General features: G+C 43.9%; 98 protein-coding genes and 2 pseudogenes (1 of these 100 cut by a window edge). 63 read left to right on the forward strand and 37 right to left on the reverse strand.

Annotation, left to right across the window (positions count from 1 at the left end; translation table 11 throughout):
• From GQY27_RS05725 to GQY27_RS05740, 4 genes are all read left to right on the forward strand, one after another.
• Positions 1–910, forward strand: a 910-nt coding sequence (locus GQY27_RS05725; protein WP_328802958.1) for a DUF6385 domain-containing protein, incomplete at its 5' end; no start/stop codon positions are given.
• Between the two features lie 79 nt (positions 911–989).
• Positions 990–3,134: a glycosyltransferase gene (locus GQY27_RS05730; RefSeq protein WP_160032592.1), complete on the forward strand. Its 2,145-nt coding sequence runs from the start codon at positions 990–992 to the stop codon at positions 3,132–3,134.
• A 3-nt stretch (positions 3,135–3,137) separates the two neighbouring features.
• Positions 3,138–4,904 (forward strand): glycosyltransferase family 2 protein, encoded by a 1,767-nt coding sequence (locus GQY27_RS05735; RefSeq protein WP_160032593.1) that lies wholly within the window; start codon positions 3,138–3,140, stop codon positions 4,902–4,904.
• A 39-nt stretch (positions 4,905–4,943) separates the two neighbouring features.
• Complete coding sequence (locus GQY27_RS05740) at positions 4,944–6,839, forward strand: tetratricopeptide repeat-containing glycosyltransferase family 2 protein (RefSeq protein ID WP_160032594.1); 1,896 nt, start codon at positions 4,944–4,946, stop codon at positions 6,837–6,839.
• 17 nt (positions 6,840–6,856) lie between these two features.
• On the opposite strand, the gene GQY27_RS05745 is transcribed toward GQY27_RS05740, so the two are convergent.
• The 5 genes from GQY27_RS05745 to GQY27_RS05765 form a co-directional block, all read right to left on the reverse strand.
• A complete protein-coding gene (locus GQY27_RS05745; RefSeq protein WP_160032595.1) occupies positions 6,857–8,065 on the reverse strand; it encodes a glycosyltransferase family 4 protein in 1,209 nt (402 codons plus the stop codon).
• The gene (locus tag GQY27_RS05750) at positions 8,066–8,812 is read right to left on the reverse strand and encodes a glycosyltransferase (RefSeq protein ID WP_160032596.1); all 747 of its coding nucleotides are present in this window, start codon (positions 8,810–8,812) and stop codon (positions 8,066–8,068) included. It lies immediately after the preceding gene.
• Between the two features lie 8 nt (positions 8,813–8,820).
• The gene (locus tag GQY27_RS05755; RefSeq protein WP_160032597.1) at positions 8,821–10,020 is read right to left on the reverse strand and encodes a hypothetical protein; all 1,200 of its coding nucleotides are present in this window, start codon (positions 10,018–10,020) and stop codon (positions 8,821–8,823) included.
• Between the two features lie 192 nt (positions 10,021–10,212).
• Entirely contained in the window at positions 10,213–11,172 is a 960-nt protein-coding gene (locus tag GQY27_RS05760) for an MraY family glycosyltransferase (RefSeq protein WP_160032598.1), read from the reverse strand.
• Between the two features lie 213 nt (positions 11,173–11,385).
• Positions 11,386–11,817, reverse strand: a complete 432-nt coding sequence (locus tag GQY27_RS05765) for a hypothetical protein (protein WP_160032599.1) — start codon at positions 11,815–11,817, stop codon at positions 11,386–11,388.
• Positions 11,818–12,260: 443 nt separating this feature from the next.
• Here GQY27_RS05765 and GQY27_RS05770 point away from each other — a divergent pair, with 443 nt between their 5' ends.
• The 7 genes from GQY27_RS05770 (at position 12,261) to GQY27_RS05800 (ending at position 20,691) form a co-directional block, all read left to right on the forward strand.
• Positions 12,261–13,571, forward strand: coding sequence for an ABC transporter substrate-binding protein (locus GQY27_RS05770; protein WP_160032600.1), 1,311 nt, complete (start codon positions 12,261–12,263; stop codon positions 13,569–13,571).
• Positions 13,572–13,651: 80 nt separating this feature from the next.
• A complete protein-coding gene (locus GQY27_RS05775; RefSeq protein ID WP_236570505.1) occupies positions 13,652–14,530 on the forward strand; it encodes a carbohydrate ABC transporter permease in 879 nt (292 codons plus the stop codon).
• A gap of 44 nt (positions 14,531–14,574) precedes the next feature.
• Entirely contained in the window at positions 14,575–15,375 is an 801-nt protein-coding gene (locus GQY27_RS05780; protein WP_201450696.1) for a carbohydrate ABC transporter permease, read from the forward strand.
• Between the two features lie 631 nt (positions 15,376–16,006).
• Positions 16,007–17,464, forward strand: coding sequence for a DUF4127 family protein (locus tag GQY27_RS05785; RefSeq protein ID WP_236570514.1), 1,458 nt, complete (start codon positions 16,007–16,009; stop codon positions 17,462–17,464).
• Positions 17,465–17,539: 75 nt separating this feature from the next.
• On the forward strand, positions 17,540–18,232 hold the full coding sequence (locus GQY27_RS05790) for an N-acetylmannosamine-6-phosphate 2-epimerase (protein ID WP_160032794.1): 693 nt from the start codon (positions 17,540–17,542) through the stop codon (positions 18,230–18,232).
• Positions 18,219–19,049, forward strand: coding sequence for a MurR/RpiR family transcriptional regulator (locus GQY27_RS05795; RefSeq protein WP_160032603.1), 831 nt, complete (start codon positions 18,219–18,221; stop codon positions 19,047–19,049). The genes GQY27_RS05790 and GQY27_RS05795 overlap by 14 nt, the downstream gene beginning before the upstream one ends.
• Positions 19,050–19,101: 52 nt before the next feature.
• On the forward strand, positions 19,102–20,691 hold the full coding sequence (locus tag GQY27_RS05800) for an FAD-dependent oxidoreductase (RefSeq protein WP_160032795.1): 1,590 nt from the start codon (positions 19,102–19,104) through the stop codon (positions 20,689–20,691).
• Positions 20,692–20,752: 61 nt separating this feature from the next.
• On the opposite strand, the gene gntK is transcribed toward GQY27_RS05800, so the two are convergent.
• The 5 genes from gntK to nagE form a co-directional block, all read right to left on the reverse strand.
• On the reverse strand, positions 20,753–22,324 hold the full coding sequence (gene gntK / locus GQY27_RS05805) for a gluconokinase (protein ID WP_160032604.1): 1,572 nt from the start codon (positions 22,322–22,324) through the stop codon (positions 20,753–20,755).
• Positions 22,325–22,502: 178 nt separating this feature from the next.
• On the reverse strand, positions 22,503–23,330 hold the full coding sequence (locus GQY27_RS05810) for a carbohydrate ABC transporter permease (protein ID WP_160032605.1): 828 nt from the start codon (positions 23,328–23,330) through the stop codon (positions 22,503–22,505).
• A gap of 15 nt (positions 23,331–23,345) precedes the next feature.
• Positions 23,346–24,251 (reverse strand): carbohydrate ABC transporter permease, encoded by a 906-nt coding sequence (locus GQY27_RS05815; RefSeq protein ID WP_328802964.1) that lies wholly within the window; start codon positions 24,249–24,251, stop codon positions 23,346–23,348.
• A 64-nt stretch (positions 24,252–24,315) separates the two neighbouring features.
• On the reverse strand, positions 24,316–25,575 hold the full coding sequence (locus tag GQY27_RS05820) for an ABC transporter substrate-binding protein (RefSeq protein WP_160032607.1): 1,260 nt from the start codon (positions 25,573–25,575) through the stop codon (positions 24,316–24,318).
• A gap of 194 nt (positions 25,576–25,769) precedes the next feature.
• Positions 25,770–27,233, reverse strand: a complete 1,464-nt coding sequence (gene nagE, locus GQY27_RS05825; protein WP_160032608.1) for an N-acetylglucosamine-specific PTS transporter subunit IIBC — start codon at positions 27,231–27,233, stop codon at positions 25,770–25,772.
• A gap of 322 nt (positions 27,234–27,555) precedes the next feature.
• On the opposite strand from nagE, the gene glpK reads away from it, so the two are divergent.
• The 3 genes from glpK (at position 27,556) to GQY27_RS05840 (ending at position 31,893) form a co-directional block, all read left to right on the forward strand.
• Entirely contained in the window at positions 27,556–29,049 is a 1,494-nt protein-coding gene (gene glpK, locus GQY27_RS05830; RefSeq protein WP_160032609.1) for a glycerol kinase GlpK, read from the forward strand.
• A 171-nt stretch (positions 29,050–29,220) separates the two neighbouring features.
• Positions 29,221–30,882 carry a glycerol-3-phosphate dehydrogenase/oxidase gene (locus GQY27_RS05835; RefSeq protein WP_160032610.1) on the forward strand — a complete coding sequence of 554 codons (1,662 nt, stop codon included), beginning with the start codon at positions 29,221–29,223 and terminating at the stop codon, positions 30,880–30,882.
• Between the two features lie 24 nt (positions 30,883–30,906).
• Positions 30,907–31,893: a Gfo/Idh/MocA family protein gene (locus GQY27_RS05840; protein ID WP_160032611.1), complete on the forward strand. Its 987-nt coding sequence runs from the start codon at positions 30,907–30,909 to the stop codon at positions 31,891–31,893.
• Between the two features lie 151 nt (positions 31,894–32,044).
• On the opposite strand, the gene GQY27_RS05845 is transcribed toward GQY27_RS05840, so the two are convergent.
• The 3 genes and pseudogenes from GQY27_RS05845 to GQY27_RS05855 form a co-directional block, all read right to left on the reverse strand.
• Positions 32,045–32,581: an AbrB/MazE/SpoVT family DNA-binding domain-containing protein gene (locus tag GQY27_RS05845; RefSeq protein WP_160032612.1), complete on the reverse strand. Its 537-nt coding sequence runs from the start codon at positions 32,579–32,581 to the stop codon at positions 32,045–32,047.
• 105 nt (positions 32,582–32,686) lie between these two features.
• On the reverse strand, positions 32,687–33,367 hold the full coding sequence (locus tag GQY27_RS05850; protein ID WP_160032613.1) for an LrgB family protein: 681 nt from the start codon (positions 33,365–33,367) through the stop codon (positions 32,687–32,689).
• Positions 33,366–33,734 (reverse strand): annotated as a pseudogene (locus GQY27_RS05855) (CidA/LrgA family protein); the annotation flags it as partial. The pseudogene GQY27_RS05855 and the gene GQY27_RS05850, both read right to left, overlap by 2 nt.
• A gap of 162 nt (positions 33,735–33,896) precedes the next feature.
• Here GQY27_RS05855 and cidR point away from each other — a divergent pair.
• Both cidR and guaC read left to right on the forward strand, forming a co-directional pair.
• Positions 33,897–34,784, forward strand: a complete 888-nt coding sequence (gene cidR, locus GQY27_RS05860) for a cidABC operon transcriptional activator CidR (protein WP_160032615.1) — start codon at positions 33,897–33,899, stop codon at positions 34,782–34,784.
• 162 nt (positions 34,785–34,946) lie between these two features.
• A complete protein-coding gene (guaC, locus tag GQY27_RS05865) occupies positions 34,947–35,930 on the forward strand; it encodes a GMP reductase (protein WP_160032616.1) in 984 nt (327 codons plus the stop codon).
• A 134-nt stretch (positions 35,931–36,064) separates the two neighbouring features.
• Here guaC and GQY27_RS05870 read toward each other — a convergent pair whose 3' ends face one another.
• Complete coding sequence (locus tag GQY27_RS05870) at positions 36,065–37,975, reverse strand: LTA synthase family protein (protein ID WP_160032796.1); 1,911 nt, start codon at positions 37,973–37,975, stop codon at positions 36,065–36,067.
• Between the two features lie 284 nt (positions 37,976–38,259).
• Here GQY27_RS05870 and GQY27_RS05875 point away from each other — a divergent pair, with 284 nt between their 5' ends.
• Complete coding sequence (locus tag GQY27_RS05875; protein WP_160032617.1) at positions 38,260–38,400, forward strand: hypothetical protein; 141 nt, start codon at positions 38,260–38,262, stop codon at positions 38,398–38,400.
• Between the two features lie 377 nt (positions 38,401–38,777).
• Here the strand turns inward: GQY27_RS05875 and GQY27_RS05880 are convergent, their stop codons facing one another.
• Positions 38,778–39,266 carry an antibiotic biosynthesis monooxygenase family protein gene (locus tag GQY27_RS05880; protein ID WP_160032618.1) on the reverse strand — a complete coding sequence of 163 codons (489 nt, stop codon included), beginning with the start codon at positions 39,264–39,266 and terminating at the stop codon, positions 38,778–38,780.
• Positions 39,267–39,581: 315 nt separating this feature from the next.
• On the opposite strand from GQY27_RS05880, the gene GQY27_RS05885 reads away from it, so the two are divergent.
• The gene (locus GQY27_RS05885) at positions 39,582–41,903 is read left to right on the forward strand and encodes an ATP-dependent DNA helicase (protein ID WP_160032619.1); all 2,322 of its coding nucleotides are present in this window, start codon (positions 39,582–39,584) and stop codon (positions 41,901–41,903) included.
• On the opposite strand, the gene GQY27_RS05890 is transcribed toward GQY27_RS05885, so the two are convergent.
• From GQY27_RS05890 to GQY27_RS05905, 4 genes are all read right to left on the reverse strand, one after another.
• Positions 41,884–42,201, reverse strand: coding sequence for a hypothetical protein (locus GQY27_RS05890; protein WP_160032620.1), 318 nt, complete (start codon positions 42,199–42,201; stop codon positions 41,884–41,886). The two genes, GQY27_RS05885 and GQY27_RS05890, sit on opposite strands and share 20 nt — an antisense overlap.
• Positions 42,198–42,938 (reverse strand): MBL fold metallo-hydrolase, encoded by a 741-nt coding sequence (locus GQY27_RS05895; protein ID WP_160032621.1) that lies wholly within the window; start codon positions 42,936–42,938, stop codon positions 42,198–42,200. The genes GQY27_RS05890 and GQY27_RS05895 overlap by 4 nt, the downstream gene beginning before the upstream one ends.
• Before the next feature lie 140 nt (positions 42,939–43,078).
• Positions 43,079–44,014, reverse strand: coding sequence for a dihydroorotate dehydrogenase (locus GQY27_RS05900; RefSeq protein WP_160032622.1), 936 nt, complete (start codon positions 44,012–44,014; stop codon positions 43,079–43,081).
• Entirely contained in the window at positions 44,011–44,703 is a 693-nt protein-coding gene (locus GQY27_RS05905) for a dihydroorotate dehydrogenase electron transfer subunit (RefSeq protein ID WP_160032623.1), read from the reverse strand. The genes GQY27_RS05900 and GQY27_RS05905 overlap by 4 nt, the downstream gene beginning before the upstream one ends.
• Positions 44,704–44,949: 246 nt before the next feature.
• Between GQY27_RS05905 and uxaC the strand changes: the two genes are divergently transcribed.
• From uxaC to GQY27_RS05925, 4 genes are all read left to right on the forward strand, one after another.
• Positions 44,950–46,383 carry a glucuronate isomerase gene (gene uxaC / locus GQY27_RS05910; RefSeq protein WP_160032624.1) on the forward strand — a complete coding sequence of 478 codons (1,434 nt, stop codon included), beginning with the start codon at positions 44,950–44,952 and terminating at the stop codon, positions 46,381–46,383.
• A gap of 250 nt (positions 46,384–46,633) precedes the next feature.
• The gene (locus tag GQY27_RS05915; RefSeq protein ID WP_160032625.1) at positions 46,634–47,191 is read left to right on the forward strand and encodes a MarR family winged helix-turn-helix transcriptional regulator; all 558 of its coding nucleotides are present in this window, start codon (positions 46,634–46,636) and stop codon (positions 47,189–47,191) included.
• Positions 47,185–48,912, forward strand: a complete 1,728-nt coding sequence (locus GQY27_RS05920) for an ABC transporter ATP-binding protein (RefSeq protein WP_160032626.1) — start codon at positions 47,185–47,187, stop codon at positions 48,910–48,912. Before GQY27_RS05915 ends, GQY27_RS05920 begins: the two co-directional genes overlap by 7 nt.
• Complete coding sequence (locus GQY27_RS05925; RefSeq protein WP_160032627.1) at positions 48,909–50,762, forward strand: ABC transporter ATP-binding protein; 1,854 nt, start codon at positions 48,909–48,911, stop codon at positions 50,760–50,762. The genes GQY27_RS05920 and GQY27_RS05925 overlap by 4 nt, the downstream gene beginning before the upstream one ends.
• Before the next feature lie 92 nt (positions 50,763–50,854).
• On the opposite strand, the gene GQY27_RS05930 is transcribed toward GQY27_RS05925, so the two are convergent.
• The gene (locus tag GQY27_RS05930) at positions 50,855–51,451 is read right to left on the reverse strand and encodes a hypothetical protein (RefSeq protein WP_160032628.1); all 597 of its coding nucleotides are present in this window, start codon (positions 51,449–51,451) and stop codon (positions 50,855–50,857) included.
• Between the two features lie 193 nt (positions 51,452–51,644).
• Between GQY27_RS05930 and GQY27_RS05935 the strand changes: the two genes are divergently transcribed.
• Positions 51,645–52,544 (forward strand): diacylglycerol/lipid kinase family protein, encoded by a 900-nt coding sequence (locus GQY27_RS05935; RefSeq protein ID WP_160032629.1) that lies wholly within the window; start codon positions 51,645–51,647, stop codon positions 52,542–52,544.
• A gap of 81 nt (positions 52,545–52,625) precedes the next feature.
• Here the strand turns inward: GQY27_RS05935 and GQY27_RS05940 are convergent, their stop codons facing one another.
• On the reverse strand, positions 52,626–53,240 hold the full coding sequence (locus GQY27_RS05940) for a TetR/AcrR family transcriptional regulator (protein WP_236570506.1): 615 nt from the start codon (positions 53,238–53,240) through the stop codon (positions 52,626–52,628).
• 158 nt (positions 53,241–53,398) lie between these two features.
• On the opposite strand from GQY27_RS05940, the gene GQY27_RS05945 reads away from it, so the two are divergent.
• The 11 genes from GQY27_RS05945 (at position 53,399) to GQY27_RS05995 (ending at position 65,568) form a co-directional block, all read left to right on the forward strand.
• Positions 53,399–55,630 carry an MMPL family transporter gene (locus GQY27_RS05945; protein WP_160032630.1) on the forward strand — a complete coding sequence of 744 codons (2,232 nt, stop codon included), beginning with the start codon at positions 53,399–53,401 and terminating at the stop codon, positions 55,628–55,630.
• 190 nt (positions 55,631–55,820) lie between these two features.
• Positions 55,821–56,771, forward strand: a complete 951-nt coding sequence (locus tag GQY27_RS05950) for a nucleoside hydrolase (protein WP_160032631.1) — start codon at positions 55,821–55,823, stop codon at positions 56,769–56,771.
• Between the two features lie 39 nt (positions 56,772–56,810).
• Positions 56,811–57,638, forward strand: a complete 828-nt coding sequence (locus GQY27_RS05955) for a hypothetical protein (protein WP_160032632.1) — start codon at positions 56,811–56,813, stop codon at positions 57,636–57,638.
• Positions 57,639–57,655: 17 nt separating this feature from the next.
• A complete protein-coding gene (locus GQY27_RS05960; RefSeq protein ID WP_160032633.1) occupies positions 57,656–58,396 on the forward strand; it encodes an HAD family hydrolase in 741 nt (246 codons plus the stop codon).
• A gap of 271 nt (positions 58,397–58,667) precedes the next feature.
• Entirely contained in the window at positions 58,668–59,144 is a 477-nt protein-coding gene (locus GQY27_RS05965) for a Dps family protein (protein ID WP_160032634.1), read from the forward strand.
• 156 nt (positions 59,145–59,300) lie between these two features.
• Entirely contained in the window at positions 59,301–60,482 is a 1,182-nt protein-coding gene (locus tag GQY27_RS05970) for a nitric oxide synthase oxygenase (RefSeq protein WP_160032635.1), read from the forward strand.
• 383 nt (positions 60,483–60,865) lie between these two features.
• Positions 60,866–62,020, forward strand: a complete 1,155-nt coding sequence (locus tag GQY27_RS05975; protein ID WP_442950882.1) for an ABC transporter ATP-binding protein — start codon at positions 60,866–60,868, stop codon at positions 62,018–62,020.
• Entirely contained in the window at positions 62,010–62,831 is an 822-nt protein-coding gene (locus tag GQY27_RS05980) for an ABC transporter permease (RefSeq protein ID WP_160032636.1), read from the forward strand. Before GQY27_RS05975 ends, GQY27_RS05980 begins: the two co-directional genes overlap by 11 nt.
• Positions 62,818–63,621: an ABC transporter permease gene (locus GQY27_RS05985; RefSeq protein WP_160032637.1), complete on the forward strand. Its 804-nt coding sequence runs from the start codon at positions 62,818–62,820 to the stop codon at positions 63,619–63,621. Before GQY27_RS05980 ends, GQY27_RS05985 begins: the two co-directional genes overlap by 14 nt.
• Complete coding sequence (locus GQY27_RS05990) at positions 63,618–64,688, forward strand: ABC transporter substrate-binding protein (RefSeq protein WP_160032638.1); 1,071 nt, start codon at positions 63,618–63,620, stop codon at positions 64,686–64,688. Before GQY27_RS05985 ends, GQY27_RS05990 begins: the two co-directional genes overlap by 4 nt.
• 253 nt (positions 64,689–64,941) lie before the next feature.
• Complete coding sequence (locus GQY27_RS05995) at positions 64,942–65,568, forward strand: nitroreductase family protein (protein WP_160032639.1); 627 nt, start codon at positions 64,942–64,944, stop codon at positions 65,566–65,568.
• Between the two features lie 60 nt (positions 65,569–65,628).
• On the opposite strand, the gene GQY27_RS06000 is transcribed toward GQY27_RS05995, so the two are convergent.
• The 6 genes from GQY27_RS06000 to GQY27_RS06025 all read right to left on the reverse strand — a co-directional run bounded on the left by GQY27_RS06000 (position 65,629) and on the right by GQY27_RS06025 (position 70,404).
• On the reverse strand, positions 65,629–65,907 hold the full coding sequence (locus tag GQY27_RS06000) for a hypothetical protein (protein WP_160032640.1): 279 nt from the start codon (positions 65,905–65,907) through the stop codon (positions 65,629–65,631).
• A 220-nt stretch (positions 65,908–66,127) separates the two neighbouring features.
• On the reverse strand, positions 66,128–67,057 hold the full coding sequence (locus GQY27_RS06005) for an aldo/keto reductase (RefSeq protein WP_160032641.1): 930 nt from the start codon (positions 67,055–67,057) through the stop codon (positions 66,128–66,130).
• 117 nt (positions 67,058–67,174) lie between these two features.
• On the reverse strand, positions 67,175–68,389 hold the full coding sequence (locus GQY27_RS06010; protein WP_160032642.1) for an NAD(P)/FAD-dependent oxidoreductase: 1,215 nt from the start codon (positions 68,387–68,389) through the stop codon (positions 67,175–67,177).
• A 90-nt stretch (positions 68,390–68,479) separates the two neighbouring features.
• On the reverse strand, positions 68,480–69,439 hold the full coding sequence (locus GQY27_RS06015) for a DUF4097 family beta strand repeat-containing protein (protein ID WP_160032643.1): 960 nt from the start codon (positions 69,437–69,439) through the stop codon (positions 68,480–68,482).
• A 1-nt stretch (position 69,440) separates the two neighbouring features.
• Positions 69,441–70,082, reverse strand: a complete 642-nt coding sequence (locus tag GQY27_RS06020) for a DUF1700 domain-containing protein (RefSeq protein ID WP_160032644.1) — start codon at positions 70,080–70,082, stop codon at positions 69,441–69,443.
• The gene (locus GQY27_RS06025) at positions 70,075–70,404 is read right to left on the reverse strand and encodes a PadR family transcriptional regulator (protein WP_160032645.1); all 330 of its coding nucleotides are present in this window, start codon (positions 70,402–70,404) and stop codon (positions 70,075–70,077) included. Before GQY27_RS06025 ends, GQY27_RS06020 begins: the two co-directional genes overlap by 8 nt.
• A gap of 210 nt (positions 70,405–70,614) precedes the next feature.
• Between GQY27_RS06025 and GQY27_RS06030 the strand changes: the two genes are divergently transcribed.
• On the forward strand, positions 70,615–71,013 hold the full coding sequence (locus GQY27_RS06030; RefSeq protein WP_160032646.1) for a YrhK family protein: 399 nt from the start codon (positions 70,615–70,617) through the stop codon (positions 71,011–71,013).
• A gap of 92 nt (positions 71,014–71,105) precedes the next feature.
• On the opposite strand, the gene GQY27_RS06035 is transcribed toward GQY27_RS06030, so the two are convergent.
• Both GQY27_RS06035 and GQY27_RS06040 read right to left on the reverse strand, forming a co-directional pair.
• A complete protein-coding gene (locus tag GQY27_RS06035) occupies positions 71,106–72,320 on the reverse strand; it encodes an NAD(P)/FAD-dependent oxidoreductase (RefSeq protein WP_160032647.1) in 1,215 nt (404 codons plus the stop codon).
• Positions 72,321–72,459: 139 nt separating this feature from the next.
• A complete protein-coding gene (locus tag GQY27_RS06040; RefSeq protein WP_236570515.1) occupies positions 72,460–73,956 on the reverse strand; it encodes an FAD-dependent oxidoreductase in 1,497 nt (498 codons plus the stop codon).
• A 326-nt stretch (positions 73,957–74,282) separates the two neighbouring features.
• On the opposite strand from GQY27_RS06040, the gene GQY27_RS06045 reads away from it, so the two are divergent.
• Positions 74,283–77,102 (forward strand): glycoside hydrolase family 3 protein, encoded by a 2,820-nt coding sequence (locus tag GQY27_RS06045; RefSeq protein ID WP_160032649.1) that lies wholly within the window; start codon positions 74,283–74,285, stop codon positions 77,100–77,102.
• Positions 77,103–77,324: 222 nt separating this feature from the next.
• The gene (locus GQY27_RS06050) at positions 77,325–79,757 is read left to right on the forward strand and encodes a bifunctional diguanylate cyclase/phosphodiesterase (RefSeq protein WP_160032650.1); all 2,433 of its coding nucleotides are present in this window, start codon (positions 77,325–77,327) and stop codon (positions 79,755–79,757) included.
• A gap of 567 nt (positions 79,758–80,324) precedes the next feature.
• On the opposite strand, the gene GQY27_RS06055 is transcribed toward GQY27_RS06050, so the two are convergent.
• Entirely contained in the window at positions 80,325–81,584 is a 1,260-nt protein-coding gene (locus GQY27_RS06055; RefSeq protein ID WP_160032651.1) for a DUF438 domain-containing protein, read from the reverse strand.
• A 353-nt stretch (positions 81,585–81,937) separates the two neighbouring features.
• Between GQY27_RS06055 and GQY27_RS06060 the strand changes: the two genes are divergently transcribed.
• Positions 81,938–83,011 (forward strand): MerR family transcriptional regulator, encoded by a 1,074-nt coding sequence (locus tag GQY27_RS06060; RefSeq protein ID WP_160032652.1) that lies wholly within the window; start codon positions 81,938–81,940, stop codon positions 83,009–83,011.
• Positions 83,012–83,075: 64 nt separating this feature from the next.
• Positions 83,076–84,361, forward strand: a pseudogene (locus tag GQY27_RS06065) (amidohydrolase).
• 7 nt (positions 84,362–84,368) lie between these two features.
• On the opposite strand, the gene GQY27_RS06070 reads toward GQY27_RS06065, so the two are convergent.
• Together GQY27_RS06070 and GQY27_RS06075 are read right to left on the reverse strand one after the other, a co-directional pair.
• The gene (locus tag GQY27_RS06070; protein ID WP_160032653.1) at positions 84,369–84,647 is read right to left on the reverse strand and encodes a hypothetical protein; all 279 of its coding nucleotides are present in this window, start codon (positions 84,645–84,647) and stop codon (positions 84,369–84,371) included.
• Positions 84,644–85,147 carry a helix-turn-helix transcriptional regulator gene (locus GQY27_RS06075; protein ID WP_160032654.1) on the reverse strand — a complete coding sequence of 168 codons (504 nt, stop codon included), beginning with the start codon at positions 85,145–85,147 and terminating at the stop codon, positions 84,644–84,646. The genes GQY27_RS06070 and GQY27_RS06075 overlap by 4 nt, the downstream gene beginning before the upstream one ends.
• 191 nt (positions 85,148–85,338) lie before the next feature.
• Here GQY27_RS06075 and GQY27_RS06080 point away from each other — a divergent pair, with 191 nt between their 5' ends.
• The 16 genes from GQY27_RS06080 to GQY27_RS06155 all read left to right on the forward strand — a co-directional run bounded on the left by GQY27_RS06080 (position 85,339) and on the right by GQY27_RS06155 (position 102,102).
• Entirely contained in the window at positions 85,339–86,280 is a 942-nt protein-coding gene (locus GQY27_RS06080; protein ID WP_160032655.1) for an aldo/keto reductase family protein, read from the forward strand.
• 199 nt (positions 86,281–86,479) lie between these two features.
• Positions 86,480–86,878 (forward strand): Fur family transcriptional regulator, encoded by a 399-nt coding sequence (locus GQY27_RS06085; protein WP_160032656.1) that lies wholly within the window; start codon positions 86,480–86,482, stop codon positions 86,876–86,878.
• Complete coding sequence (locus GQY27_RS06090; protein ID WP_160032657.1) at positions 86,854–87,669, forward strand: response regulator transcription factor; 816 nt, start codon at positions 86,854–86,856, stop codon at positions 87,667–87,669. The genes GQY27_RS06085 and GQY27_RS06090 overlap by 25 nt, the downstream gene beginning before the upstream one ends.
• A gap of 223 nt (positions 87,670–87,892) precedes the next feature.
• Complete coding sequence (locus GQY27_RS06095; RefSeq protein ID WP_160032658.1) at positions 87,893–89,353, forward strand: catalase; 1,461 nt, start codon at positions 87,893–87,895, stop codon at positions 89,351–89,353.
• 145 nt (positions 89,354–89,498) lie between these two features.
• Positions 89,499–89,915, forward strand: coding sequence for a BlaI/MecI/CopY family transcriptional regulator (locus GQY27_RS06100; RefSeq protein ID WP_160032659.1), 417 nt, complete (start codon positions 89,499–89,501; stop codon positions 89,913–89,915).
• Positions 89,912–90,775 (forward strand): M56 family metallopeptidase, encoded by an 864-nt coding sequence (locus GQY27_RS06105; protein ID WP_160032660.1) that lies wholly within the window; start codon positions 89,912–89,914, stop codon positions 90,773–90,775. The genes GQY27_RS06100 and GQY27_RS06105 overlap by 4 nt, the downstream gene beginning before the upstream one ends.
• 58 nt (positions 90,776–90,833) lie before the next feature.
• Positions 90,834–91,244 carry a DoxX family protein gene (locus GQY27_RS06110; protein ID WP_160032661.1) on the forward strand — a complete coding sequence of 137 codons (411 nt, stop codon included), beginning with the start codon at positions 90,834–90,836 and terminating at the stop codon, positions 91,242–91,244.
• Positions 91,245–91,297: 53 nt separating this feature from the next.
• Complete coding sequence (locus GQY27_RS06115) at positions 91,298–92,119, forward strand: uroporphyrinogen-III synthase (RefSeq protein WP_160032662.1); 822 nt, start codon at positions 91,298–91,300, stop codon at positions 92,117–92,119.
• Positions 92,120–92,334: 215 nt separating this feature from the next.
• The gene (locus tag GQY27_RS06120) at positions 92,335–93,684 is read left to right on the forward strand and encodes a hemolysin family protein (RefSeq protein ID WP_160032663.1); all 1,350 of its coding nucleotides are present in this window, start codon (positions 92,335–92,337) and stop codon (positions 93,682–93,684) included.
• A gap of 366 nt (positions 93,685–94,050) precedes the next feature.
• The gene (locus GQY27_RS06125; protein ID WP_160032664.1) at positions 94,051–94,698 is read left to right on the forward strand and encodes a ThuA domain-containing protein; all 648 of its coding nucleotides are present in this window, start codon (positions 94,051–94,053) and stop codon (positions 94,696–94,698) included.
• 99 nt (positions 94,699–94,797) lie between these two features.
• Positions 94,798–95,187: a phasin family protein gene (locus GQY27_RS06130; RefSeq protein ID WP_160032665.1), complete on the forward strand. Its 390-nt coding sequence runs from the start codon at positions 94,798–94,800 to the stop codon at positions 95,185–95,187.
• On the forward strand, positions 95,188–96,852 hold the full coding sequence (locus GQY27_RS06135) for an ABC1 kinase family protein (protein WP_160032666.1): 1,665 nt from the start codon (positions 95,188–95,190) through the stop codon (positions 96,850–96,852).
• A gap of 150 nt (positions 96,853–97,002) precedes the next feature.
• Entirely contained in the window at positions 97,003–98,367 is a 1,365-nt protein-coding gene (locus GQY27_RS06140; RefSeq protein ID WP_160032667.1) for an aldehyde dehydrogenase, read from the forward strand.
• A gap of 73 nt (positions 98,368–98,440) precedes the next feature.
• Complete coding sequence (locus GQY27_RS06145) at positions 98,441–100,078, forward strand: DEAD/DEAH box helicase (RefSeq protein ID WP_160032668.1); 1,638 nt, start codon at positions 98,441–98,443, stop codon at positions 100,076–100,078.
• 311 nt (positions 100,079–100,389) lie between these two features.
• On the forward strand, positions 100,390–101,244 hold the full coding sequence (locus tag GQY27_RS06150) for an ABC transporter ATP-binding protein (protein WP_160032669.1): 855 nt from the start codon (positions 100,390–100,392) through the stop codon (positions 101,242–101,244).
• A 54-nt stretch (positions 101,245–101,298) separates the two neighbouring features.
• Positions 101,299–102,102: a hypothetical protein gene (locus tag GQY27_RS06155; protein ID WP_160032670.1), complete on the forward strand. Its 804-nt coding sequence runs from the start codon at positions 101,299–101,301 to the stop codon at positions 102,100–102,102.
• An 86-nt stretch (positions 102,103–102,188) separates the two neighbouring features.
• Here GQY27_RS06155 and GQY27_RS06160 read toward each other — a convergent pair whose 3' ends face one another.
• Entirely contained in the window at positions 102,189–102,521 is a 333-nt protein-coding gene (locus GQY27_RS06160) for a GNAT family N-acetyltransferase (protein ID WP_160032671.1), read from the reverse strand.
• A 106-nt stretch (positions 102,522–102,627) separates the two neighbouring features.
• On the opposite strand from GQY27_RS06160, the gene GQY27_RS06165 reads away from it, so the two are divergent.
• From GQY27_RS06165 to GQY27_RS06185, 5 genes are all read left to right on the forward strand, one after another.
• On the forward strand, positions 102,628–104,277 hold the full coding sequence (locus GQY27_RS06165; protein WP_160032672.1) for an amidohydrolase: 1,650 nt from the start codon (positions 102,628–102,630) through the stop codon (positions 104,275–104,277).
• 194 nt (positions 104,278–104,471) lie between these two features.
• Positions 104,472–104,948 carry a glutathione peroxidase gene (locus tag GQY27_RS06170; protein ID WP_160032673.1) on the forward strand — a complete coding sequence of 159 codons (477 nt, stop codon included), beginning with the start codon at positions 104,472–104,474 and terminating at the stop codon, positions 104,946–104,948.
• 362 nt (positions 104,949–105,310) lie between these two features.
• Entirely contained in the window at positions 105,311–106,672 is a 1,362-nt protein-coding gene (locus tag GQY27_RS06175; RefSeq protein ID WP_160032674.1) for an FAD-dependent oxidoreductase, read from the forward strand.
• A 174-nt stretch (positions 106,673–106,846) separates the two neighbouring features.
• Complete coding sequence (locus GQY27_RS06180) at positions 106,847–107,698, forward strand: formate/nitrite transporter family protein (protein WP_160032675.1); 852 nt, start codon at positions 106,847–106,849, stop codon at positions 107,696–107,698.
• Positions 107,699–108,250: 552 nt separating this feature from the next.
• Positions 108,251–108,745, forward strand: coding sequence for a GNAT family N-acetyltransferase (locus GQY27_RS06185; RefSeq protein ID WP_160032676.1), 495 nt, complete (start codon positions 108,251–108,253; stop codon positions 108,743–108,745).
• 187 nt (positions 108,746–108,932) lie between these two features.
• Here GQY27_RS06185 and GQY27_RS06190 read toward each other — a convergent pair whose 3' ends face one another.
• On the reverse strand, positions 108,933–109,481 hold the full coding sequence (locus GQY27_RS06190) for a GNAT family N-acetyltransferase (RefSeq protein WP_160032677.1): 549 nt from the start codon (positions 109,479–109,481) through the stop codon (positions 108,933–108,935).
• 83 nt (positions 109,482–109,564) lie between these two features.
• Positions 109,565–109,819 carry a DUF2164 domain-containing protein gene (locus GQY27_RS06195; protein ID WP_160032678.1) on the reverse strand — a complete coding sequence of 85 codons (255 nt, stop codon included), beginning with the start codon at positions 109,817–109,819 and terminating at the stop codon, positions 109,565–109,567.
• A 338-nt stretch (positions 109,820–110,157) separates the two neighbouring features.
• Between GQY27_RS06195 and GQY27_RS06200 the strand changes: the two genes are divergently transcribed.
• On the forward strand, positions 110,158–111,861 hold the full coding sequence (locus GQY27_RS06200; RefSeq protein ID WP_160032679.1) for a glutamine--tRNA ligase/YqeY domain fusion protein: 1,704 nt from the start codon (positions 110,158–110,160) through the stop codon (positions 111,859–111,861).
• 50 nt (positions 111,862–111,911) lie between these two features.
• Here the strand turns inward: GQY27_RS06200 and GQY27_RS06205 are convergent, their stop codons facing one another.
• Positions 111,912–112,877, reverse strand: a complete 966-nt coding sequence (locus GQY27_RS06205; protein ID WP_160032680.1) for a helix-turn-helix transcriptional regulator — start codon at positions 112,875–112,877, stop codon at positions 111,912–111,914.
• A gap of 102 nt (positions 112,878–112,979) precedes the next feature.
• On the opposite strand from GQY27_RS06205, the gene GQY27_RS06210 reads away from it, so the two are divergent.
• Positions 112,980–113,801 carry an alpha/beta fold hydrolase gene (locus tag GQY27_RS06210; RefSeq protein WP_160032681.1) on the forward strand — a complete coding sequence of 274 codons (822 nt, stop codon included), beginning with the start codon at positions 112,980–112,982 and terminating at the stop codon, positions 113,799–113,801.
• An 89-nt stretch (positions 113,802–113,890) separates the two neighbouring features.
• Here GQY27_RS06210 and GQY27_RS06215 read toward each other — a convergent pair whose 3' ends face one another.
• A complete protein-coding gene (locus tag GQY27_RS06215) occupies positions 113,891–115,090 on the reverse strand; it encodes an MFS transporter (RefSeq protein WP_236570507.1) in 1,200 nt (399 codons plus the stop codon).
• 220 nt (positions 115,091–115,310) lie between these two features.
• Between GQY27_RS06215 and mobA the strand changes: the two genes are divergently transcribed.
• On the forward strand, positions 115,311–115,343 hold the 5' end (the start) of the coding sequence (gene mobA, locus GQY27_RS06220) for a molybdenum cofactor guanylyltransferase (protein WP_160032683.1). 603 nt of this gene lie beyond the right edge of the window; the window shows 33 of its 636 coding nt (coding positions 1–33); its start codon is at positions 115,311–115,313; its stop codon lies beyond the right edge, outside the window.

Raw genomic sequence — 115,343 nt, forward strand, 5'->3', positions numbered from 1 at the left:
GATCACAGCGGGAACGCTGACGAGTGTGCTAGGAACAACGATCACAGCAGGGACGATTACGAGCGTACTGGGAACAACGATCACAGCAGGAACAATAACGGGAGTGCTGGGAGCGACAGTGACCGCAGGGACACTCACGAACTTGCTGAACGGAACTCTGACCAGTGTACTTGGAGCGACAATCACAGCGGGAACGCTGACGAGTGTGCTAGGAACAACGATCACAGCGGGAACGCTGACGAGTGTGCTAGGAACAACGATCACAGCAGGGACGATTACGAGTGTGCTAGGAACAACGATCACAGCAGGAACAATAACGGGAGTGCTGGGAGCGACAGTGACCGCAGGGACACTCACGAACTTGCTGAACGGAACTCTGACCAGTGTACTTGGAGCGACAATCACAGCGGGAACGCTGACGAGTGTGCTAGGAACAACGATCACAGCGGGAACGCTGACGAGTGTGCTGGGAACAACGATCACAGCAGGAACGCTTTCGAGTTTGCTGAACGGTACGATCACAAGTGTGCTTGGAGCAACCATTACAGCCGGGAGACTTGATAGTATTACATCCATATCACAGAAAAGCTTTCAGGAAATTCCGACGCTTGGAATTACAACGGCGGATGCTTACACCCCTCTCTCTCCAGTCACGACAAGTGTGTTTGGAACCTATTCTTTCTTTGTTTATAACTCAGGGGCAACAGGCAGTGCGGATGCAAGGGTCGAAATCAGCGCGAATGGTACGAACTGGTTCACCGATGTGGACACAGTTACAGGAATTGCTGCAGGATCTGTTGATGTGCTTGTTCCGCAGCGTTTTCTCAAATATACAAGGCTTGCTTATAGGTCCAGCACACCAGGAACACCTGCCACCATTAGTGTGTATTTCAACGGACAAGGCACATAATAAGCGCTGCACACATATACGTACATGGAGTCTCAACAGAGGCCCATGTATTTTTTTTGTAACCGGGGGAGAGTTCACGATGAGTATTCCTACTTTGGGAGTTCACCTGATTGTATATAACGAAGAAAAATGGCTTGGCGCATGTTTGGAACGGATTCATACCCTGGCTGATGAGCTGATCATTGTCGATACGGGTTCTACGGATCGGTCTGTTGAAATAGCAGAAAAGTACGGGGCAACTGTGATTCACAGCCCATGGGAACATGATTTTGCAAAGGCCCGTAATGCGGGGTTAGTACATGCAAATACAGACTGGATACTAGTGCTGGATGCAGATGAACAGGTGATGGCCGGGCAAGAAGAGATCAAGGAGTTCCTGAGTCAGGAAGAAGGAAGTCAGTGTCTGATAGAACTTGTGAACTGGACGGGATCTGGTCCCGAGGAGTGTATTCATTATTTTGCACCTCGCGTGTTTCGAAATAGAGAGGGTTACCGGTACGAAGGGATGATTCACGAACAGCTTGTTCAAGCAGATCAAGGGTCTTTAGGAGAGATCGGGCTGAATATGGAGCATGGAATGAAACGCTGTTCGACAAAAATAAAAACAGCGACTCCACCTTCCATCTGTCCGCTGAAAGTGAATCATTACGGGTATCTGCCCGCAGTCATGGAGAGTAAACAGACGGCAATTCGTAACCTCAAAATAATTCAGCAGGCACTCCTAATAAACCCGGATGATGCTTTTCATCTCTATAATCTCGGGGTGACGTACTGCCAATTAGAAGATAGGGAGCAGGCTAGAATAACTTTCTTGCGGGCACTAAATAGCTGCCCTGTGAATGCTCCATACCGGTCAACTCTCGTGCAGGATTTAGGAAAGCTGCTTTATGCAAACCACGAGTTAGAACAGGCAAGAAATCTGTTGCTGACAGAAATCAGGCGATATAGAGACTACCCTGATCTTCACACGCTGCTTGGGCTTGTTGAACAGGAGTATGGAATGGCGGAGCAAGCTTATGGCTATTTTGAAAAAGCAGTTAAGTCCGGTCTATCCTCAAAGAACCAAGCTGTACCTTACGTTACGGAGGATGGGGCAGACAGCTATATCCCGCTCACCCATATGGCAGATATAGATAAACGCAAGGGGAGAGCATCCTATGCAGAGAATCACTACCGGTCTGCTATAAAGGCACATCAAGGTTATCTTCCGGCGATTAGCGGGTTAGCTGATTTACTGCAAAAAGAAGGAATAGCTGACTCCTCGATTAAGCAAATTTTGGTGGAGATAATTGACAGAGAAAACCCCGAACATCTGCATAAAGCAGCGTATTCACTCATGTTATGCGGAGCATATGAAGCGGCTCTATCGATTCTACCGGTTCAATCCATTGGCATAGAAGATGAAAGCTGGGCCCGTGCCTGTCTGATCCAGACACAAAGAAAGCCACAAGCGATACAGCGATCTCAGCTGCTATTAGAGCGGAATAAGGGGATTAATCAGGAATTAAATGATCAGCCTGTGTCTCCATGCGAGCATGAGCAAATAGAGTTAGCTTTAATGGACTGGGCTATATGTTCTTGGTCCTGCGCTGAGGCATTACCGCAAGTGTTCTACCAACATAGTAATGAAGATAGCTTTTTCTATTCTGAGATAGAGCGGCGGATGTTGAACATAAGACAGCAGAGTGAAATAGAATATCTTCCTCAGCCGGATTCAGGAACCCTACTTCAAAAAGCAGAGAAACTAGCGGGCCGGGCAGCGGCCTGTGGGCAGAAAGATCTGCCTCTGTTCATGAAAAAGGCTGGATTATTGTTACCTAGCACCGCAGGTGATCTTTTATATAAACATGGTTTCCGATTGGAGGCGGCAGAGCAGTACCTGGGGCAACTGGCGAAGGGGGACCTTCATTTAGAAGGGATGTTTCAGCTGGCCGAATATATGTATGATCGCGCTAATTACTCAGAGTCCCTTGCTTTGTTTGAGCAGGCAATCACATTATCTAAAGATCATAACCGCGCTAGAATAGGGGCAGCAGCTAGCTGCTTGCAATTGGCAAGAGAAGCGGCTGTACGAATGCTGAATACCCAAACTGCAAAAACATCAGAAAGTACATTTTCTACCTTAGCTCAGGATATTGCCGAGCTCACGGGCAGTCTGCAAAGGTTAGATGACCTGAACTGGAAAACATCTTGGGACAGTCAGGCAAGAAGGAGAGGGGTGTGAGAATTGCCGAGTCAAACCATTTCCCTATGCATGATTGTAAAAGATGAGGAACAGATGCTGCCCGCATGTCTTGAAAGTGTGCAGGGAGCTGTTGATGAAATCATTGTGGTAGATACGGGTTCAGCAGACAATACGGTTCAGCTGGCAGAACGTTACGGTGCCTCTGTTGTCCACTTCAAGTGGTGTCAAGATTTTGCAGCAGCCAGAAATGCAGGGCTTGAGGCAGCTACCGGCGACTGGATTTTGTTTCTTGATGCAGATGAAAGAATAGATGAACAGGGAGCAAGAGAACTTCCGATCTGGGCTCAGCAGGAAGGGGTCGAAGGTTACTTTTTACAAATTCACAATTATACGGGAAACGGTTCGGGGGGAGTCACGATTAATCCGGTACTTCGTATGTTTCGGCATCGACCAGAGTACCGCTTTCAGGGGAGAATTCATGAGCAGATCGCCGAATCCATTGTGAGTCAACGTGCGGAAGCTCATTTTCATATGACCGATGTAATTATTCATCATTACGGGTACAGCGAGACGATTGTCTCTGCTAAGAACAAAGTGAATCGAAATATGGAGCTGCTCCAGCAAATTATCGAAGAAGATCCAGCGAATCCGTTTCATGATTACAATCTGGGTGTCGAGTACTTACGAATGGGAAAAGTAGAGCAGGCGTTACAGTGTTTTCAAAAGTCATGGAACGGCTTAGATCCCGTACGTGTCAGTTATGCGCATTTGGTTCTTAAATATGAAGTACGATGTTTGCAGGCACTTGGGCAATGGGGAGAGGCAATGGAAAAGATTGCTGAAGGGCGTAGCCTGTACCCAGGCTATACAGATCTGCTGCATGCTGAGGCTTTTACCCAGAATACGCTCGGTAGAACAGAGGAGGCCGAAAAGATTCTTCAAGAAGCCCTCCATATGGGGCCTTCAGCGGAGATGTACCATACAGAGGATGGAATTGGCACCTTTCAAACGCTCTATATGCTAGGTCAGTATGCGGAACAAAGAGAAGCGCTCGAAGAATCCGTCGATGCTTATGTCGAGGCAGTTCGGTATAAGCCAAGTCTGCTACCGCCTTTATACCGGATCTGCCGTATCCTGCAGGTTACCGGACAGGAGGAACGACTGCCAGAGCTTATAGAGGCACGCTTTCGTATTGAATCACAAGAAGCGATGTGGAAATTGATTGGAATCCTGAACGATAGCAGGTGCTACTCAGCTGTCTTATCCATCTTGCAGCAATGGGATCAGCCGCCGGTTCCTCATAAGACGATCCGCGTAAGTAAGCTCGTGGCGCTATGGCGGTGTGGGGACTGGGATAATGCAGCTCTTTTACTGCGCAAAAACCATGACCTTCCTGAACAAGAGAAAGATTGGCTGATGTGGAGTTTAGATATCCCTTTTTCTAAAGGGAAGAAACGCAGTTTTAAAGATCATGCCATTCTTCTCATCGAGCAGGGGGAAGATAAAGAGTTGAAGTCTCTAACAGAGGAGGCTTGGTCTGGCTTTGCAGAACTTCTGGAAGCAGCTGACCATGCGGGGAAAAGAGAAATGTTTGTAGGAATAGCAGACGCCTGGCGCAGCACATTAGAAAAGAACAGAGAAGTAATGCCTGAGACGGTTCTAATGGGCACAAAAAAGTATGTGAGCAGTATGACTTCGGCAGCAGACGGGCATCTGTCTGCGATTCAAGCGCAGGCACGAGACCGCGTGAATACTCGTCTAGTCCAGCATATTCGGCTCGGACTTCCATGGCCGAACGGATTTAGGTAGATAACACCCAGTAAGAATAAAAGGAGGCATTTACGCGAAATGAATCCAGATTCTCCTGTGTCCCTTTGTATGATTGTTAGAGATGAAGAATGGGTTCTTTCCCAGTGCTTGTCTTCCGTAGCTGATATTGTATCGGAAATCATCATTCTCGATACCGGGTCAGTAGATGCAACTTGTTCCATAGCAGTAAAATACGGCGCGCAGGTCATTTCGTATCCGTGGCAGTCTGATTTTGCAGCTGCACGAAATGAATCTTTAAAACTCGCAACCAAGCCATGGATTCTCGTTCTGGATGCAGATGAATGTTTTGCTGATGGTCAGAAAGAAAAATTATGGGTGCTTTGTGCGGATGAAGCGGCCGCAGGATATGAACTGCATATCAAAAGTTTACTTGGGCACCAAGGCGATGAGCAGGTAACAGACTATGTCTGCCGGTTGTTTCGTAATGATCCGGAAATAAAGTTTAGTGGTTCGATCCACGAACAGATTGCTTCCGCAGTTCAGGCACATTCCAATCAGCAGTTAAAGCGCTGTGACCTAGAAATTATTCACTATGGCTACCTCACTCATATTATTGAACAAAAAAATAAAACTGAGCGTAATCTCCGGCTTATTAAGGAAGCGCTGGCTGCTGATTCGAAAAACAAGGAACTGCTTTATGCACTGGGTACAGAATATTTTCAGCAAGCAGATTATTCGCAGGCGCTTCCTATCTTTGAATCGCTGCTTGCGAGTCTTCCGGTTACGGAAGGATATGCTTCGGATCTGTTCTTAAAAACGATGTATGCACTCAGAGAAACAGGCCGGGCAAAAGATGCGCTACAGCAGATCGAGCAGGGACTGACTGCTTTTCCTAATTTCGCTGATCTACAGGAGCTTTATGCCGTACTCTTCATGGATGAGGGACAAGATGACAAGGCTCTTCATGTACTAGATGGTATGTGTATATCGAGGGAATATACCTCGGTATCAGGAGCGGGGACTTACCGAACAGCTTATTTAAAAGGGATATTGCTAGAGCGGCAAGGTCAGTGGCAGAAAGCTTGTGAATCTTATAGAGTTTCTCTTGAGTACCGTCCAGATTATGTGCCGGCATGGCAGAGATGGCTTCCGCTCCTTGTCTGTACCGGGCAGATACAGCAGTTGAATGAATGGGTGAAGAAGCAAGGAATTCCGAAAAAGGCGCAGCTGCTCGTATTTTATCTCATGCTTGATTTGCAACAGCCTGCTTGGATTTTAAAACATAGACAATACCTGCATGGTGCTTTTTTGGCCCAACCTTGGATAGAAGCAATTTTGCAAGCACAGATGGGGGAATACAGTACAGCTTCTCGTTACATTCAGCCATGGGTGCAGTCTCCAGCCCACCGAGAACAGACGGAAACCATCCAAGCGGCCTTAGAATATAGCAAGACTGCATTGAAATCAGGGCATCGCGGAGTGCAGACTGGTTTGGAAAAACCCAAATTGCATCGATTCTCCTCTGCGGCAGATGCCTGCGAAATGTTCATTCGAATCGGGGCATGGTACGGTTTTTCGTCTATGTTACGCAGTGATCCCTCACCTGGAACGCTGCTGTCTGCCCTATCGCCAGCGATGAAGATTGCACTCGTTCATGCACCGCTTTGGATAGTAGAGCAGCTGCATTCTTTGCTAGAGCAGGAGCTAGAGCGGGAGCGGGAACGAGAACAGCCGGATGAAATCCTGAGAAGTCGTTGCTATATGCTGTGGATTGCTCTCCATACCCAGATGATTCAGAGAGACAGTGATCCGCCGTCGTTTGATACCAGACTAAGGTCATTTCTACAGGAGCAACAGGAGAAATATATACCCACTTCAGAGGCACATATCGCATGCTGCGGATGGAATGCTCTTACCCATGTAATCAGCACACCGCTGAAGAGACCCAGATTACATCCGCTTGTGCTATTGTAGTCTAGATGAACGTAATGCTATCTGAGGAAGGGGATCAGCACCTTTTTCCAAGCCGATTTCCACTTCTCTTCATCATAACTAAGAGCTGTTTGCCGTGCCTGCTTGCCAAGCTGTAATCGAAGATCTTCATCGTCAATAAGTCGGCATAGGGCAGCTGTAATATGGGATTCTTCAGGCGAGACTAACAGACCATTAAAACCATCTTGTATCAGATCATTAAGACCGCCGACATTGCTTGCTACAACAGGAATTCCACAGCTCATGGCTTCTAGACAGGCATAGGAAGTTCCCTCAGAGAAAATCGTAGGAATAACCGCGATATCTGCCATGTGATAGGCGGTAATCATCTCATCAAAAAGATAGCTTTTGGAAAGAATGCGCGCTTTATGGGGGTGATGTTTCATCCACATTTCAAAAGCTCTGCCCACGGTGCTTCCCTGTACCCGCTCTCCTGCAAACTCAATTTCTACTTGAGGGTAAAGACCTAATAAATAATCAGCGGACAGCATCATCGGAATGATTCCTCGTTCCAGACTAATTCTTCTTGGAAAAAGAATTCGTATCCGTCCCGGCCGTTCCTCTTCACTTGCTTCGAGCTCCTCTTCTGACTGGTGAAGATGAACCTTTCTGTTATTGGTTTTTTTGCGCAAGGTATGCTCTTCAAGTTCTGTTTCTTCCCCAGCGGACTCAAGCGGTTTGAAATAATGAGTATCGACTGCGTTTGGAATTAAGATAATCTTCTGTGGATCGTAAAATGTACAGACGGCTCTGCAAAAGGTAAGAAAATGAGAATCAACAGATACGATGGTCTCTAAATGATCGAGAGCGTGTTGAATAGAGAGAGCCACTTCTTGTTTCACTTCGGGTGGAAGACTCGGGCGATCCCAATTGATCCCGTGACATATCCCCAGACTATTCGGGGAATAACGCAGCGGATGCCATATACAGCTGGCATAAATAAGCGGTCCTTTCGCCTGGGAAGCCATTTCCTCAAACGCATCCGGTATGCGCTGCGGATCATAAGAATATCCAAACACTTCAATCTCTTCAATATGGCGATGAAATGAATCGTAATAGGATAATTGATGGACCTGCGGTGTATGACCCAGTGAGCGAATAACCTGACAGAGCTGGTAGATATACCGTTCGAGGCCGCCTCCAAATAGTCTCTCGAAATCACGGTTATATCCGTCCGCAAAGCTGTGCGTAAGAATGCTGACGTACAATTAATCTTCCTCCTTCCATTCCAGAAGGTTAGGTTTCAAATCCAAAATGGACTCATATTGGGCAAGATTTCCCCATCGCCCTTCCGGGTCCATTTTTTTGTAGCGGACATATTTCTCAACCCGTTCTTCCAGTGGTCCTGACCAGCCCAGATGCTTGATACGTAAATCTGTGGTAAGCCCCGGGAGCGCGGAACAGGTAAGCGGGAGCCTTGGTACATGATGCTGCATTTGCGGATAAAAGTAGGGGTAGTCTTTGAAAAAGCGAACAAGTGTCATGGTTGCTCCTTTATGTGCTTGCCACAAGTCGTCTTCCCGGTAATACTGCCGGCTGCCCCAAAGATCATATAGCCGAAAGCTGACTGAGTCATAACGATTCTGATTAATAAGACCTCGAATATTTCGCTTGGCCCGCTCCTCATACAATTCATCGGCATCAACGGCAAGCAGCCAGTCGGGAGAAGTAGAAGCAGCGGCTTGCCATAGGATAGAACGTAATTTCCATTCTTCTGCAAACAAGGATTCCGGCAGCTGTACAAGCTTGATTACCTTCTCAAATGATTTACAGATCTCGACCGTACGATCTGTACTGGCATCATCAACGATAACAATGTGATCAACATAAGTAGAGAGGTCCTTAAGTACTTCTTCCAAGTAGCGATGTTCTTCATTATGCACTTGAAGCATAGCGGTCAGCGTATTGTCTTCCGGTTTACGTACATTAGAAATAGAGGGAGAAGTATCTGACATAAGTAAAATCAGCTCCCTTTCAATAAATTATGAACCTTATCATCCAGTACCTCCAGAGCAGCGATATGGACAAGAGCTTCTTCCTTCTCGGCTGCTGCTTCTAGAAATAGGCGAATCGCTGCGTGCCGTTCTCCGCGCAGGGCCTCCACATTGCCGCATAATAGGCGAAACAGATACCGATCTTCTGCTGCGAGCAAGTCAGAGGAGTGAACCTGTGATAGAGCAAGTTCCAGTTGTCCTGTTTCTCGGTACATATGAAACAGCAGGTGACGAATACGATTATCGGCAGGCAGTTGCAAAATGAGAGATAACGCTGCTCCATAGTCATCATTCAGCCGAAGTAATTCCGCTCGCGCAAGGGCCTCCTGATCTTGAGCCAGAAGGGATAGGATGTTCTCATATTGTCTTGCCTCGGTTTCACCAAAAGCCGTAATTCCGTATATGCTAGCTGCAGTTTGCAGGTTGCCTAGCTTTGCATGAATGGCGGATAGAAACCGGTAATGGGAAATCAGAGACTGATCCTGACCGCTTATCACTGCCTGCAGAAAGGCTTCTTCTCCATAATGTAGCGCTTCTTGTTCTCCTAATAAGTAGTGATATACAGCTAAAAGAAATGAAAATATCTCGTGAGGTCCATTCTGTTCTCTCATAGCACGGTAGTGCGCTTTACGCTTAGTCCACTGAATTTCATGGGCAGTGACAGGTACATCCTCCACGATTTCATGGATTGCATGTATAAAAAGGTCAAGGTCTAGGCTTCCCTGTTCCTCATCCAAAAATAGAGCTGGCGTCCCTCGAAAAGTCGCATCCAGACACTTCATCTCGGAACGGGAACAATAAAGCGAAGATATGGCCCGAAGTTGTTCTCTACAAGTATGGAATAGACTGCTTGCGTTTTCTTCATCTTCGAAATCGAGCATGATCAGCTGTACTTCTGTTTGGGAAGCAGCGACATGAAGCCAGTACGGATGAGCAACAATAGCAAGGGTATCTTCTGCACAGACGGTATGAAGTTCGGAGGGCGCTAATAAAAGCACACCAGACGGCAGCTCGGCGAGTAGTGCTTCGTTTTTTACCTGTTCCCCTTCTTGAAGTTTAGGTTCAGACAGATAATAGACATCATATTCCTCATACAGCACAGATAAGAGTTTGGTAAGCAAGGGGTCCGGTTCACGCGGAGGAAATACAACAATGGAAGAAGAGAGCATCGCACAGCTCCTTTCTTGATGCGGATGTTAGCACAACGCTATAGTATATGGGCAGTTGCCTCAGAACATGTTCTTAGGGTCTGTAAAAGTTATTGCATCTGTAAAAGTTATCGCAAATACTATCAAGTTCTTTTTAATTATTGCTTAACGCAAAAAGCAGGACCTGTCGGCCCTGCTTAGATAGACGAGAATTTACATTTGAACGAGCATAAGAATGATGGAAGACAAACATAAGCAGACGCTGACAAGGCATAGAACAGCAACAACTTGTTTTTGAGAAAGCCCGGCACGAAGCAGTCTATAATGTGCTTGGCTGGCATCTGCTTGATAGATGGCTTTGCCACCCAGAAATCTTTTGACCACAACAAATAGGTTGTCGAAAATAGGAACACCGAGCGCAAGGATGGGGATGAGAATTGATAATACGGTCGCCTGCTTGAAAGCACCATCCAGGGCAATGACCGCCAGAATGAAACCAAGAAACGTGGCTCCTGCATCTCCCATAAAGACTCTTGCAGGCGGTTTGTTGAATTTTAAATATCCGATGGTCACACCCACGAGTACAATAGCCAGCATGGCAGAATTCCCTTGTCCCATGGTCAGTGCCACAATAAACAAAGTTGTTCCCGAAATAGCCGACAATCCTCCAGCTAGACCATCCATTCCATCCGAGAAGTTAATGACTGTTGTTACACCGAAAATCCAGAGAATCGTGAGGGTAAACTGCAACCAGACAGGAAGAGAAATATATTCTTCACTGAATGGGTTATAGAAACCGCTGAAGCGAATCCCAGCAAGGTAGGCAATGACAGCAGCAGACATCTGAACTACCATTTTGGGCAGAGCGGGGAAATCTTTTCCCTTAGTCTTAAACCAGTCATCCACGGTGCCAATGATGAGAAGTAGTAATCCGCCTAAAAACAAAGCCCCTGTCTGCCAAGTATATTCTCCTGAAAACAGAAGATATGTAATAAAAAAACCGATGAAAATCGCATAACTTGCCGTTAAAGGAATCGGTTTCTTATGTAATTTACGTTCTTCATCTTCCCGGGGCTTGTCTACAAAATCGATTCGAAGGGCCAGACGACCTAGCGGGGGAATTAGAAAGACAACGATAGCTATGGATAGTATAAGGGCTCCTGCATAAAGCATAATGAGGAATTCACCACTTTCTTCTATATTATACATTTATATTAAATATAGGTTTGTAATTTGTCGATCTTTTTATAACAAAAAACTGCAAATCCCGGGAAAGGAATTGCAGTTCATATGCTGGAACAACATCCGTCTTTGTAGACTTAACCTTACCTATATCTTATAAGGCAGAAGTTATCTGTAGAGTAAAATTTTTTATTAACATCAAAATTACAGATCTAGAAGAGCTTCTTCTAGAATCGTATTTAGAGAATCAGAGGAAGAATCACCTTTCCAATGTAAAATCAGTGCATTTTTATGTTCATATACAGCAGGAGCATCATCTAAATAATTGATTTGCTGCTCTAGCTCTACTACTGCATCTCGCAAAGCATCTGCGGATGCATAGGTAAAGATGGATACTGCTTCAGGCTGGCCTGTAGCTTGTTCAGACTGAACGATATATTGAACTGCAGGGACATGATTTAAGATTGGTTTGTCGGCGCTGTCATTTGCAGCAAGTAAATGAATGTCTTCAGCTTCTAAAGCGCTTACAACTTGAGCAGGAGTAACAATGGCATGGTTGTTGGCGATTACGCTTGTTACGCCGCCAACAGCGAGGACAAGAAGTAGAACCAAAGTAGTAAGTATAGGTTTTTTCATAAATTCCCCTCCGTTCTTACTCCCTATTATAGCGCAGAACAGAGGTGAAATGTATCTTAAATGTAAATTTAAGCGCTTCACAAATATCAATGAATTATACTGCTTTTTCTGGTTTTTTAACCAGTGATTCTGACAATTGATTGATCGGTTTCTTGAGTAACAAGCCAAGCAGCATAAAGAGTCCAGCCTAGATTATCCAGAAGGCTTAAGAACAGAAGAGACAAGCAGCTCATATGAAAGATAAACCAAGTAAAACAGGGGTGTTAGTCTAAAAAGAAAAAATATTCCGCTTTTTATAAAAATAGTGAAAAAACCTTTTTTTATTAGGATTGTTTTGCTATAATCTCCCACAAAGAGAATTAGAAGTAAAAAACTTCCAGGATTCTCACATCATATTGTTCTCTTCAAAAATGACATTTTCCAAAGCTAAAGGGGGAAAAGGAATGAGAAGAAACAGAAAAGGTGTTAAGCTGACCTGTCTTACCGTTCTATTGTTAGCTATGTTTATTAGTGCTTGTTCAGGTGGAGCAGGTACGGCAGAACCAGCAGATCCGAAACCTGCCGATCCGGGAAAAACGGAAGTAAGCAGTGAACCCGTCACACTTAAATTCTGGACGATTGCACTGCAGCCAAAGTTTAATGATTATTTCAACAAGCTCATTACCGAGTACGAAGCTGCCCATGAGAATGTCACAATCGAATGGCAGGATTACCCCTATGATGCAATTACACAGAAGCTGCTCACAAGCAGTGCGAGTAACACAAGCCCCGATGTTGTAAACCTCAATACAGAATTTGCCAACCAGATGGGCACCAAAGGAGCTCTGGTTGATCTAAATGAATACCTCACCACTGAAGAAAAAGCCGAATATTTTGATGGAATTTTCGATTCAACCGTTCTTGGAGATAAAGCGTATGCATTGCCGTGGTACACAGGCACGGAAGTTCTTTTTATGAACAAAAAAATAGTTGAAGCTGCCGGACTTGATCCAGCAAGCCCGCCTCAAACGCGAGAAGAACTTGCAGACTGGGCTCGTACAGTAAAAGAAAAGACAGGCAAAATGGGATATGCCTTAAACTTTGTTACGAAGCTACTGACGATTGATGGTATCCCGATTCTAAATGAAGATAAATCCGCAGCAGCTTTTAACACGCCGGAGATGGCAGCTATGGTTGAGAACCTCAAGAAATTATTAGATGAAGGACTCATTGTCAAAGAAGATTCCGATCTTGGTAAACAAGTTCAGTTCTATTCTGCAGAACAGACTGGTTTTGTACTCTCAGGGCCGACATTTATCAATTTCATTAAGACATCATCTCCTGAGATTTACGAGAACACGGTAGCCGTATCTCTTCCAACCGGAAAAGCAGGACTGCGTTTATCCAACTCCATGGACCTTGTTGTACCTAGCAAATCAAAGCATCCAAAAGAAGCGGCAGAGTTCGCTAAATTCATTACCAATGCAGAGAACCAAACTGCTTTCTCTAAAGAGGCAAATACACTGCCATCAACTAAAAAATCAGTAGAAGATCCATTCTTTACGGAATCCGATGGTTCACTTGAAGCAGAAGCAAAACTCGCTTCGAGTCAAAGTCTCGATAAAGCAACGGATCACATGGTAGGTGTGCCGAATGCATCGGACATTAACTCTGCTCTAGCCCGCGGATTACAAGATATGCTGTTAAATGGGAAAGAGATTCAAGCAACCCTTAAGTCGATGGAAACCGAGGTCAATAATATTTTGAAGCAATAGTGATTTAGGTGTCCCAGATAAACCAAAAAGTGAGGCAGGACTTGTTCTTGCCTCCTGCTGTTTATGAGGAGGAATGTAACGTGAGATGGATTCGCTCCGAGTCTTTTGCCGCCTGGGCTTTCATGACCCCGGGGCTGATCATTATCGCCGTGTTCGTATTTTGGCCGATCCTTTACGGAATTCCGTTATCACTAACGAACTATTCTGTCATCGCAGAGACCAAATATGTCGGGCTGACTAATTTTAAGAATGCTTTTCTAGATAAGAACTTCACGATCTCGCTATGGAACTCACTGCTGTATGTTATCGTAGTGCCGTTCATTCAGATTTTCTCCATTCTGATGGCTATCCTGGTGAATAGTCGCATTCCGGGAATTAAGCTGTTTCGTGCCGCATTCTATATTCCTGTCGTTACTTCGATGGTAGCTGTGGCGCTGATCTGGAGCTGGCTGCTGAGTAATAACGGGGTAGTGAACTACCTGCTTATGAAAGTAGGAATCATTAGTGAGCAAATCTCTTGGTTATCATCAAGCGAAACGGCACTAGCGACACTGATGTTCATCACGATGTGGAAGGCACTTGGGTATTATATGATGCTTTATCTGGCAGGTCTGCAAGGGATTCCCAATGATCTGTACGAGGCAGCAAGAGTAGATGGTGCGAATCGACTTCAGCTAATCTGGAGCATTACGCTTCCGCTGCTGCGTCCTCATATTTTCTTCTGTTCCCTGATTTCCGTAATGGGTGCAGTGCGGGTTTTTGACGAAGTATATATTCTGACAAAAGGCGGACCCGGGACGTCAACACTTGTATCGAGTGTGTATATTTTTGAAAAAGGGATTAACCAATTCAACTTCGGTTATGCCTCTGCGCTTGGATTAATCGTCAGTGTGCTGATCGGCGGACTAAGCGTCCTCGTATTTAAGTTCAATCAGAAAGGTGGTGTCAATCCTTACTGATGGAAACCACGAGAAGAACAAAATACGTGCGCAAGATTACCAATATGGCGGTCACCTATTTCTTTTTGATTCTGCTGGCCATCTTTATGATGGGACCTTTTCTGTGGCTGCTTAGCGTTTCCTTAATGCCGGGCAGAAATGTGTTTGCTACACCACCTGCAATCTTCCCAACGTTTATTGACTTTGATAACTACGTGCAGGTATGGGCGTTCCTTAACTTTCCGAGGTACATCCTGAATACCGTCATTATTACCGCACTTGGCGTAGTTTTTAATATTGTACTTGCTTGTATGACCGGATATCCCCTTGCGGTGTTCCGTTTTAAGGGCAGAAATTTCATTTTTGTGACGATGATTGCCACGATGATTATTCCGTCATCCACCGCAATGATCGTGCACTATTTGACAATACAAGAATTGCATTTGATGAATACGTATTTGGGTGTGGTGCTGCCCGCAGCCGTCTCTGTGTTTAATATCTTCCTGATGCGGCAGACTTTCATTGGAATCCCGATTGATGTGAGAGATTCAGGAAAGATAGATGGTGCATCGGAATTCCGGATTTGGTGGCAGCTAATATTGCCCCTGGTGAAACCGGGGATTGCGGTTATTGCGCTGCTTGAGGTGATGTCATTCTGGAATAGCTTCCTGTGGCCGATCGTTATCCTTGAGGATACGAATAAGTATCCGCTGTCTTCAGCACTCACCTATCTAAATGGACAGTTCTCTTATAATTTCGGCTGGATCGCCGCCGGAACGATGATTTCTGTTATCCCTATCATCCTGGTTTTCCTCTTTACACAGCGGTACTACATGGAAGGCATCGCCGGAGCTGTAAAAGGATAACTTGTCCCTTGCCGATGTAAGCGGCAAGAGAAACGCCGAAGGCTACAGAGGTTTTGCTCTACCTCATCTGCCTAAAGTAGAAAGGCAGACCCACGCCGAAGGCTACAGGGGTTTTGCCCTACCCGGTCGGCCTAAAGTAGAAAGGTAGACAAACGCCGAAGGCTACAGGGGTTTTGCCCTACCCTGTCTGCCTAAAGTAGAAAGGCAGACCCACGCCGAAGGCTACAAGGGTTTTGCTCTACCTCATCTGTCTAGTGTAGAAACGGCAGACCGACGCCGAAGGCTAAAAAACCTAACATCAGCCAGTCAGCCAAGTGGATATTAGGCTGACATGCCAAAGGCATCAAACTAACTAATATCGAGGAAAGGGTGGAGTGAAACGACCCGCCACCCAGTCCCCCTTACAGAGCGAGTGTTCTGGATTCTGAGCGACTTTTGGCTTTGAATGCAGAGATTCCTCTACCTAGAAACACTCCGCATTCAAAACAAGTCGGAGCGAAGAAGTCAGAACAGGAGCGCCTGAAGAGGCCAGAATAGGAGCGATCAGAATACGAGCTGAGGAGCGTGAAACCTTTTGCAAATCACCTTTATCCCTTTAGACGAACGACCATGTAACTACGAATTCCCGTACATGCTTGTCCAAGGAACCGAGCATAAGGTCGACCAGCCTCCGATGTCCATGATGGGACAGAAAAAAACACCGGGAGACTGGGAACAGCTGTGGACATGGCTCGAAGAGAAAATAGAAACCGCAGATGGAGCGGTTATTGCGCTCGATACTTTACTATACGGAGGAATCATTCCTTCCCGGCTGCACTATTTTAGTGAAACTGTATTACTCGAACGGCTGAACCGCTTACGGAAAATAAAAGAGAAGCGGCCTGAACTGAAACTCTTGGCTTTTCAGCTCATCATGCGTTGTCCGCAGTATTCGATCTCCGATGAAGAACCGGATTATTATGCCGACTGGGGCCGTGAAATTTTTCGGAAGGGTTACATTGACCACCGGAAAGAGCTGAGTATCGCCACGCTAGAAGAACTAGAGGAACTCAGCGATATAAATAGCCGCCTGCCGGATGACGTACTGAATGATTATCTAGGGCGAAGAAAAATCAATATGGAAGCGAATAAAGCTGTGCTGGAACTTGTAAAAGACGGCACAATTGAGTTTCTGATTTTTCCGCAGGACGACTCCGCTCCGTATGGTTATACAGCAAAGGATCAGCAGGTAGCAAGGCAGCGCATTGGAGAACTGGATCTGGAACTGAAAGCGTATATGTATCCGGGAGCCGATGAAGTGGGATGCACGCTGATGGCGAGACTGATTAACGAGTGGAAAGGCGTACAGCCGCTTGTATATCCAAGGCTATCTTCCATTCAAGGGGCTTTTGTGACCCCGGTTTATGAGGATCGTTTTTTCTATGAAACACTGAAATACCAGATTACTGCGGCAGGAGCACTGATTGCTTCGAGTGCAGCGGAAGCGGATCTTATCTTACTGGCAAGCACACCTGGAGAGACTATGATGGAAGCAGTTTCGCAGGAACATCCTTTTTTCAGTTATGATGTGTACCGGAATTTAATGGAGCTGGTGGAGTATGGGAATTACCTACTGAAGCAGGGAAAAGCAGTAGCGGTAGCCGATGTAGGATATGCCAACGGGGCAGATCTGAAGCTTGTAAAGATGCTGCGTCAAAAAGGAATACTGTTTCAGCTGGCAGGATACGCCGCTTGGAACACAAGTTCAAATTCACTCGGGACCGTGATATCCCAGGCCCTCTTATACACCCATTATGGACGTACGCAGGAGCATCTCGATTTTCTGTCGCTTCGATATGCTGAGGATGCGGGTTACTGCGCCATCGTGCGTAAAGAGCTGAATGCAGGTCTCGTAGATCAGATGGGATATAACAAGTTTCTGCTGGATGGGCCACGCGGTGAAGTAGCAAGTTATGTAAGATCGAGATTAGCGGAAGTGCTCGAAGAGAAGATCAATGGTTCCGATGGTAAGGTAACGATCACAGATTGTTATATGCCATGGAATCGTACATTTGAAGTCGGTTTGAAAGTGAAATATACGCAGGAGTAGATCAATGGATACAGATAGCTTTCGTACTTAGGAGAAGGATGAAGGAAAGAAGGTGCATCAACGTTGGAACTCATTATGAAGCAGATTCGAAAGGGACTCATTGCCTCGTGCCAAGCTTTGCCCGGTGAGCCTCTGTTCGGTTCAGATACGATGGCAAAGATGGCAAAAGCAGCCGAGGAAGGAGGGGCTGTTGCGATCCGAGCCAACAGCGCCGAAGATGTGAGAGCAATCAAACAAGCTGTAGAGCTGCCTGTTATTGGGATAGTGAAGCGGGATTACCCAGATTCGGACGTATACATCACCCCTACTCCTAGAGAAGCCTACGAACTGGTCGAAGCAGGAGCGGATATGATTGCCATGGATGCCACTCGGCGCAAAAGACCTGGCGAGATCACACTTGAGACGATGGTAGATTATATGCGTTCTCTGAATATACCGATCATGGCAGATATATCGACACTTCAGGAGGGCGAGTATGCAGCTTCTCTTGGGGTTACCTGTGTATCAACGACACTCTCTGGCTATACACCGTACTCTCCAAATCTACAAGGACCGGATCTGGAACTTGTAAAAGAAGCAGTCCAAAAACTAACTATACCTGTCATTGCCGAAGGAAGGATTCAAGAACCTTCTCAGGTAGAAGAAGTACTTCGGCTTGGAGCATACGCCGTGGTCGTCGGCTCTGCGATCTCCAGACCACAGCTGATTACCAAACGGTTTGCCGATGCCGCACGGAAGGCAGTGATCCTACTCAATGGAAATGAATGATCGGATTCATACGTATTTACCTTCCTTAACGAGGTCAGAGCAAAAAGTAGCGGAAAGTGTCCTGGCGAATACCAATGATCTAATGTATTACTCGGTTACGGAACTTGCTGATTTTGCGGGTGTTGGGGAGACCACCGTTATGCGTTTTTGCAGAAAGATTGGATTTAACGGATACCAAGATTTTAAATTATCACTCGCCCAGAATGTTGGGGTGAGAAGGACAGATGGTCAGGACGAAGATGAGGATCATGGTGATTTTGTGAAAATGATCTTTGAGACAAATGTGAATATTCTGAAATCGAGCATGAGTCTGCTTGCAAAAGAGAATTTAATGCAGGCTATTGAATGGATAGATGAAGCGACACATGTACAATTTTTTGGAGTGGGAGCTTCCGGAATTACCGCCCTGGATGCCAAAAACCGGCTGCTTCGTATAGGAAGAAGATCAGAAGCTGCAACCGACAGTCATATTCAGGCAATGATGGCGGTCAGTATGTCAGAAGGAGATGTAGCCTTTGGGATCAGTGTTTCGGGGAGTACGATAGACACCAATAACATGTTGATGCAAGCCAAAGAAAATGGAGCTAAAGTGATCGCCATCACGAATTATGCCAAATCACCGATTACAGCGATAGCAGATATTGTGCTCCTTACTGCCGGTAAAGAGATGCCGCTCGAAGGCGGTTCAATCGGGGCGAAAATCTCGCAGTTATTCATTATTGATCTCATCTGTGAAGGCTTGGCTCGCCGTAATGTTGTGCTGACAAAACAGATGAAAGAGAAGACGGCAAGAGCCGTCATCGATCGAAGCTATTAAAAAAGTTAATACTTAGCCGAGTAACTAACTTCATTCGAATGGAGGAAGCATGATGCAGAATACGTTCATGGAAGCAGATATCGTCATCATCGGAGCAAGTCTTGGGGGAGTGGCTGCAGCCAGAGCCGCAGCCAAGGCAGGAAAACGTGTAGTCATGACGGAAGAAACGGACTGGATTGGAGGACAGCTTACTTCACAAGCAGTGCCGCCAGATGAACACAGGTGGATTGAATCTTTTGGATGTACGGCAAGCTACCGCGAATTCCGGGACCGTGTCAGAGCTTATTATAAAAATAATTATCCACTCACCGATGAGGCAATTGCTAATTCTATTTTAAACCCGGGTAATGGTTGGGTAAGCCGTATCGCACATGAACCAAAAGTTGCACTCCGTGTACTGGAAGATATGCTCGCTCCTTATGTGAATACAAGACAAATTCAAATTCTATATAGCACGGCAGCTATCTCCGCAGAAACGCAAGGTCCAGAGATTATTTCGGTGCGAGCAAGAAATGAGAAGAGCGGCGAAGAATATCAGCTGACCGGACAATACTTTTTGGATGGTACAGATAACGGAGACCTATTGCCGATGACAGGCACAGAGTATTTGATTGGCAGTGAATCAGCCCAGCAGACCGGTGAGCCTCATGCGCTGGATGAAGCTGATCCGGAAGATATTCAGTCCATTACACATGTGGCAGCAGTAGAGTATGTAGAAGGCGGAAACTTTACAATCCCCCGCCCAGAAAATTACGAGTTCTGGAGAAGTTATACCCCGCTTTTCGGGGATATTCCTATCCTCAGCTGGTTTACCGCAGATGTGAAGGATACGGCTAAACGGAAACAGTATACGATGTTCCCTAATGATCAGGGGATTCCTTCGCTATGGACATACCGCCGTATCGTTGATCCATCCATATGGCGTGAACCGCTCCCTTCCGGCGAAGTTACTTTACTCAACTGGGCACAAAATGATTATTACTTAGCACCTGTCATTGGTGTGACAGCGGAGCAGAAGGGGGCGCATGCAGAGCAAGCGAAAGAATTGACACTCTCACTCGTATACTGGCTGCAGACCGAAGCACCGAGATTAGATGGAGGAAAAGGTTATCCGGGAGTAAGGCTTCGCGGAGATGTGCTCGGGACGGAAGATGGCCTCGCAAAGACTGCGTATATCAGGGAATCGAGGAGACTGAAGGCCCTGTATACAATTAGTGAGCATGATGTGAGTAAAGAGCTGCGCGGCGACCAGGGGATTAAGCGTTATTCAGATAGTGTGGGCGTAGGAAGTTATCATCTGGATCTGCATCCTACGACAAAGTCTCAGCGATCGTTCTACATACCAAACTACCCTTATGAAATTCCGCTTGGCTCCTTCATTCCCATACGGATGACCAACTATCTTCCGGCCTGTAAAAATATCGGAATGACGCAGATCGCTAATGGATGTTACCGATTGCACCCAACGGAGTGGAATATAGGCGAGGCAGCAGGGTATCTTGCTGCTTATAGCGTGACCCATAATATTCGTCCAAAACAGGTGTACGAATCAGCAGAGCATCTGGCTTCCTTTCAGCAACAGTTGCAGGAGCAGGGCGTCGAACTGCACTGGCCTGATGAAGTATATGATTCTTTATATTAGATAAAAAAGCATCCGATTTTCCCACTCAGAACGGGGAGAACTCGGATGCTTTTATTATGCGTTATATGTTTTTAGGAAGCCATTCTTCCATTTTGATCTGAAAAGCAGTGATTGCGGCATACTCTTCTTCAAACTTGCGAGAAATCCGAATAAAGATAGGCAGCAGCTCGCGGTAGACGGAAACCGCTTCTGCTTCAGGATCATGATGATAGGTAGAGCCGATCATGTCTTTTGCTACATCAAGAGAGTCGATTTTTCCTGTTGCGTACATCCCGAGAATCACTGCACCTAGGCAAGAGCTTTCGATGCTGTCTGGAAAAACAACTTTTTGATCGAAAATATTTGCCATCATCTGCCGCCATAATTCCGTACGAGCAAAACCGCCAGTCGCGTGAATGGTTTTTGGTCTTCCAATCTGTTCCTCTATAGCGAGCATGACGGTATATAGATTAAACAGGACTCCTTCCAGAGCGGCGCGTACCATATGTTCTTTCTTATGCTGCAGCGTCAGGCCAAAAAAGGAACCGCGGGCTTCTGGGTTCCATAGAGGAGCCCTTTCTCCCATCATATAAGGATGAAACAAAAGTCCGTTCGAACCAGCAGGAACCTTTTCTGCAATGGCAGCGAGCACTTCATAAGGATTAAGGCCAAGTCGTTTTGCTGTCTCGACTTCAGAAGAAGCGAGTTCGTCACGGATCCAGCGGAAAATCACGCCTCCATTATTCACAGGGCCGCCGATTACCCAATTCTGCTCCGTTAGTGCGTAGCAGAAATAACGGCCTTTCGGATCAGCAATAGGGCGATCAACCACGGTACGTATCGCCCCGCTCGTTCCGATAGTAATGGCAACAACGCCGGGGTCAATGGCTCCTACACCTAGATTAGATAACACACCGTCACTCGCACCTACCACAAAAGGAGTCGAAGGGGCGAGATGCATCTGCTCAGCATAGGAGGGATGGAGATCTTGTATAACATGCGTTGTAGGAACGAGCTCCGATAAATGATTAGCTGAGATCCCTGCCATACGCAGGGCTTCTTCATCCCAGTCCAGGGTGTCCATGCGAAGGAGCCCTGTAGCGGAAGCGATAGAGTGTTCAACGATATATACCCCAAAGAACTGATAGAATACATATTCTTTAATCGATATGAATTTATGAATCTGAGGCATTAGGTCTTGCTGTTCCCGAGTAAACCACATGATCTTGGTGAGCGGCGACATCGGATGAATCGGTGTACCTGTTCTTGTATAAAGTTCATGTCCAGTCTTGTCTTTCTTAAGCTGTTTTGCATACGCTGCGCTGCGATTATCTGCCCAAGTCAAAACGGGGGTAAGTCGATTACCCGAATGATCCATGGCAATCACACTATGCATAGCAGAGCTGAAGGATACAAACTGTATTTTATCAGCGGGTAGTTCACTACTCGTCATTACCTGCTGAATTGAATAAACAACGGCTTTCACGATCAAGTCAGGGTCTTGCTCCGCTTTTATTGCGCCTTCGGTATGTAAGGGATAGCCTTGACTTGCCTCAGCAATAATCGTTCCGTCTCCCTGGAACAGGACAGCCTTGGTGCTGGTGGTACCAATATCGACTCCAATCATATAGGAAGCCTCATGACTTGTGCCCATTGAATACACCTTCTTCCTGAAAAATAGGAAAAGACCGCAACAGCAGCGGCCCTTTCCGTGTTCTTTTTTACGCATGAAAGCCTGAGAGCTATACTTATGCATTAACCTCTAATACTACCCATTAATCTTCCCTCTTTTTAGATGAGACAGAAATAACAGAGAAAAAAGGAAAGGGAGTCTAGTCTTTAATCGCACCCGCTGCTATATCGGAAATAAACTGCTTGCTTACAAATAAGAACATGATGATAAGAGGAATAATGGCAAGCAGTGTACCGGCAATAATCATGGAATAATCGGTATTATATAGTCCATTTAATTGGGACAAGGCAATCTGGAGCGTGTACTTTTTCTCATCCGTAAGAACGATAAGCGGCCACAGGTAATCGTTCCACACTCCAATAAAAGTGAATGCTCCTAGAAAAGCGAACGCGGGACGTAAGATAGGCAGGGCTACATTAAAGTAGATTCGAAAGAAACCTGCACCATCCATGCGGCCGGCATCGAGCAGCTCGCTTGGAATCGAACCTTCAGCATACTGCCTGATCCAGAATATGCCGAAGGCATTGACCATTCCAGGGATGATCAGGGCTTTGAACGACCCAACCCATCCGAGCTCCGCCATAATGACAAAGGAGGGAACAAGAGAGAGCTGTGAAGGAACCATCATCGTCGTAAGCAGGACAACGAACAAGATTTTCTTTCCCGGGAATTCATATTTAGCAAAGGCAAATCCAGCCAGTGAATCGAAGAAAAGCACGAGTACTGTAACCGCCGTTGCTACGAAAAAGGTATTTAGAAAAGCTCCCAAAAAGTCAATCTGCGTCATGACCCTGGAAATGTTATTCCATAGTTCCCCGCCAAACCAAAGTTTCGGAGGGAATTGATAAATATCTGATGTCGTTCGGGTCGACATTACGACGAGCCAATAGAAGGGAAACATAGAGATCATAAGTCCGATGGCTAAGCCAAGATAGAGAATGAACGAGGTAAACTTTGACTGCTTCATGGAATCTCACTCCTTCTATTTGGATGATGGACCTTGGACAATTTTCCAGTTAATGAACGAGAACAGCGCAATAATCAGGAACATTCCCCAGCCTACCGTTGCGCCATAACCAAAGTAATTATTGATAAATGATTCACGGTACAGATAGAGGACAATCGTCATCCCTGCCCCGCCGGTTCCGCCATTATTGCCAAGCAGAATCTGCGGCTCGGTAAAGAGCTGCATTCCCCCGATCGTGGAGGTGATGACGGTGAAGAGAATAACGGGACGAAGGAGCGGAATCGTAATACGAAAAAAAGACTGAATACCCGTAGCACCGTCGATTTTGGCAGCTTCATATAAGGTAGTTGGTATGCTCTGAAGTCCGGCGAGATAAATGACGGCATTATATCCGGTCCATCTCCAGATCACCATAGAGGAAAGAGCGGCTTTGATTCCCCAAGGCACATCGAGCCAAGCAACAAGAGGAAGATTAAATACGCCCATTACATAATTCAAAATCCCATAGTTGTTAGCGAATAAAGCAGCGAAAATAATAGACACGGCTACAATCGAGGTAACATTCGGTAGAAAGAATCCAATTCGGAAAAAGGTTTTGAACCTGACAAAAGGGGCATGGAGTAAAAAAGCTACAATTAGAGCAAAGAAGAGCATGGGGATCGTAGAGTAAATCCAGATCATAAAGGTATTGCCTACGGCTTGCCAGAACTCAGGGTCGGTCAGCATATAGCTGAAATTATTGAACCCGTTAAACGTCATCTCGCCAATGCCGTCCCATTTATGAAAGGCAAGATAGAGCGAGAATCCGATCGGAAACAAACCGAAGACAGCGAACAAGAGATAAAAAGGGGAGATGGCAGTATACACGGCCCGGTTCTTCCAAATTTCCTTAGCAAGCTGGCGTTTGGGCGGGACCGGCATATAGGTTTGTGTAGGTTTATGCTTTACAGGTTGCTGCATAAAGGTACCTCCTTTTCATTTGGGCTTATCGCTTCAGTTCTCGTTCTACCCGCTGCATCGCTTCATCGAAGGCAGTATCCGGATCAAGATTCGCAATATTATTCAGCCAGCGTGTCATGACACCGTGAACGGCAGGATACCGTTCTCCGAAGAAAGAGATTTGGACATTCCGTGCCGATTCAGCAAAAACTTCACCTGTCGCTTGTCCTCCAAAGAAAGGTTCTCCTTCTCGGATCGTGGCACTATCATAAGCACTGGGGGTGGATGGAAATAGGTTGGTTGTTTTGAACATCGTCAGCTGGTTCTCCGGGTTTTGGAGCCACTTAATGACTTCGAATGCTTCCTTGGGATGCTCGCTTGATTTTGGGATGGCCATGAACGAGCCTCCTACATTTCCATCTCCTCCCGGAGCTCTTGTTACCCGCCACTTTCCTGCGGTATCTGGAGCTGCTTCTTGGAGAGGTTGTTTCATCCACACCGCGCCTACAAAAGAAGCGATCTTCCCTTTATTCACACCAGCGTTCCATTCGGGCGTCCAGTGGTCTGCATTTGCAATGAGTCCATCCTTATGAAAAGCGACTGATATGTCCCAAGCCTCACGAATGGTCTCATTCGAATCCCCTATAAAATCTCCTTCCGGAGTGAAGTATTTCTTATCACTTTGTGAAATGATCTCATTGTATACGTTTTCAATATTGTCGTACATAAAGACCTTTCCGTTGAATGCTTCCTTCAAGGTAAGACCCGCTTTCCTATAATCGTCCCATGTGCTCATCTGCTTATGCACTTCTTCAGGATCGGTTGGCAGCCCAGCTTCTTCAAATAAGTCTTCTCGGTAAAATAGAGCCGTTGGTCCGGTATCCATCGGAAAGCCAATCATCTGACCATCCGGTGTAACCCCTTGTTGCCATTTCCAGTCTAGATACTGATCCTTCACTTCAGCGGCTCCAAACTCATAAAGATCGTAGAAACGATCCTGGCTTGGAAACAGCTCCATGATCCAGTCATTCAGAGCAACGATGTCAGGTTCGCCAGACTTGGCCGCCATCGTCGTCTTTAATTTGGACTTGAAGTCACCGCCAATCTTTTGGGTCACTAGATGAATGTTAGGAAACTGTTCTTTCGCTTTTTGAAGCAGCTGATCATCAATACTACGGTTCCAGTACCACAATGTAAGCGTTATCTTTTTGCTGGATGAAAATGGATCTGCGGTGGGTGAAGAGCTGCAGCCGCTGATAACAAGAACCAAAATTAGGATAACGAGTGACCAGGTTCTCTGTTTCATCTTGAAGATGCCCCCTTTGGTGGTAATAGACTAGATTTAATACCATTTTATGCTTTAAATGAAATGATATGTATCCTCCTGCATGCCTAATTTGTTAAGACTTCAAACAGTGAAAAGACGATAACAAAGTAATTTAAAATTCAACAAAAAAAGCCTGCCGCTGTAAGCGGCGGGCTTCTCACTTGATCTTTATATTACATTTTTTTCTTGATTTCATCTTTTAGCGCTTCAGAAGACGTACCAAAAATAATCTGAACGGCACCATGACCGAGGCGTATAACACCCGCAGCACCTGCTCTTTTTAGTTCCGTATCATTCACGATATTCTCATCTCGTACCACGAGACGCAGGCGGGTAATACAAGCATCAATACTTTCAATGTTATCCGTGCCGCCAATGGCTCGCAGCACTCTTTCTGCTTTGATCTCCTCTAAAGTAGAGTTCACGGCAGGAGTTTCTGGTTCTTTTGCTGGTTCTAAAGCCGGCTCCTCCTCATCTTCGCGACCTGGTGTTTTCAGATTGAATTTGACGATAACATAGCGGAACAGGAAGTAATAAACGACGCCAAATGCGAGACCAACGGGAAGGAGCAGGAAAGGGTTAGTCGATAACTTGATATTCAGCAAGTAGTCAATAAGACCCGCTGAGAAAGCAAACCCCAGCTTTACATCAAGCAAGTACATAACGAGTCCGGACAAGCCGGTAAGCAGCGCATGAATCACATAAAGAACAGGTGCAAGGAACATAAAAGAAAACTCCAGCGGCTCTGTAATCCCAGTGAAGAACGAAGCCAGTGCTGAACCAATAAAGATGGCACTAACCATTTTACGTTTCTCAGGTTTGGCGGTATGTATAAGCGCAAGTGCAGCCGCCGGCATGGCAAACATCATAATCGGGAAAAATCCGGACATGAAAACGCCAGCTGTCTTGTCTCCTGCAAAATAACGCGTTAGGTCCCCGTGAACCACTTCACCCGCTGTGTTTGTGAAATCACCAATCTGGAACCAAGCAATAGAGTTCAGTACATGATGAAGGCCGACAGGCACAAGCAGGCGGTTTGCTACACCGAAAATAAAGGCACCAGCTCCCCCGAGACCGACGACCCAATTACCAAAGGAAGCAATGGCGTCTTGTATAGGACTCCAGATCATACCAAGCAAAGCAGCCAGAATAATCGTGGTAATCGATGTAATGATGGGCACAAAACGCTTCCCAGAAAAAAATCCGAGCCACTCAGGTAGTTTCATGTTGTGAAAACGCCTATAGAGATAGGCAGATAGAATCCCTGTAATAAAACCGCCAAGCACCCCGGTATCAAGCTTCACATCGTCCGGTATATAGTCAAAAACAAGAGGAACCTGTTCCATAACCTTTACAAGAATCAAATATGAAATGACCGCAGATAAGGCAGCAACCGCATCTCCAGCTAAACCAATGGCAACCCCGACAGCAAAAATAATAGCAAGGTTGCTAAAGATCGTTCCGGCACCTGCACTCAAAAAAGGAGTAATGTACTGGTTGATAAATCCGCCGACAGCTCCGAGCGGAATGTCTTTTTGATAGTCAATGAGTGCAAAGCCTTGCAAAATTCCGGCAGCGGGAAGCATAGCGACTGGTAGCATTAACGACTTGCCGAGTCTTTGTAGCGCTTTTAGCATGAGTATCATTCACTCCTTATAATATTTGATAAAAAACTAGCTTCTACAGCATCCTTTTACTGTCCTGTGTTGACTTCGGCAAAGCCAGCATATAGATTAACTATACATAAAATAGGGTGCTTGCATTTAGATTCTGGCGAACAGCCTGATAAAAATATATTATTTGGTTGAGATAAGAATTACAGAATGAATCAATTTCATAATAATCTGACTATTATTGAAGTATTACCAGGTATGATGCCTTCAATCATTAGAGGAATAGAAAAGAGTACACCGTAAGTAAAAGGTAAGTAAAGCGAAGGTAAACGTAAGGAGGTAAACAATGGAGCAATATATTATGTCTTTGGATCAGGGAACAACAAGTTCAAGAGCGATTTTATTCAATAAAAAAGGGAATATCGTCTATAGTGCGCAGCGTGAATTTACGCAGTATTTTCCAAAGCCAGGGTGGGTGGAACATAACGCGAATGAAATTTGGAGCTCTATTCTGGCTGTCATTGCGAATTGTTTAGCTGAATCAGGGGTTAACACGGCGCAGATTGCCGGCATCGGGATAACGAACCAGCGGGAGACTACGGTGGTATGGGAGAAGGATACCGGACATCCGATTTATAATGCGATTGTTTGGCAGTCCAGACAAACGGCAGATATTTGTGCCAAAATGAAAGAAGATGGATTAGAAGATTTGATCCGTGAGAAAACAGGGCTTCTTATCGACCCCTATTTCTCTGCGACAAAAGTGAAGTGGATTTTAGATCATGTAGAGGGAGCGCGGGAGAGGGCAGAAAGAGGTGAGCTGCTCTTTGGAACCATTGACAGCTGGCTGATCTGGAATTTGTCAGGCGGAAAAGTGCATGTCACGGACTATTCGAATGCTTCCCGTACGATGATGTATAACATTCATGAACTGAAATGGGATCAAGAGATTTTGGATCTATTACAAATTCCTGCTGCCATGCTGCCTGAGGTGAAAGGTTCATCTGAAATCTATGCGTATACTGTGCCCTATCATTTCTTCGGTGCTGAGATTCCTATCGCAGGAGCCGCAGGCGACCAGCAAGCTGCTTTATTCGGTCAAGCTTGCTACCGAGAGGGAGATATTAAGAATACATACGGTACGGGCTGTTTTATGCTGATGAACACCGGCGAGACCGCGATCCGTTCAAAACATGGTCTGATTACGACCATTGCTTGGGGCGTTGGCGGTAAGGTGGAATATGCACTCGAAGGCAGTATCTTTATCGCCGGATCGGCTGTACAGTGGCTGCGGGATGGACTGCGTATGATTCGAGATTCTAAAGACAGTGAGCTGTATGCCTCCCGGGTAGAATCTACGGATGGCGTATATCTTGTGCCTGCGTTTGTAGGCCTTGGAAGTCCCTATTGGGACAGCGATGTGCGGGGAGCGATGTTTGGCCTGACCCGAGGAACAACCAAAGAGCATTTCATTCGTGCTACCTTGGAGTCGCTTGCTTATCAGACGAGAGATGTACTAACAGCGATGCAGCAGGATTCAGGTAATGGGCTGGCAAGGATGCGAGTTGATGGCGGTGCGGTAAGAAATAACTTGCTGATGCAATTTCAGAGTGATATTTTAGGCTGTCCGGTAGAAAGACCGATTATTGGTGAGACAACGGCCCTCGGAGCAGCTTACTTAGCGGGTCTTGCTGTTGGTTTTTGGAGTAGCTGTGAGGAGATTAGTGAACAATGGGCTTCAGAGCGAATTTTTGAACCGGTTATGAAGGAAGAAGAGCGAGAACGATTATATAGCGGCTGGCAAAGAGCAGTACATGCTGCCATGGCTTTTAAAATATAAATGGAAGAAATTGTGTCAATCATTCAGCTGCATGGTAAGATACAGGTAAAAGTAAATAAAGGTCTGGAAGAGAAGGAGAGACTGCAAATCCACTTGGGGAATATCCCGTGTGCTATTTTGCAGTCTTTTTTACATAGGTTATAGAAATGATCGGGGCGGAGGTTTTCTCATATGAAGACAGGATTTACAGGGATATCAAGACAAGAAATGATCCATAAGATGGAGAAGAATACATATGATCTGCTCATTATCGGCGGAGGAATTACAGGCGCAGGGATCGCTCTGGATGCTTCATCCCGCGGGATGAAAGTGGCTCTAGTGGAAATGCAGGATTATGCCGCCGGGACGTCCAGCCGCTCTACGAAGCTTGTTCATGGAGGACTTCGGTATCTCAAACAATTCCAGGTTGATGTCGTAGCAGAGGTCGGTAAAGAGCGAGCAATTGTATATGAAAATGGCCCGCATGTTACGACACCCGAGTGGATGCTGCTTCCGTTTTATAAGGGAGGGACATATGGAAAATTCATGACCGGGGTCGGACTTCGAGTGTATGATTTCCTGGCTGGAGTGAAGAAGAATGAACGCAGAGTGATGCTGAGTAAAGAACTGACCTTGCAAAAAGAACCCCTGCTGAATGATCAGGACCTGTCAGGCGGGGGTTACTATGTGGAGTACCGGACTGATGATGCAAGACTTACCATTGAAGTGATGAAAGAAGCAGTTCAGCAGGGAGCCCATGCAGTAAATTACGTAAAAGCAAATCAGTTTCTCTATGAAAATCAGCAAATCAAAGGTGCACTCGTGCGAGATCTGGTATCAGGAAAGGAATTCACGGTTCGAGCAGCGAAAGTGGTGAATGCAGCCGGTCCATGGGTAGATGAACTTCGTGAGCTGGATCATTCCAAAAAAGGAAAAGTGCTGCAGCACACGAAGGGTGTGCATCTGGTCATTGATCAGAGCCGCTTCCCTCTAAGGCAGGCTGTTTATTTTGATACACCGGATGGCCGTATGCTTTTTGCAATTCCACGAGAGGGCAAAGCTTATGTGGGTACGACCGACACAGTCTATGAGGAAGATTTGGCTCACCCCCAGGTAGAACCCGAGGATCTTGATTATGTCATGAAGGCGATTCAGCTCATGTTTCCGAGTGCTGGAATTAATTATGGTGATGTGGAATCAAGCTGGGCAGGTATTCGTCCTCTTATTTATGAGGAAGGAAAAAGCGCCTCTGAAATTTCGCGAAAAGATGAAATCTGGCAGTCGGAAACGGGACTGATCACAATTGCTGGCGGCAAATTAACCGGTTATCGAAAGATGGCGGAGACGGTCGTAGATTTAGTTGCAAAGTTACTTTCTGAGACGAGTGGGCATGTGTTTCGTTCTTGTCAGACAAAACAAATGCCGATCTCAGGAGGACATGTCGGTGGAAGCAGCGGGTATCCTGCTTTTGTGGAACAACTGATAAATGAAGGACAGCGGTATGGATTTACTCAGGAAGAAGCGTCCTCTCTAGTTACGATGTATGGTTCCAATACGGAGCGGCTGTATCAGATCGCAGAGCGATTAGAGCAAGACACGCAGGAGTATGATCTGCCTGCTTCATTACTTACTCAGCTTCAGTATGCTATGGAAGAAGAGATGGCGGTAACACCGGCAGACTTCTTCGTTCGGCGAACGGGCAGCTTATTTTTCCGAATTAAGCAAGTGGAGCAGTATAAATCCGCCGTCATAGCCTATATGTCTGAGACAAATGATTGGACGGACATGGAACGAGATTTGTATAACCAGGAGCTTGAACAACTGATCCAAGAAGCAAAGCCCCAGCGGGTCTAGATTAGATATATAGGAGATGATGGAATGATGTTACACATCGGAATTATTGGTACGGGGTGGTTTAGTAAAGTGCATGCCGATCTGCTTCAGGAGACAGAAGATGTGAAGATACAAGCGATTCTCGGTACGAGTCTCGAAAAGGCGCAGGCGATGGCTGTAAAATATGAGGCAAATCCTTATGAAGATCTTCATACGATGCTTGAACAGGAAAAGCTGGATGCTGTTTATATCTGTGTTCCGCCGATGGCCCATGGAGAGATAGAGTTTGCATTAATCGAACGGGGCATCCCCTTCTTTGTGGAGAAGCCGCTGGCGGTTGATCTGGAGCTGCCGATGCAAATTGAAGCTGCGATTCGTGAGAAAGGACTGCTGACGGCAGTAGGCTATCATTTTCGCTATCAGGAGAACGCAGAAAAGCTTAAGCAGGCATTAGCGGGACAAACGATCGGGATGGCGAGTGGCTGCTGGAATGGAGGAATGCCAGGCGTAGCTTGGTGGCGTGATCTAGAAGGCTCTGGCGGGCAGTTTATTGAACAGACCACGCATATTGTAGACTTACTCCGTTATGTAGCCGGCGAAGTGTCAGAGGTACAGGCAATGTATGCGGGGCGCAGTATGCACAAGCTACATGAAGGAGTTACGGTTCCCGATGTAGGGACAGTAAACTTAAAGCTGCAAAATGGGGCAGTAGCCAATATTATGAACACTTGTATTCTACCTGAGGGAGTAGCGGGGCGATCTGGACTTACTTTCTATACAGCGGAAGGCATATGGGAGTGGAATCCTGAACAGCTGACCATTTCTACAGCAGAAGGGGAGCAAACCATAGCGGGTGAGAATAACCCTTATCAGCGTGAAAATGAAGCCTTTCTGCATGCTCTTCGGACAGGAGATCGGAGCCTCATTCGATCAGATTACCAAGATGCACTCCGTACACAGGCAGTTACTGTAGCTGCATTACAGTCTGCCAGGTACGGAGATCGGCTTTTTATTTCTGAGCCAACAGATTAATTGGTATAGGTGATCCTCAGTCATTTCTGTTTCAGTGAAAGTACAAGAAACAAGCCCCTCTTCTTAATGAAGAGGGGCTTGTCCACTTTGTATACCTTTTTGTCATGTAACTGCTACTTTAAAATCTGATGTTCCTACATGATACCGTTTACTAAAGAAGTTTCTTGAGCTGAGATACACGCCCTTGGCTGATCCCTAGTTTCTCCGCGATTTGATTCTGAGAAATACCGGGATGCGTATCTATTATTTCTTTCATCTTACGCAGCATTTGCGCTGTCTTCGGTCTTACATCACGGGCAAATTCGTCGGAGTTGGTGGCGAACGGATGTCTATGTACGTTAGGTTTTGCTGACAGTTCTGGCTTAATAAAATAGGTTGCACGTCGTTCATGCTCAGAAAGTGTCTTTTCTTGTCGTTCGCCTGCTGAAATATCGATTAGATTTTCCGCGATTTTTAACTCTTTGGCACAATTCTTGCAGATAAACTGCTCCTTGAAATACATTTCAGTATCTACATTTCCGCAAAAAATGCATAGCGTAGATTTGTATTTACGAAGGATTAGCTCCTTACCTTCAATAAAGAACTCAAGCGGGTCGCCGATATCTATCTCCATGGTATCACGCATCTCTTTTGGTAGGACAATGCGGCCAAGGCGGTCGAGCGCTCTTTTCATACCGGTTCTCTTCATGGGTAATCTCCCCCGCTAATCAGCGATGTTATCGTTCTTTCATTTTAAGGTAAGAGTGTCCTGCAATACAATAACTTTTTTGAAAAAAAAGGGATAGAAGGTGCATTAAGAGAACAAAAGCATCGATATGACAGGGGATATGGCCAAAGTGATGATTGCGGAGAGTACCATGGATATGCTGGATATCGTCCCGGTTAGCGGGCTGAATTCGAATGCTTTGGAAGTCCCGGTACCATGCGCACTTGTACCATAAAGAATTCCACGAGGTATTTCCCCGTCAATTTTCAACAATTTGAGGGTATAAGGTCCAATTAAAAGTCCCATGAGTCCCGTCATCACGACGAAGACAGCAGTGATTTGCGGCACGCCTCCAATCATGGTAGCTACATTCATCGCAATTGGTGTCGTGATCGAGTGTGGCAGCAGGCTTGATTCAAGGCCTGGATCAAGATGGAGTCCCTTGGCAACAAGGACAGAGGAAGAGATGGCGACCACAGAACCGAGCGATACACCGGTCACAATTTCACGCCAGTATTGCTTGAGTTCTTTCAAATATTTATAAAGCGGAATTGCAAAAGCAACGGTTGCGGGCTGCAAAAGCAACGTTAGTATACTGCCGCCTTTGTTATATGAGCTATAAGATGTATTCGTCGTCAGAAGAGCAACAATAACGACCACTGGCACAATAATGAGGGGAGATAAGTACACTTTAGGCATCTTCTTATACATTTTTTTGGCTAGCAGGTAGATGGCTAGAGTGAATACGAGACAGAGCAATGCGGTCATTTTGTTTTTTCTCCTTTCTTTTTGTCATGATCGAAGCAACAAGCCCCGATACAGCCATTACAAGAAATGTACTGATTAGAATGACGAGTAGAATACTTAAACCATCTTGCTTCATCATGTCGAAATAATTCATAACCCCAACAGCGGAGGGGATAAAAAAGAGTAGAAGCTCTGCAAGCAGCCAGCTTGCCCCGGCGTCAATCCAGCGTAGTTTAATAATACGGGTCTGCAAAAGGATGAACAGAACGACCATACCAAGAATCGAACCAGGAATAGGCAGGTGCAGGAGATTCGCCATCCCGTTCATAAGCAGAGCGAACAAGAGCAGGATCAGAACTTGAAATACGATCTTTCCTGTTTGTTTCATTTGATGGACCTCCTTAAAAAAACAATGATATATAGATAACGAATCACTTTGAAATTGGAATGTTTTGTTACTGAAAATTTTACATTAATTTTTTTCATGAGTAAAATGCATATTAAGCATTTCTACTATTCCTTTTTTCTATAGTAGGGAAGGAGTTCACTTATGGACATTAGGCATCTAAATTATTTTTTGGAAGTAGCGCGGCAAAAGAGCTTTACCAAAGCAGCTCAGGCCCTGTATATAACCCAGCCTTCCATCAGCAAGACAGTTAAGAATCTAGAAGAGGAATTAGGTGTGACTCTTCTTGATCGGTACGGGAAAAAAGTAGAGCTTACAGATGCAGGAGAAGTCTTTGCAAGACAGGCTCAAGAGATTGTGAATTCTTTTCATAACTTGTCTTCAGAAATCGATGATTTAATGAATCTTAAAAAAGGACATATCCGGATTGGGCTTCCGCCCATGATCGGCGCGAGCTTTTTCCCAAAGGTCATTGGAGAGTTTTATAAGCAGTATCCGAATATCACGATTCAGCTATTTGAGGATGGCGGGAAAAAAGTAGAGAAAGACGTGGTATCCGGTGCACTCGATATTGGTGTTACTGTCTTGCCAGCCGATGAATCACTGCTAGATGGATATGTATTTGTTACAGAATCACTTAAAGTAGTACTTCATCCTACACATCCGCTTGCTGGTGAAGAAGAGATTCATTTATCAGCACTTCGGGAAGATGCATTTATTCTGTTTCGTGAAGACTTTACTTTGCATGACCGTATTATTGGTGCCTGCCAAAAAGCAGGCTACCAGCCTCGTATTATCTATGAAAGTGCCCAGTGGGATCTGATCAGCAATATGGTAGCTGCAGGGCTTGGTGTGGCGCTCATGCCGGAGACGATCTGCAGGGAGCTGGATGTGGAGGAAGTACGGATCTTGCCGCTTCACGAACGTATCCCTTGGGAACTTGGCATGGTTTGGCGTAAAGATCGTTATCAATCCTTCGCGTTGAGAGAATGGATTGCATTCACCGAGTCTATGCTGAAACAAAAAAACTAACGATGATAACCTTTGTAGCCCTCGTGGAACATTACAAAAATGGAAATGTGTTTTCATAGTAAGCAGAAAGTTTTGACTTTCGCAAAAAAATGTTGTAATTTATGTTATGCCGAATGATTAAGCGGCATTTCAAAAAAATGTTCGTGTTTTGGGGTGAATACATTGAAAGAAGTATTTGATTATGAAGATATACAATTAATTCCTGCTAAATGTATCGTGAACAGTCGTTCTGAATGTGATACAAGTGTTACGCTGGGGAAACATACGTTTAGATTGCCTGTTGTCCCTGCCAATATGCAAACGATTATTGATGAGAAAATTGCTATTTATCTAGCTGAAAATAAATATTTTTATATTATGCACCGCTTTGCACCGGAAAAACGCGCTGATTTCATCCGTAATATGCATGAACGTGGATTGATTGCTTCCATTAGTGTCGGAGTCAAGGAAGAAGAGTACGAGTTCATACAGCAAATCGCTGCTGAAAATGTAGTACCTGAATATATTACGATCGATATTGCCCACGGGCATTCAAACGCTGTAATTAAGATGATCCAGCATATCAAAGAACATCTGCCTAATAGCTTTGTGATCGCCGGAAATGTTGGAACCCCTGAAGCTGTGAGAGACCTGGAGAATGCAGGCGCAGACGCCACCAAGGTTGGTATCGGCCCAGGAAAGGTGTGCATCACTAAGATTAAGACCGGTTTTGGTACAGGAGGCTGGCAGTTGGCAGCACTCCGTTTATGTGCAAAAGCAGCCAGCAAACCAATTATTGCAGACGGTGGTATCCGTACACATGGAGACATCGCTAAATCCATCCGTTTCGGTGCTTCCATGGTTATGATTGGTTCATTGTTTGCCGGCCATGAGGAATCACCCGGTGTGACCATCGAAAGAGATGGTAAGCTGTATAAAGAATATTTTGGATCAGCATCCGAATTCCAAAAAGGCGAGAAGAAGAATGTGGAAGGAAAGAAAATGTACGTTGAGCATAAAGGCCCTCTTGCCGACACATTGAAGGAGATGGAACAGGATCTGCAGTCCTCCATTTCATATGCTGGCGGTAATAAACTGGAAGCAATTCGCACGGTCGATTATGTCGTTGTGAAAAACTCCATCTTTAATGGTGACAAAGTTTTTTAATAAAGAGCTAAGAAATGGCATTGTCGCCCTGGATTAACTCGTGACAGAAGATAAAAAATAGCAAAAGGCAATGGAATGTTCTCATTCCATTGCCTTTTGTTGTTACGAAAATCTTCTGTATAAAAAGAATAAATCTATCGCTTGGGTAACTGGGTTACATAGCTGTCTGAAAGGTGAAGCAGCTCAAGCGCACGATCGTATTTGTCTTTGCTGACTGTTCCCTTGTTTATGTTCTTGCCTGCTTCCTTCAGCGCATCCGGCGGTGGATTCAGAGCAGATACAAACGAAGGATCGGCTGTCTCTTCAATTAAAGGAAGAGGATACCGTGTACCGTCTTCATAGTTGCTGCCTGGAATAAACATGCCTTCTTCGGTAATCAATGATCCAGAAGGAAGGTAATAGCGCTCAGGAAGAAGGTTAGAATGCCCATTTAGCAGATCCTGACCGAAATGGATGTAATCCTCCATGGATATGCCAAGCAAGCTTGCCACAGTAGGAACAATATCAGCTTGGCCTCCAAGCTGATCAATACGAGCCTCTTTAATGGCATTCGGTGCTGTAATAATAAGCGGGATGTTCATCATATCTGCACGAGTATAATCACGACCAAAAATTTCTTTCATCAGAACCTGGTCATCTTCTTCAAGAGAATAGAGCGGGAGTCCGAGATGGTCTCCATATAGAACAATGAGGCTGTTATCCCAGACCCCGTTATCTTTCAGCTGCTCAATGAAAATACCAAGTTCATAATCAGCGTAGTTCTGGGCTCTTATATAGTCACCAACTAGCGTATTTTCATAACGCGCTGGAAGCTCCATTTTATATTTACTTTCAGGCAGATGATATGGATGATGCGCGGACATGGAAATGACCTGAGAATAGAAAGGCTTACCCGTGTCCTGAAGCGACTTTAGCTCTTCCGATGTCTTCTTATACAGCACTTCATCGGAAGCAGCAAAGGCAACTGCATCTTCATTACCGAAAAAGTCCATATCGTAATACTTTCCGAAGCCAAGCGCTGCATACATCTCTTTACGATTCCAGAACTCTACCTTGTTCGTATGAAAAGTGGTTGTGTGATATCCGTATTGATTCAGCAGTTTGGCTAAACTAGGCACTTCATAACCGGCATATATCTGGGAAGAAGCCCCTCTAGCTGGAATGTAATAAGAAGAGTTCACAACAAACTCTGCATCCGATGTATTCCCTTGTCCCACTTGCTGATAGAAATGAGGGAAATACAGGCTTTCTTGTGCAAGTTTATTCAAATTAGGTGTGATTTCTTTACCATCAATATGAAGCCCGACTAGGAAATTTTGAAATGACTCCATTTGAATAATGATGACATTCCGTCCTTTAGCCTTATCGGAGTAAGTAGAAATCGCAGGCTGATCGGTGGAGAACCCTTTAAGTTCATTAATTTTTTCTTGGGTAATCTGATCAGCCGGCACAGGATCACTTGGTTTATCTGCGGCAATCATATAAGCCTCGTAATTAAGTATCCCCATCGACTCCGCTTGATTCAGCTCATTCATACTGGCACGATTCGGCCAAATGTTATAGAGGGTCAGCAGCGCAGAAAAAGCAAAGATAACGACAGCCGTCCGCTTACCTATACGAGGCAAGATTATGGTTGATCTAGAATCTTGTTTCTTTTGCCTAATCTTGCGCTGAATATAGTAAACACTAAGCACGATAACATCGACAAAGATCAGCAGGTAATAGGGTGCTAGCAGAGAGAAAACACTACTGTTGACGGAAGTAACTTGATTCACTTGAGCTAGTGCATGATAGGTAACGATGACTCCATAATATTTGTAGTACATAATGGCAGCGAAGAAAACGATCGTAATGACCAGATTGGCAATCATGTAATAGCCGATTTTACGTTTATGAGCAAAGCGCTCAATAAAACAAAAAATAAGCCATACAAAAGGAACCTCGGTGAGTAAAGGCTGCCAGAAAGGAATGTTGTCAAAGATGGCATACCAAGTCAGGTAGCTTTTTATAATCATAATTAGGGTGAAGAATATAAATGGCTTCATCAGCCATCTGCTCCAGATTTGGCGTTCCAACAGGTTCCCTCCTTCATTTCCATGCGACAAGCTATTCTATGTGACAAGTTATAATGTAAAATAATGGTTTTATTATATCTTATTTTAGAATATATGCTATCTCCACATTTGTAAGAAATATTATCCTATGCATGCTTGGGGATGTCAAAAGACAATCTATTCATTACTTTAGAGTAATATACCCGTTAAAGCACAGGTTAGTGGAAGAGGGAGACGGGGTTATTGCAGAAGTCGGAGAGATGAGGATGATGGTGATGCAGAAGTTGAAGGGGGAGGGAAACGGTGATTACGTGCTCTCTGCTCCGCTTGTTTTGTCTGGACAGGGTGGATTCAAGGTGAAAAGGTCCAGCCAAAGCCAAAGTCGCGCCGATCTCGTAATCTCCTTATTCCCTTGAGTTACGCTAGCGTAGTTCCGAAAGTGCAGTTTAAGATCAGTCCTTCCCCAAAGTTGGGGGGCGGTAAGGGACATCGTTGCTCCCTGAGATGAGCAACGAGTCCAAGGAAAATGAATTAAGGAATAAGAAAAGGATTCGAGCGAAGGGAAGTTAGCGCTAATGTGGATAGGTAACATATTAAAAACGTAAGTTATGAAATACGTATAAAGGGATTAAACAAAAAAAGTACTCAAAAAAAAGTACATTAAATAGAGTGCAAAAAATAGCATGCAAAAAATGAGAGCACAAAAAAGAGTGCGCAAGAAAAAGAACAAACAAAAAAACGTCCACTCCTGTTCAGGTTAGAACAGGGAGCGGACGGGCTATATTATTCTAGATTACTCTGCGGTGTACGTAGTTACAAAGGATGGACGAGCGAAGATCGATGGTGCTTGTGCTTTTATGCCTTCACTGGTATCCCGTTTAGCATGCGCATGGGCAAAGGCTTGAGACTGCTGCCATGCTTCAAAGCTTTCTTTTGATACCCATGCGGTCAGAATCACATAGGTGTCACTGTTTAGCGGACGTAGTACACGGATGCCGGAAAAACCAGATTCGCCTTCCACTTTACGTGCTCGGTTCATGAATCGTGCTTCAAATGCTTCTCGTCCCTCTTCGGTAACAGGGATGTTATTCATGACGATGAAGTTACTGCCTGCGATCGTACCATTTGCATCAATGACTTCATATCCGGGAACCGCTACTTCTCCCTCGATTGGATTATCCATTTCGACAATGTAACGTGTACCTTCTTCGCCATGGAGCGTGACGTAGTGATGTTCCTCGCGTGCATCTGTGATCGGTGATGAGAAAATATAAAGATACATAATAACAACCTCCTGTGCACTAATAATGAGATAACATGTATTACCATCAAAATATAGCATATAAACAGGTCGCTTTCTAAACATGGTAGATCGATTAGCTATTTATCGTCGTCTTTTTTACGATATCTTATTCGCTCAAAATAATCATAAAGAGCATGCATAGTCTCCTTTTTGTGTTTGTTTCATTTATTATGTTACAAATAATGTAATCTTTTTATTGTATAATACATGGTTTTTCTAACTTGTTGTTCACTGGTTTCTGGCATCCTGTTCTGTTACAGTGAAGAGATGAAAAGACCAGGAGCGGGTGATTATATGAGTTACGATATTTCCATATCGGTAAGACCGCTGGTAGAGTACGTCTATCGCAGCGGCAGCATTACGGGCGGTTTCAGGACGAATGCAACGATGCATGAAGGAACCCGGATTCATCAGAGCATTCAGAAAACCTATGCGGAAACAGATCAGAAGGAAGTCTTTCTTACCGCCGATATTCAGCATGAGGAGCTGTTATTTCACATCGAAGGGCGCTGTGATGGGCTCATCCAGCTAAACGGAGAATGGACGATTGATGAGATCAAATCAACAGCAGCACCGCTTGAGGACTTGGGAGAAGGGCTGCAAGTTCACTGGGCGCAGGGGAAAATGTATGCTTATATGCATGCCAAAGCACAGAACTTGCCCCGTATGCAGGTTCAGCTTACCTATGTACGTACGGGCAGCGGAGAACAACGAAAATTGCTCGAAACTTATACCTTTGAGGAGCTGGAAGCTTACGCACACGAGGTTGTAGCAGCATATGCTCCTTATGCGGACATGCTCCGTATCCATGAAGAGGAGCGGAATGCTTCCATAGAGGCGTTGCCGTTCCCATTCCCGAATTACCGGGCGGGTCAGCGGAAATTTGCTGGTGCTGTTTTTAAGACCATTCAAGAAGGTGCGGGACTTATGGCGAAGGCACCTACAGGAATTGGAAAAACGATGTCCACCTTGTTTCCGGCAGTGAAAGCGATGGGAGCAAAACATATCAGCAAAATCTTTTATCTTACTGCACGGACGACGACAAGAGCGACAGCAGAAGAAGCCTTTGTTAGGATGCAGGCACAGGGTCTTCATGTGAGCAGCGTAACAATTACGGCTAAAGACAAGATTTGTTTTAAAGAAGAGGAAGCATGTGATGCTGGAAAGTGCTCATTATGTGAAGGATACTACGACCGGATTAACGGAGCTGTCCTCGATATTATGAAAAATGAGACGATCATGACGAGACCTTTGATCGAACAGTATGCACGCAAACACCGGGTATGTCCGTTTGAATACTCTCTTGATATCGCCTATGCGGCAGATGCAGTGGTCTGTGATTACAACTACATTTTTGATCCGAGAGTATCTCTGAAGCGGCTGATGGAAGACCAGAAGAAAAAAACGGCCGTCTTAGTCGATGAGGCACATAACCTAGTGGACCGAGGCAGAAACATGTTCTCAGCAGAGCTGGTTAAATCTGTTTTTCTAGGAATCAAGAGCGAGTATAAGACGGCAAATGAAGGGGTTTCTCGGGCAGCAGGAGAGGTAAATTCCTTCTTGCTTGCGGTTAAAAATAATTGCAATGCAGACGGCCGAATCATCCAATCGGAACTGCCTGAAGCACTGATTCAAAAACTGGAGAAGTTTGTGGAGACAGCAGAGATTGAGCTGGTAACGGGGACTGCAGCATCCAGGGTGAGTGTAGAAGCACAGGAAGAACTGCTCAGTACCTATTTTGCAGCACAAAACTTTATTCGGATGGCGAAGTTCTATGACGAACGTTATCTTACCTATGCGGAGATCATTCGCAGTGATTTCAAAATAAAAATCTTCTGTCTCGATCCCTCGGAGCTGCTGCGGCAAGCAGGAAAAGGGTACCGCTCCATTATTCATTTCTCAGCGACCCTGTCGCCGATGAATTATTACCGCGATATGCTGGGTGCGGGTGAAGAAGACTATACGCTGAGCATTCCTTCTCCATTCAGTAAGGATCAGCTGGATGTAAGGCTTGTCCCAGTCTCGGTCCGCTATAATGACCGCGAGCGCTCGAAGCAGGTTATCGCAAAGCTGATTCAGCAAGTCGCAGAAGAGCGGCCGCGTACGAATCTGCTTGTCTTTTTCCCTTCTTACGCGTACATGCAGGAAGTATATGATGCCTTCACTCAGGAGCAGGGCAAAGGAATCGATACAGTGATTCAGCAGTCATTCATGAGCGAAGAGGAGCGGGATGCCTTCTTGCAAGCTTTTCAGCCGCATCCAGAGCGAACTCGGCTTGCTTTTGCCGTACTTGGGGGCGTGTTCTCAGAAGGTGTGGATTTGCCAGGGGATCGACTAAACGGTGTCATTGTGGTGGGAACGGGATTGCCGCAGATTGGCATGGAGAACAACATGCTCAAGGATTATTTTAACAAAACAGGGCGTAATGGATTTAACTATGCTTATGTTTTTCCAGGTATGAATAAAGTGCTTCAGGCAGGCGGGCGGCTCATTCGAACCGAAGAAGATGAAGGGGTGCTCGTGTTGATTGATGATCGCTTTACCCAGGAACCCTATCGCTCCTTACTGCCTGAAGAGTGGAGAGAATATGAGCTCATTAACCCTGCTTCCCTTTAACAAAAGCTCGTACGAACTGAATGAAATAATAGAGAAAAATCCAAGGCAAGATATAAAGGGTAGTCCACTCAATTATATGAATAACAAATAAGCCGAGTGAACCTGTATTCATACCCGTCATAATGAGTACGAATAGGAAGACAAAACCGAGAACAGAATAAAACAATAGTTTGTTTGCTTTTTTCGATATGGGTTGAGAAGCGTAGGATTGGTTTCGTTCCAGATTGTCCATAACAGGTATAATAGAACGCCCCTCCTGAGGAGGGGTGTTTTTGTTATTCGGTTGATGATCTGTCATAGCTCAATCACCTCTAGCGGATGGGCAAGCTTTGCCAGTGATTCTTGGTTAAACCGTTCTCTCATATCACTATTTGCGTACCCGTCATGGTAATGCATGAGCAGTGTTTTCCGCTGAATGGATTCGGGCAGGGCCTGAATATCGCCGAGTGACGTGTGCGAGCTGATGGTTACGTCCTGCATATGGCATTCATAGAAAATAACTTTTACATCTTGATTAATGTCCAGCAGCAGATCCTGATCCATGGTAGCGTCTCCGCTGTAATAGAAATATCCTCTTGCGAGCAGACCGCAGCTTATCATTCCTGGTACATGCTCGGTTCTGGTCATCTCATACGTTATCCCGCCAATCGTGAAAGAAGTCCCCTCTTGTAGAGGTACGATATGAAAATAATCCTCGAGTGCTTTTTCACCGCCTACGGTGTACTTCATTCCGGGCTCGAGCGTGCGCCATAGCGGGTCAACCAATTGTTCGTGAATATACAAAGTCGGTTTATGGTCGCCAAATACTTGTGCATAGTAGCCAAGCTGCTGTAAGCCGTTGATGTGATCGTCATGCAGATGAGTAATAAACACATCCCGTACATCGCTGAGGGGGATTCCTAATTTGTGAAGTACCTTGCTGTTAGACTCGGGAAAATCAATAATGAGCCTTGTATCTTCATGCTCGATCATGGCGCTGTTATGATCCTGTTCAAAGCTGAACATGTCGCCGGTTCCAAGAAATTGAATCTGCATAAAAAAACACCTCTCTTTCATGTTTATTATAACGCTCTTTGCTAGAAAGGACGCTTTAAACGAAAGAGAGGTTGTATATCAAAATAAAACTTATGTTTTGTTTCTAGGTTAGATGACCCCAATTCAATCTATTAAATCAATTAGATGATGCCGCGAATTTCATCAAGCGACTGGACACCTTCTTGTTCCATCCATTCTGTGACACCTTCTATTAGATCTGGGCCTGTACGAAGATTAATAAAATTAGCCGTGCCTACCTGTACGGCATCAGCGCCCGCCATAATAAACTCAATCACATCCTCAGCCGTTGTGATTCCGCCCATCCCCAGAATAGGCAGGGTAACCGCGTGGGCAACTTGATGAACCATACGAAGCGCAATCGGTTTAATCGCAGGGCCAGATAGCCCGGCATAACCATGCTCGAATACACTTTTGCGCTTGCGTATATCGATTTTCATAGCAGAGATGGTATTAATGAGGGAGAGAGCATCTGCTCCTTCGTGCTCGCACATAATTGCCATTTCAGCTAAGTTCTCAGCACCCGGCGACAACTTTACAATAAGAGGCAAGTTTGTCTTGTTTCGCACGGCACGTACAACATGACGAGCTGCATCCGTCTGAATGCCAAAAGCCATTCCGCCTTCTTTTACATTCGGGCAGGAGATATTCAGCTCAATCATATCAATGGAGGATCGGCCGGTCTCTTTGCGGACTCTCTGCTCATGTTCTTGAATAAGCTCTGCGCCGGCTCTATAATCCTCAAGCGTTCCGCCGCCAAGGTTCACAATTCGAACAGTATCTAGTGACTGCCAGTAAGCACATTCTTGTGTAAGAAAAGCATGAATCCCTGGATTCTCAAGGCCGATACTATTCATCATTCCTGCTGCGGTTTCGGCCATACGAGTTCCGTTGTTGCCTTCTTTGGGGTGCAAGGTAAGGCCCTTACCTACAAATCCCCCCAGTTTATTAATATCGTAGAATCCGCTGTATTCCCGTCCAAAACCAAAGGTACCAGAGGCCATGACGATGGGATTCTTAAATGAAATACCTGCAATATTACATGAAAGATTAATCATACGAAAGAAACCTCCTCTGCTCGAAAAACAGGACCGTCCGTACACGTTTTTTTGCGTCCTGTTGTATGATTTGTGCTGCAAGCAAGGCAAGCACCAACTCCGCAAGCCATTTTATTCTCCAGAGAAACATAGACGCTCGCCGTGGTTTGCTCTGCAGCTTGTTTTGCTTGAACTGCTTTCAGCATCCCTTCAGGGCCGCATGTGATGACATGGTCATAATCCGAAAACGACAGGGTGTCCAAAATCGTACCGCCAACATCAACCGTAACAGAGGAAGAGACTTGTTTGAATTCTTCTACAAGATAAGGCTGATCGCTGAAACCAAGATAGACATCTGCATTCTCATACTGTTTTGCTGCGTAATAGAAAGGTGCAATTCCAATTCCGCCGCCGATCAGCGCAATTTTTCCGCTCAGTTCAGGGAAACCATTACCAAAAGGTCCTTCCAGTATCAGGTTGTCGCCTGCGCGGAGCTGATATAGACGGCGGGTTCCCTCGCCAACAACCAGGTATAGAAAACGGATGCTGTGATCCGTACAATCAAAGATACTAATAGGCCTTGGGAGGAGCGGAAAGGTATCCCAGGCTCGAAGCATGTAAAATTGTCCAGGTCTTCCTCCGCGGTCACATTCCACCTCAAGCAGCCCCACTTTTTCATTTAGGTGCATATTAGAAATCACTTTTGCCATTCAAGTTCGCCCCTTTGGTACATTTCGATACACTTTGCATGAAAAATAGAACTTCTTCAATGAGTTAGATCACTTAGCAAGTCCCCTGCCAAATATCCGTGTAAGATAGAGAAAGAAGTTCAATAAAAAAACAAATTGTTAGCGCTGTCAATTTATATTGAATTTTTTGGGAAAACAGTGTAGCTTTAGGTAGTAAGTAAACCGAAATGAACTAAAAGGAACTTATAGGGGAGCGTGAAAGGGTAGATGAAGTCTTTTTTGGATGAGCAGTTTCTGCTCACGAACGACACAGCAATTACGTTGTTTGAGAACTATGCCAAGGATATGCCCATTATCGATTATCACTGTCACTTAAGTCCTAAGGAAATTTACGAGAATAAGACCTTCCGTAATCTAACGGAGGCTTGGCTATATGGAGACCATTACAAATGGCGGCTGCTGCGTGCGAATGGAGTAGAAGAGAAATACATAACCGGCGGTGAAAGTGTCAGCGACTATGACCGGTTTATGGCTTGGTCTAGAACCGTACCACTGGCAATCGGGAACCCGGTTTATGCATGGTCACATCTTGAGCTGCAGAGATATTTTGGTGTGTATGAATTGATTAATGAGAAGAATGCACCCGTAATCTGGGAAAAAGTAAATGCCAAACTGAATGGTGAAGGTTTTGGTGCACGAGACCTCATTACTAAATCCAATGTTACTGTGATTTGTACAACAGATGATCCGGCAGATACACTGGAATATCACCTTTTAATTAAAGAGATTCCGAACTTCGATACCGAAGTGTTACCTTCTTTCCGTCCAGATAAAGGACTGGAGATCAATCGGGATGGTTTCCGTCCCTGGTTAACTCAGCTCGAACAGGTTGCCAAGCGAAAGATCGAAGATTATGATACCTTCCTGCAAGTCATGGAAGACAGGGTAGATTTCTTTCACTCTGTTGGTGGAAGAGTCTCTGATCACGCGCTTGATTATGTTCCTTATGCAGATACAACAAAAGAAGAGGCAGCTGCTATTTTTGAACAAGCTCGATCTGGCGCGAAGGTCAGCTTGAACGATGAGCAGAAATACAAGACTTATACGCTTGTTTTCCTAGGAAAGTTGTATGCGGCTCGGGGCTGGACCATGCAGTTCCATATCAATGCAGCGCGAAATAACAATACGAGAATGTTCCATCTGCTTGGACCGGATACGGGTTATGACTCAATCAATGACAGCCTGATTGCAGGTCCGCTAGTTAATCTCCTTGATTCGCTTGCAAGCGAAGATGCACTGCCAAGAACCATCCTCTATTCACTTAATTCACGGGATAATGAGGTGCTGGCTGCAATAACGGGAAGTTTTCAAGGGGACGGAATTCCAGGCAAGATCCAGCTCGGATCTGCATGGTGGTTTAATGATACCAAAGACGGAATGCTTGCTCAGATGAAAGCACTCGCGAATGCGGGACTTATCAGCCGATTTGTTGGAATGCTCACGGATTCAAGAAGTTTTCTTTCCTATCCAAGGCATGAATATTTCCGCAGATTAGTGTGTAATCTCTTTGGAGAATGGGTAGAACAAGGAGAAGTTCCCCACGACATTGAGCTGCTTGGAAATATCGTGCAAGATATTTCATATCGAAATGCGAGGCAGTATTTTGAATTCAGTTCCCAGGTGTCTACAGTTAGGGAGTAGCAGAGGTATGAGGAAAGCGGTGGCGACTATGCCATCGCTTTTCTTATGTATCCTAGAGCTCTAGAACAGCTTTATAAAAACAAGCAGGAAGGGGAATTTTATTCTGTAATGAACATCAGTTGACATTCATGATTTCGGGGAATATAATTTGCTTGCTTGAAGTTAATTAGGTTACCTAACAATCTAAGGTTACAATTAATTTTAGAAGGGATGAAAAGGTAATTCGGCTTTAGAGGAGGGGTTTACAAAAATGAATGAAGATACAACCGTACAAAGTTTGCTTTATACGTTTATGAAGTTTAATCGGGGGATATGGAAACAACGAAAAACGGAAGGACGTAATCCCAGCGAAATCATGCTTTTAACAGCGCTAATTAGAGGTACGGAGACCGAGCGCGATCCTGCCTCCGTTGTATGTAAGATTAGCGAATATATGGAGAATGGACCCACAACGAAGGAGCAGATTGAAGGGATGAAGGCTTCAGAAATCAGTAACCTTCTTCGTGTGAAATCTCCTACGATTACACCAGTAATCAGGACTCTGGAAGAAGCAGGTTTAGTGGAGCGAAAAGTAGATCCAAATGATCGGAGAGTCGTCCGCATCAAGATTACCGAAGCAGGACAACAGGTAGTTAGAGAAGTTCACAGAGAAATGATGACTACAATGCAAGGTCTTGTAGAGTACCTTGGAGAAGAGGATACGAAACAGCTCACCCTGCTCCTAAACCGAGTTCATGAGTACCATGACATGGTTCGGAAAGAGAAGGAAGAACGAAGAAGAAAAGAAGGAAGTGAGAATTTATGCTGAAACTTTTAAGGATGCTAAAGGTTTATAAACTTCCTGTGATCCTTGTCATTATCTTCGTATTTTTACAAGCGATGTCTGATCTATACTTACCCACACTCATGTCAGATATTGTGAATAACGGCATACCCACCAGAGATGTACCTTATATCTGGAGTGTAGGAAGATTAATGCTGTTTATTGCGCTGCTCGGAGCGCTATGTTCGATCCTGGTCAGCTTCCTTGCTTCTCAAGTATCTGGGAAGTTTGCGCGTGACTTACGCAGCCGAGTATTTAGACATGTGGAAAATTTCTCACTGCAGGAATTTGACCAAATTGGTACAGCTTCACTCATCACACGTACAACGAATGATATTACCCAAGTGCAAAATGTACTGCTTATGATGATGAGAATGATGATTAGTGCTCCGCTCATGTTTATCGGGGGACTTGTCATGGCGATTTCACAAGATGCCAAGCTTTCACTGGTTCTTGTAGTATCTCTGCCGATCTTGGCAGGAACGGTAGCACTAATTGCCTTTAAAGGGCTGCCTTTATTTAAAGCCATTCAGAAAAAATTAGACCGATTGAATCTGGTACTGCGTGAACAGCTGACCGGTATTCGGGTTATTCGTTCTTTTAACCGAGGGCAATTCGAGAAAAAACGGTTCAAAGAAGCAAATCAGGATTTAACGCAAACAGCAATTCGAGTAAATAAAATTATGGCTTTTATGATGCCGTCCATGATGCTCATCATGAACTTTACCATCATTGCGATCATCGGATTTGGCGGTCTTCGTATTGATACCGGAGATATGCAGGTCGGTAATATGATGGCATTTATTCAGTATGCAATGCAGATTATGTTTTCATTGATTATGGTCTCCGTGATCTTCGTGATGCTCCCAAGAGCATCGGCTTCTGCTGTCCGAATTAACGAAGTGCTGGAGATGAAACCGGAACTAAAAAATCCAGATACACCTGCAAAACCGAACAAGCTTTATGGAACACTAGAGTTTGATAATGTCTCTTTCAAATATCCAGGTGCTGAAGAATATGCTCTTGAAGGGATCAGTTTTACCGCGAAACCGGGCGAGACAACGGCCATTATCGGTGGTACCGGATCAGGTAAAACAACACTTCTTAGTCTCATTCCTCGCTTCTATGAAGTGACAGAGGGCAGTGTGAAGGTGAATGGCGTAGATGTGAGACAGATGACACAGGATGATCTGCGGTCAAAAATTGGCTATGTACCACAGAAGGCAATCTTGTTCACGGGAAGTATTGCAGACAATCTTCGCTATGGTAAGGAAGACGCGACCCAGGAAGAAATCGAGCATGCGGCTTCGGTAGCACAGGCTTCTGATTTTATCAGCGAAATGGAACATGGGTACGAAAGCGTCATCGCGCAAGGCGGGAATAACGTATCTGGAGGCCAGAAACAGCGCTTATCCATCGCAAGAGCCTTGGTGCGCAGACCTGAAATTTATGTGTTTGACGATAGTTTCTCTGCGCTTGATTTTAAAACGGACAGCCGTTTGAGAGCTGCTTTGAAAGAGGAAACTTCAAACTCAACGGTCATTCTTGTTGCCCAGCGCGTGAGTACAGTACGAGATGCAGACCGCATCCTTGTTATGGATGAAGGAAGAATTGTGGGCAGCGGTACTCACAGCGAACTGCTGGCTAATAACGAAGTCTACCGTGAAATTGTATCCTCACAGTTATCAGAGGAGGAGATCGCATGAGTAAGAAACATACACCGCCGCCTGCAGGACCAGGGCATCCCGGCGGACATCCAGGAAGAGGTCCTGTAGAGAAGGCAAAAGATTTTAAAGGAACCATGAAACGGCTTGTGAAATATCTGAAGCCAGAAAGTAATATGCTAATACTCGTCTTTATTATGGCGATTCTGAGCACCGTTTTTACCATTGTTGCACCGAAGATTATGGCACGTGCTACAAACATTTTAGCTGCCCCTGGTCTTGCTAAATTGTATGGACAGCCGGTAGTACCGATAGACTTTACGGCTATCTACCGTATCTTGATGCTACTGGGCGGACTCTATCTGCTAAGTTCTCTATTCAGCTATGCTCAGCAATATCTAATGTCTGGTGTAGCACAGCGAATTGTATACAAGATGAGAGAGCAGATCAACGAAAAGCTGTCACGTTTGCCGCTTAAATATTTTGACGGACGCACTCATGGAGAAACCCTCAGCCGTGCGACGAATGACGTGGATAACATTAGTAACACCTTGCAGCAAAGCATAACGCAGTTCATCACCTCGCTTGTGACCGTTATCGGGGTTATCGTAATGATGCTGACAATCAGTCCGTGGATGACACTCATTACGTTTCTGACATTGCCGCTTAGTATCATTGTCGTAACGATGATTGCCAAGCGTTCTCAAGGGTATTTTGTGGGTCAGCAGAAAAAACTAGGCGAACTGAATGGGCATGTGGAAGAGATGTACACTGGTCATAATGTAGTCAAAGCTTTTGGACGTGAAGAAAGATCGATTCATGATTTTGATGAAATTAATGAGAAGCTGTACCATACGGGTTGGAAGGCTCAGTTTATCTCTGGACTCATCATGCCGCTGATGCAGTTTATTGGAAATCTAGGATATGTATTGATTTGTATCGTAGGCGGAGTTTTAGTCACCAAAGAGAGAATTTTAGTGGGAGACATTCTTGCTTTTATCCAGTATTCTCGTCAGTTCACTCAGCCGATTACGCAGCTGGCCAATATCGCGAACGTCATTCAATCTACTGTAGCTTCAGCCGAGCGTGTCTTTGAACTGCTGGATGAAGAAGAAGAAGTAAAAGAAGCTGGAAGTAACGCAGCACAGGAAGAGGTTCAAGGCGCAGTTACCTTTGAACATGTGAAATTTGGATATGAAGGCGGACAGACCCTTATTTCAGATATGAATCTGGATGTGTTGCCTGGACAAACGGTAGCCATCGTCGGCCCTACGGGTGCTGGTAAAACGACACTGATCAATCTTCTGATGCGCTTCTATGAGATTCAGGGCGGAGAAATCCGAATTGACGGGGTTAATATTACCGATATGCCGCGTGGTGCACTCCGTGAAATGTTCGGTATGGTTCTGCAAGATACCTGGCTGTTCAATGGTACAATTCGTGACAATATTGCCTACGGAAGAGAAGGAGCAACCGAAGCAGAGATTCGGCAGGCTGCCATTGCTGCCCGGGCGGATCATTTCATTCGTACGCTGCCGGATGGTTATGACACCGTGCTGAATGAAGAAGCCTCGAATATATCGCAAGGTCAGAAGCAGCTTCTTACCATTGCTCGTGCGATCCTCGCAGATCCATCGATTCTGATCTTGGATGAAGCAACAAGTTCAGTAGATACGAGAACCGAAATTGCGATCCAACAAGCGATGAACGAACTGATGAAAGATCGGACCAGCTTTGTTATTGCTCACCGGTTGTCCACCATTCGTGATGCCGATGTGATTCTCGTCATGAATCATGGGGATGTAATTGAAAAGGGAACGCATGTAGAATTACTTGCACAAGGCGGATTCTACGCTGATCTGTATAACAGTCAGTTCTCCGAAGCGGGTTAAAATAACAAAAAAACACCGATCTCTTTACGGCAGATGAGCTTCTGTCTCTAAAAGAGAATCGGTGTTTTTTTATCTATTCTTGCTGAACACAGTTATTCCTTAGGTGCCGTATGTTCCCTATCAGCTGCTTCATTCTCAGATTCAGCTTTACTGTCGATAGGAACGGATTCCGTTATTCTGCTGAGGATTTCAGAATCTTCCGGGAGTTGGGTCTCTTTCGCTCGGCGTTCTTCCAAGAGCTTTAATGCAACCTTGTAACAGTCTTCTACATGTTTGTTGCCGACATAACGCATTGCCGAGAAACTGAGTACCGCAGATAAGGCTTGACCTGCAAAAGGAACAAATCGTGTCGCTTGTTTCGCTGCCATTCGCACACCAACTTTTTGGAGTAGCTTAATGACTACTTCTCGGGTAACGAGTCTTCCGATAACAGCGCTACCCATCGATAGAACGAGTCCATAAAAGGCAGCTTTGGTTTCTGCATCCATACCATCTACATCTTCTTTAGCTAAACCGAATTTCTCATTAATAGCGGGAAGCAGCTGCATTAAAATCCCTACGTCGGCGACAACATCGGTTCCCGGGATCGGAATCAGTGAAGTGCTTCCAGAGGCGAATGCCCGTGTCTTTACCATGGACCGACATTTTGTTCTGATTTCTTCCAGTTCTTTATGTGTTGCAGGAATCATAGAAATTGCCTCCTTGGTTATAAAGATGTAATTTTTAAAGTTATTACCCTGAACCAAGGTGATACATAACACCTCTAAATAATAAGATATGGAATAAGTTAGTTTAAAATGATTTGTGTAACGGTTAACAGTCTGTCTACAGCGGGTAAAGAAAGGGTAATAAGCATCATAAGAGGAGTAGGAGGGCTCGGTTATGAAGATCACAAAAGCGCTGCTTATACATAATGACGCAGCAGGATCTGCTGCAGGAGGTTTGGTTAGTTCTGCCGTAGCTGTGCTGGCACCTGCCATTAAGGAACTGGATATCATTCAGACTTCAGGTCCTGGGGACGGAGAGAAGATATGTCTTGAACGCGGCAGTGAGGTAGATGCGGTATTTATTTTAGGCGGGGACGGAACAGTCCATGAGTGCATCAATGGGTTAACACAGCTGATTCATCCGCCGGTCGTGGGAGTTCTGCCAGGCGGAACATGTAATGATTTTGTAAGATCACTCGGAATGCCGGTGGACGTTACGCAGTCTGCACGTATGATGCTTGAAGGAAGAACCATCGATATCGATCTGGGATATGCGAACGGGCGTGTATTTACGAACTTTTTTGGAGTAGGCCTCATTACGGAAACATCGGAAAATATCGATCCAAACTTAAAAGGTTCACTCGGCAAGCTAAGTTATTTTATTAGTACACTGCAAACGATCCGCTCAGCAGTGCCCTTTGCTTTTGAGATGGAAGCTGATGGCAAGCTGATTCAAGATGAAGCAGTGATGATTTATATCGCAAACGGCCGATCGCTTGGATCGAGTGCCCTTCCTTTTGCCCAAGACGCACTGATAGATGGCCAATTTGATATTTTAATCATTCGCCAGACAGGATTGCCGCTGCTAAGGGAATTATTAGCTCGTAAACCAGAAGGAGAGTGGCAGCCGAAGAATGACAGTATTCTCTATTACAAAGCCCGTAATATCAAGCTCAGGACCGATGAAAAGAAACAGGCTGATACAGATGGTGAGGTGTACCTTAGTACCCCTGTGCAAATTTCCGTTCTTGATCATAAACTGACTTTTTTAGTGGGCGGTCCAGATGCCATTTAGAGAGGCAGCAAGGCTTATATCAATAAATTAAAAAAAGCCCTCACGGGCCTTTCTTAATTCTTAATAAATAGACCGTTTTCCTTACGAACCCGCACCTTGCCAGAATAACTCAACTAGTTCTTCTGCAAGCTCTCTGGGACTTGCATATTTACTCGTAATATCCTCACGATTACCCAGCATGAGCAGGGCGGAGAAAGCCTGGGCAAGTAGAAGGGGATTTTTCTGTTTGATAACTCCAGATTGGAATTCATGCTCAAAATGATCCGCTAAAAGCTTATGAATGGCACGCTCGCCATCTCTAATTTCTTGGATCTGTTCTTTGCTGAGAAAAGCTTCTGCTTCGCGAAGGATCGTTTCCATTTCCGCATGAGGTGTAGCAATTTTGGCTTCCGCAATATAGAGAAGGCCTTCTTTCAAAGTATCTGCTTTCATCAAACACTTGTGTGTTTGTTCGTAACCGCGCCGCAGCATACTAGTGACAGCGATCTTGAACAGTTCTGGCTTACTCGTGAAGTGATAGTATATGGAGGCCTTTGTAACATTACATAGCTTTGCAATCTGCTGCAGAGATACGGGTTCATAACCATTCTCCATAAACAGCCTGGAGGCTGTTCCTAGGATCACATCATAGGTGGACACTTCATCCGAAGTTTGTTTAGGACGTCCGGGTGAACGAGGTGGTTGTTTAGTCATCATGATTCCTCCTGATGAGCAGTATAAGTGAATCCACCGCCAATTTCAAAAATAGTTGTTGATAATTAACCTACCGGTATATATAATTACTTCTAGATTGTATTATGACCTGCGGTTCATTTCAATAAAAACATGAAAAAAAGAAGGATGTGACTGGAACAATGCAAGAAAAAGAACCCGGTGGATATGGTAAATGGGTCGCTGGTAAAAAAACAAAATGGATCACGGTTTTAGTGTGGGTCATCTTGGCCGTTGTTTTAAACCTTATATGGCCTGCTGTTGGTGAACAGGAAAATAACAATGCAGCCAATTTGAAAGAAAATGAACCTTCTGTTATTGCGCAAATGGTAGCAGATCGTGAGTTTCCGAGTGATTCAGGCATACCTGCTCTAATTGTTATCCATAAAGAGTCAGGCCTTGCCACTGAAGATCTGACAAAGCTACAGGAACTAACTCTTCAGCTAGAGGAGAAGCCTGTTCCTCATCAAACAGCAGTGATTCCTCTACATAAGTTACCGCCGCCAGCGCTGTCGGCACAGTTGTCTGAAGATGGAAGCACACTGGTGCTGCCTGTGTTTTTTGAAGTCGAAGCGGATGCCGAAGAACTAGGTCAAGGTCTTGATGGAATCAAGTCCAGCATGACTTCTTTATTTGGAACGAATCCATTTGATGCCGACATAGATAGTGGAGATGAGCTTAGTGCTCGTGTAACAGGTCCTGTCGGTATCTCGGTAGATGCGACCGGATTGTTTGAGAATGCGGACGTATCCCTTCTTATCGGCACCGTGATGCTTGTACTGATTTTCTTGCTTCTTATTTACCGCTCGCCGCTGCTTGCTGTGATTCCAATAATTGCAGTTGGCTTTGCATACATTGTGACGAGTCCGATCTTAGGATTTATGGCAAAACAAGGAATTATTACTGTTGATTCACAGTCCATTTCCATCATGACGGTTCTGCTGTTTGGCGCAGGAACGGATTACTGTCTATTTATTATTTCTAAATTCCGTCAGATTTTATGGAATGAAGCAGATAAACGTAAAGCGTTGTTCCAAGCGATAACAAGTTCTTCGGGCGCAATTGCAATGAGTGGATTTACGGTGGTTATCTCACTCTTTGCTCTTCTGCTAGCTGAATATGGTGCTTACGAGCGCTTTGCAGTTCCATTTAGTTTGTCCATTCTTATTATGTTTATTGCGAGTCTCACGTTGGTTCCCGCATTTTTGGCTATCTTCGGCCGTGCATCCTTCTATCCGTTTGTACCAAGAACAGCAGAGATGCAGGCTGAACGTGCTCGTAAAAAAGGGAAGCCGGTACCGGCTCCACGTAAGAAAAAAGAAAGTTGGATTGGCAATGTGGTGACAAAACGTCCTTGGACTGTCATCGTGTCGACCATTGTGGTGCTTGGGATATTAGCTTCCTTTTCACCTCAGATTAAATACACCTATGATCTATTGTCTTCTTTCCCGGAAGATGTTCCCTCAAGAGAAGGATTTACACTCATTGGGGAACAATTCACGGAAGGAGAGCTTGCCCCTGTGCAGCTGATGCTGGATACGGAAGGTAAAGATACAGATGTGAAATCGCGTCTGGAAGCACTAGATTATGTAGGAGTCGTTTCTGAACCTGAAGAAGGATCTGTAAATAGCGACATTCTCGCTTACCAAGTCGAACTGAGTATGAATCCATATTCCATCGAAGCAATGCAGCATATTCCTGATCTTCGTTCTGAAGCAGAATCTGCTCTTGAGAGTGCAGGTGTGGCTGCACCCGGTGATAAAGTATGGATTAGCGGTCAAACAGCTGAACAATATGATACGGAACTCGCCGGAGAACATGACGCAAGACTCATTATTCCGGTCGTGGTGGGTCTAATCAGCTTGCTGCTGTTAATTTATCTTCGTTCTCTGGTGGCGATGGTATATTTGGTTGCTACCGTAATCTTGTCGTATTTCTCGGCACTTGGTCTTGGTTGGCTCGTTATTCATTACGGACTCGGTGCGGATGCAATTCAAGGCGCAATTCCGCTTTACTCCTTTGTGTTCCTAGTAGCATTAGGGGAAGATTATAATATCTTTATGATCTCGAGCATTTGGCAAAAGAGTAAAACGATGCCGCTGAAACAAGCGATTAAAGAAGGGGTAGGAGAGACCAGTTCTGTCATTACCTCCGCTGGACTCATCCTTGCCGGTACCTTTGCCGTTCTTGCTACTTTACCAATTCAGGTACTTGTTCAGTTTGGTATTATTACAGCGATTGGAGTATTGCTTGATACGTTTATTGTGAGACCTTTCCTTGTACCTTCAATTACGATGGTGCTTGGAGAAGTTGCTTTTTGGCCAGGTAAAAGGAAAGTTGCTGCTAAAGAAGAACAAGTTCAAACCTTTCACTAATATCGGAAAATAACAAATTAAAGGGGTGTGTTAGCAGATATTGAATTTGCTGACACGCCTCTTTTTTCTATCTTCCCTTGATTTTCAGAGGAAGAATGGTTGCATTTGCACTTTGTAAAGACTTAAGATGAGAACATATGAGGTAAGGTTTCACACCAATAGATAAGACTAGCAGGGGGATTTTTCAAACATGACGAAGAGAAAAGTGTATTTTAATCATGACGGCGGGGTAGATGACCTTGTATCACTGTTTATGCTTCTGCAGATGGATGATGTGGAAGTGACAGGAGTGTCTATTATTCCTGCTGATGGTTATTTGGAACCAGCTACGGATGCAAGTCGTAAAATTATTGATCGTTTCAGCACATATCAGGTTGAAGTATCGAAATCCAATTCACGTGGTAAAAATCCGTTTCCAAGCGATTGGCGCATCCATTCTTTTTATGTTGATGCACTTCCTATATTGAATGAATCCGGAACAATGGAAGCTCCATTGTCTGAATTACCTGCACATAAGCACCTTATTGAGACCCTACGCAAGACGGAAGAAAAAACAATTCTCGTATTCACTGGCCCCCTTACAGACTTATCTCGCGCTCTGGAAGAGGCACCGGAGATTGAAGAGAAGATTGAGAAGCTGGTATGGATGGGAGGAACCTTTGAAAAAGGGAATGTCCAGGAACCAGAGCACGATGGAACGGCAGAATGGAATGTATATTGGGACCCAGAAGCAGCTTATCAAGTTTGGCAGACAGGGATTGAGATTGACCTTGTTGCGCTTGAAAGTACGAATAAAGTACCGCTCACGCCGGCAGTTCGTAATCGCTGGGCGAAAGAGCGCTGCTATGAAGGTGTAGACTTCCTTGGTAACTGTTATTCGGGAGTACCTCCGCTTGTATACAGTGAGACCAATTCAACCTATTATTTGTGGGATGTACTTACCACAGCCGCGCTGGGACGAGAAGAACTTGTAAAGCGCAAAGTGGTGAAGTGCAGCGTGATTCCAGATGGGCCAAGTCAGGGGCGCACCGTTATAGATCCAGCTGGAAAACCAGTTAATCTAGTCTATGATACCGACCCGGATGCATTTTTCTCCTATCTCACAGAGTTAGCTAAAAAAGCAGCACCAAAAAGATATTAAGCTTCATCTATAGAAGCAAAGGTTGACATGGAATAACCTTTGCAATATCAACCACTGCCGTTCATTCAAGTTGCTGCTGAGCGCTTAGAAGAAGGGCAGTGGTTTGTTTGTATAGTAAGGCTAGGCGAGGAAGAAGGGAATTTACAGATGAATGATAAACTCGTCCTATGTATTCCAGGACAGTGGAAAGAGGAAGACAAACTAATACGAAAACTGACAAGAAAAAGCAGCGGGGAATATTCTCTTACTGGCGGTCTCTTGCTCGATACGAAGCGAAACCGTGCTTTTGAAATAAGGATTGAGGAGCAGGATCCAAGACTCGCGGAAGCTTTTTATTTATCCTCTAAAGGTGATTTCTCAGACAAGACGATGCAAAAGGTAGAAAAGCATACAAAGGTCATTTATCTGTCTGGCTATATGGGTTCCGTCGAAGCGGTCCAGCGAATGATTGCTCCTGTACAGATGCTGCTGGCATGCGGGGGAGTTGCTGTCAAAATCGAGAATTGTGATAAAGCATTTACTCCGGAAGAGTGGAATATGATCGGGGAAGAAGCGCGGCTTGATCAATTGCTTAATACGATGATCAGTTATATGCAGGATGAACATTATTTTTACTCCTGCGGGATGCAGATGTTTGGTTTGCCTGATGTAGCTCTGAGCAAAGAAACAGATCCGGATGCCTCCTTGCAGGTTATGTCCCAGTTTTTGTACCTTATGATGAATGCAAGGGAAGGAACGAAAGATAAATTAAATGAGTTCAAATTGTATGGGACCACGTATCAATATCATCATCAGGAAAGTTTCTTTCAAGAAGAGAGTTCTCATATAACCAATCCGTACGGCATTTATGTGTTAACTGAGATGTAGGAAGAGGAGGCAATCTTTTGGCTGATAGCGTACAAAAAGCAGTGTTCTTTGATGTCGATGACACACTCTATGATCATTTATTACCACTTCGCTCTGCCTTGCAGGAGGCTGTAGGTTTAGCGGTTGATATGCCATATGAAGATATTTATTACCGGTTCCGTTATTATAGCGATTTGTTATCAGAAGAGAAGAATTTATCTGCTGTACCTGAAAAAGAGGCGTTAGCTGATATGCGCAGACGCCGCTTTATGCTGGCTTTAGCAGAATTCGGGGTCTTCCTCAATGAAAAAGAAGCGGAAGCTGCTCAGACAGCTTATGTAAATAGACAGTTTCAGATTCAGCCTTTCCACGGTGCTATGGAACTGATTGAGACACTGACTCATTCAGGAATAAAGGTGGGTCTAATTACGAATGGACCAGCAAAGCATCAACAGAAGAAGCTGAAAGCACTGCAAGTGCATAGGTACATTCCGGAGGATATGATCTTTGTATCCGGTGGAGTTGGTTATGCCAAACCTGATGTTAGACTGTTTGAACATGTAAATACGATCACAAAGACTTCTCCTGAGCACAGTTACTACATTGGTGATTCATGGCGAAATGATGTGGTAGGGGCGATCAAAGCAGGCTGGACCGTACTTTGGTACAATCACCGGAACGCGGAAGCCGAATCGGACCATCGTCCGCATTTTATAGTTCATAATTATGAGGAAATTAAAGATAGCTTGCTTTCGATAGCGGGACTGCAAAAGGTGTAAAAGTAAGACATGGAAGAGCGATCACAATGACTTTTTGATCGTTCTTCCATGTTTTTTTATATCCAGATGGGGCATTCTAACCTTGCAATAGAAGCCTCTGTTGTTACGTTTCATCAAATCTTCATCTATTAAATGTGGAGGTAAGTTTCCCTTTTTCGAAAACCATGCTATAATAATATTAGGATTTAGATTAAGTCTAAATTAAAAGTCTATGATAAGTATCACTAAATCAACATTCACTTCCATTTTCAAATAAAAAGGAGATCTAACTATGACAACTCAAACCAATCAAACCAACCAATCACAAGGTGTACAAAAACTGCATGATGCATTAAATCGACAAATCGCTGGATGGTCTGTGCTATACACAAAACTTCATAACTTCCACTGGTATGTAAAAGGAACTCACTTCTTCACCCTGCATGAGAAATTTGAAGAATTCTATAATGAAGTAACAGGACATATGGATGTTGTAGCAGAACGCTTGCTTGCTATTGGAGGTTCTCCGGTTGCTACACTGAAAGAACATCTGAATCTTTCTCCAATTCAAGAAGTAGAGGGCAGCAAAACAGCAGAACAAATGGTTCAAGCTTTGGTTGAAGACTTTACTACCATGGTTGAAGTGCTCGAAGAAGGTAAAGAAGCAGCCGAAGAAATGGGTGATGACAGCACAGCTGATCTTATGATTGGCAACCAAGAAACGCTGCAAAAACATATTTGGATGCTTAATGCTTTTCTTGGCAAATAAGTAGCTGAACTCACGATTGGTGAATATAAAGTGAACATATGACCCATATGATGGTTTTGTAAGCAGTCGAACCGTATAATGGAAATATTCCATTCGTTCTCCTGAGTTTAGGACGAGTTCTCTGGTATGACGCGTTATTATGAGGAGATTATCGGTATGACAAATACACATGATATGTGGAAAGAAGTAAGCACATTTATATACACTTGTTATGAGGAGCTGGGTCTTCGCCGTGAAGCGGCAGAAGCCCGGCTTCTTGACATTCAGCGGGAAATAGAAGATTCGGGTACGTATAGACATACCCAGCAGGAGCTTGAGTATGGGATTAAGTTAGCATGGCGTAACAGTAATCGCTGTATAGGACGATTATCATGGCAATCCATACGGCTTGTAGATGCGAGAGAGGCAGGGAGTGCAGAACAGGTAGCGGAGTGTTTATTTCAGCATATCCGTACAGCTACCAATCATGGAAAAGTGATTCCACTGCTTACTCTTTTTGCTCCAAGTACACCAGAAGGAGCCGATCCAGTCCGCATCTGGAACCATCAGCTCATTCGTTATGCTGGTTATGAAACGAGCAGCGGTATAGTGGGGGATCCGGCTTCCGTCGTCTTCACCAAAGAAGCAATGAAACTCGGCTGGCAAGGCAATGGCACAGATTACGATGTGCTTCCGCTCGTCATAGAAATAGCAGGCCATAAGCCTGTGTATGTACCAATACCGAAGGATCTCATTATGGAAGTGGACATAGAGCATCCTGATTATCCTGAGATGAAGTCGCTTGGACTAAGATGGTATGCGGTACCTATGATCTCCGATATGAGGCTAGAGATCGGGGGAATTCAGTATCCGGCAGCCCCTTTTAATGGATGGTATATGGGAACGGAGATCGGAGCAAGAAATTTAGCGGACCCTTTCCGTTATAATAAGCTTCCCGCTATGGCAAAGGTTATGGGGCTGGATACAACAAGTGAAGCAAGCCTTTGGCGGGATAAGGCACTCGTGGAACTGAATATCGCGGTACTTCACTCCTTCCGGATGAGTGGCGTCAGCATCGTGGACCATCATACGGCTGCCAATCAGCTGGCAAAGTTTGAAGAGAGAGAAGCAGAGGCCGGCAGAGAAGTGACCGGGAATTGGACCTGGCTTATTCCGCCGCTGTCACCGGCGACGACACATATTTTTCATAAGTCCTATTCGAATCAAGTGAGAAAGCCCAATTTCTTTCATCAACCAGCACCTTACACGAAAAATCAGGATGACAACCTTTCGGAAAAAAGGTCCAGTCAGAAGGAAGAAGCAAATTCTGCTATCGCAAAGTGTCCTTTTCATGGATAAAATATTTTGTTTTTTGGTAAATTCATAGAATCGTAGGCTAAGTGATTACGAAATGGTACAATATATAGAGCAGGGACCAGAGCATCTCAGAGGTCAATAAAACCTTAGGAGATGCTTTTTTGCGGAAGTAACGACAAATTTGAAGTTTATAGACACGGCTTTTATTCCGTTTATTGGGCGATAAATACAATATTGGAAATATGCCCGGGATAAAATATCGAAGAAAGAAGTAAACTTCATAGAATGATAAAAAAATGGGTTGCGCAATTAGATGATTTCTATATAATAAGTTGCGACATGTGCCCGAACGGATCTGCAGTAATATGCTTCAATGAACTAGAAGGCGCAAGGTAATCCCCTGAAAAAGGAGGTTTTTCTATCATATGATAAACCAAGACTCCATTATCCGGTTCGAAAGCGTGACAAAACGATATGATGAGGATGATCCCATCCTTAAATCGGTCAGCTTTGAAATCGAACGCGGTAAATTTTATACGCTGCTGGGTCCATCTGGATGCGGCAAAACTACGATCCTTCGGCTGATTGCAGGCTTTACGGAGCCTTCCGAAGGAAATATTTATTTTAATGGCAAAATTATTAACCGTGTTCCTGCACATGAACGTCAGGTAAACACCGTATTTCAGGACTATGCATTATTCCCGCATCTGAATGTATTTGAGAACGTAGCATTTGGGCTGCGGATCAAAAAGATGAAGAATGCAGAGATCAAAGAGAAAGTGGAGAACGCTCTTCGTTTTGTCAATCTGGCTGGATACGGAAACCGGGAGATTACTGAAATGTCTGGCGGTCAACGTCAGCGGGTAGCAATTGCTCGGGCAATCGTTAATGAACCAGAGATCATTCTGCTGGACGAGCCTTTGTCTGCGCTTGACCTCAAACTTCGTACCGAGATGCAGTATGAGTTGCGTGAACTTCAGCAACGTCTGGGTATCACTTTTATTTTTGTAACTCATGATCAGGAAGAAGCACTTGCGATGTCTGATGAAATCTTTGTACTCAATGAAGGGGTCATTCAGCAAAGTGGAACACCACTCGATATCTACGATGAACCGATTAACCGATTTGTAGCTGATTTTATCGGGGAATCCAACATTGTCTCAGGAAGAATGAAACAAGACTTCTTAGTTGAGTTTGCAGGAAAGACGTATGAGTGTGTTGACCAAGGGCTTAGACCTGACGAACCGATTGAGATTGTTATTCGCCCAGAAGATCTCGAGATTACAACACCTGAGCGAGGAAAACTCCAAGTGCGGGTAGACTCTCAGTTATTCCGCGGCGTGCATTATGAAATTTCAAGTTACGATGATATGGGCAACGAATGGCTTGTACATTCTACGAAACGCGCTACCGTTGGGGAAAGAATCGGTCTTTATTTTGATCCAGAAGCCATTCATGTAATGCGCTTTGGTGAAACAGAAGAAGAATTTGATAAACGGCTGGAATCTTATGAATCCAATCTTGAGGATGCGGAGAAGACTTCAGAGGGTAAGGTTCAAGAGGTAAATCATGAATCGTAGTTTAAAGAACCGCAACTTCTACCTGATCCCCTACATGTTTTGGATCATTTTCTTCGTCGTTGCTCCGATTCTGTTAATTGTGTATTACTCCTTCTTCAATGTTGAAGGTCAATTTACATTTGAGAATTACGTGAAATTCTTTACACCTGTATATTTGAAAATGACACTCAGCTCATTCTGGTATGCACTGTTGATTACTGTGTTTGCATTGCTTATTTCGTATCCAACCGCTTATTTACTTACGAAAACCAAACATAAACAGTTATGGTTGTTACTCGTTATTTTGCCAAGCTGGATTAATCTTTTGCTTAAGGCTTACGCATTTATTGGCCTGTTTGGCACGTACGGATTTGCCAACGCGATACTCGAAACGATTGGGATTGGTACGCAGCAGATTCTATTCACGGATTTTAGCTTTGTTTTCGTATCCGTATATATCTTCATTCCGTTTATGATTCTGCCGATCTTTAATGCGCTTGAAGAGCTGAATCCTTCCCTTATCTATGCAGCTCGAGATTTGGGGGCATCTTCATGGACAACATTCCGGCGCGTTATTTTTCCACTGACACTAAGCGGAGTGCGCTCGGGAATTCAGGCTGTATTTATTCCGGCTTTGTCCCTGTTTATGATTACAAGACTTATTGCCGGTAACCGGGTAATTACCCTGGGTACTGCAATTGAACAGCATTTCTTAGTAACACAAGATTGGGGAATGGGAGCAACGATTGCCGTCTTCCTCATCATTATTATGATTGCCATTATGTTTATTAGTGGGCGTGGAAAGCGGGGTGTACCTCATGGGAAGAAATAGTAAGCTGTCAAATGTATATCTGTTTATTGTTTTTGCCATTTTGTACATGCCGATTCTTTACCTGATCTACTATTCATTCAATAGTGGCGGAACCATGCAGAACTTTGAAGGCTTCACTCTGGAGTGGTACGAGGAAGTATTTGCGGATACGCGGCTGCTGATTATCGTGCTGAATACCTTTGTGATTGCACTTCTGTCTGCGGTGGCTTCCACAATCCTGGGCGTGGCTGGTGCTCTAGCGATTCATCAGGTTCGCCGTAAACGTAACAAGAACACCCTGCTGTCTTTAAACAATGTACTCATTGTAAGTCCGGATGTAATTATCGGTGCATCCTTCCTTATCTTCTTTACGATGCTGGGGATTCAATTAGGATTTACTTCGGTACTCTTATCACATATTGCATTTAGTGTACCGATTGTCGTGATCATGGTACTGCCTAAGCTGCAAGAGATGAGTTCTACGCTTATTGATGCGGCACGTGATCTCGGTGCATCGAGTTGGCAGGTGCTGACAAAAGTTATTTTACCTTTTGTAAAGCCAGGAATTTTTGCTGGATTCTTTATGGCCCTGACCTATTCACTGGACGATTTCGCAGTTACTTTCTTTGTTACCGGGAATGGATTCTCAACGCTGTCAATAGAGATCTACTCGAGGGCAAGACAAGGGGTATCTCTGTCCATTAATGCTTTATCGACGCTGTTGTTCTTACTGACCATTATTCTGGTAGTAGGTTACTACTTTATCAATACACGTAACAACAAGCTTCAAGGAAAGGGGCTGAGACCATGAAGCAGCTGGTACAGACATTTAGTCTTGTGCTGATCGTGGCTTTTGGCCTCATGTATTTTACCTCGGTACTGAATTCTAGTGAAGGATATTCTGGAGGTAATACACTTACCATCTATAACTGGGGTGATTACATTGACCCCGAACTGATCGCTGAGTTTGAGGAAGAAAGCGGGATGAAGGTTGTTTATCAGACGTTTGACTCTAATGAGGCGATGATGACTAAAATTCAGCAAGGAGGAACGACGTATGATGTCGTGATTCCTTCGGAATATGCAATCAGCAAAATGAAAGAGGAAGATCTGCTGATCCCTCTCGATCATTCAAAAGTACCGAACCTTAAATATATCGATGAGAGGTTCCTGAATCTTTCTTTTGATGAAGGTAACCAGTATTCGATTCCTTATTTCTGGGGAACGGTCGGGGTTGTATTTAATCCAGAATTAACGGACCTTACATTTAAGAGTTGGGACGATCTGTGGGACCCAAGTCTGAAGAATCAGATCTTGCTCGTGGACGGAGCACGTGAAGTGATCGGAATGGGCCTGAACAGTCTGCATTACTCTCTAAATGATACCAACGAAGAGCATCTGCAAGAAGCACTTGCCAAATTGTCTAAGCTCACACCTAACGTGAAAGCGATCGTCGGAGATGAGATTAAGATGCTGCTCGCAGGTGAAGAAGGTGCAGTGGGTCTCGTTTGGTCAGGGGATGCTTCAGAGATCATGGATGAGAATGAGAAGCTCGATTATGTGGTACCGGAAGAAGGCTCGAATCTGTGGTTTGATAACATGGTCATTCCAAAGACAGCGAAGAATATAGAAGGTGCTCATCAGTTTATTAACTTTATGTTAGATCCAGAGCATGCTGCACGTAATGCAGAGTATGTTGGATATTCCACACCAAATGCTGGAGCACTAGAACTTCTTCCCGAAGAAGTTTCAAGTGATGAACGTTTTTATCCAAATGAGGAATTGACGGAGAAGCTTGAGGTGTATGATAACCTTGGCAAACGAATGCTTGCTCATTACAACGATCTGTTCCTCATCTTCAAAATGCACCCGAAGTGAATAATGGGGATAACCTGTGTATATATAGATAGTCAAAGAACCTTATCCACATGTGGATAAGGTTCTTTGGTTTTCGAACCAGAGATTCAACCACCTAAATTGCTTTGGCTGCTTTCAATTAAATGATAAATGTTATATACTTAAATTATATACTTACTTAAAGTTAGTTAAGGTGATATATAACACATACATATCAGGTTTATAGAAACAAAATGTAGAAATCCACTTCAGACCAAAAGAGAGGAAGATCAGGATGGGAGAATTACAATCCGTAATTAAACAACGGCGTTCGGCGATGAAGTTTCATAAAGAAGTGAAGATTAGTAAAGAGGAACTAAACCAAATATTTGCAGTTAACAAATATGCTCCCTCTGCGTTTAATTTGCAGCATGCTCACTATGTTGTTTTAACTACGCCGGAAGAAAAAGCATTAGCTTATGAGGCTTCAGGTCAATATAAAGTACAGACAGCATCTGCTGTCATTATCGTAATCGGTGACACGAAGGCATACCAGCAAGTAGGACGGATTAATGAGGGAATGCTGACACTTGGGATGATGTCTCAAATTGAATATGATTTGGAGATTAGCAGTGTGACGGAAATGTATGAATCAAGAGGACCTGTATTTCAACGAGAAGAAGCGATTCGTAATGCCAGCCTGTCTGCCATGCAGTTCATGCTAATTGCGAAGGACATGGGATGGGATACCTGCCCGATGATCGGATATGATGAAGCAAAACTAGCCTCACTTTTACAGCTCTCAGCACATCATATTCCTGTCATGATGATTACCATGGGGAAAGCGGATGAAAGCAAAGTGAGACCTCGGGGCTACCGCAAGCCGGTAGATGAATTTGTGACTTGGAATTCGATGGCCTGAATAAAAAAAGGATGAATGGTAGTTTCTTATCAGAACTACGGATTCATCCTTTTTTATTGGTTACCGGTGAGCTGCTGTATTCATGGCGAGCTCTGCAAGGGAGTGATCCTTTTTTTTGACATAAATCTCATATAGGGTATTCGCTGTAGAAGAAGACTTCTGTTTGCTCGTGTCCACCATATGAGTCTTGTAATCGATATAGTGTGCGTTGAGATTTAAGATTTTCTTATGGAAATCCTCTTCATTATGAGAGGCATAAAGCTGGATTTTGTAGCGTGAGAATAACTTTCTGTAGGCAAGGGTGAAGAAATGGTCAACGGTACCGATTCGCTGGGACATAGATAACACTCCTTTACATTTGATGGAGAGGTGAGGGAGGGGAGTCATTATAAACATCTCATAAGCAAAAAAGTAAATACTTTCTGCTCAACAATTTATAAAATTGATGATTGTAAATTCTATTTTATTAACTGCTCTATCGTTTTATGACAAATAAAAAACAGCGCGCCGCACTGCACCGCACTGTTTTCTATATGAATACGATTTAAGAAGAGAATCATTAGGAGAAGATACGACCAATCTCCGTAATTTCTGCTTGAGATAGTGTCACATCAAGGGCTTTTAAGTTATTAACCACTTGTTCTGGACGTTTCGCACCTGGAATAAGTGCATCTACAGACGGCTGAGTAAGATACCAGGCGAGAACTAGATGAGCTACTTCGACCTGTTTAGCATCTGCCATCGTACGAAGCTGCTCGACTTTGTCCAAGTTTCTCACAAACTGCTCACCTTGAAACTGTGGATTGTTTTTTCTGAGATCATCGAATGTAGTATCTTTATTATATTTACCTGCGAGAAGTCCAGATACCAATGGGAAATACGGAATAAAGGTAATTTGGTTTGCTGCTGTATAAGGGAGAATCTCTTTCTCTACTTCCCGATTTAATAGATTATATTCGGATTGAAGTACATCAACATAACCATCCTTATTTGCTTCTTTAAGCTGGTCGATCGAGAAGTTAGATACTCCGATGGCGCGAATTTTTCCCTCGTCTTTTAGACGCCGTAACATACCTACCGCCTCATCTTTGGGAGTATGCTCATCTGGAAAATGAATATAATAGAGGTCTATGTAATCCGTCTGTAGACGTTTAAGGCTGTCTTCGACCTGTTTTTTCAGGAATTCTGGTTTGTTGTTTGGTTTATAATCATCATTCTCATCATGGGCACCTTTTGTGGCAATCATGACCTGATCGCGAGCTTTGAGCTCCTTGATCACCTGACCGGTTAGTTCTTCAGAACGTCCAGGGCCATAAATAAATGCGGTATCTAGGAGATTCACTCCATTCTGAATGGCTGTGCGAACGACTTCCTTACCCTGCTCCTCATTCAGGTTGGGGTATAAGTTATGCCCTCCCACTGCGTTTGCTCCAAGTCCGATTGGATTTACATAAAGATCTGATTTACCGAGTTTTGTATGTTTCGTCAATTCATTCGCCTCCCTATAGTTATATATAACACAAATTATACAAAATAAATCTGCGGAAATCAGAAATAACCTCTGACTAACTAGCCAGAGGGAGGTATAAGCCTAAGTAAATCATGTTTAATTTACTTGGGGTCTATTTTGAAGATAGATTCCAAGATCTGGATTAGATCCTTTCACAATTACATCACGCAAAATGCGGGACAACACAGCATTATACACAGTTCCGTTATCTCCATAACCCATAATGACATAACAGTGAGGATACTGCTCGTATTGTCCTATCATCGGCAGCCCATCATGAGTTCCGCCGTAAAAGGCCCCCAGATAAAATTCAGGTTCTGCCTGAAGATTAGGGAAAAGCTTAAAAAGTTCTTTCATCAGCTTATCGCGGGTATGAAGAATCTTCGAGTCTCGAGTAGAGGCATAGGCAGTATCCTTATCCAATCCGCCAATAATAACCCGATCGTCTGGTGTAGTTCGAAGGTATATATATGGGCGGGCTGTCTCCCATATAAGCGCCCGTTTATACCAACTGGATAAATCGGGTACAGGCGTAGTAATAACAGCATAGGAACTGTTTATAACTACATTTTTTTCTACTTTAAATTCTTGATTCTCATATCCAGCAGCAATGATTACATGTTTTGCTTTGATCTGATGCCGATTCTTCGTATAAAAGATAGCAGAATCCTCTTCAAAACGGTGTCCGGTAACCTGAGTTTCAGCCCATACTTTACCGCCCACCTTTTCTACTGCTTCAAAAAGCCCATAAATGAATTTTAGCGGATTCATCTCTGCATCGTCATAGTAATAAAGTGCTGCTTGTTTACGAAAAGGAAAGTGGCTGCTTATTTTCTCTTCATCCCAGCGATCCACATGAAACCCGTATTTGTTAAGCAGTTTATGCTCCTGTTCGAGAGCAGGGATATCTTTCTCGTAACTTGCATAATACAGGCTGTCCCTGCGAACAAAATTAGCATCTATTGGCAGTTGACTGCATGTCGTTTCAATATCATGAATTGCCTGCTCACATAGCTTTAGATGCCTGGCTGCTATTTCTTCCCCAAACGTATTGGCAAGGGAAACAAAACTTTTATCGCCTGCATATTGGATCAGAGCTGTGTTCGTGCTGGAACTTCCCTCACCAATTCGCCGCTGGTCTACCACGACAACCTTCAAACCTTCTTTGGCAAGAAGATAGGCAGATTGTGCTCCCGAACTCCCCCCGCCAATGACAAGTACATCACATACAACATCCTCGGTCAGTGGCGGGTAAGATGCAGGATTAGTCACGGTGGTGGGCCAGTACAATTTGCCGCTTAGTAAATCCATTAGGACGTAAAGCCTCCTTATTTATCTCAGATTGGCTTTAGTATGGATGAGTAAGGGCTTATGCATACAAAGATGGCAGAGGAGGGGATATTAGGGCTGTGTAATGTTGATATTGCTTGAAGTGGCACGTATCTTTATGAGTTCCGTTCCTGTTCGCATAGATTCCGGGGTACGCACATTACCTGATACGGTCTGTGCATCAAAGTATCCAGCAAAGTCACTGGCAGCTACGACATTGATATTTCCCGAGATTGTTTCAATATCTAAGCCTGCTGCTGTATTTTGGACAAGATGAATATCACCCGATTTCATGCGGATCGTGCCTTCACCGGATAATCCATTTATTTTCAGATTTCCAGAAGTAAGGTCGGCCTTTAGATCCCCTTGGATATCTTCGATCTTAACATCCCCTGACAGGAGCTTCATCGTAATTTCGTCAGCCTCTATGGAGCTTAGCTTTACGTTTCCAGAAGTGAGTTCAAAGCTGGCAGCCTCGGTAACCTCGACCTGATCTGCCTTCACCTCACCGGAAGTGAGTTTTGCAGAAAATGAATTGGCTTTAATATTGTTCAAATTCAGATTGCCTGAGGTAGATGTAAGCGTGATTCGATTTGCATTAAGCCCCGTGATATTCTGATCGCTTGAGATAATTTCAAGTGTGAATTCCGAAAGTCTTTTTTGTTTTGGTACGGAAATTTCCATTTCATTTTTACTAAAATCGGTGGAGAAGCTAAAGAAGGAGAACGAATCTTTCGAGCGGGTATTAATCGTTAGCAGGGCATTTTCTGGCTGAAGTTGGTTTAGCTGTTCTATGGTATCTGGGTTCCATTTTCCTTTAAAATGAACGGAGACTTGATCATCGTCTGTTGAAGTAAATACGATGTTCGTGCTGTCTTCGGTTTGGACGAGCAGGGAATTAACGTTCGCCGCGTCAAAACTCAGCTTTTGATCATAGTCTTCACGTTTGTCCCCGAATTCATATCCGAAGAAGGTAACTCCGATGAGACCGACTACAATGCAGAGAATGGCAAGCCTTATAGCATTTTTCATATTAATGCTCCTTTCCTTTCAGTACTGTGCGGTTCCACTTGAAATATCCTGCAGTCCATTGCCCTAGTCTTCTCATAGACCAAAGGGTGAAGATCCCAACCAGAATACCGATTCCAAAAAAAACAAGACTGACAAAAAGTTCAGGAAGCACTACTTGCTTATGAATCATAATAAAATCAAGGATGGCTAGTAGGGGAGCGAGGATTCCGGATACGGATATTCCAGCCACTGAGATCCACAGAGCCCAAATCGTTAGAGCGATCGGCAAGGCAAGAAGGAGATCTAAGAATACCAATCCGATTGCTCTAAAGAAACGCGCAGTTGTTCCTTGGTTAGATGTTTCTTTGGGAACAGAGGGAGATCCTTGTGACGACCTATTGTACGGGGTCAGCTCTTCATTGTGAACTCGACCCTGAGACAAGAGCTCCCTATCTTGAAAATCTTGAAAATAACGGTCACCCAGCGCTTCCTTTATTAAATCCTCTGGATTTCCTAGTTCAACGGCAATCTCTATTTCGCTTTTTCCTTCGGACAGTCCCATATCAAAATGCTGCTCGTAGTCACTGAGTAGTTCTGCACGTTCCTGAGCATCAAGGGGATCCAGTCCTTCTTTCATTCTGTTCATAAACTGAAGCCTATTCATTAGCTTCTCCTTCCTTCAGCAGGGAGCTGACGCTGTCTACAAATTCATTCCATTCAGACTGCAGTACACGCATATAATGCACGCCTGTCTCTGTAAGTCGGTAATATTTTCTTGGGGGGCCTTCGGTAGATTCCCTAAGATAAGTTGTACAGTATCCATCGGATACAAGCCGTCTGAGGAGGGGGTATAAGGCACCTTCTGCAATTTCAATATGCTGAGATACAGCTTGAGCCAGTTCATATCCATAACGGTCTCTGCGGTGGATTAGGACGAGGACACACAGCTCGAGTACGCCCTTTTTAAACTGAGTATTCACATTCATCCTATATGTTCCTTTCATGTTATGAAATAACGTTAACTAATGTTCTATACTATGTACTGGTTATTATACACTACTGCACATTATTTACTACCTTTCGATATAAATTTTGGGAAAAATATCCTTTTGTTATTGATATACAAGTATGAAAACATCGTGAAAATCGTTTTATCCTGTGCCATTCGGGTAAATTTGCAGAAGGAGGGATGGAACGTGAAAGCTAAAATTCATAATGATATTGATAAAGGAGATTCTTCACACAACCCTTCAGGGAAGAAAGGAAGGTTTCGTGTACATTTACATCGAAAGAAAAATTCACTTGTTAAAAAAAGAATTGAAATAAGAAATCGTTATGAAACCGCCCATATGGCGAGTGAGATCATAACAGCCATTTTGTATCTGGCCGGTAGTTTTTTTCTCTTCTATCCAGATTTAAAAGTGATTGGTTCTATTATGTTTATCCTAGGGAGTATTCAAATGCTCGTGCGTTCTTTGATCCGCATGTCCTATCTGATAAAGCTAAAAAAGTGGGATTATAGGGATAGGCAATCTTCGGTGGAAGGAGAAGCACAAACAGATGCAGAGGCCTATCTTAATTCAGAGCTCAAGTAAATTCTAAGTCATCCAGCAGAAAAAAGGTCATAACCTAAGTTTGGTATCTCGAACTTAAGTTAAGACCTTTTTATTTTTATATGATGATCGTGTTAATGTACTTTAGGTTTATTATGTAGGTACAAGTCAAGATCTGGACTGTTCCCCTTAGTAATTACATCAGTGACGATTTTCGAAAGATTCATATTATAGACGGTTCCATTATCACCATAAGCCATAATGTAAAAACAGTTTGGATACTCTTCGTTCCTTCCAATCATCGGCAGACCATTAACTGTACCCGCAAAAAAAGCACCCTGTGCGAAGTCCGGTTCTGTGTTGATCTCAGGGAACATATGATGAAATGCGTTCATCAGTTTGTCTCGGCCCTGCCCAATTTTGGCATCTCGGCTTAGCGTCTGATCGGTATCCTGATCCATTCCGCCTATAATAATCCGATTGTCCTTGGTAGTTCGCAAATATAGATAGGGTCTGGCGGTTTCCCAGATCAGGCTTCGTTTGTACCAGCTTGTAAAGTCAGAAACAGGTTTTGTAATTACGACGTAAGAGCTTGTAATCGTTGCATTGTCACTAGGTGTAATCTCTGCTTGCTCGTAACCTGCAGCCATGATGACATACTTAGCCGTAATGGTATGACCGTTTTTTGTCTTAAAAACAGCAGTATCTTTCTCAAAGGTTTTTCCTGTAATCTCCGTATTGCAGTATATTCTGCCACCAAGATGTTCCACTTGCCGGAATAACCCGTAAATGTATTTGAGCGGATTCATTTCTGCATCATTGGAATAGTATATGGCTCCTGCCTTGCGGAAAGGATAGAGGCCGGCAATCTGTTTCTCGTCCCAATACTCCACTTTAAATCCATGTTTGGATAGCAGCTCATACTCCTCCTTCAAGGCAGGGATATCTTCAGCAGTAGAAGCATAGTACAGGCTGTCTCTTCTAATGAAATCAGCCTGATCCTCAATGTTAGCACAGGCCTCTTCAATATCTGTAATTGCTTGTTCACAAAGTTTTAGATGGCGTACGGCTGTTTCTTCTCCAAAACTTGCTGACAGCTCCGCTAAACTTTTATCACCCGCATATTGAATGAGTGCCGTATTTGTACTAGAGCTTCCGCCGCCGATGGTGCGTTTATCAACCACAACGACACGTAAACCCTGCTTGGCAAGCCTGTAAGCACTCTGTGCGCCAGAACTGCCGCCTCCAATAATCAGTGCATCACAAGTAATATCCTCTGTTAATTTAGGATACTCCGGAGTATTGCCCACCGTTGTTGGCCAGTATAGTGTACCGCTTTGTAGATCCATAGCGGGAGCCTCCCTTATTTCTGTTCTATTTATGGTATAGGATAAACATTCTGTTCTTTTCAATACCATAATTTTATAGAAAAGAAACAAGAAATTTATGGGTAGGTGATGATTTCCCAAAGCTTAGTAAGACTACATCTTAAGCATCCAGCTTCTTAAGCGGTTCGGAAGCAGGGCCTTCCATGACCGTTCCATCATAGGAATAACGGGAACCATGGCACGGACAATCCCAGGAGCGTTCCCCTGAATTCCATTCGACTTCACATCCAAGATGAGTACATGTACGGTCTACAAGATGTACTTTGCCCTCTGGATCTTTATAGGCGCCTGCCCGCTTCCCTTCATGCCATACGACCGACCCTTCGTCTGTCCCCAGATCACTAAGTTTAGGATGAGAAAGATCTACTTTTCCTATAATTAATTCTTTTACTACATTCAAGTTTTCTTTGATTGCATTTTTGATTGAAGGATCTGCTTTGAACCGGCCCGGATCATATAACTCCGCATAAGGATTGCTTCTCTTCATGATGAGATCGGTAAGAAGCCTTCCTGCAACGGTTCCCGTTGTCATACCCCATTTACCATACCCTGTTCCGACGAATACCCGGTTGTAGGCTCCTCCAATAGGACCGATAAAAGGAACTTTATCGATCGTAATCAGGTCTTGCGCTGACCAGCGGAAGTATACTTTTTTAACACCAAAATATTCACCGGCAAATTTGAGGAGTTCTTCATAATGTTCATGTGTACTGATGCCTTGTCCCGTCTTATGATTCTCGCCGCCGACAATCAGCAGATTCTTATCACCATACTGTACAGAGCGCAGGGAACGTTCCGGTGTATCAATGCTAATGTACATATCCCCTTCATAAGAGGTTTCCGGTTCGATGGCTATTGCATAGGAACGTTCGGCATGCATACGGGCAAAATACAGCCTAGGGTCATGGAAAGGGAAGTGACTTGCGGACACAACATATTTACTTGTAATATGGTGGTCACTATTCTCTAAAAAGACTTTTACATGATTCTCATTCTCTTCGAGATTCGCTGCTGTCGTTTTTTCATAGATTTGAACACCGAGGCTGACAAGCTCCTCCGTTAATCTTCTAAGGTATTGAAGCGGATGGAAACGTGCCTGATTTGGCAGACTGATGCCGCATACCGCTGGGACAGGAATGGTTAGGCGGTCATGCCATACACCCGGGATGCTAAGCTGTTTATAAGCGTCAAATTCATCCTCCATTTTCTTTTGTTCTTTCTCATCTTCTGCTTGAAGATAGATATACGCATTCTCTTCACTTAATTGGCAGTCGATCTCCATCTCGGTAACGACACTGCGGATAAAACGAAGGGCTTCTTCATTTGCTTCATAGTACAGCCGAGCTTTTTCATGGCCAAAGTGCTGCAAGAGTTCGTTATAGATCAGACCGTGCTGGGAAGTGATTTTAGCAGTGGTGTGGCCTGTTGTTCCATTAAGGATCATGCCTGCCTCAACCAGAGTCACTTTGTATCCTTCTTTGGCAAGAAGATAAGCGGTAGTTATACCGGTGATGCCTGCTCCAACGATCGTAACATCCGTAACTAGATTTTCCTGCAGTTTAGGAAATGTTGGCAGAGGAGTAGTATCACGCCACATGGATTCTGGGTTCTTGGGCAATTCGGTAGCGGACCAAGGTTCAATATGGTTATTCACAGCAAAAAACCTCCTATTTATAGTCGTTCCATTGTACATACGAGTCTATTTTTCAATTATTACCACCCATATATAAATAGAAACTCTGCGTATGGATATATTTTGGAAATAAATCCAGCTGTGTGTTTTTTGTCCTACTAATTCTGCAGACCAGCTCTTATACTAGATACTATAAAACGTTTTAGAAAACAAAATATGGGTATTGTAAGCGATTCACTTTTGGTATTATTGGTAAATAAGCCAATTTGGTAATCAAAGGAGAAGAGAACATGACAAAAGCGGTGCAATTTCCTTTTCAAGATACAGAACTTGATTTAGATCTGCGTGTAAAAGACCTGATTTCTAGATTTACGCTGGATGAAAAAATAGAATCGATGTTACAATACCAACCTGCTATCGAGCGACTGGGTGTAGGCGCTTACAAACATGGAACTGAAGCAGCACATGGTCTCGCTTGGTTGGGTGAAGCAACGAGCTTTCCACAGCCGGTAGGTCTTGCTCATACGTGGGATACGGAACTGATGGAAGAGATCGGTTCTGTTATTGGGGATGAAGCAAGGGTGTTCTACAAACGGAATCCAGAAGTGAACGGGCTGACCTTGTGGGCACCCACGGTGGATATGGAGCGGGACCCAAGATGGGGACGTAATGAAGAAGCATATGGAGAAGACCCTGAGCTTACAGGTGAACTGACAACGAGCCTTGTCAAAGGTATGCAAGGAGATCACCCTAAATATTATAAATCGATAGCGACATTGAAGCATTTTCTGGCTAACAATAATGAAGTGGATCGCAGCAGCGGGTCTTCAAGTATTGATCCTAGGAATATGCGTGAATATTATTTGAAAGCTTTTGAGAAGCCTTTCTTAAAAGGCGGAGCACAGTCCATGATGACAGCTTACAACTCCATTAATGGAACGCCGGCACTGCTGCATCCTTTTGTCAAAGAAGTAGTCAAAGGCGAATGGGGAATGGATGGCTTTATTGTCAGCGATGCAGGTGATGTGATGGGAATTTACAATGACCACAAATATTATGATTCACATACGCCGGGAGTAGTAGAATCCATTCATGCCGGCATTGACAGTATTACAGATGATGCGGAATTATCTAAAAAAGCCATAAGAGAAGGACTCCAGATAGGGACACTAATGGAGTCAGATCTTGATGAGGCGCTATTTAATACATTCCGTGTGCGCTTTCGCCTAGGAGAATTTGATCCAGCCGAGATGAATCCTTACGCCTCCATTGGGGAAGAAGCATTCATGACCGAAGAAGCAAAAGCCTTATCATTAAAGGCAGCGAAGAAACAAATGGTTCTTTTGAAAAACGAAAAGAATATGCTCCCGCTGAGCAAAGAGAAGCTGCAAAGTGTGGCTGTTATCGGTGAACTTGGCGGCGTAGTCCTTCGGGATTGGTATGCAGGTACCCTTCCTTATAAAGTGACTCCGCTTGAGGCCATTCAGAAGAAGCTTGCAGGCAAACAAGTACAATACTGTGATGCGAATGATCGCATAACTCTTACTTCTGCCGCGAGCGGTAAAAAAGTCGGGGTATTAGACGGGGAGAACGCGCCTTTAGCAGCCAATGGCACAGCAGAGACGTTTGTTTTATCAGACTGGGGATTTGGAAGTGTAACGCTGCGTGCGGAATCGAGCGGTAAACTACTTACATCTGACGAAGAGCAGTTAACTGCATCCGCAGATGAAGCGTACGGCTGGTTCGTAAAAGAAATTCTTCATCTCTTGCCGCAAGAAGATGGTACGGTAGGAATCAGTACCTGGAACGACAAAAAAGTGACAGTCCCAAATGGCGGCACTGCGGCTCTCGCTGTGAACGAAACAATTAGTGAAATAGGCACAGCAGAGAAATTTAAACTGGAAGTGGTATCTGATGGTATTGCAGAAGCAGTAGAAGCAGCTAAATCAGCGGATACAGCGATTGTTTTTGTAGGGAATAATCCGCTGATTAACGGAAAAGAAGAGATTGACCGTCCGGGTCTTGAGCTTCCTCAGTCGCAGCAGCGTCTAATAGAAGCAGTTTATGCGGCGAATCCAAATACAGTCGTCGTTGTCGTAGGAGCCTATCCTTTTACAATGAACTGGGTAGAAGAGAACATCCCTGCGATTCTATATACATCTCATGCAGGACAGGAGATCGGAAATGCGATTGCGGATGTCTTATTCGGGGATTATGCACCGGCAGGCAGACTGAATATGACTTGGTATAAATCGGAAGATCAACTGACTCATATCAAAGATTATGACATTATCAAATCGGAAAGAACGTATCAGTATTTCAAAGATGATGTGCTGTATCCGTTCGGACATGGCTTAACGTATGCTTCTTTCAAGTATGACAATCTTAGACTGAGTGCGAATGAGATCAGTGAAGAAGATGTAATTACGGTCAGTGTAGAGATTACGAATGTTAGTCAAGTTTCAAGTGATGAAGTAGTTCAATTCTACATTCGTGCTAACGAGTCCCGTGTGAAGCGTCCGCTCAAAACCCTGAAAGGATTCCGCCGCATTCACTTATCACAAGGGGAGACGAAGACCGTTACTTTTGAATTGCCGGCCTCTGAGCTTGCATTTTGGGATGTAACGCGAAACAAATACTGTGTAGAGACAGGCAGCTATCGTATTCTGATTGGAAGATCATCTGCAGATATTCAGGTTTCTGCTGACATTCAGGTGAATGGTGAATTCATCCCTGCCCGGAATTTGGCACTTGAAACACGTGCAGAGAATTACGATGATTACAGCGGTGTTGATCTGGATGAGTGCAAAGAAAGCGGAAGCTGTGTAAGATCCTTAGAAGATATCAGCTGGGTACTTTATCAAGGAGCTGATTTTGGAGAGAGAAGTGTGGGCTTTACGGGACGTTTATCCAGTGAATTTACAGATGCAGAGATAGAGATTCGTCTTGGCGCGCCAAATGGAATGCTTGCGGGTACGGTGCAAGTCGCGGCAAAAGGAGTACAGGGCTGGCAGACGGTATTCACTACACTTACTGAAGCAGCAGGAATGCAGGACGTTTATGTTATTCTTCCCAAAGGCGTTCGAATGAGTCGATTTACGATTGCCTAGGAAGGGAATTTATCTCCTCTGTTGTTGATCCAAATCATTGAGCATTGTCTTGTTTGGCACATTTGCCAGGCAAACAATGCTCTTTCTTTATAAAAACGCATGCTTTCGTATAAGTTGTCATCACTCAGGATCTGTAATGTTACATTTTAGGTTCATAAGGTCGATATATTATACAGGTACGTAATTTTTGGTGGCAATCGCCACTTGTGGAAGAGGTTGTCCATGCATATAGAACATATACATAATTCTTATGATCACATTTTTGTTTTTTTCTCTTATGTTATTGCTGTATTCGCTTCGTATAATGTTCTAAATCTAGCCAAGACCATTAGCAGCTCCAGAGGGAAAAGTTACGGACTTTGGCTTTTATATGGCGCTGTTGTTATGGGAATGGGGATATGGTCGATGCACTTTGTCGGCATGCTTGCTGTTAACTTTGCGATTCCCGTCTCCTACAATTTTGAGATTATCATTGCGTCTGTCATCGTCGCTATTATCGCTTCATTCATTGCTCTCTATATTGTTGTTCATCAGAAAGTATCCAAAAGAAGATTGCTGGCAGGTGCTTCTCTCTTCGCGATCGGAATCTCAACAATGCATTACATTGGGATGGAGGCAGTTGATCTTAAGGTAACGTATGATCCTTTCTATTTTATTTTATCTATTGTAATTGCCTTCGCAGCGTCGACTACTGCTTTAGGACTTACTTTTTATTTTCTCGGAAATCAAAAGTACCGGGAGCGAGGGAAGAAATTCGGAAGTGCGTTATTAATGGGAACAGGGATTGCTGGAATGCATTACACGGGGATGGCAGGGGCCCACTATGAAATAAGTCTTGAGCGTGAACCCGCAGTTATGATGATTAAGGAGGAATGGCTCGCTTATTTTATTACCATAGGCTCCATACTTACACTTGCGCTCTCTCTTCTAGGATTATATATAACAAGACGGTTTGCACGTCAGGAGATGGCGAAACAGGAAAGCGAGAAATGGTACAGATCCTTATATGAAAGTAATCAGGACGGCATTATTTCAGTTAATTCAGAACATATCATTATTGGATTCAACCCGGCAGCTGAAAAAATCATGAAAATCAATGAAGAGAATTATAAATGTAAACCAATCAGCTCCATTCTTCCGATCTTTGTGTCCGATCAGCATGAATACTTAAAAGACATGTATCGCCGCTCATCAAAAGGAGAAATTCTTAGATACGAATCAGCTATCCATCATCATAGCGGAGAACAAATCGACCTGAGTATGGTAAATACCCCGGTTCTTGTCGATGGAAACGTGATGGGGAACTACATCATTGCAAGAGACGTAACGGAGGAAAAAAGAATAAAGGAAAGAAACCATTTTCTTGCCTTTCATGATGAGCTTACTGGGCTTCCCAATCGGCGAATGTTCAATCAAGATTTATCAGACATGATTATAGAGCAGCAAGAAAGCGGCAATTCTTTTGTCGTCATGGTCATGGATATGGATCGTTTCAAAGTCATTAATGACTCTCTTGGACACGCATATGGTGATCTATTCTTACAGCAGATGAGTAAGCGTATTAAGCAATGTTTAGCTGGTGAGAGTGCCGTCATCTCACGTATGGGTGGAGATGAGTTTGCTATTTTGCTGAAAGAGGTTAGGAACGAAGAAGAAGCAGTCCTGTTGGCTGAACGGATCATTAAGGAAATGGGTCTGCCTTATCAGCTTAAGGATAACGAATATTATGTTACCGCCAGCATTGGGATTGCGATTTATCCGCAGCATGGGATCGATGCCGTACAGCTGCAACGAAATGCAGACATGGCAATGTATGAAGTAAAGAAGCAGGGGAAAAACAATTTTCATTTTTTCTCTAATGAGCTTAATGCTCAAATCACTGAACGTGTCGAACTTGAAGGAGAGCTTAGGAAGTCTATTGAGAGAGAAGAGTTTGAACTGTATTATCAGCCTCAGTTCCACGCAGGGGAAGGAAAGCTGATCGGAGTAGAAGCGCTCGTGAGATGGAACCATCCAGAGAAGGGAATACTGTCGCCTGCTCTATTTATTCCTGTTGCAGAAGAGATTGGTCTCATAACGAACCTTGGAACTTGGGTGCTTCGTGAAGCTTGCCGTCAGATGCATAAATGGCATGAAGAAGGTGGACCTTTAATTCCCGTATCTGTAAACCTGTCATCACAACAGTTCTATCAGCCGCATCTTGCGAGAGATATTAAGAAAATACTAGAAGAGACCGGACTTCAGCCGGCATATCTAGAACTTGAGATTACGGAAAGTATGATGATGGATGCGGAAACATCGAGTGAGATTCTTGAGGAGTTATCAAGTCTTGGAATACGGATTAGTCTCGATGATTTCGGGACCGGATACAGCTCTCTTAGTTACTTGAAAATGTTCCCGATTAACAAACTGAAGATCGATCGTTCTTTTATCCAAGATATCGCGGTAAGTGACAATGACAAGGCCATTGTAGCATCTATTATATCCATGGCTCAGCACTTGAAGATGGACGTGATTGCAGAAGGAATTGAGACAAAGGATCAACTGGATATTTTAGTTGCGAGTAATTGCAGTGAAATTCAGGGTTACTATTACAGTCGTCCTTTGCCTGCGGGAGAACTGGCTTCTACCTTTTTATCTCCGCTCCATAAGTAGTAAAGGTTATCTATACAGTGTATAAAATGTACCGTTTACCATTCCCTTATTTTATAAGTATATGTAACAATTTGTTAATTATCAAATAAAGGATCTTAGAAATTCTATAGCTCATAACGATGTTATTTTTGACGCCCGGTTTAGAAGTAGCACTCCAAATAGAGCCTTAATACAGAGTCTTGAAAGTGACACGAGAATACGTAATATTACTTTTAACACTATTGTCGATTATTTCATACTCGTGATTTACCTTCTAAAAAGCTTTAAATTAACTAAGACAGAACTGATGAAGACTATGAACAGATTTGAATCAGCAATTGATGACGCTAAGAGTCAGATACCGCAGACCATATACAATCAGATTTTTCTTCCAGATACAAAACATAAATTAAGTACACTTAGACAGTTTATTTAGGAATTGCTGCATATTTTAGGAGCAAAATGTATAATATAGATATTGAATAGCGGTGGCTGTTTTCGGACTACCACCTGAGGGAACCGGATTTTCCGGTTCCCTTTTTGTATTCCAGAACTAACTATGCAATTTATATAGTACCGTCGCTTTACTTATTCAGAGAGTATCCGTTTTTGACCCGACAGTTCCTGGATCGGCTTAATATTTTGAGTGAATTCAAGTGTACCTAGATAAGTACCTTCTTCATCTCTAACGGCAAAATAGCGGATATAGACAAATTTATCTTTGAAAGGAATCCAGAAATCTTCCGAGTCTTTGACACCTGCTTTGAAATCAGCAAGCAGCTGATTAACGACATGAACGCTTTGCGGGGGATGGCAGTTTTGAACACTTCTGCCGATGACCGCCTTGGTCCGAACGAAGATTCTTTCTGGCCCGTGTGAGAAATAGCGTACAATGTCATTCTCATCAATAAAGGTGAGATCCACCGGTAAATGATTGAGCATTGTCTCGAGCTGTTTAACTGACAAAGTGCCGGTACTCATACGAACAAATCCTTCTTGCAGCGGAGAAGAGTCTCCTCCGGCACCTGTGCCTGGTTCCGCTGCTCTTTCGGGAATCCACACTTGATCGGGTGCAGTCAGACAATACCCAATCTCTTCACTTTGAGCTGCAATCTGAAGCCATTCATCTTCTGTCAGTTTACCAAGAGCCATAGGTAACAAAATATGTTCCTCTTTATAGATCATTTCTGTGACTTCGGTCAAGACACGTTTTGCCAGATCCACTAATGCTTCGGCATCTCCATCAAAAGCAGTGAGTTTCTGTTTCACTTCTTTAATTCCAATTCGAATACCGTCATCTACCGCCCACATTACTTTCGTCGGTCCATAAATGCCGTATTTTTCGAGAAAAGGAAACAGCACATTTTCTTTGCGGCTGTAGTGTTTGTCTACATCATACAGGAGACTGAAATCCTCCAGCAGCTGCAGGCGATTTGCCTCCCCTGGGTCCTTAAGAAAACGATCCAGATGCAGAGCAATTTTAAAATTGGTAAGTTGATCAATTTCCTTGTTCTCCATTTTAAAGGTATGCACTGGATGTCCAGGCTGTTCTTCAGGTTTGTTAGATCTGTGTATATCTTGGATGGAACCTTTGAATACCGCCGCATGCACACTGCACAGTCTTTGTACTTCTGTTACGGGTATTCCTTCTTCCTGCATGAGAATTTGCTCGAGTTCCGAAATTTCATCAACTGATATTTCTCCAACCGCTTGATTGAATTTTCCCTTTACTTCTTCCACGCTTTTCCCATGGTGTAGCTCTTTAATAATATCCTTAAGTACATTTATACGTGTAGTTCGATCAGAAGCAGAAACTCCATTTTCACGGTTATTAATTAATTCACTCATGTTTTCACCCCTATTATTTTTTATCTGAATCAATTTCATAACTCATTAAAACGATAAATTTGTAACTATATATAGACAAATAAAACCATTTTGATCTATATATACTCCTGATTAAAGCAACTAAAGGTATTATGAAATTGATTCAATCTATATAAAAGCTTCACTTTTTTCTTATTTACATCATTAAGTTACCATCCCTCTACGGCCTAGCTTGTGATTACAAACACAAATAAAATGGAATTTCATTGAACAAAGAAAGGTAACCGTCTTTCTCGTGAAAATCCTGCCAAGTCTACTTCTTTACCTTCACGCACCGTGAACGTTTATACTGATTTTATCAAGGGGGCGGGGATATGGATCTGTTGCTGATTAAAGATATTTCAGAACGGCTTCAAATATCGGCAAGAACAATTCGTTATTATGAGGAGAAAGGCCTGATCATACCTATAAAGCAGGAGAGCAGTGGCTATCGGATGTTTACAGAACAGGATGCAGCGAGACTTCAAACGATTGTTTCCTTGAGAGAGGTAGGAATGTCTTTAGAAGAAATCGGCCGTGTACTTGCGGAGATGGAAGCAGGGGACAGTGAAGATGTGCTTCATCATCTGGAACTGCAAAGAGCTGTTCTATTTTCTCAAATGGTGGAGATCAGGCAATCCATTGAAACGACAGATCGTATCATTGCAAAAGGGAAGGAACAGGCGAAGCTGGAGTGGGAGGATATCTATGAATGGACGGCCAGCCTGCGGTATGCGAAAAAGCTAAGGTCTACCTGGCGGGATCACTGGAATTATGACTCCCATGCCGTACATCATGACGAACAGGTAGAGAAAACTCAGCAGCAATATGGAGCCTATCCAAGTTACCGTACTGCCTTACAAAAGGTTCTGGAAGCTGTTCAGCCCCAGAAAGGAGAAAAAGGGGTCGATCTTGGAACAGGGACAGGCAATCTAGCTGCCTTATTTATGGAGAATGGGATAGAGATGAAAGGGATGGACCAATCCATTGCCATGCTGAGGGAGGCAGAGCGCAAACATCCGGGGTATGAGGTGAGGCTCGGTAATTTTTTGGCGATTCCTTATGATGATTATCAATTTGATTTTGCAGTAATGAGCTATGCTCTCCATCACCTTACAGAAGACCAGAAATGGCTTGCACTCCTTGAGGTTAAGCGAATTCTGAAGCCCCACGGACGCATTGGTATCGTCGATTTTATGTTTGAGGATCATCAGGCGAGAGAAGAGTATCTGCATATGCTCAGAGGAGAAGGGAGAGACGATGTCATCTCAGACTTTGAAAAATCCTATTATGCCGATCGTTCTCGGTTAACTGGCTTTTTAGAAGAACAGGGATACGTGACCAAGACGGAAGAAATCCAGAAAAGACTTCATTTTATCTATGCGGTCCCGGTAAGAGGATATTTATAAGTTTAGTGTTGACCTTCACGCCGCGTGATCCTTTACGCTTCTTTGTATTACAAAGGAGGTCATGATGATGAGACTAAAGATTGAGAATGCTTGGCTTGTTACGATGGAAGGAGAAGATTCTCTTTATAAGGGAGATCTGCTTATTGAGCATGATCGGATTATAAAAAGGGGAGACTGCTCAGCGGATGAGGCAGATGAAGTAATCGATGGGACCGGATTTGCGGTGCTGCCGGGACTCATTAATACTCATCAGCATAGTCCAATGAGCTTACTGCGAGCTTATTCTGATGATCTGAAACTGATGGACTGGCTCGAACAGAAAATACTGCCCGCCGAAGCGAATATGACAGAAGAAGATACTCGGGCAGGTGCACGGCTGGCTATGGCAGAGATGATTAAATCGGGAACAACGACTTTTGCAGATATGTACATTCATATGAGTGCAATTGCAGAAACGGTGGAGGAAGTGGGAATGAGGGCTTCCTTGACAAGGGGACTCGTATTTCATGAACCGGATGGTGGAGTAAGAATGGCAGAAGCACTGGATCTGATCGATCAGTGGCATGGAAAAGCGGAAGGACGAATAACGACGATGTTCGGCCCGCATGCCCCATACACCTGTCCGCCAGATGCTTTACGCCAGGTTGACTTACAGAGGAACGGGGTATCCCCATTCATATTCATCTAGCCGAAACGGTGGAGGAAGTATCAACCATACGTCAGAAATATGGACAGACTCCTGCGGAATATTTGCACGCCCTTGGGCTTTTTGATCAGTGTCATGTTCTATTGGCTCATGGTGTGCATCTCAGCGAATCGGATATTCAGCTGCTCAAAGGAATGCAAGGCGGGGTGTCCCATAATCCGGTAAGTAATCTGAAGCTGGGCTGCGGGATTGCTCCTGTTCATAAGCTGCAACAAGAAGGTGTAATGGTAGGACTCGGTACGGATGGAGCGGGCAGTGCAACAACACTTGATATGTTTGAAGAGATGAAAGCAGCCACATGGATGCAGAAATTGCAATATGGCGACCCCACGGTCCTCCCTGCAAAAGAGGTACTTAAGATGGCAACCATTCATGGTGCAAAGCTATTGCGGCTTGATCATGAGATCGGCTTATCTCCAGGTAAGAAAGCGGGCCTGATCCTGATCAACCTGAATAAACCGCATCTGACACCGCTGCATCAGCTTGAGTCACTGCTGGCTTATGGCGTAAGCGGTGCTGATGTGGACACGACCATTGTAAATGGAAAGATACTGATGCGAAACCGGAAGCTACTAACAATAGATGAGAAGGTTCTTCTTCAGGATGTGCAGATCCGAGCTGAACGCATCGTCCAGAGCGTATAGCAGGGGGCTACTTTCTTCTGCTCTGCTTTCTCCAGTTGCGAATGTAATTCGTAAGACCATCCAGAATAAGTCCAATCACAATCCAGGTAAATAGGTGAACTGCATAATGGATGTAGATATCCACTGGATCACCATAATCAAAGTGAAGTTGCCTATTTATAGGTCCCGTCAAAAAGAGACCCAGATGTTTTGAATCCCATTGTATATAGTCATCAACAATAATGAGAAGTGATAGAAAGGGGAGCCAGCATGTCCAGCGGGATCGAAGGAAGCGTAAAATTTTCATAGACTGACACTTTTCTTAGGATCATGACTTACGCGGCGATCCCAGTCTACAGAATTAGCTAGATCCGTAAGTCTTGCATGCGCCTCATCCTGATCAAATGTGCTATACCAGCGAATATGAGTGGTATCGAGAATCCGGTAGTGCATACTGATCATATTTTGCTGCAAAATATAATCGCCTTCTTGTTTAATTTCATTCCACCAAAGTTTACCCCCAAGGGTTCTGCCTTTCGGTCTTTCCAAAATGCTATGTGCGGCTATTTCGATAATTTCCATCGGTTCTTCACCGAGAATAGATTGGATCGTCAAACTTTCAGGGTGCAAAGCTACAAGGGCAACAACTGCAGTCCAACTTGCTTTGGAACGGCCTTTTTCAATTTGGACCAGTGTTTTTTTAGATATGCCGAGTACTTCAGCCATTTGCTCTTGAGTGTATCCCATTTCCTTACGTACCAGCTTGATTTTACCGGATAAGAGCTGAATGAGCTGCTCTTTTGTCATGATGATTAAGCTCCTTCCCGCCTGTACCTCTATAACAGTAGGTAACATTTGGTTATTCTAATTAGTGTAATTTTACACTCTTAAAAATAAACGGTCAATGATTCGTTAAGACTCTTTATTCATCCTTATTGTGGAGGGGTAATGTATAATGGGAATTATTACATATTTTGAATGGGAGGTTATCAGAAGAGATGAAGTACCGAAGATTAGGCGGCAGCGGCTTACAAGTCAGTGAAATTAGCCTTGGAAGCTGGTTGACCTATGGTGGATATGTCGAGCAAGAGAATGCAGTACGTTCCATTGAGACGGCTTACGATGCAGGTGTTAACTTCTTTGATACAGCGAATGTGTATGAACGTGGAGCAGCAGAGGAGCTTCTAGGCAAAACACTTCAGAATTATAAACGTGAGTCTTATGTTTTAGCTACAAAAGTCTTCGGTAAAATGGGCGATGGTCCGAATGACCAAGGTTTATCCCGTAAACATATTATGGAGCAGTGCGATGCTTCTCTAAAGCGACTGGGCACGGATTATGTAGACATTTATTACTGCCATCGTTTTCATTCGGGTACTCCTCTTCTGGAGACACTTCGTGCACTCGATGACCTCGTACGTCAAGGGAAAGTGCTCTATGTTGGTGTAAGCCAGTGGACTGCAGCTCAGATGGAAGAAGCGCTAGGGATTGCAGATCGTTATCTGCTGGATCGAATTGTGGTTAACCAACCTATATATAATATGTTCGAACGTTATATTGAAGACGAGATTATTCCGCTTGGGGAGCAAAAAGGCATTGGACAAGTCGTTTATTCTCCACTTGCACAAGGCTTGCTGACAGGTAAATATAATGATGCCTCTCGCATTCCTGAAGACAGCCGGGCGGCAAAGCTTAAATGGGATGATAAGAAAATAAGTCAGGAAAAACTTGAAAAGGTACGCAAGCTTAGCAGCGTTGCGAGTGAACTGGATGTGAAGGTGGGACAACTTGCACTGGCTTGGATCTTAAGACAGAAGAATGTTTCCAGTGCTCTTGTGGGTGCGAGCAGGCCGGAACAGATCCAAGAAAATATAGGAGCTTCAGGTATAGAGCTCAGTGAAGAAATACAAGATAAGATCGAGTCCATACTTTCGGAGTAAAAGTATTAGATAAAGGTAGATAGAGCTAGGTGAAATCCAGATTACACCCGGATTTCACCTAGCTCCTTTTTCATTAAACCAGATCAGTACACCGTTTATACAGGGATTGACTGGATATGAATTAAGATTTATACTTAATCTAAAAATAAATACTAATGATGCGGAATCATTTTATAATAGAAGGAGATCTGATGATCTTATGCCTAGAACATTAAATTTAACAACGCAGCGTCAAGCTGTTTATGATGTAGTCAAGAACGCTCACAACCACCCAACAGCAGCAGAGGTAATGACAATGCTTGCACAGCAAGGGTATAACTTAGCTTATGGGACGGTATATAATTCATTACGTTATTTGGTAGAGAAAGAATTAATCGTTGAACTGAAGCTCGGTGAGACAGCCAGCAGATATGACGCGAGAACAGACGACCATCAACACATCATTTGTGAAGTTTGCGGCAAGGTAGATGAGGTAATGACAGAAGTACCCGGACCTTGGACGGAATCTGTAGCGAAAGAAACACAGTATGAGATTGGCCATGTGCATGTCGTTTTTGGGGGTGTATGTCCAGAATGCCAAAGCAAGCGGAAGAATTAGTGAATAAAAATCAATATCCTTATGCGTCTGTTCGTATTTCACAGGATAAGTCTTCAGAGTGGCTAAATAAGCCGGAAGAAGATACCGTTCCTTTTTGTGCGGTGACAAAGCGAATTCTCTTAATCAGTCCTACACTAAATCAAGTACATGATTTGGTTAAAGTTCTGACAGATCGTTGCTTTGATGTCATGATGTTTCATAGGCTGGAGCCTGAACTATATCATAACATTCCGCATGACTTACTGATTTATGACGTGACTTCTTATGATGATCAGGATGCACTTGATCTTCAGATGAAGCTAAAGGAATCGACTTCTTCACAGAACTTATTCCTTGTGAGTGAGAAATTTATTCGCGGTGCAGCACCCGAGATGCTTCAGGAAGAATTGCTGGTTTGGCCGGGAAGACCTCATGAAGCGCTGTATCATGTGCAGCGTATTATCAGCCGTGCCGTACCAAGACAAGAACAAACGGTTCAAACAACCAACAACGATACCTTGATCTTTAAGGATTTGAGAGTGGATTTGGAGCGAATGTTGGTCCTTAAACAGGAGGAACAAGTTCACCTTACGAAGACGGAATATGATCTTCTGCTCATTCTCATGAATGCGAAAGGTTCTGTTATATCGCGTGAAGAGATGCTCAGCCGAGTATGGGAAACGGATTTTACCGGCGGGAGTAACGTGGTAGATGTTCATATCAAAAGCCTTCGTAAAAAGCTGGGTGATCAGGCTTCTGACCCTAAATATATTATTACAGTCCGCGGCGTAGGTTATCGTCTTGCTGACTAGGAAATAAAGCCCCTTAATGTGCAAACATTCAGGGGCTTTCGTTTTGTTCATAAAGAGTTTCATTTCTTCATAATATGTAAGAGTGAGTTCATTTTGTAATCACAAACCATTCATCCTATTCTCATGAAAAAAAGCATAGCTTCATGCTACAATCTATATATGAATTTAGATTAAATCTAACTACACATATAAATAGAAAATGAATGGAAAGGGTGACCCCTATATGACAGAACGTTTAACTACCAATCAAGGCACACCTGTAGGTGATAATCAGAACTCTAGAACAGCAGGAAGAAGAGGTCCAACTTTACTAGAAGATTATCATTTGATTGAAAAGATCGCTCACTTTGATCGTGAACGAATTCCAGAACGCGTCGTTCATGCACGCGGATCAGGAGCACATGGTGTTTTTAAAGTAGAAAAATCAATGTCCAAGTACACAAAAGCTGCTTTTCTACAGAAAGAAGGAACAGAGACACCTGTCTTTGTACGTTTCTCTACCGTAATTCATGGACAGGGATCTCCAGAGACGGCTCGGGACCCTCGTGGCTTTGCAGTTAAATTCTATACGGAGGAAGGTAATTATGATCTGGTCGGCAACCACCTGCCGGTATTCTTTATCCGTGATGCGATTAAATTCCCTGACATGGTTCACTCCTTAAAGCCATCACCTAAAACCAATATTCAGGACCCAGCTAGATATTGGGATTTCATGACACTAACTCCTGAGTCTACTCACATGATGACATGGTTGTTATCCGATTACGGTACGCCAGCTAATTATCGCCAGATGGATGGATTCAGTGTTCATGCCTATAAGTGGATCAATGATCAAGATGAAGTGGTATACATTAAATATAAATGGGAAACACAACAAGGTGTTCGTAATTTCAGTTCAGAAGAGTCATCGGAGACGCAAGGAAGAGACTTTAACCATGCCACTCGTGATCTGTATGATGCAATTGAAAGTGGCGATTATCCAGAGTGGGTTCTTAAAGTACAAATTATGAATCCCGAAGATATCGATGCACTTACGTTTGACCCGCTTGATCCAACGAAGATTTGGCCAGAAGATAAGTATCCGTTTGAGACGGTTGGGCGCATGACACTTAACCGAAACCCAGAGAATTTCTTTGCGGAAACCGAGCAGGTTGCTTTCTCCCCAAGTGTTCTAGTACCAGGAATCGAAGCTTCGGAAGATAAGCTGCTTCAAGGTCGTTTGTTCTCTTATCCAGATACACAGCGTCATCGTCTGGGAGCAAATTATACACAGATTCCAATTAACTGCCCTTATGCAAAAGTGAACAACTATCAGCGCGATGGTCTTATGCAGATGAACCAGAACCCTTCGGAATATAATTATGAGCCAAACAGCTCCCCTGACAGCCCGAAGGAAGACCCAAAATATCGTGATTCTAAAGTAGCGATCAGCGGGCATATTACCCGTGAACCAATTGAAAAAACAGAAGATGATTTCAAACAAGCGGGTGATACGTATCGCAACTTCACCGAACAGGAACGGGAGAATCTCCACAAAAATTTGATTAATGATCTGAAGCAGACACCACAGCAAACGCAGCTTCGTGCCATTTGCAACTTCATTCGTGCAGATCACAGATTAGGTATGCTTCTTGCAGAGGGTCTTGGTGTAGATATTCGTGAGTTTATGCCGCCAACTGAGTAATTAATTTCTAAGTTTCACAAGAAACCGAGCTGTCAGAATCTTTCTGCCTGCTCGGTTTTTTTCTTATGAAAAACTGGATGTGAGTGGAATCATATGTTGACAAAGGAAAGAGAGACAATACAATGGGTAGTGTGGAGGGGTGCTGATGAGGATTAGTCACTTTAAGGTGGGAGAGCAAGGTCTTAACCGTTTTTTTGGTCCTCTGGAGGCAAAAATTATGGACGTCCTCTGGAATGAGAAAGAGGTAAGCATTAAAGAGGTTCAATTAAAACTGGAAGAAGATAAAGCTCTGAGTTTCAATACGGTCATGACCGTGATGAACAGGCTTGTTGAAAAAGGGATACTCGTCAAAACACTTCAAGGCAGGACCTCAAAGTATCGCCCGGTTCAATCAAGGGAGGTGTTTATGGATACGCAGTCGAAAGAACTGACACATGAGTTGATGGACCAGTTTGGTTCTATTGCGGTTACCCATATGCTCGATGCGGTTGAAGTTGCCGATCCCGAGTTAATTAAACAACTTGAGCTCCGAATTAAGCAGTGGAAGAAGGATCTGCCGTGAAGTGGGCGCTGCGTTCTAGGATGTTATTTAGCTGCGGGATTCTGATATGCGGGGCTGTTTATATTCAAATGGGATTATATGTAGTTCATATGATCTGGGGCTGGCAATCTACGTTTAATCTATTTACATGGTGTACTCACTGGATGAGAGAGTTTGGGTTGTTATCTGTTATTCACTTATTAAACGTATTCGTTGCAGGAACTTTTCTATTCATTATTTACTATATATGTACCCAGCTGATTGGCGGGGCTCGCGCCTTAAAATACATATACCAATTAACTGATTTTAATCTCACGGCGTATTATGCGGAGCGGTATCCGAACCTCACACTTTGCAAGAATCTGGTGGTAATCGAAACGAATGAACCGGTTGCCCTTACTTGTGGATTGTTCCGCCGGCGAATTGTGATCTCATCGGGACTGATTCAGCTGTTAGATGAGAAAGAATTGGAAGCTGTACTCTATCATGAACACTATCATCTACGGCATTACGACCCGCTTAAGACGTTTCTTCTTACACTTGGTGTGTCTACCATTGGTTATATACCTATATTAAAATCGATACTATTCAATTACAAAATGGTTCGTGAGATGATGGCAGATCACGATGCCATTACGAGAGCCGGTACGCCTATCGGCTTGGGTGGAGCCCTTCTTAAGCTGCTGGGTACATCAGTGAATTCTGGCTTTCAGAGCGGTGTGGTTTCTTCTTTTGCTGCTGAAAGTACAGTCAATGATCGAATTGCCTGGATTTTGGAACCGGAGAAGGAGCTGCCTTTACGAATATCCGGCTCAAGTTTGCTATGCTCAGTCTTCATTCTGATTGCATTGTTTGCTGTATTTAACGTCGTTCCTCATTGATCGATAACTGGAATAAAGAAAATAAAAAAACATATGAATTCGCAGGAGGAATGAGAAAATGTATAGCAACCGAAATCAAAGCCAAACTCGAAACATGGAGCTTGGACTTCTAATTACTAGACTCGTACTTGGGGCCATTTTTTTAATCCATGGCATTACCAAATTTCAAGGCATGGAGGATACACAAAGCTATTTTATTAGTTTGGGTCTACCGAGCTCGATGGCAACCATTGTAGGTTTGGTAGAGTTCTTTGGCGGTGTGTTTTTAATTATTGGTTTGTTTACACGGATGGTTAGTCTTGTATTTGTTGTCATTTTATTTGCAGCTATCTTTACCGCGAAGGCAGAGAGTGGGTTTATTGGCGGCTATGAGCTCGATGTTGCACTGATTGGAATGGGAGTCACGCTTGCTGTAGCAGGCAGCCGATATGTGGCAGTAGATCGTTTATTCCGAAGAAACCGCAGATAACTGAAGATTCACCTATACACAGGACAACAACCATAGAGGGGGATTCATAAGAAATGGCACAAAATTTACTTGGGAAAAAAGTGGCACTCGCTGGGCCAAGAAAGTCGGAAGAAATGTCCATGATCGTGAGAAAGTTAGGCGGGACCCCAATCCTGCGACCGGCACAAGGAACCGTTTTTGTGGATGATGAACATCTGAAAAGCAGTATAGAAGCTTGGGTGAAAAGTCCGCCCGATTGGACGATCCTTACGACAGGGATGGGGCTTGATGCGATATTTCAGGCAGCCGAACAACTTGAACTTGATGAAGAGCTGCTTGAGGCTTTGAAGCAATCCCATATTGCAGCACGTGGATATAAGACAGTGAATGCGCTTCGTAAGCGGAATTTGACACCTGCCGTTAGAGACGATGATGGAAGTACAGCGGGACTCATTCGAGAACTTATGAGTTATGATCTTCAGGGAAAACGTATCCTCGTTCAGCTCCATGGAGAGTCTGCTCCGCGCCTTATGGCATGGCTGAAAGAGAGAGGAACATCGGAGATCAGGGAAGTACTTCCTTATCGGCATGTACCCCCTCAAGATTCGGATCTGGAAGAACTGCTTGAAGATATTCTTCAGCAAAGAATTGATGCGGTTACTTTTACGAGCGTTCCGCAGATTCGCTTTCTTACAGCTTACGCTGAGAAGCATGGGAAACTAGCAAGCATGAAGAAACGTTTGGAAGAGGATGTGGTTGCTGCTGCGGTTGGCAGGGTAACTGCCCAAGCTATGGTGGAGGAAGGGGTTACCCCTAAGGTGATTCCCGAAGAAGAGCGGATGGGAAGTATGATCGTTTCATTAGGCAAGTATTTTGCTGAGAAAGAGCGAGTATAAGAAGGGCAATCTTGTTACAACCTATAGGGCAAGAACACCTGACCAGAAGAGGTGAGGTGTTTTTGCGTTATTGAGACTAGAAGGTGTATGACTAAGCGTGTCGTTATTCAAATTTGTGTTTAGATAGGTAAGAGACTTATTATTTATATTGTACATATGTAGACACTCACAGGAGTTCCTGGAGTGGACAGATGAATTAGGAGGTGCCACAGCCATTGGGGTTTGATATTTTAGTCATTCTCATCTTACTTGTCGTTAATGCTTTCTTTGCAGCTTCTGAGATGGCACTGATCTCCATTAATGACAATCGGATTCGCATCTTGTCGCTCGAAGGAAATAAAGGTGCACAGAAGCTGGAGAAGTTACTGGAGGAACCAACCGGCTTTCTATCCACGATCCAGATCGGAATCACACTTGCTGGATTTCTAAACAGTGCTTTTGCGGCAGATAAATTTGCGTCCCTGCTTGTGGATTATGTGTTGTCGCTAGGTGTTACTATTTCACCTTCTGTGCTATCTTCCGTATCGGTCATTGTTATTACCTTGATTCTTTCCTACTTTACGCTTGTATTCGGGGAGCTTGTTCCGAAACGGATCGCGATGAAAAAGGCAGAAGCGATTGCACTCGCGGTATCAAGCCCGCTAAGTGTATTGTCTAAGGTCGTTAATCCTTTTGTAAAATTGCTCACGGTATCAACGAATCTTACCGTCCGTTTATTTGGTATTGATCCCAACGCGGAAGATGAGGAAGCTTCCGAAGAAGAGATTCGAATGCTTGTAGATACAGGGCTTGAGAGAGGAACGATTCAGCAAAGTGAAAAGATGATTATCCACAACATATTCGATTTTGATAATAAAGATGTATCGGATATGATGACTCATCGTACAGATATGATCGCCATTTCTGCGGATACTCCGCTAGAAGACGTGCTGGAAATTGTGCAATCTGAGCAGTATACCCGGTTTCCTGTATTCGAAGAACGTGTCGATAACATCATTGGAATCTTACATGTAAAAGACTTGATTGTTCAATTTAGAAGAGATACCACAAAACCGATGAGCATTATGGATATCATTCGTCCTGCTTATTTTGTATCTGAGTCGAAAAAAGGGGACGACCTTCTCGAAGAATTGCAACAAAACCGGGTTCATATGGCGATCGTGGTCGATGAATACGGAGGTACAGCAGGTCTCATTACAATCGAAGATTTAATTGAGGAGATTGTAGGCTCTATATATGATGAGTATGATGAAGAAGAGTGGATCTTTGAACAAGTGGATAAAGACACCTACATTTTTACAGGGATTGCCCATTTGGATGAAGTAAGCCAGATTACAAAAGCAAGTTTGCCGGAAGAAGAGTACGATACTCTTAGTGGGTTTATGGTGGGTACGATCGGCCGGATCCCCACAAAACAAGAACGCCCTGAATTTGAATTCCGAGGTTTCCGGTATAAAGTGCTGGAAGTGGGGAAACAGCGTATTCGCCGAATTAAAATGACAAGGCTCCCGGAAGAGGGAAAATCACTTTATCAAGATGGTGAGGAATTTCCTCCTGAAGTATAAAGTATTAATAAAATGAATCGCAGAGATTTTTTTCTGTGATTTGTTTGTTTTTATACGGATTAATATGGCGAATATGGTAAACTCACAGAATGAATAAAGGGTATTTTTGAATAGCGCCGAATTCAAAAGTAGTAAATACTAAGCTTTTTGTCTGTTATGTAACTTATGGATTCAGAAGAACGATTGCGGCTATACTAGGCAAGTCAACAGACCATGAAGTTAATTCGTTTCTAATTTTACCTCTCTAGGGCGGTAAGGATAGATATGATCATATAAGCGAGAAAAGGGTCTTGCGCCTTTCTTGCTTTGCGTAAGCAAATGAAACGAAATGAATCAGACAAAAGCAGAGCAAAGGAGAAATGGTATATGAGTCGAAAAAAAGCATTACTATTGGGAGATTATACACATCCCATGTATCACCCCTTGCAAGGAGTTGACGCGGAAGTCAGCCGAATCTTGCAAGATGAAATGACCTTACAGTGCAGTGAAAATCGCAATTTGATGTTAATGGAAAACTTGGCTGGTTATGATCTGCTAATTTCTTATCTGGACGATTGGAAGGGAGCCATTGCTCCGCAGCAGGCCGCAGGATTGCTTAGTTATGTCAGCGGAGGAGGCGCTCTCCTGGTGCTGCATAACGGGATATCCATGCATAATCGTTATGAAGTAGCTCAATTACTAGGTGGCAGATTCACAGGTCATCCTGCTCCGCGTGAACTCAGGTTCCAAGTCACAGATCCACTTCATCCTATTGTGTCGGGGATAGAGAATTTTACAATGGAAGAGGAGCCTTACGAGATTGAATTCGATAATTTCGCTGATATCACGGTTCTTCTTGAGTATATGAATGAAGATGGGAAGTCATGGCCTGCAGCTTGGGCTCATAACTATGGCATGGGACGTGTCGTTTATCTTATGCCAGGACATTCAGTTCCTTCTTTTAATAACGAATCATTCAGACGACTTCTTTTACAATCAGCAATGTGGGCAACACGTACGAAGCCAAGACTCTAACTACAGATGAATTAGAGATCAGACGTACTTTCGCTTGATTGGGTAATATAGGTATATACTGGTATAGAATCAGATTTTTTCAGAAGGAGGATGAAAGGCATGAGCGATTTGTTTAAAAAGGCGGTTTCTCTAGGATTGGGACTTACTCTGGTTAGTAAAGAGAAAGTGGAGAGTGTTGTAGGCGATCTCGTCAAACGCGGAGAACTGGCTCCATCCGAATCTAAGGCACTCATTGATAAGCTTATGGAACGTGGAAATGAAGAACAAACCGGCTTTAAGAAAATGATTGAAGGTCAAGTGGAGAAAGTGTTGATTGATCTGGGTGTACCTACCAAAACAGATGTAAACCGATTAAACATGCGGATCGAAGAACTGGAACAGAAACTGTCTGCACTCGAAGCGAGTCAGCCTGCGAAACAACCAGAAACTCCGATTCTTACGTCAACGCCTGAAATAGAGCAGCCTCCTAAAGGAAACGAGATTGAATAAATGGTAGTGCATATTAAAAATGCCGGTCGATATAGAGAAATTGCCATGGCGCTGATGCGTCATGGCTTCGGCTATATTGTGGAAGAAATCAGCTTCTTTCAGGTGCTATCTTTACCCAGAAGGTGGATTACCCATGAGACAGGTCCAGAAGCCAAAACCCTTGGTGAACGGATAAGACATGTACTAGAGGATTTAGGGCCGACGTTTGTTAAATTAGGACAACTTGCAAGTACGAGGTCTGACCTGCTGCCTCCAGGGATTATATCGGAGCTGACCAAACTTCAAGATCAAGTCCCTCCGTTTTCACCAGAGATTGCAAGAGGGTTACTCGAACAGGAGCTGAACAGTCCGCTTGAAGAACTCCTCACAGAATTTGATGATACCCCTCTTGCAGCTGCGAGTATCGGTCAGGTACATATCGGCAGACTGCGGAGCGGAGAACAGGTGGCAATCAAGATTCAGAGACCCGGCATATCACCTGTCATTCAGCGTGACCTGAATATTCTCAAAGATTTTGTTGCGCTTGCTGAGCGCAGGTGGGAATGGGTAACCAGGTACCAATTGCAGGAGATGGTGAGTGAATTCGCTGTATCTTTACTTGCAGAGCTGGATTACAGCTATGAAGGAAGAAATACAGAAAAGGTAGGGCTGCAGTTTGCAGAGAACCCAGAGGTTCATGTCCCTGTTATTTATTGGGACTACACGACTGCAAGGGTACTGACGATGGAGTATATGGACGGGATCATGCTGAATCAGCGGGATGTATTGACTGCGAAAGGGTATGATCTAAAAAATATAGCGCAGCGATTAGTAGATTCGATGCTGCACCAAATTTTTATTGAAGGCTTCTTCCATGCAGATCCTCATCCAGGCAATCTAATGGTCATGAAGAATGGGGCGCTGGCTTACCTTGATTTCGGAATGGTCGGACGTCTTAATGAGGATTTAAAAGAGCAGCTTTCTTCCCTGATTATATCGCTGATGCGAAAGAATACCGAAGGAATGGTGCGTGCTATACAGCGCCTTGGTATGATTCCAGATGGAACCAATATGGCTTCCCTTCGCAGAGACCTCGATCGAATCCGGGACGATTATTATGATCTTCCTTTTTCTAGTATCAGTATCGGGCAAGCGCTGAATGATTTATTTGGCGTGGCGCAAAGACACCAAGTAACCATGCCTTCGGATGTAATCTTACTAGGCAAAGCATTGGTGACTCTCGAAGGAGTTATTGAAAATCTAGATCCTACCATAAGTATTATTGATATGGCAGAGCCTTTTGGCCGGAAGCTGATGCGTGAAAAGTTTAGCTCAAGACGGATTAAAGGGAAAGTGCTGGGCGGTATGACGGAGCTGTTAGAAACGTTAATCGACTTGCCGGGACAAGCACGGCTGCTGTCTTCCATTATCAGTAAAGGTAAACTGAAGGTCGAAATCAGCATTCCCGAAATTGAACAATTTGAACATAAGCTGGACCAAATCACCAATAAATTATCACTCAGCATCGTACTCCTTTCTTTTTGTATTCTCATGGTAGGTTTGTTTATCGGTGCTTCCAAGATGGAGCAGGTCTGGCATGTACCGCTACTTGAAATTGGGATGATTATTGCTGCTTTCATGGTGTTATGGCTTATTATTTCTATTATTAGATCAAGAAAACAATAAAATAGGCATGAAGACAAAGCTCCTCTTCCCTAGTTCAGGGCGGGGAGCTTTGTAGTTAAGGGGAATCCATGTATAATCAGGAACAAGAAACGAATTCATATAGAATCCGAGTTTGGTAATGATTAGTGTAATGACAGGGGGTAAGTCCTAATGAACGTAAGCGAAATTGTAAATAAACAGAAACTTTACTATAGAACGGGCGCAACCCGGCGTTATGAAGCAAGAATACAGCAACTTGATTTACTGAAAGAGGCCATTCGGCGCAGAGAATCTGAAATCTTGGAAGCACTGAAGATTGATCTAAGCAAAGGCGAACAAGAAGCATATATGACCGAGATCGGTATTTTGTTTGAGGAAATTTCATTTGTATCTAAACGTTTGAAGCGGTGGATGAAGCCTCGAAAAGTAAAAACGGCAAAAACTCATATTGGCAGTAAGGGCTACATAGTCCCTGAGCCTTATGGCACCGTACTGATTATTGCACCCTGGAACTATCCATTTCAGCTTGCTATCTCTCCCCTGATCGGAGCAATTGCAGCCGGAAATACGGCTGTCATTAAACCGTCGGAGTTGACACCGCATGTATCGGCTGTCATCACTTCGATAATCGGTGAAGTATTTGATCCTGCTTTTGTAACGGCTGTAGAGGGCGGTGTAGAGGCAAGCGAGATGCTGCTAGCTGAACCTTTTGATAAAATATTTTTCACAGGCAGTGTTGCCGTTGGTAAGGTAGTAATGAAAGCTGCGTCCGAGCGTCTGATTCCAGTGACGCTGGAGCTTGGCGGGAAAAGTCCATGTATCGTTCACCATGATGCCAATATGAAGCTTGCTGCAAAGCGTGTTGCTTTTGGAAAACTGACAAACAGCGGGCAAACATGTATCGCTCCTGATTATTTACTGGTTCATGAGAGTGTAAGAGATGCATTTGTCACGGAATATGAAAAAGCGATCAAACAATTCTACGGTAAGGAACCACTGTTAAGTGATTATTACGGAAGAATTGTTTCTCCTAGACATTTTGAACGATTACAATCTTTTCTCACGAACGGTTCCATTGTTCTTGGGGGAGAGACAGACCCTGAATCGCTGAAAATAGCACCGACCTTGCTGGATGAAGTGTCCTGGGATAGTCCAATCATGCAGGAAGAAATATTCGGCCCCATTTTACCGATGATGACCTATAAGCACCTGGACGAAGTGATAGATGTAGTAAATGCTAGGCCAAAACCGCTCGCTTTGTATCTCTTTACGGTCAATCAGTCTGTTCAAGACCGAATTGTTGAACAAATACCTTTTGGTGGAGGGTCTATTAATGATACACTTATGCATATAGCTACACCATATTTGCCATTTGGCGGCGTAGGGGAGAGCGGCATGGGCAATTATCACGGAGAGTACAGCTTCACTGCATTCTCACATATGAAAAGTATCCTTAAGCAAACCAATGCTTTTGATATTAAATTTCGTTATCCTTCCAAGACCGGGTCTGTTATGATGCGCCGGTTCATGAAGTAGAATAATTGCTTATCATGTTGCTTAAGGTAGACGAATATAAAATAGTTTGAAATAAAACCATGAGGTGAAAAATTTGGTAGGTTTTGATAAGTTGGGCATTCTGCCCGAATGGAATGAAGCTCTGCGTTTGCAGGGAATTGCGGTACCGACACCGGTACAAGAAAAATCAATTCCGATTCTGCTCCAAGGATCGGATATTATTGCGGAGGCACAGACAGGAACAGGAAAAACGTTCGCTTTTATGCTGCCGATCCTGCAGCGTCTTAACGCGGAAGATCGTTCACCGCAAGCACTGATAGTTGCCCCTACAAGGGAGCTTGCTCTACAAATTACAACTGAAGCGAAGAAGCTGACGGAATCAAGAGAAGATATCCGGGTTCTCGCGGTTTACGGTGGACAAGATGTGGAGAAACAATTGCACAAACTTAAAGGCGGAGCACAGATCATCATTGGTACGCCGGGAAGACTGCTAGATCATTTAGGCCGCGGAACGCTAGTGCTTGATAAAGTGAAAATGCTGGTTCTAGACGAAGCAGATCAAATGCTTCATATGGGATTCCTTAATGACGTAGAGATGCTCATTAAAGCACTCCCTTATAAACGTCAAACGATGCTGTTCTCCGCAACGATGCCTGCGGGTATTCGTAAACTGGCTCGTGCTTACATGAAAGAACCTGTTGATGTTAAAGTACAATCCAGCAATGTTATTCCTGTAAAACAAATCCGTCAGTTAGTGGTAGAAGTAACGGATCGTACGAAACAAGAAGCACTAATCGGGGCAATTGAGCAATATCGCCCATATCTCGGTATTATTTTCTGCCGTACGAAACGTCGTGCATCCGTTCTTAATGAGGCGCTGCAGGATCTTGGATATGCGAGTGACGAGCTGCATGGAGATCTCTCTCAAGCGAAGCGCGAGACGGTAATGAAAGCATTTCGTAATGCCAAGCTGCAGCTTCTTGTCGCTACGGATGTAGCAGCTCGAGGTCTTGATGTGGAAGGCGTAACGCATGTATTTAACTACGATATTCCTCATGATGCGGAAAGTTATATTCACCGAATCGGAAGAACAGGCCGTGCGGGAGGCAAAGGGCTGGCAATCACATTTGCTGCTCAGAAAGACAAGCCGGAGATTGCAAAGATTGAAGAAGGAACAGAGCAGCGTCTTGACCGTGCTGTATGGCAAAGCGGTATCGCCGGCGAGACGGGAACGATTGAGAAGCTGGCTCACGGTACAAGTTCATGGGGCAGCGGAGGCGAAACACGCAGAGTTCGTCCCGATGCGAAACGAGATGCCAGCCGTGCAGGCGGCGGGAGAAGCGGGGGCCGCAGCGGGTCACGCAAGAATGAGGATTCATCTAGTAATGGCCGAGGCAGAAGCCGCGGGCAGCAAGGTGCCTTCTATGATCTAGAGCGGGGCGAAAGCAAGCGCAGCGGCGAGTCTGTGCGCCAAGTTTCGGACAAACCGCGCAGTAGTGGACGCTCTGGAGGCAGTACGGGGCAGAAGAGAGCGGACAGCGATCGTCCATGGCGCGCTTCAGAAGGAGCAAGTGGTGCCGGCAGTAAATCACGTTCCAGCAGCGGCGGTTACAGCAGCGGAAGAAGCTCACAAAGCAGCAGTCGGAGCGGCTCATCATCTCAAAGCAGAGATAACCGTCGTTCTTCGAGCAGCAGCGATCGTGGTCGCTCAAGCGGACGAAGAGGACGTTAATTCGATAATAAGCGGTTCAAAGATCAAAACACGCCTTTAAAAAGAGGGCGTGTTCAGACTGTAGACAAACTAGGCTACCCTAGTTTAGCCTACAGTCTTTTTTATGTGTTTATTAAGTGTACCCGCAGTAGAAACTAACAAAGGATGACTTGACAAGTGATAATGATTATCAGTATCTTTAAATAGAATACAATAAATCATCATGCATTTTTCATTTGTTGTTCGTCTGAACTTCATATTACACATACATACATCATGTGATGTTAATTTTTCAGGGATATATTTTTCAATCAAGTGGAGGAGATGATTTTATGTTTCGCCTGGAAACTGCAGGACTAAACATTGCTTATGAAAACCGTTTAATCGTTGATGATCTAAATATACAAATCCCTCAAGGCAAAATTACAGCACTTGTAGGTGCGAACGGCTCTGGGAAGTCTACCATTCTTAAAACAATGGCTCGTCTAATGCAGCCAAAAACAGGCCGAGTTTTGCTCGACGGAAAATCCATTCATAAGCAGTCCACTCGGGAAGTGGCGAAACAATTAGCAATTCTTCCGCAAAATCCAACTGCGCCGGAAGGTCTTACGGTAACTGAGCTTATATCTTATGGACGTTTTCCTTATCAGAAAGGCTTTGGCTCACTGCAAGCAGAGGATAAGAAGATGATTGAATGGGCCATTGAGTCTACTCGTCTTCAGGAGTTTCACGACCGTCCTATCGATCAGTTGTCAGGTGGCCAACGTCAGCGTGCCTGGATTGCTATGGCACTGGCTCAAGACACAGATATTCTTTTTCTGGATGAACCGACCACCTTCCTTGACATGGCCCATCAGCTTGAAGTGCTGCAGTTACTTGAGGAACTGAATGTTACGGCAAAACGCACGATCGTCATGGTTGTTCATGATCTGAATCATGCATCCCGTTATGCACATCATATGATTGCAATCAAGCAGGGGAAGGCCGCTGCAACAGGAACCCCAAAGGAAGTAATGACGCCAGATGTACTGAGAGAAGTATTCGGGATTGAGGCTGACATTGTAACAGATCCTCGGACAGGAGTTCCGCTCTGTCTGCCATATGCCCTTGCAGGTAAGGAGAACAGCGGAATGATCGGTGTGGAAAGTTCAATAGAGTCCCAAGTACGACAGGTTGCTGGTGTTTAGATTTAATAAATAGATTAATTTGAATCGTCTAAAGCAGAAAGTGGGGAGAAGAAGATGGCGCTAGATTATGCTGTACTTGCTCAATACGGGGGAATTCACACAAAGCCTTCCTCTGAATCGGTAAGAGACATTAGCTTACTTGAGCTGATTCGTCCGGAATATGGTAAACCATGGCTTGAGATTTATCAGCGCCATCTTCAGGCAGAGACGATAGGAGTAGCTGCGGTGTATGTCATGCATACGGTTCGTGGTTTGCTTGCAGCTGCTCATTATATGATATCGAAGTGCGGTACCTATGTGGATCTATCCCTCACGAACCTAAGTATACAGTTGTCACCCCATGCTTCGGGTGCGCCGCAGTTATCTTTTGTGCTCCACAAGATAGATGAACGTAAACTTGTGAACCACGCCGACGCAGCTGAACGTAGACAGATGCTGGAGCAGTTCTATGTTAGAACGCTTGCTCCAATTATAGAGGGATTGGCTGCGGCGGGCAGAGTACCTGTTTTAGCGTTATGGAAGCAGTTACCGGGTGTCCTCATATATTATGTTGATCTATTTAAGGGAGGACTCTCCTGCGGGGAGCAGGATCTTGCAGAGTATTTGACAGCAGACTTAGAGTCCGTGCAAAGTTTTAGTTCTGATATATTTAATTTGAGAAAGAATCCATTTGATCTGGAGCCTGTATATATAGAGAATCCGCTAAATGCAGAAGAACCGTTTCGAATGAAGGATGCCTGCTGCGAGTTCTACCGAGTATCGGATGGGAAGAATCGCAAATGTTTTACATGCCCTAGAATGACAGCTGAGGAACGGAACGCTAGGGCAGAGGAAATGCGGGGTACAGTAACCATCTAACGATGCACTCATGATAGATTTAACAATTACATTCTAAATAAAATATAGAAAAGAGGCAGATAAGTTGATATCTGCCTCTTTTATTTTTAACGTAGAGCCGTTTCATATTCGCTTAACGTCATACCGTAATAGACGACATCTTCGTATTCTTCCCACTTCTTGATATGTTGTACAAGCTTTCCTTCATAATTCATACCATTCTTCTGCATAACCGCGGATGAAGCAGGATTTCGTGCTAAGGCAGCAGCCCAGATTCGGTTTAGCTTCAGCTCATTAAATCCATACTCCATCATACGCTGTACCGCCTCAGTAGCGTAGCCGTGTCCCCAATAAGGCTTGCCGATCCAGTAAGCGAGTTCCGCTCTGTTATAGTCGCTGACAATATGCATTCCTGCACAGCCGAGGAATTCATTCGTCAATATTTGGAAGATTCAAGCTAAATCATGAGTTGTTTTATTTTGGGCATAGTAAGTGAACTGGATTTTGCAGATATTTCGAGCTTATTGACTGGAGGCTTTTTTAGAAATGATAGAACTTGATCTGTTGTTCATCAATGCAAATGTGCTGACCTTAGATGGTGATAACAATAAAGCAGGGGCGATTGGTGTAAAGAACGGTAAAATCAGCGCCTTGTGGAAAGAGAAGAATCCTGCACGGGAAGAAATCACACTCACTGACGACAATGCGGTTATTGATCTTCAAGGGAAAACGGTACTTCCCGGGTTTATTGAAACACACAATCACTTAATCAGTGCTATTATGCTGAAACGATTCATTGATTGCAAAAGCCCGCTGAATCAAACGATTGCTGATATTCAGAAGCGAATTTCTGAAAAGGCATCTGAAGTTGGAAAAGATACCTGGATTGTAGGTTTCGGGTATGACGATACATCTTTACTCGATATGAAGCATCCCACAAAAGCAGATCTCGACGCAGCTGCCCCGGACCATCCGGTTGTGGTATATCACATCTCGGGACATCTATGTGTGGCGAACTCAGTGGCTTTATCTATAGCAGGTATTAGTGATTCCATGCAGGATCCAACGGGAGGTCGCCTCGGGAGGGATGACAGCGGACAATTAAATGGCATTCTCTATGAAGGGGCGACAATGCTTGTTGGCTCTCACCTGCCGGGACCCAGTGAAGAAGAAGTTCTCTCCCTGCTTCGAGATGAGGCTAATACTTATGCTGCTCAGGGAATTACAACATCTACGGATGCCAAAATGGGTATAAGTATGGATATAGATGATATTGATTTATGTATGAAAGCAATTGAAAAAGAAGCCATTCCCTTTCGCATGAAGCTCATGATATCCAGTGATAAGCTGAACCAAGATGAAAAACTGAAATCCATGACAGCAGGCGAGGTCGATGCTTACCTCCGTGAACGATCGGGAGGCAGAGCTTCGCTCGACAGCGTGAAACTGTTTCAAGATGGATCAATTCAAGGACTGACTGGTGCACTTCGAGAGCCGTACTTTTGTGATACCGAGCGGTATGGTGAACTCATTAAACCGCAAGAACAATTAAATAGAGAAGTGAAGGAATGGCATGATAAAGGATTCCGCATCGCAATCCATGGGAACGGAGATCGGGCCATTGGTTCCATATTAGAAGCATTTGAATATGCATTGACATCGAGTCCACGCAGTGACCATCGGCACCGGATCGAGCATGTTCAGACAGCTACCAAAGAAGATCTGGAGCGTATGCAAAAACTCGGGGTAGCAGGTTCCTTTTTTATCAATCACGTTTATTACTGGGGAGATCGGCACGAGAAGCTGTTTCTTGGACCGCAGCGTGCGGCTCGAATTAGTCCGCTTGCAGAGGCAAAGGAGCTTAAGCTTCTGTTCACTCTTCATTCCGATTGCCCTGTAACTCCCATCTCGCCTTTATTTTTAGTATGGACCGCAGTGAATCGGGTAACCAGCAGCGGCAAAGTATTAGGTGCGGAGCAAAGAATTGATGCACTGACGGCTTTGCGAGCGATGACGAGTTATGGTGCAGAACTGAATTTTGAAGAAGCAGAGGCAGGAACGATTGAAAGCGGAAAAAGAGCAGACTTCGTCATTCTAGAGGAAGATCCGACCGAGGTGGAGCCGATTCGAATTAAAGACATTTCGATTTTCGCTACATTAAGGGACGGCAAATTCATCTATGGAAATGGTGTTTAGCAGGACGGTGGGATGAGGTGAACCCAGGTTCGTTCGATGAGTATTTTGGCCAAGGAAGTATCCTTGGTCTTTGTTTTTTTGTTATTGCAGGGAGTATGGAGTTACATAGAGAATTTTGAAGGGAAGGATAAAGGGTATAGTATAGAGTACTAGAAACACTAGAAACACATAGTAAGAAAAAGGAGGAATAAAATATGTCAATTTATTCGTATCAAGCAGTGACACCAACAAATCAGGAAGTCTCACTAGAGAAGTATAAAGGCGAGGTAGTCGTTATCGCTAATACAGCCAGTAAGTGTGGACTAACTCCGCAGTATGGGGATTTACAAAAGATATATGATCGTTATAAAGACCAAGGGCTGGTCGTTCTTGCGTTCCCGTGCAATCAGTTTGGTGGACAAGAACCGGGTTCGAGTGAAGAAGCCGAAGAATTTTGCCAAATCAACTACGGTGTAAGTTTCCCCGTCTTTGCTAAGGTTGATGTAAACGGAAAGAATACACACCCTATCTTCCAATACCTAAAAGAGCAACAACCTGGAAGCGGAGAGAGCAGCGATATTCAGTGGAACTTTACGAAGTTTGTAGTAGATCGTAACGGGGAAGTTGTGGAGCGTTTTGAACCGAAACAATCTCCGGAAGAAATGACAGCACTTATTGAAAAGTTGCTATAATAATTGCTTAGAGTTCATCAATGATTCCCTTGAAAATAAATATAGGAGAGCATCATGGGTTAGTCCATGATGCTTTTTGGTTTACAACGACAACCTCTGCTTGAGATGAGTCTGCTGCTTCATCGTGACTTATTTAGGTTTTGCAAATTTGGGCTTGCAATGTGAAAAATGTCACATTATAATCAGGATATAAACATTAGTGAATTAAATCACAATTCAAACCGATGCCTGAGGATCTATAGAAAATCGTCAGGCGGAATCGAACACCTATCCATGAATTTTTTATAGCTAGATTAGTGAAAGTTTTCACAAATAAAATTCGAAGTGATTTTAGATCAATTAACTTTAGGAGGAACTTTATTATGAAAATTGCTGTTGTTGGATGTACACACGCAGGTACGGCGGCTATTGTGAATACGGCTAAACTTTACCCCGAAGCTCAGATTACGGTATACGAGCGCAATGATAATATTTCTTTTCTATCTTGCGGTATTGCGCTGTATGTTGGCGGGGTAGTGAAAGACCCGGATGGGTTGTTTTACTCTTCTCCAGAGCAGCTGAAGGAACTTGGCGTCGAAACAAAAATGCTGCATGAAGTTACAGACATTGACACAGAGGGGCACAAGCTGACAGCACGCAACTTAGAAACAGGCGAGGAAATTACGGACACGTACGATAAACTGATTATGACAACCGGTTCTTGGCCTATTATTCCAAACTTTGAAGGCGTTGGACTAGACAACGTACTCCTGTGCAAAAATTATAATCATTCCAACACGATTATCGAGAAATCAAAAGATGTACGTCATGTGACCGTCGTCGGTGCAGGATACATCGGTATTGAGCTCGTCGAAGCATTTCAAATGAATGGAAAAGAAGTTACTCTAATCGATGCGGAAGATCGGATTCTAAGTAAATATCTCGATGCTGAATTTACGGATCGTATCCAAAAATCGCTTACGGATAAAGGAATTGAGATTGTGCTTGGTGAGAAAGTAAGCCGATTTGAAGGGAAGGATGGAAAGGTTACTGCGGTCGTAACCGATAAAGGAGAATACCCTACGGATCTCGTTATCCTCTGTATTGGATTCCGTCCGAACACAGCTCTACTCCAGGGTAAAGTGGATATGATGCCAAATGGAGCGATCCTTGTTGATCGTTATATGCGCACAAGCAATCCTGATATCTTCGCAGCAGGGGACAGCGCAGCCATCTATTATAATCCAACTCGTCAGAATGCTTATATTCCACTAGCAACAAATGCGGTTCGCATGGGCATGCTTATAGCTCGAAATCTGGTAAACCCTACGATGCCATATATGGGTACTCAAGGGACATCGGGAATCAAAATTTATAAGCAGAATATTGCAGGAACGGGAGTAACGGAAGCTGCGGCAAAATCGGCAGGTATGGCCGTCCAAGCGGTTACCATCGAAGATAGTTATCGTCCTGAGTTTATGCCTACTGCAGAGAAAGTCCTTATAAAAGTCATCTATGAGACAGAATCCCGCCGAATTGTGGGTGCTCAGATGATGAGTGAAGCCGATCTAACACAGTCAATCAATACCATTTCCGTATGCATTCAGAATGAAATGACGGTGGATCAGCTGGCCTTTATCGACTTTTTCTTCCAGCCTCACTACAATAAACCTTGGAATTTCCTTAACACAGCAGGACAAGCAGCACTAGAGCCTGTATTAACAAAAGAGACAGTATCTGTATAACAAGAACTTCCGGCCATCCGTACATCATTGTATGGATGGTTTTTTTATGCCGTAATATGAACAGAAATTAGGAAAATATTGAACTTGTGATTTTAATAACAAACTTGAGTTTGAGGAGGATTTACAATAAGCTTAAGGCACTTAATTTATAGGTGAAAGGAAGTTATCCCGACTATGGCAGCATTAAAACCGGCAGCAGTTGCTGAGTTAACAGCGGATACGGGCAAGCATAAAGCACATAATCCCGCTATAGTGGTTCTGATTTTAGGTTTTTTAGCAGGTGCGTACATTGCTTTAGGATATCTATTGTATATACGAGTGGTTGCTGCGGCCCCTGAAGCATGGGGGAGTATGAGTGGACTGATTGGAGCTCTTGTTTTCCCGATCGGACTTACACTAGTCTTGATTGCAGGCGGGGAGCTGCTTACTGGAAATATGATGGCATTATCGATTGCTCGGTTGGCACGCAAAATTACAACGCGAGAAGTATGTTGGAATTTAACTTTGGTTACATTCTCAAACTTTGTAGGAGCTGTTTTTGTAGCTTACTTGTTTGGTCATGTGCTTGGTTTGACCGGCCAAGGTGTATACCTTGATAAAGTGGTGGATTTGGCAGGACATAAAATGGAGGATTCCTTTCTTCAAGCATTTGTTTCTGGTATTGGCTGTAACTGGCTGGTCGCTTTAGCCGTTTGGCTTGCTTATGCTGCGGATTCAATGAGTGCTAAGATTGTTGGGATCTGGATTCCGACAACGGCTTTTGTCGCTTTAGGTTTTCAGCACGTGGTGGCTAATATGTTTCTTATTCCCGCAGCGATTTTTGAAGGGCACTTTACTTGGGGGCAGTATCTCATGAACTTTATTCCAGTCTGGCTTGGAAATATGGTGGGCGGAGCTATCTTTGTAGCTGCGGCATATTATGCTGTTTATCTCCACAAACCAGCTAGTACTACATCAGTAACGACAGAAGAGACAGAGCCTCAAGTGGGTTCGACTCCAGCAGCAATGCAGTCTCTTACTGAATAATAACTTACATTATGCAAAATAAACGCAGGAAGTTAATTTCATATTATGAATTGGATTCAGGAATATAAAAAAATCCGTCATGGCCAGGTTCGGGGGAACGAAACCTGTTCATGACGGATTTTCGGGAGTGGTCCATGATATGGCATGTGGAGGAGGTCATTTGCCTGTCTCATAATGCCTTGATCTTCATTACCCGCCTTTATATAGGGTGAAACATCAGGAATTAAAAATTTTCACAAGATAGTTTTAAGCACCTGTGAACAGATCAAAATCTGTTTACAGGTGCTTTTTTTGCTTTTTTGCACATCAATCATACCAGCGTATGCAGAAACTTTGCTTTACGAAACCTTATGACAGAATTATCCTAAAGGATAGGAAAGAAGTCGGAAAGTGTCATGTTTTAACACAAAATAACTCGAATATCTTACTGTATTGTCGTGTGATGTATAGCATGTGGTAGAATAGGAAAAATACATTTCACCTGAATCAACGTTATGAAATACGTTATGAAATTGATTCACTTGCAAGCAGAAGCAGAAAGGTAGATCGCAGATGGTAGTAACCAGAGAAGCTCTGACGGTGCGCAGATCGAACCTCCAGGATGCAGCGCAGCTGATGGAACTGGATGCTCTAGTATGGAACGAGCGTAATGCACCTGCACCCGTACTTTGGAAATCAAAAGAAGAATATTTACTGGCATCACCGCCAGGAAATCAGTTCATTACTCTGAAGGATAACAAGCTTTGTGGATATATTGGCTTTAGGCCGCCAACCTCCTTGCTCAGCAACAATCATGTATATGAGATTCATATTGCGGTGCATCCGGCTTATCAGAGGCAGGGGATCGGCAAATCACTTATGGACTCGATGATCGAACATGCAAAACATGAAGGAATCCGTAAACTTCGTCTGCGCGTTTTATCCAGCAATCATGCTGCACTTGCTTTCTATAAACAGTATGGGTTCGTGGAAGAGGGAAGGCTCAGTTCAGAGTTCTACATCGCAGGTGCATATGTTGACGACATTTTAATGCGGTACATGCTATAACTGCCACCATACCGATAAGAGGTTAACCTAATTGCCTAGGTCAGCCTCTTTCTCATTTGTGTGGACTGAATGCAGCCTTAAGACAAGATAGTATATAAAAAGCATTCTGCCTAACCGAGCGGGTTAGCAAAATGCCTGTGTACATCAGAATTCATCTTTATTATGTAGGAAACGTAAGCGATGCTGATTAACGAAGTAATTTCCACTCACTTTGGAGCATGCCGTATACAGCATGGTTTACATAACCGAGCGGTAATTTCTCTGCTTGACGGATAATACCTTCCAAAACAAATCCGAGTCTTTCGGGAACCCCGCGACTGCGATGGTTGCTCGTAGCACAGCGAATCTCCACACGGTTTAGATCTAGATCAATCAAGGCATAATCAACCAGAGCGCGGCAAGCTGAGCTCATAATTCCTTGCCCCTCATGAACTTTCCCAAGCCAATAACCAATACCTACGGTACGATTATGCCAGTCGATTTCATGAAAACCGATGACACCGGCAAGTTCACCTTTTACCCAAATTCCTGCAGTAAAGCCGCCATTATCCGCCGCTTGGCGAATCGCATTTTTGATAAACTGAACGGTATGTGTTTCTTCGGTTACATTATCCACCCAGGGAAGCCATTCCCGCAGCCGCTCACGAGACTTATCAGTCAAACTATACAAAGCTCCCGTATGCTCCATAGACAGGGGCTTCAGTTCAATATCATCATCTAACTTGTACGCAAACATGATCAAACCTTCCTTCTAATTAAGATCATAGAAATCAAAGTAAAAGAACATATATGAGAGTAAGACCAACTTAAAAAGCAAAATCAACGAGATAATTTGATGCTTTTCTCTAGAGCGTAAACATCCTCTTCTAGTGAAATCATTCGCTGATTCAATAATACTCGGCAGTCGCTTAAAGCTTGATTGTATACATAGGGTGAGAGCTGTGTCATGAAAAAATCGAGAACTCCATCTGCCGCCAAATCACCAATGGTTTCTCCGCGTTCTGTTTCGAAATAAGCTTGAATTAATCGTATCATTTGATCTTTTTGTTCTTTGGGCAGCTTCATCGCTTTCATAACTAATACTCCTTTAACACCTCATTTCCTTCATGCTACCTTATATTAAGCTTGTCGTCAAAAGGCGAGAGATGCTGTAATTATCCTATTTTAAGAGATGGAAGTTCAATCGATTTATGAATAATTCGCTTGCTTCAGGTTATCTGTACCTAATAACTTGGGAATGCTGATCATATGGGGTATACTGCTCTGCTACGGTCCCCTCTATAATGGATATGATTGCAGCTTACCGTTCCTCGTTATCCTATATTATTGCTGAATAACGCCTGAAAAGGTATATTTAATAGAAGGTATTTTTTGAACTACAGAACTTATTACGTAAAGAAAGGTTGATCATCATGGAGAAGCCGTTAACACCCTCCAATTTCATAAAAAATGTGATCTCTGAGGATCTTCGTACAGGAAAAGTAAAAGAAGTGGTGACCCGGTTTCCTCCGGAACCCAATGGTTACCTTCATATTGGACATGCCAAAGCGATTTGGATTAACTTTGCCCTCGCTGAGGAATTCGGCGGGACGACAAATCTGCGTTTTGACGATACGAACCCAGCTAAAGAAGATACGGAGTACGTAAACTCCATCCGTGAGGATGTAAAATGGCTTGGATATGAGTGGAAAGAGAATCCATTTGCATCCGACTATTTTGAAGAAATGTACAACCGCGCTGTAATCCTTATCAAAAAGGGACTTGCTTATGTGGATGATTCCAGCCCAGATCAAATCCGTGAAATGCGCGGAACCTTGAAAGAACCGGGTACAAACAGCCCTTACCGGGATCGCAGTGTGGAAGAGAACCTCGATCTGTTCACTCGTATGCGTAACGGAGAGTTTAAAGACGGAGAGCGTGTGCTTCGTGCCAAAATCAACATGGCTTCGCCGAATATCAATCTGCGCGATCCTATTATTTACCGTATTGCTCACATCCCGCATCATAACACAGGGGATAAGTGGTGCATCTATCCGATGTATACCTTTGCTCATCCTATAGAAGATGCAATTGAAGGAATCACTCACTCTCTTTGCTCTCTGGAGTTTGAGGACCAACGTCCATTTTATGACTGGGTGATTGAGCATTGTGAACTGGAAGCGAAGCCGCATCAATATGAGTTTGGCCGTCTCAATCTCGCTCAAACCGTAACGAGCAAACGGAAGCTGAAACTTCTCGTTGATGAGAAACATGTAGACGGATGGGATGATCCGCGGATGCCGACGATTTCTGGTCTGCGCCGCCGTGGTTATACACCAGAAGCACTGCGCGAGTTTGTCTATGAGACCGGAATTTCGAAGAGCCAAGGACTGGTTGATCTCGGAATGCTGGAGCATTTTATCAGAGAAGACTTGAAACTGAAGGCACCGCGTACGATGGCTGTACTTGATCCGATCAAAGTGGTAATTACCAACTACCCAGAGGGTCAAGTCGAAATGCTTGAAGCAGAGAATAACCAAGAGAATGAAGAGATGGGTAAACGTGAGATTCCTTTCTCCCGTGAGATTTATATTGAGCGTGAAGATTTCATGGAGAATCCGCCAAGTAAATACTTCCGCTTGTTCCCAGGGAACGAAGTTCGCCTGAAACATGCTTATTTTATTAAGTGCAACGATGTGATTAAAGATGAAGAAGGTAACATTGTGGAGATCCACTGTACCTATGATCCTGAAACGAAGAGCGGCTCTGGATTTACCGGCCGTAAAGTAAAAGGAACGATTCACTGGGTAGAAGCGACTCAAGCAATTCCTGCGGAATTCCGTTTGTTCGAACCGCTTATTAACAAAGAAGAACCGGAAAGCGATAATGAGATTGAGGAAGAGAAGGAAGCAGGGGAACCTGTGGAGAAATCATTCCTTGATGAGCTAAATCCAAATTCGCTTACGATTGTTCAAGGTTTTGTGGAGCCAAACATGAAAGATGCGAAACCGCAAGATAAGTTCCAATTCTTCCGTCATGGATACTTTAATGTGGATCCTAAATATTCAGAGCCAGGAAAACCGGTATTTAACCGGGTAGTATCTCTGAAGAGTTCCTTCCGTCTTCCAAAAGCATAAGAAAACATAAATAAGCCCCTTTCTGTTTCTGACAGAGAAGGGGCTTTTTTTTACACTGCATTTATATGTTTGTTGTACTTTATGACAAGCTCAGCTAAACGGAGACGTATGACTTTTTCAAGTTCAGAAGATTCTATGATGCGGACGTCATCACCTAAACCAATAAAAAACTGAACAAAATAAGGGAGGTCTTTCTTCTGGATCACTCCTTCGAGCCAGCCTGTCTGGTCTTCCCTGATATAAAGCTGCGGTTCTGACCATGGCTCGGCTTCGCATCGCTCAACTCCTCTGCTAGTCAGTTCTGCACGAATGGAGACAGAATCCATCTGCGGTAAAGGCTTTTCTTTAGCCCTCTGTGTAGAGGTGAAAGCTCCGCTCTGATGTTTTGACTTAACGGGTGAGAAAGTAACAGACTTCATTTTGTCACAGCGAAATACACGATTACTTTGTTTTTTGTAACAATAGGCCAAGCAGTACCAATGTCCGTTTCTTGCATAGATTCGCAGAGGCTGAATTTGGCGGATAGAGCACTTGGTTTGCGAGTCATATTCTACACACAATGTTTTTTGATAGATTGCTGCATCCAGTATAAGGGTGAGGTGAGGGGCATGAGCTGTCCGTTTAGGTGTAATAAAATCAACTCTGTTTTTCATTTGGTCAATGCGATCTCGCGTATCTTGCGGCATAAAGTTATAAAATTTCCCTAAAGCTGAGACGGTTTCTGACTCAAATGGAAGAGAATTATAATAGCGAAGGGCGTGCACGGCAAAAAAAATTGCAACAGATTCCTCCACGGAAAAAGCAATGGGTGGAAGCATTCGGTCTTGCAACATGCGGTAACCCCCATGCGGCCCTACTTCTGAATAAAGAGGAACGCCAAGTTCACTCAGCTCTTGAAGATCTCGAAGTATAGTACGTTTGGATACTCCAAATTCACCAGCAAGTTCTCCTACCGTAAAGGCTCGCTTCTGGTTTACAGTCAACATCAATTCCAAAAGCCTTTTAGATTTAGACATGAAATTCATCCTTTATTATCTTAATAATGACTATTTCTGTCACTATTATCTGTTATTTTGTTGATAAGAACCAGAATTCTTATCTATTGGAGGAAATAGTATATGGATCAACAGAATAGAAATCAGTTGCTCAGTAGAAAATATTTTAAATCAGGACCATTACGGCTATCGTATCTAGATTATGGCGGTGAAGGGGATCGTTATCTTATTATGCTGCATGGGCATATGGGAGATGCTAAAACATTCTCTGAGTTGGCTCCCCGGTTAACAGGTTGGCGTGTTCTATGTCTCGACCAACGTGGGCATGGGTGGAGTGATCACCCTCCAGTTGGAGAGTATACAAGAGAAAGTTATATAGAGGACATCTATCGATTCATTCAGAGCGAGCTTCATGGGCAGCAAGTTACCATCCTTGGTCATTCACTTGGTGGAGCTAACGCATACCAGTTTGCAGCACAATACCCCGAACTCGTAAAAGCTTTAATTATAGAAGACATTGGAGCAGTCATAAACAATGATATGTCGTTTACGAGGTCTCTGCCGAAACATTCAGGTTCCCTGAAAGAGTTGCGAGAGTTGTTGGAAAATAACGGAGTGAAGAGCATTGACTATTTTATGGAGAGTATATATGAAAATGAAATAGGGTGGGGACTTCGAGCCGATCTGAAAGGAATACCTATTTCACAACAGCTACTGAACGGAGATTGGTGGAAAGAATGGATGAACACAGTCTGCCCTGCTTTACTAATCAATGGAGGTAAAAGCTTCGTTCTAGATAAAGATCAGGCTGTACTTATGGCAGAACGCAGGGTTAATACTAAGCTTACTCTTTTTGAAGAGTGCGGGCATGGGGTTCATTTGGAAGATCCAGAAGGTTTTTATAAGGCAGTGAGTTCTTTTCTAGAAGAACTATCTTGGAAATAAGGTTTTGATTCCATAAAAGGGCAGGAATGGGTTGAATTATTTTCATCCCATTCCTACCCTTTACGATTTGGATAACAACTTAATTTATATTAGATTTTGACATTGTAGCTTGATGGAAGCGGAGGCTGGTAACCGTATCTACGTACAATATAGTACATCATACCAAAACCGATTGTTCCCACAGCAGCCATGAATACGCCAACCTGATACATAACGGACGCTCCAAAGTTCTGGAACATAAAACCGCCAAATATGCCGGCGATCACACCTGAAATTCCACTCCAGGAGAGCGTGTAGAGCGCTTGTCCAGAGGACCGGTATGGTTTTGGAATGAAGAGCATGGTCAGCTGAGTTCCTACATAAAAATATCCGCCAAATGTAACGGCATGTAGCAGCTGGATAAAGGCAATCTGCATCGGAGTGGTTGCCAGTGCCATCAGTTCCCAACGCAGCGCAAAGAGCAGACTGACGATCGTGAGACAAGCGAGCATGACGGTCATTTTCCGTTTCAGAAAACGGTCAAATAATAGAAACACAGCAATCTCCAGAATAGAGGACATAAATACAGCGAGACCTACCATTTGTTTGCTTCCGCCAAGTTCGGTAATGTACAAAGACATAAACGAACTATTCATGGCATTTGGAATGGACACAAGAATCCCAAGAATCACGAATGTCATGAAATAGGGATTCATGATAACCTGAGAGAATCCGCGCATGGTAACAATCGGTGCATCAGATGATCGCTTAAGACGTGGCAGAAGAAGCGCAAATCCAAAGGCTGTAATGAGCAGAACACTAAAGACTAGGGACATTTGGGAATCTCCGAGCCTGTCCATGATCGGCCCTGCTATAATGGCAGTGAACGCCCAGCCCATGGAACCCCATAGACGAAAGGAACCAAATTTATAGTCTGTTCCATCAATATAGGTCAGAATCATACTGTTCGTCTGTGCAAATAAGGGACTCTGAAAGAAATAGTAAAAGATCATTGCCGTAAAAATAAGACTGTAACTCTGCGCTAGGAATACAGCTTGTACAAACAACAGAGTACCCGCCACCATAATAAGTACGGTCTTACGGATGTTCTGAGTACGATCACTCATATACCCCCAGAAAGGGTTAGCAAACAGAGAAACAAAAGGACCAATGGCCATCAGGCTGCCGATCTCGATTTTCGTCAGACCAATGTCTTGAAGATAAATCTGAAAGAAGCTGGTAAAGACCGCAATAGCCCCATAGACAAAGAAATTATACAGCTTCAGCTGCGAAAAAGAGGACGTACGCAAAGGTAAGCCATTCCTTTCGGTGGAATCATATATTTTTGGCATAAATTCATGTTTTGTTTACACTTTAGCACGTAATTGTAAGGGGATACAATTTATTTTTATTCTAAGATGTTAATGATGTGGATAATACGTGAACAGCAGGCGGCCCTTGTAGGTTATATAATATCTTTAAGAAGGAACATAGCCCTTCTATTTTATTAAGAACGGAGAGATTAGGCAGATGAAGATTGCAGGCATTGTGCTCGCTGGCGGA

The organism is Paenibacillus sp. An7, assembly GCF_009870785.1.
In the GTDB taxonomy this organism is placed as follows: domain Bacteria; phylum Bacillota; class Bacilli; order Paenibacillales; family Paenibacillaceae; genus Paenibacillus.

Bases quoted from the DNA above. Each gene is read 5' to 3' on its own strand.
- GQY27_RS05730 (WP_160032592.1), top strand. From the start codon at position 990: ATGAGTATTCCTACTTTGGGAGTTCACCTGATTGTATATAACGAAGAA.
- GQY27_RS05740 (WP_160032594.1), top strand. From the start codon at position 4,944: ATGAATCCAGATTCTCCTGTGTCCCTTTGTATGATTGTTAGAGATGAA.
- GQY27_RS05750 (WP_160032596.1), bottom strand. From the start codon at position 8,812: ATGTCAGATACTTCTCCCTCTATTTCTAATGTACGTAAACCGGAAGAC.
- GQY27_RS05755 (WP_160032597.1), bottom strand. From the start codon at position 10,020: ATGCTCTCTTCTTCCATTGTTGTATTTCCTCCGCGTGAACCGGACCCC.
- GQY27_RS05760 (WP_160032598.1), bottom strand. From the start codon at position 11,172: ATGCTTTATGCAGGAGCCCTTATACTATCCATAGCTATCGTTGTCTTT.
- GQY27_RS05765 (WP_160032599.1), bottom strand. From the start codon at position 11,817: ATGAAAAAACCTATACTTACTACTTTGGTTCTACTTCTTGTCCTCGCT.
- GQY27_RS05770 (WP_160032600.1), top strand. From the start codon at position 12,261: ATGAGAAGAAACAGAAAAGGTGTTAAGCTGACCTGTCTTACCGTTCTA.
- GQY27_RS05780 (WP_201450696.1), top strand. From the start codon at position 14,575: ATGGCGGTCACCTATTTCTTTTTGATTCTGCTGGCCATCTTTATGATG.
- GQY27_RS05785 (WP_236570514.1), top strand. From the start codon at position 16,007: ATGCTTGTCCAAGGAACCGAGCATAAGGTCGACCAGCCTCCGATGTCC.
- GQY27_RS05790 (WP_160032794.1), top strand. From the start codon at position 17,540: ATGAAGCAGATTCGAAAGGGACTCATTGCCTCGTGCCAAGCTTTGCCC.
- GQY27_RS05795 (WP_160032603.1), top strand. From the start codon at position 18,219: ATGGAAATGAATGATCGGATTCATACGTATTTACCTTCCTTAACGAGG.
- GQY27_RS05800 (WP_160032795.1), top strand. From the start codon at position 19,102: ATGCAGAATACGTTCATGGAAGCAGATATCGTCATCATCGGAGCAAGT.
- gntK (WP_160032604.1), bottom strand. From the start codon at position 22,324: ATGGGCACAAGTCATGAGGCTTCCTATATGATTGGAGTCGATATTGGT.
- GQY27_RS05810 (WP_160032605.1), bottom strand. From the start codon at position 23,330: ATGAAGCAGTCAAAGTTTACCTCGTTCATTCTCTATCTTGGCTTAGCC.
- GQY27_RS05815 (WP_328802964.1), bottom strand. From the start codon at position 24,251: ATGCCGGTCCCGCCCAAACGCCAGCTTGCTAAGGAAATTTGGAAGAAC.
- GQY27_RS05820 (WP_160032607.1), bottom strand. From the start codon at position 25,575: ATGAAACAGAGAACCTGGTCACTCGTTATCCTAATTTTGGTTCTTGTT.
- nagE (WP_160032608.1), bottom strand. From the start codon at position 27,233: ATGCTAAAAGCGCTACAAAGACTCGGCAAGTCGTTAATGCTACCAGTC.
- glpK (WP_160032609.1), top strand. From the start codon at position 27,556: ATGGAGCAATATATTATGTCTTTGGATCAGGGAACAACAAGTTCAAGA.
- GQY27_RS05835 (WP_160032610.1), top strand. From the start codon at position 29,221: ATGAAGACAGGATTTACAGGGATATCAAGACAAGAAATGATCCATAAG.
- GQY27_RS05840 (WP_160032611.1), top strand. From the start codon at position 30,907: ATGATGTTACACATCGGAATTATTGGTACGGGGTGGTTTAGTAAAGTG.
- GQY27_RS05845 (WP_160032612.1), bottom strand. From the start codon at position 32,581: ATGAAGAGAACCGGTATGAAAAGAGCGCTCGACCGCCTTGGCCGCATT.
- GQY27_RS05850 (WP_160032613.1), bottom strand. From the start codon at position 33,367: ATGACCGCATTGCTCTGTCTCGTATTCACTCTAGCCATCTACCTGCTA.
- cidR (WP_160032615.1), top strand. From the start codon at position 33,897: ATGGACATTAGGCATCTAAATTATTTTTTGGAAGTAGCGCGGCAAAAG.
- GQY27_RS05870 (WP_160032796.1), bottom strand. From the start codon at position 37,975: ATGAAGCCATTTATATTCTTCACCCTAATTATGATTATAAAAAGCTAC.
- GQY27_RS05875 (WP_160032617.1), top strand. From the start codon at position 38,260: ATGCAGAAGTTGAAGGGGGAGGGAAACGGTGATTACGTGCTCTCTGCT.
- GQY27_RS05880 (WP_160032618.1), bottom strand. From the start codon at position 39,266: ATGTATCTTTATATTTTCTCATCACCGATCACAGATGCACGCGAGGAA.
- GQY27_RS05885 (WP_160032619.1), top strand. From the start codon at position 39,582: ATGAGTTACGATATTTCCATATCGGTAAGACCGCTGGTAGAGTACGTC.
- GQY27_RS05890 (WP_160032620.1), bottom strand. From the start codon at position 42,201: ATGACAGATCATCAACCGAATAACAAAAACACCCCTCCTCAGGAGGGG.
- GQY27_RS05895 (WP_160032621.1), bottom strand. From the start codon at position 42,938: ATGCAGATTCAATTTCTTGGAACCGGCGACATGTTCAGCTTTGAACAG.
- GQY27_RS05900 (WP_160032622.1), bottom strand. From the start codon at position 44,014: ATGATTAATCTTTCATGTAATATTGCAGGTATTTCATTTAAGAATCCC.
- GQY27_RS05905 (WP_160032623.1), bottom strand. From the start codon at position 44,703: ATGGCAAAAGTGATTTCTAATATGCACCTAAATGAAAAAGTGGGGCTG.
- uxaC (WP_160032624.1), top strand. From the start codon at position 44,950: ATGAAGTCTTTTTTGGATGAGCAGTTTCTGCTCACGAACGACACAGCA.
- GQY27_RS05915 (WP_160032625.1), top strand. From the start codon at position 46,634: ATGAATGAAGATACAACCGTACAAAGTTTGCTTTATACGTTTATGAAG.
- GQY27_RS05920 (WP_160032626.1), top strand. From the start codon at position 47,185: ATGCTGAAACTTTTAAGGATGCTAAAGGTTTATAAACTTCCTGTGATC.
- GQY27_RS05925 (WP_160032627.1), top strand. From the start codon at position 48,909: ATGAGTAAGAAACATACACCGCCGCCTGCAGGACCAGGGCATCCCGGC.
- GQY27_RS05930 (WP_160032628.1), bottom strand. From the start codon at position 51,451: ATGATTCCTGCAACACATAAAGAACTGGAAGAAATCAGAACAAAATGT.
- GQY27_RS05935 (WP_160032629.1), top strand. From the start codon at position 51,645: ATGAAGATCACAAAAGCGCTGCTTATACATAATGACGCAGCAGGATCT.
- GQY27_RS05940 (WP_236570506.1), bottom strand. From the start codon at position 53,240: ATGATGACTAAACAACCACCTCGTTCACCCGGACGTCCTAAACAAACT.
- GQY27_RS05945 (WP_160032630.1), top strand. From the start codon at position 53,399: ATGCAAGAAAAAGAACCCGGTGGATATGGTAAATGGGTCGCTGGTAAA.
- GQY27_RS05950 (WP_160032631.1), top strand. From the start codon at position 55,821: ATGACGAAGAGAAAAGTGTATTTTAATCATGACGGCGGGGTAGATGAC.
- GQY27_RS05965 (WP_160032634.1), top strand. From the start codon at position 58,668: ATGACAACTCAAACCAATCAAACCAACCAATCACAAGGTGTACAAAAA.
- GQY27_RS05970 (WP_160032635.1), top strand. From the start codon at position 59,301: ATGACAAATACACATGATATGTGGAAAGAAGTAAGCACATTTATATAC.
- GQY27_RS05975 (WP_442950882.1), top strand. From the start codon at position 60,866: ATGATAAACCAAGACTCCATTATCCGGTTCGAAAGCGTGACAAAACGA.
- GQY27_RS05980 (WP_160032636.1), top strand. From the start codon at position 62,010: ATGAATCGTAGTTTAAAGAACCGCAACTTCTACCTGATCCCCTACATG.
- GQY27_RS05985 (WP_160032637.1), top strand. From the start codon at position 62,818: ATGGGAAGAAATAGTAAGCTGTCAAATGTATATCTGTTTATTGTTTTT.
- GQY27_RS05990 (WP_160032638.1), top strand. From the start codon at position 63,618: ATGAAGCAGCTGGTACAGACATTTAGTCTTGTGCTGATCGTGGCTTTT.
- GQY27_RS05995 (WP_160032639.1), top strand. From the start codon at position 64,942: ATGGGAGAATTACAATCCGTAATTAAACAACGGCGTTCGGCGATGAAG.
- GQY27_RS06000 (WP_160032640.1), bottom strand. From the start codon at position 65,907: ATGTCCCAGCGAATCGGTACCGTTGACCATTTCTTCACCCTTGCCTAC.
- GQY27_RS06010 (WP_160032642.1), bottom strand. From the start codon at position 68,389: ATGGATTTACTAAGCGGCAAATTGTACTGGCCCACCACCGTGACTAAT.
- GQY27_RS06015 (WP_160032643.1), bottom strand. From the start codon at position 69,439: ATGAAAAATGCTATAAGGCTTGCCATTCTCTGCATTGTAGTCGGTCTC.
- GQY27_RS06020 (WP_160032644.1), bottom strand. From the start codon at position 70,082: ATGAATAGGCTTCAGTTTATGAACAGAATGAAAGAAGGACTGGATCCC.
- GQY27_RS06025 (WP_160032645.1), bottom strand. From the start codon at position 70,404: ATGAATGTGAATACTCAGTTTAAAAAGGGCGTACTCGAGCTGTGTGTC.
- GQY27_RS06035 (WP_160032647.1), bottom strand. From the start codon at position 72,320: ATGGATCTACAAAGCGGTACACTATACTGGCCAACAACGGTGGGCAAT.
- GQY27_RS06040 (WP_236570515.1), bottom strand. From the start codon at position 73,956: ATGTGGCGTGATACTACTCCTCTGCCAACATTTCCTAAACTGCAGGAA.
- GQY27_RS06045 (WP_160032649.1), top strand. From the start codon at position 74,283: ATGACAAAAGCGGTGCAATTTCCTTTTCAAGATACAGAACTTGATTTA.
- GQY27_RS06050 (WP_160032650.1), top strand. From the start codon at position 77,325: ATGCATATAGAACATATACATAATTCTTATGATCACATTTTTGTTTTT.
- GQY27_RS06055 (WP_160032651.1), bottom strand. From the start codon at position 81,584: ATGAGTGAATTAATTAATAACCGTGAAAATGGAGTTTCTGCTTCTGAT.
- GQY27_RS06060 (WP_160032652.1), top strand. From the start codon at position 81,938: ATGGATCTGTTGCTGATTAAAGATATTTCAGAACGGCTTCAAATATCG.
- GQY27_RS06070 (WP_160032653.1), bottom strand. From the start codon at position 84,647: ATGAAAATTTTACGCTTCCTTCGATCCCGCTGGACATGCTGGCTCCCC.
- GQY27_RS06075 (WP_160032654.1), bottom strand. From the start codon at position 85,147: ATGACAAAAGAGCAGCTCATTCAGCTCTTATCCGGTAAAATCAAGCTG.
- GQY27_RS06080 (WP_160032655.1), top strand. From the start codon at position 85,339: ATGAAGTACCGAAGATTAGGCGGCAGCGGCTTACAAGTCAGTGAAATT.
- GQY27_RS06085 (WP_160032656.1), top strand. From the start codon at position 86,480: ATGCCTAGAACATTAAATTTAACAACGCAGCGTCAAGCTGTTTATGAT.
- GQY27_RS06090 (WP_160032657.1), top strand. From the start codon at position 86,854: ATGCCAAAGCAAGCGGAAGAATTAGTGAATAAAAATCAATATCCTTAT.
- GQY27_RS06095 (WP_160032658.1), top strand. From the start codon at position 87,893: ATGACAGAACGTTTAACTACCAATCAAGGCACACCTGTAGGTGATAAT.
- GQY27_RS06100 (WP_160032659.1), top strand. From the start codon at position 89,499: ATGAGGATTAGTCACTTTAAGGTGGGAGAGCAAGGTCTTAACCGTTTT.
- GQY27_RS06110 (WP_160032661.1), top strand. From the start codon at position 90,834: ATGTATAGCAACCGAAATCAAAGCCAAACTCGAAACATGGAGCTTGGA.
- GQY27_RS06115 (WP_160032662.1), top strand. From the start codon at position 91,298: ATGGCACAAAATTTACTTGGGAAAAAAGTGGCACTCGCTGGGCCAAGA.
- GQY27_RS06125 (WP_160032664.1), top strand. From the start codon at position 94,051: ATGAGTCGAAAAAAAGCATTACTATTGGGAGATTATACACATCCCATG.
- GQY27_RS06130 (WP_160032665.1), top strand. From the start codon at position 94,798: ATGAGCGATTTGTTTAAAAAGGCGGTTTCTCTAGGATTGGGACTTACT.
- GQY27_RS06135 (WP_160032666.1), top strand. From the start codon at position 95,188: ATGGTAGTGCATATTAAAAATGCCGGTCGATATAGAGAAATTGCCATG.
- GQY27_RS06140 (WP_160032667.1), top strand. From the start codon at position 97,003: ATGAACGTAAGCGAAATTGTAAATAAACAGAAACTTTACTATAGAACG.
- GQY27_RS06150 (WP_160032669.1), top strand. From the start codon at position 100,390: ATGTTTCGCCTGGAAACTGCAGGACTAAACATTGCTTATGAAAACCGT.
- GQY27_RS06155 (WP_160032670.1), top strand. From the start codon at position 101,299: ATGGCGCTAGATTATGCTGTACTTGCTCAATACGGGGGAATTCACACA.
- GQY27_RS06165 (WP_160032672.1), top strand. From the start codon at position 102,628: ATGATAGAACTTGATCTGTTGTTCATCAATGCAAATGTGCTGACCTTA.
- GQY27_RS06170 (WP_160032673.1), top strand. From the start codon at position 104,472: ATGTCAATTTATTCGTATCAAGCAGTGACACCAACAAATCAGGAAGTC.
- GQY27_RS06175 (WP_160032674.1), top strand. From the start codon at position 105,311: ATGAAAATTGCTGTTGTTGGATGTACACACGCAGGTACGGCGGCTATT.
- GQY27_RS06180 (WP_160032675.1), top strand. From the start codon at position 106,847: ATGGCAGCATTAAAACCGGCAGCAGTTGCTGAGTTAACAGCGGATACG.
- GQY27_RS06185 (WP_160032676.1), top strand. From the start codon at position 108,251: ATGGTAGTAACCAGAGAAGCTCTGACGGTGCGCAGATCGAACCTCCAG.
- GQY27_RS06190 (WP_160032677.1), bottom strand. From the start codon at position 109,481: ATGTTTGCGTACAAGTTAGATGATGATATTGAACTGAAGCCCCTGTCT.
- GQY27_RS06195 (WP_160032678.1), bottom strand. From the start codon at position 109,819: ATGAAAGCGATGAAGCTGCCCAAAGAACAAAAAGATCAAATGATACGA.
- GQY27_RS06200 (WP_160032679.1), top strand. From the start codon at position 110,158: ATGGAGAAGCCGTTAACACCCTCCAATTTCATAAAAAATGTGATCTCT.
- GQY27_RS06205 (WP_160032680.1), bottom strand. From the start codon at position 112,877: ATGTCTAAATCTAAAAGGCTTTTGGAATTGATGTTGACTGTAAACCAG.
- GQY27_RS06210 (WP_160032681.1), top strand. From the start codon at position 112,980: ATGGATCAACAGAATAGAAATCAGTTGCTCAGTAGAAAATATTTTAAA.